Annotated in this window: 104 protein-coding genes and 3 tRNA genes (2 of these 107 cut by a window edge); 29 read left to right on the top strand and 78 right to left on the bottom strand. The window is 57.8% G+C overall.

Features of this window, described 5'->3' with window-relative positions; translation table 11 throughout:
• Positions 1 to 351, bottom strand: the 5' end (the start) of a protein-coding gene (locus tag IEX40_RS16030) for an acyl-CoA synthetase (protein WP_188750076.1). 1,278 nt of this gene lie to the left of the window's left edge; the window shows 351 of its 1,629 coding nt (coding positions 1–351); the start codon lies at positions 349 to 351; its stop codon lies off the left edge, out of view.
• A 228-nt stretch (positions 352 to 579) separates the two neighbouring features.
• On the opposite strand from IEX40_RS16030, the gene IEX40_RS16025 reads away from it, so the two are divergent.
• Positions 580 to 3,447 carry a cache domain-containing protein gene (locus IEX40_RS16025; protein WP_188750074.1) on the top strand — a complete coding sequence of 956 codons (2,868 nt, stop codon included), beginning with the start codon at positions 580 to 582 and terminating at the stop codon, positions 3,445 to 3,447.
• 10 nt (positions 3,448 to 3,457) lie between these two features.
• On the top strand, positions 3,458 to 4,174 hold the full coding sequence (locus IEX40_RS16020; RefSeq protein ID WP_229680801.1) for a response regulator transcription factor: 717 nt from the start codon (positions 3,458 to 3,460) through the stop codon (positions 4,172 to 4,174).
• Here IEX40_RS16020 and dsbD read toward each other — a convergent pair whose 3' ends face one another.
• The gene (gene dsbD, locus IEX40_RS16015; protein ID WP_229680800.1) at positions 4,175 to 6,079 is read right to left on the bottom strand and encodes a protein-disulfide reductase DsbD; all 1,905 of its coding nucleotides are present in this window, start codon (positions 6,077 to 6,079) and stop codon (positions 4,175 to 4,177) included.
• Between the two features lie 278 nt (positions 6,080 to 6,357).
• Between dsbD and IEX40_RS16010 the strand changes: the two genes are divergently transcribed.
• Both IEX40_RS16010 and IEX40_RS16005 read left to right on the top strand, forming a co-directional pair.
• Complete coding sequence (locus IEX40_RS16010; protein ID WP_188750072.1) at positions 6,358 to 7,425, top strand: 3-deoxy-7-phosphoheptulonate synthase; 1,068 nt, start codon at positions 6,358 to 6,360, stop codon at positions 7,423 to 7,425.
• Between the two features lie 95 nt (positions 7,426 to 7,520).
• On the top strand, positions 7,521 to 8,423 hold the full coding sequence (locus IEX40_RS16005) for a DMT family transporter (RefSeq protein WP_188750070.1): 903 nt from the start codon (positions 7,521 to 7,523) through the stop codon (positions 8,421 to 8,423).
• A gap of 242 nt (positions 8,424 to 8,665) precedes the next feature.
• On the opposite strand, the gene IEX40_RS16000 is transcribed toward IEX40_RS16005, so the two are convergent.
• The 7 genes from IEX40_RS16000 to IEX40_RS15970 all read right to left on the bottom strand — a co-directional run bounded on the left by IEX40_RS16000 (position 8,666) and on the right by IEX40_RS15970 (position 18,236).
• On the bottom strand, positions 8,666 to 10,051 hold the full coding sequence (locus tag IEX40_RS16000; protein WP_188750067.1) for a diguanylate cyclase domain-containing protein: 1,386 nt from the start codon (positions 10,049 to 10,051) through the stop codon (positions 8,666 to 8,668).
• Positions 10,052 to 10,295: 244 nt separating this feature from the next.
• Positions 10,296 to 11,474 carry a 2-methylaconitate cis-trans isomerase PrpF gene (gene prpF, locus IEX40_RS15995; protein ID WP_188750065.1) on the bottom strand — a complete coding sequence of 393 codons (1,179 nt, stop codon included), beginning with the start codon at positions 11,472 to 11,474 and terminating at the stop codon, positions 10,296 to 10,298.
• Between the two features lie 70 nt (positions 11,475 to 11,544).
• A complete protein-coding gene (gene acnD, locus IEX40_RS15990; protein ID WP_188750063.1) occupies positions 11,545 to 14,151 on the bottom strand; it encodes a Fe/S-dependent 2-methylisocitrate dehydratase AcnD in 2,607 nt (868 codons plus the stop codon).
• A 109-nt stretch (positions 14,152 to 14,260) separates the two neighbouring features.
• Positions 14,261 to 15,391, bottom strand: coding sequence for a bifunctional 2-methylcitrate synthase/citrate synthase (gene prpC / locus IEX40_RS15985; RefSeq protein ID WP_188750062.1), 1,131 nt, complete (start codon positions 15,389 to 15,391; stop codon positions 14,261 to 14,263).
• A 62-nt stretch (positions 15,392 to 15,453) separates the two neighbouring features.
• Positions 15,454 to 16,347, bottom strand: a complete 894-nt coding sequence (gene prpB / locus IEX40_RS15980; RefSeq protein WP_188750060.1) for a methylisocitrate lyase — start codon at positions 16,345 to 16,347, stop codon at positions 15,454 to 15,456.
• Entirely contained in the window at positions 16,347 to 17,063 is a 717-nt protein-coding gene (locus IEX40_RS15975; RefSeq protein WP_188750058.1) for a GntR family transcriptional regulator, read from the bottom strand. Before IEX40_RS15975 ends, prpB begins: the two co-directional genes overlap by 1 nt.
• Positions 17,064 to 17,348: 285 nt before the next feature.
• On the bottom strand, positions 17,349 to 18,236 hold the full coding sequence (locus IEX40_RS15970; protein WP_188750056.1) for an alpha/beta fold hydrolase: 888 nt from the start codon (positions 18,234 to 18,236) through the stop codon (positions 17,349 to 17,351).
• A 125-nt stretch (positions 18,237 to 18,361) separates the two neighbouring features.
• On the opposite strand from IEX40_RS15970, the gene pabB reads away from it, so the two are divergent.
• Positions 18,362 to 19,735, top strand: a complete 1,374-nt coding sequence (gene pabB / locus IEX40_RS15965) for an aminodeoxychorismate synthase component I (RefSeq protein ID WP_229680799.1) — start codon at positions 18,362 to 18,364, stop codon at positions 19,733 to 19,735.
• 37 nt (positions 19,736 to 19,772) lie between these two features.
• On the opposite strand, the gene thrH is transcribed toward pabB, so the two are convergent.
• Positions 19,773 to 20,390 carry a bifunctional phosphoserine phosphatase/homoserine phosphotransferase ThrH gene (gene thrH, locus IEX40_RS15960; RefSeq protein WP_188750055.1) on the bottom strand — a complete coding sequence of 206 codons (618 nt, stop codon included), beginning with the start codon at positions 20,388 to 20,390 and terminating at the stop codon, positions 19,773 to 19,775.
• Positions 20,391 to 20,611: 221 nt separating this feature from the next.
• Here thrH and IEX40_RS15955 point away from each other — a divergent pair, with 221 nt between their 5' ends.
• Both IEX40_RS15955 and IEX40_RS15950 read left to right on the top strand, forming a co-directional pair.
• Entirely contained in the window at positions 20,612 to 21,007 is a 396-nt protein-coding gene (locus IEX40_RS15955; protein ID WP_188750052.1) for a GlcG/HbpS family heme-binding protein, read from the top strand.
• Positions 21,004 to 22,065: an LLM class flavin-dependent oxidoreductase gene (locus IEX40_RS15950; RefSeq protein ID WP_188750051.1), complete on the top strand. Its 1,062-nt coding sequence runs from the start codon at positions 21,004 to 21,006 to the stop codon at positions 22,063 to 22,065. The genes IEX40_RS15955 and IEX40_RS15950 overlap by 4 nt, the downstream gene beginning before the upstream one ends.
• Positions 22,066 to 22,079: 14 nt before the next feature.
• Here the strand turns inward: IEX40_RS15950 and cysB are convergent, their stop codons facing one another.
• The 3 genes from cysB to rluC form a co-directional block, all read right to left on the bottom strand.
• Positions 22,080 to 23,054, bottom strand: a complete 975-nt coding sequence (gene cysB / locus IEX40_RS15945; RefSeq protein ID WP_188750048.1) for an HTH-type transcriptional regulator CysB — start codon at positions 23,052 to 23,054, stop codon at positions 22,080 to 22,082.
• Positions 23,055 to 23,161: 107 nt separating this feature from the next.
• Entirely contained in the window at positions 23,162 to 24,271 is a 1,110-nt protein-coding gene (locus IEX40_RS15940) for a DNA-binding protein (protein WP_188750046.1), read from the bottom strand.
• Positions 24,265 to 25,263, bottom strand: a complete 999-nt coding sequence (gene rluC, locus IEX40_RS15935) for a 23S rRNA pseudouridine(955/2504/2580) synthase RluC (RefSeq protein ID WP_188750044.1) — start codon at positions 25,261 to 25,263, stop codon at positions 24,265 to 24,267. Before rluC ends, IEX40_RS15940 begins: the two co-directional genes overlap by 7 nt.
• Positions 25,264 to 25,750: 487 nt before the next feature.
• On the opposite strand from rluC, the gene rne reads away from it, so the two are divergent.
• Positions 25,751 to 28,804, top strand: a complete 3,054-nt coding sequence (gene rne / locus IEX40_RS15930; RefSeq protein WP_188750042.1) for a ribonuclease E — start codon at positions 25,751 to 25,753, stop codon at positions 28,802 to 28,804.
• 112 nt (positions 28,805 to 28,916) lie between these two features.
• Here rne and murB read toward each other — a convergent pair whose 3' ends face one another.
• The 8 genes from murB to IEX40_RS15890 form a co-directional block, all read right to left on the bottom strand.
• Positions 28,917 to 29,930: a UDP-N-acetylmuramate dehydrogenase gene (gene murB, locus IEX40_RS15925; protein ID WP_229680798.1), complete on the bottom strand. Its 1,014-nt coding sequence runs from the start codon at positions 29,928 to 29,930 to the stop codon at positions 28,917 to 28,919.
• Complete coding sequence (locus IEX40_RS15920) at positions 29,927 to 30,412, bottom strand: low molecular weight protein-tyrosine-phosphatase (RefSeq protein ID WP_188750040.1); 486 nt, start codon at positions 30,410 to 30,412, stop codon at positions 29,927 to 29,929. The genes murB and IEX40_RS15920 overlap by 4 nt, the downstream gene beginning before the upstream one ends.
• Complete coding sequence (kdsB, locus tag IEX40_RS15915) at positions 30,409 to 31,182, bottom strand: 3-deoxy-manno-octulosonate cytidylyltransferase (protein WP_188750038.1); 774 nt, start codon at positions 31,180 to 31,182, stop codon at positions 30,409 to 30,411. Before kdsB ends, IEX40_RS15920 begins: the two co-directional genes overlap by 4 nt.
• A gap of 6 nt (positions 31,183 to 31,188) precedes the next feature.
• Complete coding sequence (locus IEX40_RS15910; protein ID WP_188750036.1) at positions 31,189 to 31,380, bottom strand: Trm112 family protein; 192 nt, start codon at positions 31,378 to 31,380, stop codon at positions 31,189 to 31,191.
• Positions 31,380 to 32,372: a tetraacyldisaccharide 4'-kinase gene (gene lpxK, locus IEX40_RS15905; RefSeq protein ID WP_188750034.1), complete on the bottom strand. Its 993-nt coding sequence runs from the start codon at positions 32,370 to 32,372 to the stop codon at positions 31,380 to 31,382. Before lpxK ends, IEX40_RS15910 begins: the two co-directional genes overlap by 1 nt.
• Positions 32,372 to 32,791: an ExbD/TolR family protein gene (locus IEX40_RS15900; protein WP_188750032.1), complete on the bottom strand. Its 420-nt coding sequence runs from the start codon at positions 32,789 to 32,791 to the stop codon at positions 32,372 to 32,374. The genes lpxK and IEX40_RS15900 overlap by 1 nt, the downstream gene beginning before the upstream one ends.
• A gap of 22 nt (positions 32,792 to 32,813) precedes the next feature.
• Positions 32,814 to 33,434, bottom strand: coding sequence for a MotA/TolQ/ExbB proton channel family protein (locus IEX40_RS15895; RefSeq protein WP_188750030.1), 621 nt, complete (start codon positions 33,432 to 33,434; stop codon positions 32,814 to 32,816).
• Positions 33,435 to 33,498: 64 nt separating this feature from the next.
• A complete protein-coding gene (locus IEX40_RS15890; RefSeq protein ID WP_188750028.1) occupies positions 33,499 to 35,733 on the bottom strand; it encodes a DNA internalization-related competence protein ComEC/Rec2 in 2,235 nt (744 codons plus the stop codon).
• Between the two features lie 73 nt (positions 35,734 to 35,806).
• On the opposite strand from IEX40_RS15890, the gene IEX40_RS15885 reads away from it, so the two are divergent.
• Positions 35,807 to 36,346, top strand: coding sequence for a DUF2062 domain-containing protein (locus IEX40_RS15885; protein WP_188750140.1), 540 nt, complete (start codon positions 35,807 to 35,809; stop codon positions 36,344 to 36,346).
• On the opposite strand, the gene IEX40_RS15880 is transcribed toward IEX40_RS15885, so the two are convergent.
• Both IEX40_RS15880 and IEX40_RS15875 read right to left on the bottom strand, forming a co-directional pair.
• Entirely contained in the window at positions 36,337 to 37,029 is a 693-nt protein-coding gene (locus IEX40_RS15880; RefSeq protein ID WP_188750026.1) for an ABC transporter ATP-binding protein, read from the bottom strand. The two genes, IEX40_RS15885 and IEX40_RS15880, sit on opposite strands and share 10 nt — an antisense overlap.
• Positions 37,022 to 38,263 carry a lipoprotein-releasing ABC transporter permease subunit gene (locus tag IEX40_RS15875; RefSeq protein WP_188750024.1) on the bottom strand — a complete coding sequence of 414 codons (1,242 nt, stop codon included), beginning with the start codon at positions 38,261 to 38,263 and terminating at the stop codon, positions 37,022 to 37,024. Before IEX40_RS15875 ends, IEX40_RS15880 begins: the two co-directional genes overlap by 8 nt.
• 89 nt (positions 38,264 to 38,352) lie before the next feature.
• Between IEX40_RS15875 and IEX40_RS15870 the strand changes: the two genes are divergently transcribed.
• Positions 38,353 to 38,916, top strand: coding sequence for a PilZ domain-containing protein (locus IEX40_RS15870; RefSeq protein WP_188750022.1), 564 nt, complete (start codon positions 38,353 to 38,355; stop codon positions 38,914 to 38,916).
• Positions 38,909 to 39,217 (top strand): hypothetical protein, encoded by a 309-nt coding sequence (locus IEX40_RS15865; RefSeq protein ID WP_188750020.1) that lies wholly within the window; start codon positions 38,909 to 38,911, stop codon positions 39,215 to 39,217. Before IEX40_RS15870 ends, IEX40_RS15865 begins: the two co-directional genes overlap by 8 nt.
• Before the next feature lie 55 nt (positions 39,218 to 39,272).
• Here the strand turns inward: IEX40_RS15865 and sthA are convergent, their stop codons facing one another.
• The 10 genes from sthA to IEX40_RS15815 all read right to left on the bottom strand — a co-directional run bounded on the left by sthA (position 39,273) and on the right by IEX40_RS15815 (position 49,701).
• Positions 39,273 to 40,673 carry a Si-specific NAD(P)(+) transhydrogenase gene (gene sthA, locus IEX40_RS15860; protein ID WP_188750018.1) on the bottom strand — a complete coding sequence of 467 codons (1,401 nt, stop codon included), beginning with the start codon at positions 40,671 to 40,673 and terminating at the stop codon, positions 39,273 to 39,275.
• Between the two features lie 91 nt (positions 40,674 to 40,764).
• Entirely contained in the window at positions 40,765 to 41,013 is a 249-nt protein-coding gene (nqrM, locus tag IEX40_RS15855; protein ID WP_188750016.1) for a (Na+)-NQR maturation NqrM, read from the bottom strand.
• Positions 41,013 to 42,041, bottom strand: coding sequence for an FAD:protein FMN transferase (locus IEX40_RS15850; RefSeq protein WP_188750014.1), 1,029 nt, complete (start codon positions 42,039 to 42,041; stop codon positions 41,013 to 41,015). Before IEX40_RS15850 ends, nqrM begins: the two co-directional genes overlap by 1 nt.
• A gap of 5 nt (positions 42,042 to 42,046) precedes the next feature.
• Positions 42,047 to 43,276: an NADH:ubiquinone reductase (Na(+)-transporting) subunit F gene (gene nqrF / locus IEX40_RS15845; protein WP_188750012.1), complete on the bottom strand. Its 1,230-nt coding sequence runs from the start codon at positions 43,274 to 43,276 to the stop codon at positions 42,047 to 42,049.
• Positions 43,277 to 43,312: 36 nt separating this feature from the next.
• On the bottom strand, positions 43,313 to 43,921 hold the full coding sequence (nqrE, locus tag IEX40_RS15840) for an NADH:ubiquinone reductase (Na(+)-transporting) subunit E (protein ID WP_188750010.1): 609 nt from the start codon (positions 43,919 to 43,921) through the stop codon (positions 43,313 to 43,315).
• A 16-nt stretch (positions 43,922 to 43,937) separates the two neighbouring features.
• On the bottom strand, positions 43,938 to 44,597 hold the full coding sequence (locus IEX40_RS15835; RefSeq protein WP_188750007.1) for an NADH:ubiquinone reductase (Na(+)-transporting) subunit D: 660 nt from the start codon (positions 44,595 to 44,597) through the stop codon (positions 43,938 to 43,940).
• Positions 44,598 to 44,600: 3 nt separating this feature from the next.
• Positions 44,601 to 45,380, bottom strand: coding sequence for a Na(+)-translocating NADH-quinone reductase subunit C (locus IEX40_RS15830; RefSeq protein ID WP_188750006.1), 780 nt, complete (start codon positions 45,378 to 45,380; stop codon positions 44,601 to 44,603).
• Positions 45,370 to 46,578, bottom strand: a complete 1,209-nt coding sequence (locus IEX40_RS15825; RefSeq protein ID WP_188750004.1) for an NADH:ubiquinone reductase (Na(+)-transporting) subunit B — start codon at positions 46,576 to 46,578, stop codon at positions 45,370 to 45,372. Before IEX40_RS15825 ends, IEX40_RS15830 begins: the two co-directional genes overlap by 11 nt.
• Positions 46,579 to 46,590: 12 nt before the next feature.
• On the bottom strand, positions 46,591 to 47,931 hold the full coding sequence (locus IEX40_RS15820) for a Na(+)-translocating NADH-quinone reductase subunit A (protein ID WP_188750002.1): 1,341 nt from the start codon (positions 47,929 to 47,931) through the stop codon (positions 46,591 to 46,593).
• 333 nt (positions 47,932 to 48,264) lie between these two features.
• Positions 48,265 to 49,701 (bottom strand): glyceraldehyde-3-phosphate dehydrogenase, encoded by a 1,437-nt coding sequence (locus tag IEX40_RS15815; RefSeq protein WP_229680797.1) that lies wholly within the window; start codon positions 49,699 to 49,701, stop codon positions 48,265 to 48,267.
• A 214-nt stretch (positions 49,702 to 49,915) separates the two neighbouring features.
• On the opposite strand from IEX40_RS15815, the gene mfd reads away from it, so the two are divergent.
• Together mfd and IEX40_RS15805 are read left to right on the top strand one after the other, a co-directional pair.
• Positions 49,916 to 53,371, top strand: a complete 3,456-nt coding sequence (mfd, locus tag IEX40_RS15810) for a transcription-repair coupling factor (protein WP_188750000.1) — start codon at positions 49,916 to 49,918, stop codon at positions 53,369 to 53,371.
• Entirely contained in the window at positions 53,368 to 53,940 is a 573-nt protein-coding gene (locus IEX40_RS15805) for a CsiV family protein (RefSeq protein ID WP_188749998.1), read from the top strand. The genes mfd and IEX40_RS15805 overlap by 4 nt, the downstream gene beginning before the upstream one ends.
• A 28-nt stretch (positions 53,941 to 53,968) precedes the next feature.
• Here IEX40_RS15805 and cydC read toward each other — a convergent pair whose 3' ends face one another.
• From cydC to sohB, 7 genes are all read right to left on the bottom strand, one after another.
• Positions 53,969 to 55,681, bottom strand: a complete 1,713-nt coding sequence (gene cydC / locus IEX40_RS15800; RefSeq protein WP_188749996.1) for a thiol reductant ABC exporter subunit CydC — start codon at positions 55,679 to 55,681, stop codon at positions 53,969 to 53,971.
• Positions 55,678 to 57,396 carry a thiol reductant ABC exporter subunit CydD gene (cydD, locus tag IEX40_RS15795; protein WP_188749994.1) on the bottom strand — a complete coding sequence of 573 codons (1,719 nt, stop codon included), beginning with the start codon at positions 57,394 to 57,396 and terminating at the stop codon, positions 55,678 to 55,680. Before cydD ends, cydC begins: the two co-directional genes overlap by 4 nt.
• 32 nt (positions 57,397 to 57,428) lie before the next feature.
• The gene (locus IEX40_RS15790) at positions 57,429 to 58,538 is read right to left on the bottom strand and encodes a mechanosensitive ion channel family protein (RefSeq protein ID WP_188749992.1); all 1,110 of its coding nucleotides are present in this window, start codon (positions 58,536 to 58,538) and stop codon (positions 57,429 to 57,431) included.
• Positions 58,535 to 59,551 carry a beta-N-acetylhexosaminidase gene (gene nagZ / locus IEX40_RS15785; RefSeq protein WP_229680796.1) on the bottom strand — a complete coding sequence of 339 codons (1,017 nt, stop codon included), beginning with the start codon at positions 59,549 to 59,551 and terminating at the stop codon, positions 58,535 to 58,537. Before nagZ ends, IEX40_RS15790 begins: the two co-directional genes overlap by 4 nt.
• A 7-nt stretch (positions 59,552 to 59,558) precedes the next feature.
• Positions 59,559 to 60,038 (bottom strand): L,D-transpeptidase, encoded by a 480-nt coding sequence (locus tag IEX40_RS15780; protein WP_268235800.1) that lies wholly within the window; start codon positions 60,036 to 60,038, stop codon positions 59,559 to 59,561.
• Between the two features lie 2 nt (positions 60,039 to 60,040).
• A complete protein-coding gene (locus IEX40_RS15775) occupies positions 60,041 to 60,697 on the bottom strand; it encodes a TetR/AcrR family transcriptional regulator (RefSeq protein WP_188749988.1) in 657 nt (218 codons plus the stop codon).
• Positions 60,698 to 60,769: 72 nt separating this feature from the next.
• Positions 60,770 to 61,834, bottom strand: a complete 1,065-nt coding sequence (sohB, locus tag IEX40_RS15770; protein WP_188749986.1) for a protease SohB — start codon at positions 61,832 to 61,834, stop codon at positions 60,770 to 60,772.
• 104 nt (positions 61,835 to 61,938) lie between these two features.
• On the opposite strand from sohB, the gene IEX40_RS15765 reads away from it, so the two are divergent.
• Positions 61,939 to 62,271 carry an SCP2 sterol-binding domain-containing protein gene (locus IEX40_RS15765; RefSeq protein WP_188749983.1) on the top strand — a complete coding sequence of 111 codons (333 nt, stop codon included), beginning with the start codon at positions 61,939 to 61,941 and terminating at the stop codon, positions 62,269 to 62,271.
• A 28-nt stretch (positions 62,272 to 62,299) separates the two neighbouring features.
• Here the strand turns inward: IEX40_RS15765 and nudC are convergent, their stop codons facing one another.
• A complete protein-coding gene (gene nudC / locus IEX40_RS15760; protein WP_229680795.1) occupies positions 62,300 to 63,034 on the bottom strand; it encodes an NAD(+) diphosphatase in 735 nt (244 codons plus the stop codon).
• Positions 63,035 to 63,304: 270 nt separating this feature from the next.
• Here nudC and nhaB point away from each other — a divergent pair, with 270 nt between their 5' ends.
• Positions 63,305 to 64,813, top strand: coding sequence for a sodium/proton antiporter NhaB (gene nhaB, locus IEX40_RS15755; RefSeq protein WP_188749981.1), 1,509 nt, complete (start codon positions 63,305 to 63,307; stop codon positions 64,811 to 64,813).
• Positions 64,814 to 64,876: 63 nt separating this feature from the next.
• On the opposite strand, the gene dnaQ is transcribed toward nhaB, so the two are convergent.
• Genes dnaQ through IEX40_RS15740 form a run of 3 tightly spaced genes read right to left on the bottom strand, consistent with a single transcriptional unit; the run spans position 64,877 to position 66,837 of the window.
• Positions 64,877 to 65,596 carry a DNA polymerase III subunit epsilon gene (gene dnaQ, locus IEX40_RS15750; RefSeq protein ID WP_188749980.1) on the bottom strand — a complete coding sequence of 240 codons (720 nt, stop codon included), beginning with the start codon at positions 65,594 to 65,596 and terminating at the stop codon, positions 64,877 to 64,879.
• On the bottom strand, positions 65,593 to 66,033 hold the full coding sequence (gene rnhA, locus IEX40_RS15745) for a ribonuclease HI (RefSeq protein WP_188749978.1): 441 nt from the start codon (positions 66,031 to 66,033) through the stop codon (positions 65,593 to 65,595). The genes dnaQ and rnhA overlap by 4 nt, the downstream gene beginning before the upstream one ends.
• 15 nt (positions 66,034 to 66,048) lie before the next feature.
• A complete protein-coding gene (locus IEX40_RS15740; RefSeq protein WP_188749976.1) occupies positions 66,049 to 66,837 on the bottom strand; it encodes a class I SAM-dependent methyltransferase in 789 nt (262 codons plus the stop codon).
• Between the two features lie 172 nt (positions 66,838 to 67,009).
• On the opposite strand from IEX40_RS15740, the gene gloB reads away from it, so the two are divergent.
• The 7 genes from gloB to IEX40_RS15705 all read left to right on the top strand — a co-directional run bounded on the left by gloB (position 67,010) and on the right by IEX40_RS15705 (position 75,142).
• Positions 67,010 to 67,783: a hydroxyacylglutathione hydrolase gene (gene gloB / locus IEX40_RS15735; RefSeq protein WP_188749974.1), complete on the top strand. Its 774-nt coding sequence runs from the start codon at positions 67,010 to 67,012 to the stop codon at positions 67,781 to 67,783.
• A 116-nt stretch (positions 67,784 to 67,899) separates the two neighbouring features.
• Positions 67,900 to 69,279, top strand: a complete 1,380-nt coding sequence (locus IEX40_RS15730) for a LysM peptidoglycan-binding domain-containing protein (protein ID WP_188749972.1) — start codon at positions 67,900 to 67,902, stop codon at positions 69,277 to 69,279.
• Between the two features lie 4 nt (positions 69,280 to 69,283).
• On the top strand, positions 69,284 to 69,556 hold the full coding sequence (locus tag IEX40_RS15725; RefSeq protein WP_188749971.1) for a hypothetical protein: 273 nt from the start codon (positions 69,284 to 69,286) through the stop codon (positions 69,554 to 69,556).
• 40 nt (positions 69,557 to 69,596) lie between these two features.
• Positions 69,597 to 71,402, top strand: coding sequence for an extracellular solute-binding protein (locus tag IEX40_RS15720; protein ID WP_229680794.1), 1,806 nt, complete (start codon positions 69,597 to 69,599; stop codon positions 71,400 to 71,402).
• Positions 71,402 to 72,496, top strand: coding sequence for a microcin C ABC transporter permease YejB (locus IEX40_RS15715; RefSeq protein ID WP_188749969.1), 1,095 nt, complete (start codon positions 71,402 to 71,404; stop codon positions 72,494 to 72,496). The genes IEX40_RS15720 and IEX40_RS15715 overlap by 1 nt, the downstream gene beginning before the upstream one ends.
• Before the next feature lie 4 nt (positions 72,497 to 72,500).
• Positions 72,501 to 73,526, top strand: a complete 1,026-nt coding sequence (locus tag IEX40_RS15710) for an ABC transporter permease (protein ID WP_188749966.1) — start codon at positions 72,501 to 72,503, stop codon at positions 73,524 to 73,526.
• Positions 73,523 to 75,142 (top strand): ABC transporter ATP-binding protein, encoded by a 1,620-nt coding sequence (locus IEX40_RS15705; RefSeq protein WP_188749964.1) that lies wholly within the window; start codon positions 73,523 to 73,525, stop codon positions 75,140 to 75,142. The genes IEX40_RS15710 and IEX40_RS15705 overlap by 4 nt, the downstream gene beginning before the upstream one ends.
• A 38-nt stretch (positions 75,143 to 75,180) precedes the next feature.
• Here IEX40_RS15705 and IEX40_RS15700 read toward each other — a convergent pair whose 3' ends face one another.
• From IEX40_RS15700 to nfuA, 5 genes are all read right to left on the bottom strand, one after another.
• The gene (locus IEX40_RS15700) at positions 75,181 to 77,058 is read right to left on the bottom strand and encodes a SurA N-terminal domain-containing protein (protein ID WP_188749962.1); all 1,878 of its coding nucleotides are present in this window, start codon (positions 77,056 to 77,058) and stop codon (positions 75,181 to 75,183) included.
• A gap of 104 nt (positions 77,059 to 77,162) precedes the next feature.
• Positions 77,163 to 77,239: transfer RNA gene (locus IEX40_RS15695), tRNA-Asp, on the bottom strand.
• 29 nt (positions 77,240 to 77,268) lie between these two features.
• On the bottom strand, positions 77,269 to 77,544 hold the full coding sequence (locus tag IEX40_RS15690; RefSeq protein WP_036191212.1) for an HU family DNA-binding protein: 276 nt from the start codon (positions 77,542 to 77,544) through the stop codon (positions 77,269 to 77,271).
• Between the two features lie 136 nt (positions 77,545 to 77,680).
• Positions 77,681 to 80,104 carry an endopeptidase La gene (lon, locus tag IEX40_RS15685; protein ID WP_188749960.1) on the bottom strand — a complete coding sequence of 808 codons (2,424 nt, stop codon included), beginning with the start codon at positions 80,102 to 80,104 and terminating at the stop codon, positions 77,681 to 77,683.
• Between the two features lie 325 nt (positions 80,105 to 80,429).
• The gene (nfuA, locus tag IEX40_RS15680) at positions 80,430 to 81,023 is read right to left on the bottom strand and encodes a Fe-S biogenesis protein NfuA (protein ID WP_188749958.1); all 594 of its coding nucleotides are present in this window, start codon (positions 81,021 to 81,023) and stop codon (positions 80,430 to 80,432) included.
• A 149-nt stretch (positions 81,024 to 81,172) separates the two neighbouring features.
• Here nfuA and IEX40_RS15675 point away from each other — a divergent pair, with 149 nt between their 5' ends.
• A complete protein-coding gene (locus IEX40_RS15675) occupies positions 81,173 to 82,351 on the top strand; it encodes a cation:proton antiporter domain-containing protein (protein WP_188749956.1) in 1,179 nt (392 codons plus the stop codon).
• Here the strand turns inward: IEX40_RS15675 and IEX40_RS15670 are convergent.
• On the bottom strand, positions 82,348 to 83,340 hold the full coding sequence (locus IEX40_RS15670) for a glycosyl transferase family protein (protein WP_188749954.1): 993 nt from the start codon (positions 83,338 to 83,340) through the stop codon (positions 82,348 to 82,350). The genes IEX40_RS15675 and IEX40_RS15670 overlap by 4 nt on opposite strands.
• Before the next feature lie 142 nt (positions 83,341 to 83,482).
• On the opposite strand from IEX40_RS15670, the gene rlmD reads away from it, so the two are divergent.
• Entirely contained in the window at positions 83,483 to 84,838 is a 1,356-nt protein-coding gene (gene rlmD / locus IEX40_RS15665) for a 23S rRNA (uracil(1939)-C(5))-methyltransferase RlmD (protein WP_188749952.1), read from the top strand.
• On the top strand, positions 84,832 to 85,473 hold the full coding sequence (locus IEX40_RS15660; protein ID WP_188749951.1) for an RluA family pseudouridine synthase: 642 nt from the start codon (positions 84,832 to 84,834) through the stop codon (positions 85,471 to 85,473). Before rlmD ends, IEX40_RS15660 begins: the two co-directional genes overlap by 7 nt.
• Before the next feature lie 30 nt (positions 85,474 to 85,503).
• On the opposite strand, the gene IEX40_RS15655 is transcribed toward IEX40_RS15660, so the two are convergent.
• From IEX40_RS15655 to dapA, 5 genes are all read right to left on the bottom strand, one after another.
• Positions 85,504 to 86,457, bottom strand: a complete 954-nt coding sequence (locus tag IEX40_RS15655) for a 2-hydroxyacid dehydrogenase (RefSeq protein WP_188749949.1) — start codon at positions 86,455 to 86,457, stop codon at positions 85,504 to 85,506.
• 106 nt (positions 86,458 to 86,563) lie between these two features.
• A complete protein-coding gene (locus IEX40_RS15650) occupies positions 86,564 to 91,396 on the bottom strand; it encodes an NAD-glutamate dehydrogenase (RefSeq protein WP_188749947.1) in 4,833 nt (1,610 codons plus the stop codon).
• Between the two features lie 243 nt (positions 91,397 to 91,639).
• Complete coding sequence (gene purC, locus IEX40_RS15645) at positions 91,640 to 92,353, bottom strand: phosphoribosylaminoimidazolesuccinocarboxamide synthase (RefSeq protein WP_188749945.1); 714 nt, start codon at positions 92,351 to 92,353, stop codon at positions 91,640 to 91,642.
• 50 nt (positions 92,354 to 92,403) lie between these two features.
• Positions 92,404 to 93,807: an NlpB/DapX family lipoprotein gene (gene bamC, locus IEX40_RS15640; protein WP_188749943.1), complete on the bottom strand. Its 1,404-nt coding sequence runs from the start codon at positions 93,805 to 93,807 to the stop codon at positions 92,404 to 92,406.
• Between the two features lie 11 nt (positions 93,808 to 93,818).
• On the bottom strand, positions 93,819 to 94,694 hold the full coding sequence (gene dapA, locus IEX40_RS15635; protein WP_188749941.1) for a 4-hydroxy-tetrahydrodipicolinate synthase: 876 nt from the start codon (positions 94,692 to 94,694) through the stop codon (positions 93,819 to 93,821).
• Positions 94,695 to 94,882: 188 nt separating this feature from the next.
• Here dapA and bcp point away from each other — a divergent pair, with 188 nt between their 5' ends.
• A complete protein-coding gene (gene bcp, locus IEX40_RS15630) occupies positions 94,883 to 95,332 on the top strand; it encodes a thioredoxin-dependent thiol peroxidase (protein WP_188749940.1) in 450 nt (149 codons plus the stop codon).
• Between the two features lie 28 nt (positions 95,333 to 95,360).
• Here the strand turns inward: bcp and IEX40_RS15625 are convergent, their stop codons facing one another.
• Positions 95,361 to 96,440, bottom strand: a complete 1,080-nt coding sequence (locus IEX40_RS15625; protein WP_188749938.1) for an AI-2E family transporter — start codon at positions 96,438 to 96,440, stop codon at positions 95,361 to 95,363.
• A complete protein-coding gene (locus IEX40_RS15620) occupies positions 96,433 to 96,717 on the bottom strand; it encodes a sulfurtransferase TusA family protein (RefSeq protein ID WP_229680793.1) in 285 nt (94 codons plus the stop codon). The genes IEX40_RS15625 and IEX40_RS15620 overlap by 8 nt, the downstream gene beginning before the upstream one ends.
• A 120-nt stretch (positions 96,718 to 96,837) precedes the next feature.
• Between IEX40_RS15620 and IEX40_RS15615 the strand changes: the two genes are divergently transcribed.
• The gene (locus IEX40_RS15615; RefSeq protein WP_229680792.1) at positions 96,838 to 98,253 is read left to right on the top strand and encodes a M48 family metalloprotease; all 1,416 of its coding nucleotides are present in this window, start codon (positions 96,838 to 96,840) and stop codon (positions 98,251 to 98,253) included.
• A 71-nt stretch (positions 98,254 to 98,324) separates the two neighbouring features.
• Here IEX40_RS15615 and nadA read toward each other — a convergent pair whose 3' ends face one another.
• The 19 genes from nadA to IEX40_RS15520 form a co-directional block, all read right to left on the bottom strand.
• Positions 98,325 to 99,368 (bottom strand): quinolinate synthase NadA, encoded by a 1,044-nt coding sequence (gene nadA / locus IEX40_RS15610; RefSeq protein WP_188749934.1) that lies wholly within the window; start codon positions 99,366 to 99,368, stop codon positions 98,325 to 98,327.
• Between the two features lie 154 nt (positions 99,369 to 99,522).
• Positions 99,523 to 99,598: transfer RNA gene (locus IEX40_RS15605), tRNA-Lys, on the bottom strand.
• Positions 99,599 to 99,640: 42 nt separating this feature from the next.
• A tRNA-Lys gene (locus IEX40_RS15600) sits at positions 99,641 to 99,716 on the bottom strand.
• A gap of 51 nt (positions 99,717 to 99,767) precedes the next feature.
• Positions 99,768 to 100,454: a 7-cyano-7-deazaguanine synthase QueC gene (queC, locus tag IEX40_RS15595; RefSeq protein ID WP_188749932.1), complete on the bottom strand. Its 687-nt coding sequence runs from the start codon at positions 100,452 to 100,454 to the stop codon at positions 99,768 to 99,770.
• A gap of 13 nt (positions 100,455 to 100,467) precedes the next feature.
• A complete protein-coding gene (gene ybgF, locus IEX40_RS15590; protein WP_229680791.1) occupies positions 100,468 to 101,298 on the bottom strand; it encodes a tol-pal system protein YbgF in 831 nt (276 codons plus the stop codon).
• Positions 101,298 to 101,822: a peptidoglycan-associated lipoprotein Pal gene (pal, locus tag IEX40_RS15585; protein WP_188749928.1), complete on the bottom strand. Its 525-nt coding sequence runs from the start codon at positions 101,820 to 101,822 to the stop codon at positions 101,298 to 101,300. The genes ybgF and pal overlap by 1 nt, the downstream gene beginning before the upstream one ends.
• Before the next feature lie 159 nt (positions 101,823 to 101,981).
• On the bottom strand, positions 101,982 to 103,274 hold the full coding sequence (gene tolB / locus IEX40_RS15580; protein ID WP_229680790.1) for a Tol-Pal system beta propeller repeat protein TolB: 1,293 nt from the start codon (positions 103,272 to 103,274) through the stop codon (positions 101,982 to 101,984).
• Between the two features lie 2 nt (positions 103,275 to 103,276).
• The gene (gene tolA, locus IEX40_RS15575; RefSeq protein ID WP_188749926.1) at positions 103,277 to 104,218 is read right to left on the bottom strand and encodes a cell envelope integrity protein TolA; all 942 of its coding nucleotides are present in this window, start codon (positions 104,216 to 104,218) and stop codon (positions 103,277 to 103,279) included.
• Positions 104,219 to 104,222: 4 nt separating this feature from the next.
• The gene (gene tolR / locus IEX40_RS15570) at positions 104,223 to 104,648 is read right to left on the bottom strand and encodes a protein TolR (protein ID WP_188749924.1); all 426 of its coding nucleotides are present in this window, start codon (positions 104,646 to 104,648) and stop codon (positions 104,223 to 104,225) included.
• A 10-nt stretch (positions 104,649 to 104,658) separates the two neighbouring features.
• The gene (gene tolQ, locus IEX40_RS15565) at positions 104,659 to 105,336 is read right to left on the bottom strand and encodes a protein TolQ (RefSeq protein ID WP_188749922.1); all 678 of its coding nucleotides are present in this window, start codon (positions 105,334 to 105,336) and stop codon (positions 104,659 to 104,661) included.
• A 23-nt stretch (positions 105,337 to 105,359) separates the two neighbouring features.
• Complete coding sequence (gene ybgC, locus IEX40_RS15560) at positions 105,360 to 105,764, bottom strand: tol-pal system-associated acyl-CoA thioesterase (RefSeq protein WP_188749920.1); 405 nt, start codon at positions 105,762 to 105,764, stop codon at positions 105,360 to 105,362.
• A 74-nt stretch (positions 105,765 to 105,838) separates the two neighbouring features.
• The gene (locus IEX40_RS15555; protein WP_188749918.1) at positions 105,839 to 106,156 is read right to left on the bottom strand and encodes a TraR/DksA family transcriptional regulator; all 318 of its coding nucleotides are present in this window, start codon (positions 106,154 to 106,156) and stop codon (positions 105,839 to 105,841) included.
• A 106-nt stretch (positions 106,157 to 106,262) separates the two neighbouring features.
• On the bottom strand, positions 106,263 to 107,279 hold the full coding sequence (gene ruvB, locus IEX40_RS15550) for a Holliday junction branch migration DNA helicase RuvB (RefSeq protein WP_188749916.1): 1,017 nt from the start codon (positions 107,277 to 107,279) through the stop codon (positions 106,263 to 106,265).
• A gap of 16 nt (positions 107,280 to 107,295) precedes the next feature.
• Positions 107,296 to 107,922 carry a Holliday junction branch migration protein RuvA gene (gene ruvA, locus IEX40_RS15545; protein ID WP_188749915.1) on the bottom strand — a complete coding sequence of 209 codons (627 nt, stop codon included), beginning with the start codon at positions 107,920 to 107,922 and terminating at the stop codon, positions 107,296 to 107,298.
• Positions 107,919 to 108,599: a trimeric intracellular cation channel family protein gene (locus tag IEX40_RS15540; RefSeq protein WP_188749913.1), complete on the bottom strand. Its 681-nt coding sequence runs from the start codon at positions 108,597 to 108,599 to the stop codon at positions 107,919 to 107,921. Before IEX40_RS15540 ends, ruvA begins: the two co-directional genes overlap by 4 nt.
• On the bottom strand, positions 108,596 to 109,111 hold the full coding sequence (gene ruvC, locus IEX40_RS15535) for a crossover junction endodeoxyribonuclease RuvC (RefSeq protein WP_188749911.1): 516 nt from the start codon (positions 109,109 to 109,111) through the stop codon (positions 108,596 to 108,598). The genes IEX40_RS15540 and ruvC overlap by 4 nt, the downstream gene beginning before the upstream one ends.
• A gap of 99 nt (positions 109,112 to 109,210) precedes the next feature.
• Positions 109,211 to 109,951, bottom strand: coding sequence for a YebC/PmpR family DNA-binding transcriptional regulator (locus IEX40_RS15530; protein ID WP_188749909.1), 741 nt, complete (start codon positions 109,949 to 109,951; stop codon positions 109,211 to 109,213).
• Positions 109,952 to 110,030: 79 nt separating this feature from the next.
• Complete coding sequence (aspS, locus tag IEX40_RS15525) at positions 110,031 to 111,794, bottom strand: aspartate--tRNA ligase (RefSeq protein WP_188749908.1); 1,764 nt, start codon at positions 111,792 to 111,794, stop codon at positions 110,031 to 110,033.
• A gap of 216 nt (positions 111,795 to 112,010) precedes the next feature.
• Positions 112,011 to 112,457: an HIT domain-containing protein gene (locus IEX40_RS15520; RefSeq protein ID WP_188749906.1), complete on the bottom strand. Its 447-nt coding sequence runs from the start codon at positions 112,455 to 112,457 to the stop codon at positions 112,011 to 112,013.
• A gap of 104 nt (positions 112,458 to 112,561) precedes the next feature.
• Here IEX40_RS15520 and IEX40_RS15515 point away from each other — a divergent pair, with 104 nt between their 5' ends.
• Together IEX40_RS15515 and IEX40_RS15510 are read left to right on the top strand one after the other, a co-directional pair.
• Positions 112,562 to 113,707, top strand: a complete 1,146-nt coding sequence (locus IEX40_RS15515; RefSeq protein WP_188749905.1) for a GNAT family N-acetyltransferase — start codon at positions 112,562 to 112,564, stop codon at positions 113,705 to 113,707.
• Positions 113,708 to 113,984: 277 nt separating this feature from the next.
• Complete coding sequence (locus tag IEX40_RS15510) at positions 113,985 to 114,260, top strand: hypothetical protein (RefSeq protein WP_188749903.1); 276 nt, start codon at positions 113,985 to 113,987, stop codon at positions 114,258 to 114,260.
• A 100-nt stretch (positions 114,261 to 114,360) separates the two neighbouring features.
• Here the strand turns inward: IEX40_RS15510 and IEX40_RS15505 are convergent, their stop codons facing one another.
• Both IEX40_RS15505 and hemH read right to left on the bottom strand, forming a co-directional pair.
• Positions 114,361 to 114,546, bottom strand: a complete 186-nt coding sequence (locus IEX40_RS15505; protein ID WP_188749901.1) for a hypothetical protein — start codon at positions 114,544 to 114,546, stop codon at positions 114,361 to 114,363.
• Positions 114,547 to 114,695: 149 nt separating this feature from the next.
• Positions 114,696 to 115,343, bottom strand: partial view of a ferrochelatase gene (gene hemH / locus IEX40_RS15500; RefSeq protein WP_188749900.1) — the 3' portion only. The gene runs 450 nt beyond the window's last position; only the last 648 of its 1,098 coding nucleotides appear in the window; its start codon lies off the right edge, out of view — the gene reads right to left on this strand; it ends in the stop codon at positions 114,696 to 114,698.

Here is a 115,343-nt window from a genome sequence, read left to right as displayed (position 1 = left end):
TTCCATGATAAATGCCACCGCCTCGGGATCAAGACGAGTGTTGATGCTGTTCAACACCGCACCACTCATCGGTACCGCGAAGTGGGCTTCGTAATGCTCGGGAATGTTGGGCGCGATGATCGACACCGTCTCCCCCGCCTTAATGCCCAGCCCCTGCAAAGCGCTGGCCAGGCGACGACAGCGCTGCCAGGTTTCCAGCCAACTGCGCCTCAATGTGCCGTGTACGATCGCAGTGCGCTTGGGGTAAACCTGTGCCGAGCGCTCCAGAAAACTGACCGGCGTGAGCGTGGCATAGTTTGCGCTGTTCTGGTCAAGTTGCTGATCGAAGATACTCATGGGTGTTGCAGGCATATCCTATAACCTCGTTATTGTTATCTCCGGCGGCATACCGAATGAAGGGAGGGGTCGATAGGCTGGACTCTAGGGCAGGAGTTTTTCGACACTTTTTCGCAAATCTTACGAAATGTAACGCCTGGCTTTGCCATATGACAAAGTGAGTTAATATGGCTCAATCAGGCAAAAAAAGCTCAGGGCTCACCCAGCCCCGAAGCAACTACAATAACCGCCTCGGATACAGACGTGCTCAAGTCAAATCTGACACAACGTTTTCTACTGGTCATTTTCGCCATCATCGCGGCGATTATCGCGGCCTTCTATCTCTACTCCGTACCGCTGATTAAAAGCAAAGTGTTCGAGATCGAGCGCAATGCCAATCACATCGCGCTGAACAACGTGTTTGAGCTGGCAGCCAAGATGCACTCCAGCTCACAGGAGTACCGGGAGCAGGTGCTTGAGTCCCATCGCCAGCGGCTGCGCGCCGTTGTCGACTCGACGGCATTTTTTTTCTCGCGGCAGTACGAGCTGGCGCGGAAAACAGGCATGAACGAAGAGCAGGCTCGCCACTACATTTTCCAACAACTGCGCACCCTGACCTATGGCGAAGGCGACTATGTCTGGATCGTGGACGAGTCCTTCACCCTGGTATCGCACCCGGACCCCGCCTATCAGGGGCGCAGCACCTATGAGCTGGTCGATGAGAATGGCCAACTGATTATTCCTCCGGTGATCGACGCCGCACTCGCCGACGGCGAAGGTTTTTACAAGTATCGCTGGAGTCGACTCAACGAAAAGCAGAAGCAGGAAAAGTTCTCCTATGTGAAGTACTTCCCCGAGTGGCACTTTGTCATCGGCGCCGGCGTCTACATCGACGATGTAGAAGCGGAGGTGGCCGCTCGGCGGGAAGCGGCCCTCACCGAGCTACGCGACGCCTTTGCCGGAATCAAGATTGCCGATACCGGCTATCTGTTCATCTTCGACAGCAGCGGGCGCATGCTGGTACACCCCAACCGGAACATTGACGGCTCGATCTTTCATACGCTGAAAAACCCCGTCACCGGCAACACCATCATGCAGGACCTGATCTCCGTCGCCGACACCGGCAAGGAGCTCTACTACAAGTGGGACAGGCCCACCGACCCTGGCAATTACAGCTATGAAAAGGTCTCTCTGGTGCGTTACCTGCCGGGATTCGACTGGTACATAGGCTCAACGATCTATCTTGAAGAGCTGCAAGCCAGCTCCGAAGTACTGGCCGATCGCATCCTGGTGATCGCCACCATCGCACTGCTGGCCGCGAGCCTTCTCGCCTTCGTATTCGTCAACATGGTCACGCGGCCGATTCGAAAGCTCTCCGAAACGGCTGTGCGCATCAGCGCTGGCGAACTGGACGCAACAACCCAAATCCGACGCGACGATGAGATCGGTGTGTTAGCCGGCGCCTTCGACCGCATGGTCGACCGGCTGCGTCAGAACATCGCCCTGCTGGATGACAAGGTTAACGAGCGCACCCTGGAGCTTGATCAGCGCAACCAACAGCTGCGACAGGCGATGGATGAGATCAGCGCGGCAAGCCGCAACCTGAAGCTGCTCGAAGAGCGTCAGCGCTTGATTCTTGACGCCCTGCCGGCGCAGATCGCCTATGTCGATAACCAGCAGCGCTACGTGTTTGTCAACGAGGGCTATGCCAGCGCCTTCGGTCTCGCCAAATCGGAGGTGATTGGCCGACATCTGAGCGAGATCGTCGGTCCAAAGATGTATGAAGATATCCGTCCCCAGGTTGAGAAAGCGCTGAACGGCACCTCAAGCACTTTCGAGTATCCATTGGAGATCGAAGGCGAGAGGCGGATCACCAAGCGCACGCTGATGCCGTTCGACCCGGAGCCGGGCCGCGTGCTGGGCCTGATCAATCTATCCCTGGACATCACAGCAGAGCGTGAGGGGGAACGCCGCCTCCAGGCCGCACAGCGCATGCACACCGTGGGTCAGATTGCCGGTGGCTTGTCCCATGATTTCAATAACCTGCTTTCGATACTTCAAGGGAATTTGCTCGCCATTCAAGACAACCCGGCAACGCCCAAGGAGCTATTGCGCCACATCGAGCCGGCCATCCGCGCGACCCGTCGTGGCGCCGACATCACCCAGCGCCTACTGGCCTTTGCGCGGCGCCAGCCGCTCTCCCCCAGCCGCATCGACCTGAACGCGCTGATGGGCGACTGCCTTGCCCTGATCGAGAGCTCACTGCCGTCGAATATTATCCAGACATTGGTTATGGACGAGGAGTTATGGCAACCCCTGGCCGATCCCGGCCAATTGGAGGATGCGCTGGTCAATCTCGCCTTTAATGCCCGGGCTGCCATGCCCAAAGGCGGTGAGCTGCGTATCCATATAAGCAATCGCAGCGTTAGCCAAACCCTCCTCCTCGACGAGCAGGTGGCACTCGGTGACTACGTTGAGATTACTGTCTGCGATACCGGCTGCGGCTTCAGCCAGGAGGGGATGGAGCGTGCATTCGAACCCTTCTTTACCACCCGCAAAGTGGAAAACTCTTCTGGCCTCGGTCTGAGCATGGTGTATGGCTTTGTCAAACAGAGCAACGGTTATATCGCCCTCTCCAACAATACTGACGGTGGCGCGTGCATCACCATCCTGCTGCCGGCTGATCGTCAACTCACCGAAGTCCGGGACCTTGCCGATAGCGAAAACGGCTCCAGCACAGAGAGAGGCCTGATACTGCTACTGGACGATGAAGATGACCTGCGCGAGGTTGTTCGCAATCAGCTATCCGGACTCGGCTATCAGGTGATCGAGAGCCGTGAGCCTAAAGAAGCCTGTGAATTGATCGATACCCTGCCGGAACTGAACGGGCTGGTCAGCGATATCGTGATGCCGGGAGATCTAAACGGTTTCGACGTGGCCCGCCAAATGCGGCGGCAGCATCCAAAGTCAGCGGTCGTGCTGATCAGCGGTTTTGCATCTCGGCACGACGAGCGCCCAAGCGATTGCAGGCCGTTACCGCTATTGCGCAAACCCTTCAGCCGCGAACAACTCGGTAAAGCCCTTCAAAGCGGTGAGGCGCGCACACCCCTTATACAAGAACAAGAGAGATAGAGAGACTAAGGTGCAGAAAAAACTGATCTACATAATCGACGATGAAGCCGACATCTGTGACCTGATCTCAACCGAGCTCCATCGGCATGGGTACGACACACGCAGCTTCCAGACCGGCGCACAGGCGACTCATGCGCTTAACCGCCGAAAACCCGATCTCTGCATCATCGACCTGGGCCTACCCGACATGGATGGTATCGCGATCGTACGCCAGCTGTGCGACTCGCTTGGTCTTGGGGTCATCATTATCTCGGGGCGAGACAGCACCAGCGACAGAGTACTGGGCCTTGAATTCGGCGCCGACGATTACCTGATCAAGCCCTTTGACCCCCGAGAGCTGGTAGCCAGGGTCAACAGTCTGTTTCGTCGTCTGGAACATATAGAGACCGCGGCAACACGCAGTGATAAAGCGCGCAAGGCCGCCTTCGCCGGCTGGCTGTTCGATCCCAGCACACTGACGCTGAATCATCAGGAACGCAGCAAGAGCGAGATACTGTCCGCTGCAGAAGCCGCCCTGCTCACGCTGCTGCTGCGCTCAGCTCGGCAGATTCTATCAAGAGACCAGCTGCTGCAGGGATACGCCGACCCGTTCGACCGCAGCATCGACGTACGCATGTCGCGAATTCGCAAGAAGATTGAACAGGACCCGCGCCACCCTACTATCATCAAGACGGTCTATGGCGCCGGTTATATCCTGACTGCGGAGGTGGATTGGATCAATGACTGATCAGAGCGTGGCGATTCGCGTTAGAAACTCGTTCGGCTCAACGAAACCGACCATGGTCATTTCCGGGCGCGGCTGGCCCGACCCATCGACAAAAAACAGCACCGGTGGTCCAAACACCTGATAGCGCTGATTAAGCGCCTTCGACTCGTCATCATTCGCGGTGACATCGACTTTGATCAGTTTGACCCCTGCCAACCGGCGCTGAACCTCGCTGTCGGCGAAAGTGACATACTCCAGCTCCACGCAACTGACGCACCAGTCGGCATAGAAATCCAGCATCACCGGCTGCCCCGCTTCCGCCGCCTGTCTCAGCAGTGGATCCAGTTGGGTGATGCTGGTGACCTTGGTAAAAGGCAGCTGTGCACTGACACCGGCGGCATATCCGGACTGCGTAACCTGGGATCCCGCCAGCCCCTGCAGCGGATAGAGCAGGCTTCTGCCGCCTGACAGCAGGCCGATCAGCAGTGCTGCACCGTACACCAGCAGAATCATGCCAAGCCCCTTCCAGAGCCGATGCCAGCCGCCGGTGTGCTCACCCAGGCGTTCGAACACATTGAGGTAAACAGCGCTGATGATCAGGATAATGCCGATCATCGCCATGGTCACTTCCACCGGGAGGATACGATCCAGCATCCATACCGCCATCAGCAGCAGGATGACACCAAACGCGGCCTTGACCCCCTCCATCCAGCTGCCGGCCTTGGGCAACAACTTGCCGGCTGATGCCCCAACCAGCAACAACGGCACGCCCATACCGAGCGACAGCACGAAGAGCGCGGCACCGCCCAAAACCGGATCACCGGTCTGGCCAATGTAGATCAGCGCACCGGCCAACGGCGCCGCCATGCAAGGCCCAACGATCAGCGCCGATAACAAGCCCATTATGGCCACCCCCAGCACAGACCCACTCTTCTGATGAGCGCTGACTTCGCTGACGCGGCTTTGCAACCACCTGGGCATCTGCAGTTCATAGAAACCGAACATGGAACAGGCCAGCAACACGAACAGCAGGGCAAAAATCGAGATCACCCAAGGGTTCTGCAGTGCAACCTGGACATTGGCACCGAACAGCCCGATCACGATACCGGCAACGGTATAGGTCAGCGACATCGCAAGGACATAGACCAGCGACAGCAGGAAGGCGTGCAGTGTGGTGATCTTGTGACCGTGGCCAACGATGACGCCGGACAGGATCGGAATCATGGGAAACACGCAGGGTGTCAGTGACAGCGCCAGCCCGGCCAGAAAGAAAGCGCCGAGGATCGCAGCCAGCGAGGTACCGGTAAGCAGGCTCGCAAAACGGTCCTGCTCACTGACCTTTACCGGCGCATCGGCGTTGGCACCGACAGCTGTAGCCTGTGAGGGTGCCGGAGCGCTCTCTTGTTCCGTACTACCTGGCCAGCTCAATCCTGCCGCCGCAATCAGATCGACCACTTCCAGCTTTTCGGTTACCGGCGGATAGCAGATACCGCCCTCCCAGCACCCCTGGTAGGTCACAGTCAGCTCACCCCGTTCGCTGCCCGATGTTGAACCCAGCAGCAGGCTGACGCGCGCTTCGTCGTAATAGACCTGGACCCGGCCGAACAGCGGGTCATCCTTGGGTTTGGCAGGCGCGTCGCGCCGATCGACGATCGCCACCCCTTCACCAGGTGTGACGACCACCTTATCTTGATACAGGTAGTAGTCGGGCTCGATCTGCCAGACCAGGTCCAGCTGTCCTGGCGCTACACTATCAAGGCGCAGCACATAGGCTTTATCGACCGGAAGCGGCTGGGTGCTGTCATTGACGAGTGAATCGAACAACCCTGCCTGCACAACCATAGGGCTGAGCAGGGTCATGCCGAAGACAATCACCCCCAGCATTCGGCACAACAGAGAACGGCCAGTACCTAGCAGCGCACGCAAACGGATCTTCCTTCTTTCGCCTGACAATATGGATGACTGTATGACCTCGGGAACAACAACCGGTTCGACGTTAACCCGGCTACCCGGTGGGCAAAGTGTACCATCGATAATCCGGCACAGCAGTGAGACAGATTGCCGCAGCACGAGAATTACGACACCAAGATGCACTATCCGGCGGGATTAGACCCTTGAAGACCTGTAATAGCGCCACGGATATGGTAAAAAGATCGACCTTGGCGTGAGTAGACGCCTTACCCTATTGCCGTCAGGACAGGACAATGACAGATAAACGCGTAGAAGACCTCAATGTAGAATCGAACACGGCACTGGTAACTCCGGATCAGCTGAAGGCGAGTCAGCCGATCACCGAAAAGGCTGCCGAAGTGGTGATGAATGGCCGTCAGGTGATCCGCGATATCCTCGATCACACCGACAAGCGCCTGCTGGTCGTCGTCGGCCCCTGCTCGATCCACGACCCGGAAGCCGCACTGGAGTATGGCCGCCGTCTAAAGGCACTGGCGGATGAGGTCAAGGATACGCTGTATCTGGTAATGCGCGTCTATTTTGAGAAGCCCCGCACCACTGTAGGCTGGAAGGGCCTGATCAACGATCCGCACATGAATGACTCCTTCGATATCGAAGAGGGGTTGCATATCGCGCGTAAGTTACTGATCGACCTCTCCGAACTGGGGTTGCCGCTGGCCACCGAAGCGCTCGATCCGATCTCGCCGCAGTATATCCAGGATCTGATCAGCTGGTCGGCGATCGGCGCCCGCACCACCGAATCACAGACCCACCGTGAGATGTCTTCGGGCCTCTCCTGCGCCGTAGGCTTCAAGAACGGCACCGACGGCGGCCTCGATGTGGCGATCAACGCCATGAAGTCGGTTTCCCATCCGCACAGTTTCCTCGGCATTGACGCCCAGGGCCAAGTATCGATCGTGCGCACACGCGGCAACCGTTACGGTCACGTCGTCCTGCGTGGCGGCAACGGCAAGCCGAACTACGACTCTGTCAGCGTCAAGCTCTGTGAGCAGGCGCTGGAGAAGGCCAAGCTTAGCCAGAACATCATGATCGACTGCAGCCACGCCAACTCCAACAAGGATCCTGGCCTGCAGCCGCTGGTTGCCGAGAACGCTGCCAATCAGATCCTGGAGGGTAACCGCTCTATTATCGGCTTGATGATCGAGAGCAACCTGGAGTGGGGTAACCAGTCGATCCCGGACAAACTGGACGACCTGAAATACGGTGTATCGGTCACCGATGCCTGTATCGATTGGAAAACCACCGAGAACAGCCTCCGTGACATGAGCCGTAAGCTCGCGGACGTTCTGCCCAAGCGTTAAAAGCAGCGGGGCCGCTCTGTTGCGGCCCCCTTCCTCCCGCTGCTGTCGCGAACTCGTCGCTCAAACGGCACCTCAATATCGATTCGGATACACTCATGACCGCGTCAACCAGCCGTCAGCAAGGCATGTTGCTGGCCACCCTAGGGGTTCTTGTTCTCAGCTTTGACGCCCTGCTGATACGCCTTGTACAGGCCGATGGCACCGACGTTGGCGTCTGGCGCGGCACCCTGGTCATGCTCTCGGCTGGATTTATCTGTGTGTTACGGCGCCGCCATATTCGCTGGCCCGACACCCGTGGACTCTGGATCGGAGCTCTGGCGGCCACCCTGCTGTACGGGCTCAGCTCAGCGCTGTTCGTGTTTTCGATCAGCCATACCCAAGTCGCCAACACCGTCGTCATACTGGCCAGCTCCCCTCTTTTTGCCGCGGCCCTAAGCTGGATTCTGTTTCGCGAACCGACACCAAAGCGCACGCTGCTTGCGATATTAGTGGCGATAACCGGTGTGCTTTGCGTCTTCTATTCATCATTTGGACAACCAGGACAATTGGGCGACCTGTTGGCTCTGCTGCTTGCCGTGGTAATGGCTGGCGCATTGACTCTGCTGCGCAGGATGCCGGAGCTGCCACGCCTGCCGCTGGTCGCCGGTTCCGGCCTGGTTACCGCGCTGATCTGCCTGCCCTTCGCCGCCCCCTTCGCGCTGGAACCGGCAAGCTACGCCTGGCTGGCGCTGATGGGGCTGATTCAGATGCCCTTGGCATCGTTGCTGATATTCAGCTCGACTCGCCACCTGCCATCCGCAGAGGTGAGTCTGTTCCTGTTGATCGAAACGGTTCTGGGGCCGATCTGGGTCTGGTGGGCACTGGATGAGGCTTTGCCGGCCCCGACACTGCTAGGCGGCACACTGATTGTCGGCGCTATCGCGCTGAATGCGATCATATCGCTACGGCAACAACGACGGGGGCGGTCCGGACGCTCCGAACTGGCTGACGCATCGTGAATTTTTCTCAACAAATACCCGATAAAGCATCATTTGTCGCCCACGCCATTCGACCTTAGGATAACAACTATTCGGAAGGGGCGTGCATCCTGTCGTTGTTGTTGGGGTACACAGGCGGATGTAAGGATTCAAGTCCCGCGTTCCTTTCGGTTTTTTGCTTTTCCTTGCGTTTATCTCTAGTTATCGTATTGCCGTACAAATGTGCGGCATTTTTTTGCCCGGCGCACGCCTCACCAGTGATGTCAGTCAACCAGGTTTTCGCTTACCACTGCCGCTGATTTCATCTCCGCCTTGCGCTCGTACATCCGGTCATCCGCGACCATGATCAGCTTATCGACGGTGGCCGTATCCTTGGGATAGATTGCAACACCTATTGCCGCTGAAATATCGATCGTCACATACTGGTATTGGAATGGCGCTCGCAACGCGGCTTCGATCTTCTCGACCACGGTCTTCGCCGCTACCACAGACTTCACACCCGGTTGCAGTACCATAAATTCGTCGCCACCGGTTCGCGCCACCGTATCGGATGAGCGTACGGTATGTATCAAGCGCCTCCCCACTTCTACCAAAACCGCATCTCCGGCAACATGTCCATAGTTGTCATTGATCGCTTTAAAGCCATTGAGATCAATAAAGTAGAGTGCGAAATTGATTTCCGTACGCTCATTCAATACGGCAAGCTGGGTCAGCCGCTCGATCATCAACCGCCGGTTGGGCAACCCCGTCAGATGATCATGCATCGCCTCTCCCTTGCTGGCATGGTAAAGCCTGACCAGAATTACGAGCAGAACTGACAATACGGCAAGGAAGCTATAGCCCACCACACGCGCTACCTGTGGCCCCATCCAATACGAGCCCACAGTGCTATCGGGTAGAGCCGCAATGACCCAGTGACCATTCGGAAAAAAGATCTTCATCTTGGCGATACCCTGGGTGAACACCTCCTCGGCGCCATATACCATCTCGCCCTGTTCACCCAAGCCATCGCGCCCCTTTATCGCAACGCGGTAGCCGGACACCTGATCCTTGATACCGGCCGACCTGAACATCGACTCCGCATCGATCACCACCGATGCCAGCCCCCAGTAACGCGACGTCTGCTCTGAATCACCGTGGGTAAAAATGGGCGTGCGGGCGATAAGCCCCAAGCCGCCCTGCACCAGCGTAAGCGGGCCTGCGAGAACCATCCCCCCCTTATCGATCGCCTGCTTGACCGCCGGCCACTGCTTGGGATTTTGCTCATACTCCAGGCCCAGCGCCGCCTCGTTGCCGTGCAGCGGATAGACAAAGCGGATCACGTTGTCCGGCGCCAAACCTATGTTGCGCACATGCTCGGTTCCACGCACGATCTCGGCGGCGAGCGCATTCCACTGCTGTTGATCGGTTCGCGGCTGGACCGTGACGTAACTGATCAGTCCGCTGCTGAGATAGAGCACGCTGTTGATTTCAGATTCAAGCTGAGCACGCAGCTGCGATATGACGCCGAGCGCTTCGGTTCGCTGTAACTGGAAAGTGCGGTCGGTAACCACTTTCTGCAGGGATTCGGTAATCGCCGCACCGCCGAGAAGCAAGAGTGCGATGGCGATATAGGGAAGGAGCTGGCGTCTTTTTTGGCTTAAGTTCAACGGCAACCTACCCCCGTCCCAATGGATGCGCCCGGAATTCAACTACTGTGACGACTTGGCTACTATATTAACCGTTATCGCTTATCTCTCAACTAAAAAAGCCCGCAAGTGCGGGCTGGAATCTAGCCGGTAGAGCTGACAGGTACCCACCGGCAGCAGGGGAAAACCATTGGGTAAACGGCAGCCCCCCGAACATATCGGGAGATGATATCTCCCGTAACCCCTCCCGGGGCGCCATATAGGTCTAGAACACGTCTCCGGGGATACGTACCCATCCCTCCATCAGCACTCTAGCACTGCGGCTCATCACCGCCTTGGTTGCCGTCCACTCGCCGTTAACCACCTCTGCTGCGGCGCCAACGCGCAGGGATCCCGAGGGATGACCGAAGGTAACCGCGTCACGATCACCACCGCCTGCAGCCAGATTGACCAGGGTACCTGGCACCGCTGCAGCGGTCGCGATCGCCACCGAGGCGGTGCCCATCATGGCGTGATGCAGCTTGCCCATCGACAATGCGCGTACGCAGACGTCGATATCCCGGGATGAGATCAGTTTGCCGCTGGAGGCCTCGTAATCGGTCGCCGGCGCGACAAAGGCAATCTTGGGTGTGTGCTGACGGGCGGCCGCTTCCGCGATATCGGAGATCAGCCCCATCTTCACTGCGCCATAAGCACGCATGATTTCAAAACGCGCCAGCGCCTCGGCATCGGAGTTGATATCCTTCTGCAGCTCGGTGCCGGTATAGCCGATATCAGCCGCATTGAGGAAGATGGTCGGTATGCCGGCGTTGATCATGGTCGCCTTGAAAGTTCCGACACCCGGCACCTCCAGATCGTCTACCAGGTTTCCGGTGGGAAACATGGAACCCTCGCCGTCGGCCGGATCCATAAATTCAATCACCACCTCGGCAGCCGGGAAAGTGACGCCATCCAGCTCGAAATCGCCTGTTTCCTGCACCTGACCGTTGGTGATCGGCACATGGGCGATAATCGTCTTGCGGATATTCTTCTGCCAGATGCGCACGGTGCAGATACCGTTGTCAGGGATCCGTTCCGCATCGACGAAACCGGACGCGATGGCAAACGCGCCAACCGCCGCGGTCAGGTTGCCACAGTTGCCGGACCAGTCCACGAACGCCTTGTTGATCGCCACCTGCCCGAACAGGTAGTCCACGTCGTGATCCGGCTGGCTGCTTTTATCCAGGATCACGGTCTTGGAGGTGCTGGAGGTCGCACCGCCCATGCCGTCGATCTGCTGACCGTAAGGGTCGGGGCTGCCGATCACGCGCAGCAGAATCTTGTCACGCGCGGCGCCCGGCTCCTGCGCCACTTCGGGCAGATCCTGGCGACGGAAAAAAACGCCCTTGGAGGTGCCGCCACGAATATAGGTCGCCGGTATTTTTATCTGAGGTACATGAGCCATAACACGCTACCTTTAAACAACTGTCTGTTACGCCCCACTCCCCTCTGCGGGAGCGGGGCTAGCACCCTGCTTACGCTTGGCCAAGGAAGTCTTTGGCAAAGCGCTGCAACACACCGCCAGCGTTGTAGACACTGACCTCGGCGGCGGTGTCCAGGCGGCAGGTCACCGGCACTTCGACCACCTCGCCATTGCGACGATTGATCACCAGGGTCAGGTCGCCACGCGGTGAGATGTCACCCTTGATATCGTAGGTTTCGGTACCGTCGATACCCAGGGTCAGGCGGGTGGTGCCCGGTTTGAACTCCACCGGCAGCACACCCATGCCCACCAGATTGGTCCGGTGGATACGTTCGAAGCCTTCGGCCACAATCACCTCGACTCCGGCCAGACGCACCCCCTTGGCCGCCCAGTCGCGGGACGAGCCCTGACCGTAGTCGGCACCGGCGACGATGATCAGGTTCTGCTTGCGGTTCATGTAGGTTTCTATCGCTTCCCACATACGCATCTGCTGCCCTTCCGGCTCGACGCGGGCCAGTGATCCCTGAATCACCTCGCCGTTGTCATCACGGCACATCTCGTTAAGCAATTTCGGGTTGGCGAAAGTCGCGCGCTGAGCGGTCAGATGGTCGCCGCGGTGGGTCGCATAGGAGTTGAAGTCCTCCTCCGGCAGGCCCATCTTGGCCAGGTATTCACCCGCCGCGCTGCTTGCCAGAATGGCATTGGACGGTGACAGGTGGTCGGTGGTGATGTTGTCCGGCAGCACCGCCAGAGGACGCATCCCCTGCAGTGTGCGCTCCCCGGCCAGCGCCCCTTCCCAGTAGGGCGGACGACGGATATAGGTGGACATCGGGCGCCAGTCGTAGAGCGGACTCTCCGCCTGCTCTATTTCACCGAGGTCGAACATCGGGATGTAGACCTGCTTGAACTGCTCAGGCTTAACCGAGGTCGCGACGATAGCATCGATCTCCTCGTCCGAGGGCCAGAGATCCTTCAGCGTGACCGGATTGCCGCTCGTGTCGGTGCCCAGCACATCCTTCTCGATATCGAAACGCACGGTACCGGCGATGGCGTAGGCTACCACCAGCGGCGGTGATGCCAGGAACGCCTGCTTGGCATAGGGGTGGATACGGCCATCGAAGTTGCGGTTACCGGACAGCACGGCGGTCGCATACAAGTCACGGTCGATGATCTCCTGCTGGATCTTCGGGTCCAGCGCACCGGACATGCCGTTACAGGTGGTGCAGGCATAAGCCACGATACCGAAACCGAGCTTCTCCAGTTCCGGCAGCAGGCCAGCGTCCTCCAGATAGAGGCGGGCAACCTTGGAGCCCGGTGCGAAGGAGCTCTTGACCCAGGGCTTGCGCACCAGGCCCAGCTCGTTGGCTTTCTTCGCCAGCAGACCGGCAGCCACCACGTTACGCGGGTTGGAGGTGTTGGTGCAGGAGGTGATGGCGGCGATGATCACGGCGCCATCGGGCAGCAGGCCTTCGGCCTCTTCGGCTTTGGCAGCCGCCAGCTTCGCCTCGTCTGCGATACCGCGCTCATGCAGAGCGCTGGTTGGCAGACGACGATGTGGGTTTGACGGACCGGCCATGTTGCGCACCACGGTGGACAGGTCGAACTCCAGCACGCGCTCGTACTCCGCACCTGCCAGCGCATCGGCCCATAGGCCAGTAGTTTTGGCGTAGTTCTCGACCAGTTCAACCTGCTCCGGCTCGCGACCGGTCAGCTTCAAGTAGTCGATAGTCTGCTGGTCGATGTAGAACATCGCCGCGGTCGCACCGAACTCGGGGCACATGTTGGAGATCGTGGCGCGATCACCAAGGGTGAGGCTGGACGCACCCTCGCCGAAGAACTCAACATAGGCTCCCACCACACGCTCCTGGCGCAGGAACTCGGTCAGAGCCAGCACGATATCGGTCGCGGTAATACCCGGCTGGCGCTTACCGGTCAGTTTGACGCCGACAATATCGGGCAGACGCATCATCGACGGGTGGCCGAGCATGACGGTTTCCGCTTCCAGACCGCCAACACCGATGGCGATGACACCGAGGGAATCCACATGGGGGGTGTGGGAGTCGGTGCCGACACAGGTATCGGGGAAGGCCACGCCATCACGGGCCTGGATCACCGGCGACATCTTCTCCAGGTTGATCTGGTGCATGATGCCGTTCCCGGCGGGAATCACATCCACGTTCTTGAACGCGGTCTTGGTCCACTCGATAAAGTGGAAGCGGTCCTCGTTACGACGGTCTTCAATGGCGCGGTTCTTTTCGAACGCGTCCGGATCGAACCCTGCTGCTTCCACCGCCAGCGAGTGGTCGACGATCAGTTGGGTCGGCACCACCGGGTTGACCTTGGCCGGATCGCCGCCCTGCTCTGCGATCGCATCACGCAGACCCGCCAGGTCCACCAGCGCGGTCTGACCGAGAATGTCATGGCACACCACACGGGCCGGATACCAGGGGAAGTCCAGGTCGCGTTTGCGCTCGATGATCTGTTTCAGCGAATCGGTCAGTGCTTCCGGCTCGCAACGGCGTACCAACTGTTCGGCCAGCACGCGTGAGGTGTAGGGCAGTTTGTCGTAGGCGCCCGGCTGAATTGCGTCGACAGCGGCACGGGTGTCGAAGTAGTCCAGCGAACTGCCGGGAAGGGCTTTGCGAAATTCAGTATTCATAGCGTCGGGAATCCATCGTGTAGTGTGAGATGAGAATCCGGTTGTGCCGGACTCTTCCCTTGAGCGTTGTGGAGGCGGAGGCCCGATCGGACCTCCGCGGATTGTCATCTTAAGCGCGCTTCTCGATCGGCACCCACTCGGCCGCTTCGGGGCCGGTGTAGTCCGCGGACGGACGGATGATGCGATTGTTGGCGCGCTGCTCGATCACGTGAGCGGTCCAGCCTGCCACGCGAGAGCAGACGAAGATCGGCGTGAACAGCTCGGTCGGGATACCCATGAAGTGGTAAGCCGATGCATGGAAGAAGTCAGCGTTGCAGAACAGCTTTTTCTCGCGCCACATCACCGCCTCGACCCGCTCGGATACCGGATAGAGCACGCTGTCGCCCACATGTTCGGCGAGCTGTTTTGACCATTTCTTGATGATCGCATTGCGCGGGTCGGAGTCACGATAGATCGCGTGACCGAAGCCCATGATCTTCTCTTTGCGCTCCAGCATCCCCATGATCTCGGCTTCTGCTTCATCCGGGGATGTCCAGTTCTCGATCATCGCCATCGCTGCTTCGTTGGCACCGCCATGCAGCGGGCCACGCAGGGTACCGATGGCACCCGTCACGCAGCTATGGATGTCGGACAGGGTCGACGCGCAGACGCGAGCGGCAAAGGTAGAGGCATTGAACTCATGCTCGGCGTAAAGAATCAGCGAAGCGTGCATCACCTTGACGTGCAGGGGATCCGGCTTTTTATCGTGCAGCGTCCACAGGAAGTGCTCGCCGATGGAGTCGGCATCGGTCTCGGTATCAATACGCTTGCCCTGGTGGGCAAAGTTGTACCAGTAGTTAATGATCGACGGGAACACCGCCAGCATACGGTCGATCTTGTCGATCTGCTCGCTGAAATCCTGCTCAGTTTCAAGATTGCCCAGCATCGAGCAACCGGTGCGCATCACATCCATCGGATGGGCACTCGCCGGAATCTGCTCCAGCACCGCTTTCAGCGCGTCCGGCAGTCCGCGCAGTCCTTTCAGCTTCGCCTTGTAGGCATCGAGCTCGGATTGGTTCGGCAGCTTGCCGTACAGCAGCAGGTAGGCGACCTCTTCGAACTGCGCCTTGTCGGCCAGCTCCTTGATGTCGTAGCCACGATAGGTAAGACCCGCACCGGTTTTACCTACAGTACACAGCGCGGTTTCGCCTGCGGACTGTCCACGCAAGCCTGCACCACCGAGTTTCTTTGCTTCAGCCATGATCTTCTCCTTGGGTCTCTCGTGAGCGTCTAACGCGCTCTTCTCTCAGTTGGAGGCGTGGGTTACTTGTTTTTGCCTTCGGCAAACAGCGCATCCAACTTCTGTTCGAAGTCGTGGTAGTTGAGGAAATCGTAAAGCTCCATGCGGGTCTGCATGGTGTCGACAACCGCTTTCTGGTCGCCATCGTTGAGCAGGTGCTCATAGACATTCAGCGCGGCCTTGTTGGCGGCACGGAAGGCGGACAGCGGGTAGAGCACCATGGTGGCCCCCACTTCGGCAAGTTCGCGCGTATTGAACAGCGGCGTAGCACCGAACTCAGTGATATTGGCCAGCAGATGGGCACCATTGATACCGTCGGAGAACGCTTTGTAATCATCCAGCGTGTGTACCGCTTCGGCGAAGATACCGTCGGCACCCGCTTCCAGGCATGCCTGGCCACGTTCAACGGCCGCATTGAGACCCTCCATCTGGAACGCATCGGTGCGCGCCATGATGAAGAAGCTGTCATCGGTCTTGGCATCGACTGCCGCTTTTACACGGTCGACCATCTCCTGCAGGGATACGATCTCTTTATTAGGGCGATGGCCGCATCGCTTCTGCGCTACCTGATCTTCGATATGAACGGCAGCAGCACCGCCTTTGATCATCTCTTTCACGGTGCGTGCGATGTTGAATGCGCCACCCCAACCGGTATCGATATCGACCATCAACGGAGTGTCGACAGCGCTGGTGATGCGACACACATCTTCCAGTACATCGTTCATCGATGTCATGCCCAGGTCAGGCAGACCGTATGACGCGTTGGCGACGCCACCACCGGACAGATAGATAGCCTGGTGACCCACACGTGTAGCCATCATCGCGTTGTACGCATTGACGGTGCCAACAATCTGCAGCGGCTGGTTCTCAGCCAGCGCTTTACGGAAACGCGCACCCGCAGTCAGTTTCTCAGCCATTATGATCCCCTTGAGGTTAGCTCTTTGGCGTTCAGCTTATCTTCGATGTTCTGTCGCGCCGCACTGATATGGCGACGCATCAGCATCTCGGCCAGCTCGGCATCCCGTGCTTCAATAGCATCGATAATCTGACGATGCTCCTTGAGCGCACGTTTTGGTCGTGAGCTGGAAACGCTGAATTGGTAACGGTACATGCGTACCAGGTGGTATAGATCCGCGCCCAGCATCTCCTGCAGCTTGGCATTCTTGCTGCCCTGAACAACGCGGTAGTGAAAATCGAGATCGCCCTCTTTCTGAAAGTAGGAGCGACCCTCACGCTGCTCGATCGATTGCTCGTGGGTATCAAGCAGCGCCTTGAGACTGTCTATCTCGTCCTGAGTCATGTTCTCAGCAGCCAGACGGCAGGCCATGCCCTCCAGCGCTTCGCGTACCCGGTAGATCTCGATCAGCTCCTGAGCGGACAGCTTGACCACTCGCGCACCGATATGCGGTTTGCGCTCAACCAGCCGCCAGCCTTCAAGACGGCGCATCGCTTCGCGTAACGGGCCACGGCTGATGCCATAGGTGCGCGCCAGCTCTGGCTCGCTGATCTTCTGCCCCGGCAACAGCTCACCTTTGACGATCGCGGTGACGATCTGTTTGCAGACCCGGTCGGCTAACGTCCGACTCTCTTGGTCGATCTCGAGCACTGAGCTCTGTTTCGCTTCTGTATTCATCGCAACCCTTCAAGATTGTCGACAATGTGAGATTGTCGACACATTACAGTCGAAAAAACGGGCAGTCAACCCAATCCAGCGGTCAAATTGTCAACATCAGACAAAAGTATGATTGGAGGAATTATGAACCATTTGCCCGCATAACTCACGGGAATAGCCCAAAATCCGCATGCCATTCAGGAATTGGCGCAATAAAGAAAGAGGGGGAATTGTCAACAAAAGCACTTGCTCGGCTGTCAGACCAAATGGCAGCCGAGCAAAGGGGCGTTGGCGGTATGGGTGTGGTCAGGTTTGTGCAGACTGGTCGTGCTGAGTCATATAGCGCTGCAACTCATCGTTCATTATACGTGCGATCTGGCGCGGCTTCTGGAACGGCAGCGAGTGATCGGTACCGGCCACGTGGAAGTAGTGCCAGTTTGGCATCCCATCGGCCAGATGCATATGCAACTGATGCATCAGCTCGACGCTTTGGCCACCGATAAAGCTGCTGACATCCCCCTGGGCAGCAAGGATCGCCTCCCGGTCCAGGTTTCGAATACCCTTGGTTACCGCATCCAGCGCATTGGCAAACCCCTCCGGACGATAGCCCAGGCGGGCAATGGTCAAGCGTTCGGTCTGCTCAGTGATACGGCGATTGGGCGATATGGTATCGAGAAACTGGCGGATTCCCGCTTCCCGATTATCGGTGCGCAGATGCACGGCCGCATCCGAAAACCGCTCTCTCAGTGCGACGGTCGTTTGCCAGTCAGGCCTGTCCAGCGCTGCCGACTCCAGCAGATACTGTTTCCCGACGCGGTCGTTGTGCTGCTGCTTGAACAGCATGCAGACCATGCCGCCCAAAGAGTACCCACCGAGGTCAAAACGCCACCACCCGAGGTGATCGACCAATGCAGTGAGATCAGCCACCAACTGCTGCACGGTAAACTCGTGCTCCCGACCGTCCGGATAGCGGGTGTCACCAGTTCCACGCATATCCGGCACCAGCACCTCCCCCCACTGCGTCAGAAACGACTGCAGCATCTCCCAGGTATCGCGCCCTCCCACGCCGGCACCGTGCACCAGCACCAGCCGGCGTCCAGATTGCACACCGGCGTGCTTATAGAGTCGGTAAACCACCTGCTGGTCCGGAAGGTTAAGGGTTCGTTGTTCAACGGTGTATTGCAGCGCCTTCATCTAGCAGAGATTCCATCAGTTGCTCTATCCAAGCCCCCATTATACCTATCAGAATGGCGCTCGGGCTCGCATGCTCCAAGCTGCAGCGTTAAAATCGGCCTTTTTACCGGTCAGGATCCTGCCGCGTGATCAACTGCCATCCGCTTCCCTATCCGCTTGACGCCTTTATTGTATTGGATCGCCTGCGCCCATTTGGCGATCCGGTTCTGTTGGACAGCGCTCACCCGCAGACAGATCCTCGATTCGGTCGCTACGACATAGTCGCCGCCGCGCCGGATGTAGTGGTTCGCTACAACCGGGGGGAAACCGCTGTCCGTAGACAGGGGCTTTGGCAGAATATAGGCGGGGATCCGGTGAGCCTGCTCAAGGAGCTGCAGGCGGAGATCGCGATCGCGCCCGGCAGCAGCCACCTACCCTTTTGCTGCGGGCTGGCAGGCCACTTTAGCTATGATCTCGGCCGCGCCTTCGAGCGTATGCCGGACCTTGCGGAGGATGATCTGAGCCTGCCGGAGATGAGGGTCGGTCGCTATCTCTGGGCGGTGGTGATCGACCATGCCGAGCAGCGAAGTGTCCTCGTCTCCCACTACAAGGCCGATTCGCGGCAGGTCGAGATGCTGCACCACCTACTGATGGAGTCGGGCGATCTCGAGACCACTGCGCCGTTCAAACTGACGTCGGAATTCAGCAGCAACCTTCCGGCTGAAGCATACCGCAACGCCTTCAATCGCGTTCAGGAGTACATCCGCGCCGGCGACTGCTACCAGATCAATCTGACCCAGCGCTGGAGCGCTAGCTGCGAAGGTGATCCATTCCACGCATACCGCACGCTGCGCCAGCGTGCTACAACCCCGTTCGGGGCCTACCTGGAGTCTGAGGATGGCGCAATCCTGTCGCTATCGCCCGAGCGCTTCCTGCAAACATCCGCCAGCGGCGCGGTGGAAACCCGTCCAATCAAGGGCACCCGCCCGCGTGGCACAACCCCGGAACAGGATAAGCAGCTGGCCGACGAACTGGCACAGGCAGAGAAGGACCGGGCCGAAAACCTGATGATCGTCGACCTGCTGCGCAACGACCTGGGCAAGGTGTGCCAGCCGGGCAGCGTCAGGGTACCGGAGCTGTTCAAGATCGAGAGCTATCCCAATGTTCACCACCTGGTCAGCGCCGTTACCGGCCAGCTGGCCGAGGGTTTCACCAGTCTCGATCTGCTCCAGCACTGCTTTCCCGGCGGCTCCATCACCGGCGCACCGAAAATCAGGGCGATGGAGATTATCGACGAGCTGGAACCGCACCGCCGCGGCATCTATTGCGGGTCGATCGGCTATATCAGCGCTGACGGCACCATGGATACCAGCATCTGCATCCGCACCCTGCTGATCGAAAATGGCAAGATCTATTGTTCCGCCGGCGGCGGCATCGTCGCTGATTCGGAAGTGGATGCCGAATACCAGGAGTCGTTCGACAAGGTGAACAATCTGCTGGAAACACTGAAGGGGCTATAACCGCCCCTTCTTGCAAGACCGATCATACCAACCGGAATTAGAGCGAAAGCTCTCGGTTACTGGCCTTGATGAACTCTTTTTTCAGGTCGTCGTAGCTGTGTACCGCCGGGAACTGCGGGAACTCGGCAATGACATTATCCGGCGCGTGGAACAGGATCCCCTTTTCCGCCTGTGCCAGCATCGTCGTATCGTTGTAGGAATCACCGGCGGCGATGACGCGGTAGTTGAGCAGCTGGAAGGCACGTACCGACTGCCGCTTGGGATCCCGTTGGCGCAGGGTGTAGTCGGTGATGCGCCCGTCGCCGTTGACCTCCAGCTTGTGGCACAGCAGCGTCGGATAGCCCAGCTGTTTCATCAGCGGTGCCGCGAACTCGTAAAAGGTATCGGACAGGATCACCACCTGGAAACGCTCGCGCAGCCAGTCGACAAACTCACGCGCCCCGTCGAGCGGACTCAGGCGACTGATGGTATCCTGGATCTGCGGCAGTGTCAGACCATGCTGATCGAGAATCGACAGGCGCTGTTTCATCAGCACGTCGTAGTCGGGAATATCGCGGGTCGTGGCCTTCAGCGCCTCGATACCGGTCTCTTCCGCAAATGCGATCCAGATCTCAGGGATAAGAACACCTTCCAGGTCAAGACAAGCCAGCTCCACGTTCGCTCTCCGCTATCGGTTTATATAAACAGTGCGCCACTCTACCCCGAATTCCTCCAGCCTTTCAACGCAGCATCCACGCAGACCCGAAATACGCTTTCCAGCACTGATGCCGGTCAACCAAGTTGCAAAAGCGGGATTTGGTGTTTCAGCTCGAGCAGGCAGGCAACACCTTTTAGATACCTTACTATTGCTCCAGCACCTGAAACGGATAGATCAAGATGAGACTCAGCAATCAAATAAATGACCAGCTGCTGGCCCGAGCACGCGAAGCAGCCAGCCGCCACGGCTGCACCATGAGCATTGCCGTATGCGACGCTGGCGGCCACCTGCTACAGTTCTGCCGCATGGATGGCGCATTTGCCGGCTCAGCCGATATCGCCATGCGCAAGGCCAACTGCGCGGCCATGTTCAACGCCCCCAGCCATGCCATCGGCGACATTGTACGCAACCATACGCTGACCGGGTTCGAGCTCAGCAACGGTGGTCTGATGCTGTTTGGCGGCGGCCTCCCGATCTGTATCGATGGAGAACTGGTTGGCGCCATCGGCGTCTCCGGCGGTTCCGCCGAGCAGGATATAGAGGTAGCACGCGACGCGCTGGAGGGTTTGGTTTGAGACAGTCGTTACGCATTGGCGTTGTCGATCAATCGCCGGTATACGACGGCAGGCCTGCTGAGGAAGCACTGCGCCGTAGCGTGCAACTGGCACAGCAGTGCGAAGCCTTGGGCTACAGCCGTTACTGGGTAGCCGAACATCACAACACCCCCAGTTACGCAAGCCCCGCACCGGAGATACTGATTGCGGCCATCGCGAGTCAGACGCAGGAGATCCGTGTCGGATCCGGTGGCGTTATGCTCTCCCACTACAGCCCACTCAAGGTTGCCGAAGCCTTCAGCTCGCTACAGGCGCTGTTTCCCGACAGGATAGACTTGGGCGTCGGCCGCGCCCCCGGTGGCAGCAGCCTGTCGACCCACGCCCTGGCCTATCCCGCACCTCCTGCCGGTAGCGACCTGTATGCCGAGCGGCTGGCGGACCTTCTAGCCCTGGTATGCAACGATCTGCCCGACGAACATCAGTATCGAGGCCTGCGCGCTATGCCAGGAACCCAGACCCCGCCCACACCCTGGGTACTGGGCTCGGGCAGCGGCAGCACCAGCCTGGCGGCATCCCTGGGCACCGGCTTTGTACTGGCCCTGTTTATCGGCACCGACTATCGCTCACCCGATATCCTTCGCGCCTATCGCAGGGCGTATCGCCCCCGCGGCTTCGCCGAGCAACCAAGCGCTATGCTGGCCACCGCTGTTATCTGTGCGGATTCGCTGGAAGAGGCGAAATTCATCGCATCCACCCATACCTACTGGAAGGTGCAAGCCTATCTGCATGGCAATCGTGAGGGTCTGCGCTCGCCCGAAGAGGTACAGTCACTCTACCGACACCTGTCACCTTCCGACCAGGCCTATTTCGATGAGACGCTGAGCACGATGATTCTGGGCACACCGGAACAGTGCCGTGAGCAACTTGAGCAGCTAAGTGATCAGTATGAGGTCGACGAGATCCTGGCGATCAACGTCACCTACCGGTTCGCAGACCGACTGAAGTGCTATGAGAAACTGGCGCAGGCAATGGAACTAACGCCGAAACAGGACAGGTTCGTCCTTACGCGGGCGAGCTGAGGATGACTACCGCTTCAGAGCAGCGGCAGCTCCAACCCTTCGAACAGCGCATCGACCTCTGCACGATTGTCACAGGACTGCACCTTGCGCACCACATCAGGGGTCAGGTGCGGTGCGAAAAGGCGTATAAAATCGTACATATAGCCGCGCAGGAAGGTCCCTTTGCGAAAGCCGATCTTGGTTGTGCTAGCCTCGAACAGGTGGCTGGCATCCAGCGCGACCAAGTCATCGTCTGGTCCCGGCTCGTACGCCATTGAAGCCACGATCCCCACACCCAGCCCCAGCCTGACGTAGGTCTTGATCACATCCGAGTCTACGGCGGTAAACACCACCTTCGGCTCCAAACCATGATGCCGGAAGGCGTCATCGAGCTTGGAGCGCCCGGTAAAACCGAACACGTAGGTGACAATCGGATAAGCGGCAACATCTTTTAACGAAAGCTTGGACACCTGCGTCAGCGGATGATTCTTGGGCACCATAACCGAGCGATTCCAACGGTAGCACGGCATCATGATCAGATCGCTGAAATGCTGCAGTGCTTCGGTAGCGATGGCAAAGTCCACCGTTCCGTCCGCCGCCATTTCGGAGATCTGCATCGGAGTGCCCTGGTGCATGTGCAGTGACACGTCAGGATAGGTCTTAATGAACTCATTGATCGCACTGGGCAGCGCGTAACGTGCCTGGGTATGGGTAGTGGCAATCGATAGGCTACCCTTCTTTTCATCACTGAACTCCTGGGCCACCTGACGAATGCTCTCCACCTTTTGCAGTATCTGCTCCGCCACGGAGAGAATCGCCTGCCCTGCGGGAGTGACTCGCGTCAGATGCTTACCGCTACGCGCAAACACCTCGACACCCAACTCATCTTCAAGCAGACGAATCTGCTTGCTGATCCCGGGTTGGGAGGTATAAAGACTCTGCGCAGTCGCCGAGACATTCAGGTCATGCCTGGCGACTTCACAGATGTATCGCAGTTGCTGAAGCTTCATCGCGGCGCATCATCCGTTTTTTGTAATCAAAAAAACAATCTCATATAACCACAGAGAATATGTATAGCAGCGCGACGCTTCCGCGTCCATTCCTCAAACGCGTCGACTTATAGACGCGCACTGAGCCGTCGAATCTCTTCGTCCTGAGTCACCAGTCGCTTCTCCAGCGCAGTGATACGTGCCTGGGCTTTCATCATCGCCTCATCACGCTCCTTCAGTTGAGCGCGCAACGCATTTTCCCGTCGTGCCGCATCGCTCGCCGCCGTCATCGCGCGCTGCTGGGACCGCTGCAACTCTTCAGCAAGCTCCTTCGCCTTATCTTCTAATCTTTTGCTTTTATTAGACTCAGACAGCAGTGCGCTATTGGTTTTTGAGAGATCGCGATGCTGTACACCAATATTCTGCTTAATCGCGCCAAGCTCAGCTTCCAACGCTTTGATCTGGCTGGCCTGGGTATCGAGCTTGACGTCCTTACGCGCCAGTTCGCTCTGATGTTCATGCAGGTCGCGGGTCAATGCGGCCTCTTTGCGCCCCGCCTCATCCCTGACCTTGTCCAAGGCACTACGATAGTGGCGAACCTCCACTTCCGCTTTCGCTGTCGTTTCGACCCCTTTGCGCTGCTCATCCTTCAACCGTTGTTCGGTGTTGCGGCGATAATCCTCGTACTGCTTGCGCAGCTGGGTGAGCTCGTGATCGAGATTGGCGCGCAGCTGCTCTTCCCGCTTGCGTTCATTGGTCTCGATGGAGAGGTTGTTCTTCAGCACCGCGATCTCGGCTTCGAGGGACTTGGCATGCTGCTCTGATTGCTCCAGGCGAACACCCAGCTCGCGGTAACGCGCTTCGAGCTCCTGATAAACCCCCTGAGATTGCCGCAGAGCCTCTTCACTGATACGCCTGCTCTCCTCCTCGCCAACTTCGTGCTGCTGACGATCCCGCCGCACATTGGCCTGTGCCTCCTGAACCGCCTGCTGCCAGACACGCATAAAGGATTGCGCCAGCGTCTCCGGCATATCCGGAAGCGCCCTGGTGCTGCGATCGCCCAGTTGAAGCCGTCCGGGTAGACCATGCCACCAGCGCTCAAGCGACGTTTCCACCTCGCGGGGAGTGAGCTCGACTTGAGCGGAGATTGCGCCAACATCGGGGCTTTTCCCACTCATAAGCATGTGATCGGCGGCGGAAAAAATACGGGCCAGATCCCGTTCGTTTACATTCAACATCCTGATCCTGTCTGATTCTGATCCTGCTTTTCAACGCTATGGAGCAACTGTTCGAGTGCCGATTCAATCTGTGGTTCGAGAGCTGCCTCTACCTTAAGTGGGGTTCCATCCGGCAGTTTCAATTCGAGTGCTGCTGCATGCAGCATCAGTCGACGGAAACCCAACTCACGATACTGCTGATTGATGACATCTATGCCGTACTTAGGATCGCCAATGATCGGGTGCCCGACAAACTGGGTGTGCACGCGAATCTGATGCGTACGGCCGGTCTTCGGCCGCGCTTCGATCAACGTAGCTGAACCGCCGAACCGCCGCAGAATACGAAAATCGGTTAGCGACGGTTTACCCTGGGCATCGACCTTGACCATGCGCTCACCCGACTTCAGCTCCCCTCTGAGCAGGGGGGCATCCACGCGTTTATCCTTGCTCTCCCAGCGCCCCTGAACCAGCGCCTGATAGACCTTCTGCACCCGGTGCTGACGCAGAAGCTCATGCAAATACCTTAGCATCGATCGTTTTTTGGCAATCATGATGCACCCGGAGGTATCGCGATCGAGGCGGTGCACCAGTTCCAAAAAGCGTTGCTGGGGTCTCAACTGACGCAGTGCCTCGATCAAGCCCAGATTGATTCCACTGCCGCCGTGAACGGCAAGGCCGGAAGGCTTGTTGATGACCATCAGCGCGTCATCTTCGTACACCACCGCACGCTCCAGGAACTCCAGCAGCTTGTCGCCAACCACCGGCGCATCGCCCTTTTCCGGCAGGCGGATGGGCGGAACACGGATCAGGTCACCAGGCTCTAACTTATACTCGGGCTTGATCCGTTTCTTGTTGACTCTAACCTCACCCTTGCGCAAGACACGATAGATCAGACTTTTCGGCGCGCCCTTCAACGCCGTGCGCAGGAAGTTGTCGATACGCTGCCCACCCTGATCCTCTTCAACGGTAATAAACTGCACCCCGCTCTGGATGCCTGTACTTTCATTTGCCATCAGTTACTGATATGTCCGTTCGTTGATGCTCTTGGGGTTAGCTGGTATATTCTAGCGATGCCGCAGGCGGTTGGCTTTAGCTATTTTTGAATCCAGGTCGCCGGCCCCTCACCCACACCTCGAAGCGTGGCCGCGCACGATCCGATCGGCGGCAGAGATTGATGGTTTCTTATGAAATCAAACCTTATTGTACGTAACGCTTTCACGGCCTTCGCCTGAATCCGAAGGCCCAGTTGAAGGTGGAGACGCACGCTGACCCGGAACCTGCCCCAAAGGCAGCAACAGCCAGCAACTATAACGACAGAGGTCTGCGTTTCCTCCACCGCCGATATAAGAGCAGCCGCAATCGCGACTGCCCGTGCTTGTTGCTTCGGTTTGCAAAACACCGGAGCGACCAGTAGCGATCAGAAAGACTGGGCGTCATCTTCACACTCCGGAGCAGATCCGGCGGTGGTAGCGTTGCGTTTTGCTGAGAACGCATAACAACATGAAGAGAATGCTTATCAACGCAACTCAACCCGAAGAGTTGCGCGTAGCGCTGGTAGACGGCCAGCGCCTTTTCGACCTGGATATCGAATCCGATAGCCGCGAACAGAAAAAGGCCAACATCTACAAGGGCCGCATCACCCGCGTAGAACCCAGCCTGGAAGCCGCTTTCGTCGATTACGGCGCCGAACGCCACGGCTTCCTTCCCCTCAAAGAGATCTCGCGCGAATACTTCAGCAAGCAACCCGAACGGGGCCAGCGTCCAAGCATCAAGGAGATGGTCAAAGAGGGTTCCGAAGTCATCGTACAGGTCGACAAGGAGGAGCGTGGGAACAAAGGCGCTGCCCTGACCACCTTTATCAGCCTCGCCGGTCGCTATCTGGTGCTGATGCCCAACAACCCCCGTGCAGGCGGCATTTCACGCCGCATCGAGGGTGACGAACGCACCCAGCTGAAAGAGGCCCTGTCGGGCGTCAACATTCCGGATCAGATGGGCGCCATCGTGCGCACCGCCGGTATCGGCCGCAGTAGCGAAGAGCTGCAGTGGGACCTGGACTACCTGATCACCCTCTGGGATGCGATTACTGCAACAGCCGCGCGCCCTGCGCCCTTCCTGATCTACCAGGAAAGTAACGTTGTCATCCGTGCCATCCGTGACTATCTGCGCTCGGATATCGGCGAGGTGCTGATCGACGACCAGACGGTCTATGACCAGGCGCTGATGTTCGTTCGCCAGGTAATGCCAAGCTACGAAAACCGAATCAAGCTGTATAAAGAGCAGATCCCGCTGTTCAACCGCTTCCAGATCGAAACCCAGATCGAGACCGCATTCGAGCGTGAAGTTAAACTTCCCTCCGGCGGCTCCATCGTTATCGATCCTACCGAGGCACTGGTCTCTATCGATATCAACTCGGCGCGCGCTACTCGCGGCGGCGATATTGAGGAAACGGCTCTCAATACCAACCTGGAAGCGGCAGACGAGATTGCCCGCCAGCTGCGCCTGCGCGACATCGGCGGCCTGATCGTGATCGACTTTATCGACATGACACCGATCAAGCATCAGCGTGAGGTCGAGAAGCGCCTTGGCGATGCCTTGAAACTGGATCGTGCCCGCGTACAGATGGGTCGCATCTCCCGCTTCGGCCTGCTTGAGATGTCACGCCAGCGCCTGCGTCCGTCGCTCGCCGAATCACGTGGACACGTCTGCCCACGCTGTAACGGCCAGGGCACGATTCGCGATACCGAATCGCTGGCGCTGTCGATTCTACGCCTGATCGAGGAGGAGTCCGCCAAAGACCGCACCGCCCAGATCCGCGCCATTCTGCCGGTCAGCGTTGCCACCTTCCTGCTCAACGAGAAGCGTCGCGAAGTTCACGCCATCGAGCTGCGCAACGGGGTACAGATCGTCATCGTACCTAACCCGAATATGGAGACGCCGCACTACGAAGTGGTACGGCTGCGCGATGACCACAGCGTTTCGACCACCCATGACCCGAGCTACACCCTGCAGCCTGAGACCGTAGAAGAGCAGCCTGAGGCCTCACCGGCACCGGTTAAGCGGGAAAAGGCGGCGGTCGAGGCGGTAATCCCAACCGCCCGCGCACCTCAGTCCGCGGAAGAAAAAGCGTTTACCGAGCAGCCACAGGCACAGGATAAAACGCCCTCACCAGCGCCGACACCTGTCACCCTCTCTTTCGGTGAGCGCGTGGTCGCAACCCTGGGTCGGCTGTTCGGCAAGAAGCCGGAAGAGGCAAAACCGGAGGCGAAAAAGGAACGCGAGGAGGAGAAACCTCGCACCAGGTCGACTCAGGAGACTCGCAGCCGTGGCGGTTCGGGTAAATCCCGCCGCCGTAGCGATGATCGCCGGGGCGGCGACCGCCGTCGTTCGCGCGACAACGATGAGATCATCACTATCGAGCAGGAGCAGGCGCTGCCGAAGATCGGCGACAAGGGCTCTGACGAGCGTTCTGACCAGGACAAGGGAGAAGGCAGCGGCCGCTCACGTCGCCGCCGTCGCAGCCGTCGTCGCAGTGATAGCGAAGCTACCGCTCAGTCCGACGAGCTGAACCAGAACGTCCCGGCCGAACAGCAGGAGGAAACGCCTGCGCCACAAGAGGCGGAGACTCAGGCAGCCGATACCTCCACTGAAGGTGACGAAGGCCGCAGCCGCCGTCGTGGCCGCCGCCGTCGCAAGGGTGATGAACGCACCGCCCTGCGCACTCCGGTAGAGACTCCTGAATCTGAAGGTGCTGCAGCTGAGGCCGCGACCGAACTGCAAGAGTCAGGCGAGCCGATGGCAGAACAGGGTACGCAGACCACTGAGACTATCGCGGCGCAGTCCGATGATGCGGCTGAACCAAAGCGTGAAGCCGAAGTATCTGCCGAGCAGGAGGAGGAGTCCGCGGCGGTAGAAACCGGGACGCAGGCTGATGACAGTTCCGTGCCAACGGGCAAGCCGGAGGAGGTTTCTGCACAGTCGGAAGAGCCTCAAGCCGAGGAAGAGACGAAGCCTTCCGAGTCAGACGAGCGCTCTGTGGAGCCGGAGCCCGCCATCGAATCGGTCGTGGAAGCGACTGCCTTGACCGAGGAAACCTCAGACACTGCCGAGCAGACCGCTGCACAGGATGCTGAGCCCACCGCAGCCAGCGAGGAGTCGACTGGTATCGCCGAGGAACCGGCTGCCGAGGTCGAACACGAGAAGGCGCCTGCAGCTTCGGCTGAGGAGGTTCCAGTAGCGACCGAGGCATCAAGCGACAGCGCAGAAGAAGCAGAAACCCAGGAAACCGAAGCTACTGAGGTTTCCGAAGTGGAAAATGAACCAGCTGCCGAAGTCGCTGAAGCGGAGAGCGCGGAAGCTGAAACGCAGAGCGCTGCAGAAGCCGCACAGGAGAGTGTCGAGGCGGTAGCGGAAGATGAAAGCGAAAAGGCTGACCAGACCCAGCCCGCTCGCCGTCGCCGCAGCCGTCGCGCTCCCAACGATCCACGCGAGGTACGCCGCCGCCAGAAGCAAAAAGAGACGGAAGCGGCAAGCTCCGACTCCGAAAGCGGTAGCTGAGGCCTAGTTCAGACCGAGAAGACCCCGCGCAAAAGAAAGCCCGCCATTTGGCGGGCTTTTTCATCGCTTTAAACAGCTATCAATTGACTACTCAGATACCGATGATCCCCGGTCAGGGATAGAAGCGAGGCTCCACCTCTAGCTGAACGCCAAACTGCTCCATCACATCGTTACGAATTTGCTGGGCAAGCGTCTCGATCTGCTGGCGACAGCCATCGCCATGGTTAACCAAAACCAAGGCTTGGTGCTCATGCACCCCCACTCCGTCCCGGCGATAGCCTTTCCAGCCCCGCCGATCGATCAACCAACCGGCAGCCAGCTTGAATGCACTCCCCTCAGGATAGGCGACCATATCGGGATACTTCTGCTTTAGCGCTTCATACTGTGCAGCCGATACAATCGGGTTTTTAAAGAAGCTGCCGGCATTACCCAACAGATCGGGATCGGGCAGCTTGGCGCGCCTGATACGACATACTGCATTGAATATTGCTCTCGGGTTATGCTCCCGCCCCGGCTCGATCGCCTCTCGCAGAGGCTTGTAGCTCAGTACGCAGTTCGGCAACCGGCTAAGCAGGAAACGCACCCGCGTAATCAGATAGCGATCGGCATGATGCTTGAAGATGCTGTCACGGTACGCGAACCGGCATTCAGCATTATCGAGCCAATAGAATCGACGCTGCTGCCAATCATATACCTCAACCGCCTCGATACGGTCTTTCACCTCTACGCCGTAAGCCCCGATATTTTGCACCGGTGCCGCGCCAACACAGCCGGGAATCAGCGCAAGGTTTTCCAGTCCATAAATACCCTGGTCGAGCAAGCGCTCGATACTTGCATGCCAAGCTTCGCCGGCCCCCAGAGTGACCCGAACCCGGTCGGCGGCCAACTCCTCCAGTGCCATTTCCGCGATCAGCACCTGAGCAACAATCCCCGGCACCTTCGGCCCGAGCACCAGGTTGCTGCCGCCACCGATCAACAGCAGCGGCACCCTGTGCTCATCCAAATATTGGTGCAACGAAATGACGTCATCCTTGGACTCTATGCGAGTAAAGCATTGTGCATAGGCCTCGAACCCGAAGGTATTCAGACCGCGCAACGGATGATCGGAGAAAAACAGCAGACTCAATCGAGGAGCTCCCGGCGCAGATGACCGATCAGCCCCTCGGCGGCCGCTTCGACAAGGTCGAGCACCTCTTCGAAACCGGCATCGCCCCTCGTGTAGTACGGATCAGGCACTTCAGTCCCCGGCATACCGGCGAAATCCAGAAACATACCCAGATGCCCCTGAAAACCCGATGGCTGGATCGATTTCAGATTCAACAGATTCTCCCGATCCATCGCGAGAATATAGCGGTAACGGGAAAAGTCATCGCGACTTACCGCCCTGGCCCGCAGCGCCGATAGATCATAACCGCGGCGTGCCGCTATGGCGGTACTGCGCGAATCCGGCGGATTGCCCACGTGATAAGCAGCCGTACCGGCCGAATCCACATTTAGCAACGCGGCAAGATCGGTATGGCTTGCTAACTTCTTCCGAAACACCCCTTCGGCCGTGGGTGATCGACAAATATTGCCCAGGCAGACAAACAGCACGCCGGTCTGACTCATTCAGCCGACTCCAGCAACTGCTGCAAGCGCTTGAGATCTTCTGGGGTGTCGACGCCGGCAGGCGGTGCTTCTAGCGCCTCTTCAACGTGGATACCCGCACCGTTATAGAGCGCCCGCAGCTGTTCCAGACACTCGGTCTGCTCAACCGCCGCCGCTGGCCAGGCAACGAAGTCGTTAAGCAGTTTGACGCGGTAGGCGTACAAGCCGATATGGCGCTGCCAGTTGAAACCCGCGGGCAGATGATCAAGCTTCTCACCGTGCGCCAGCGCAGCATCACGCGGCCAGGGGATAGGCGCGCGGCTAAAATAGAGCGCCATCCCGCGACTATCGGTAACGACCTTGACCACGTTCGGGTTCATCAACGCTTCGGCAGTCTCAATCGGCTCCGATAGCGTCGCGATACTCGCCTCAGGTACCGCGGCCAGGTTATGCGCCACCTGGTTGATGATCCGCGGCGGAATCATCGGCTCGTCGCCCTGTACATTGACGACGATATCGTCGGCGTAAAAACCCAGCGTCTTTACCACTTCTTGCAAGCGGTCGGTGCCCGAGGGGTGATCACCTCTGGTCATGCATACCTCGGCACCGAACGCTTTCGCAGCCTCGGCGATACGATCGTCGTCGGTGGCGATGATGACCCGCTTCGCCTCGCTCTGGCACGCGCGCTCATAGACATGCTGCAACATCGGCTTCCCGGCCAGCTGCGCCAGTGGCTTACCGGGGAAACGGCTAGATGCATAACGCGCGGGAATAATGATGGAAAAGCTCATTGTCGCTCACTTCTTCTCGTGCAGACGCTCGTCGGCGGTCAGGGTTCTTGCCTCGCTTTCCAGCATGACCGGGATATCATCCCGTATCGGATAAGCGAGCCCACTGGTACGACAGACCAACTCATTGGTCTCCCGGTTCCACTCTACCGGCGCCTTGGACACAGGGCACACGAGGATATCAAGCAGTTTCTGGTCCATCACGGACTCCCATAACGTTGTTGCAATCGGTTCAGCTGTAGGTCCAACCAGGGTTCGAAGCCGGCGTCGAAGCGGGCATCCACACGCAGCGCCCAACAGTGCGCCGGCGACCAGCCCCGGCACTTGACTGCGTCTTTCTCGGTCATGATCAGCGGCAGCTCGGGCTCAAACCGAAGCTGCTCAGGCTCGATACTGGCATGATCCCGTAGCGGATGCTCAATGGGATCGAACCCCAATGTACGTAGTGTATCGAAAAAACGGGCCGGATGGCCTATTCCAGCCAGGGCATGCACCCGATGTGAGCCGGTCCATTGATCGCTGCCAAGCTCCCGTTCGGTGGTTAGTTCGACCAGCTTGCCGGGCACGAGTTGCATATGACTGGCACCGGCAAAGGAGAATGCTCCGACACCATTGAGGATCACCCGGTCGACCTGTGCCAACCGCTCAGGAGGCTCGCGCAGCGGCCCCTCCGGCACACAACGTCCATTACCCAAGCCGCGCCGCGCATCCACCACGGCCAGCTCCAGGTCGCGCCCCAGCGCGTAGTGCTGCAGACCATCGTCACTGATCACGATATTGCAGTCACTCTCCTCCAACAGCGCACGTACTGCAGCCGGACGATCGGGATCAATAACCAGCGGTACGCCGGTGCGCTGTACTATCAGGCAGGGTTCGTCGCCCCCCTGCGCAGGAGACGTATCAACCGTGACCGCGAAAGGATATTTTGGCGGCTTGCCGCCGTAACCGCGGCTGACCACGCCCGGCTTGTAACCCCGCGCCCGAAGCATCTCGATCAACGCCAGCGTCACCGGGGTCTTGCCGCTGCCCCCCAGGGTGATATTTCCGACTACGATGACAGGCACAGGCGCGTGCCATTGCTGCGCTGTTCGCGCCAGCCGCTGCCGGGCCGCAAGGAAGCGGAAAAGAGCAGAAAGAGGACGAAAGAGTTTTAACCACCAGGCCCCCGCGTACCAGCTACGCTCCAGAGACATCAGCGTGCTTCCGGCACCCTGGTGGTGATACTCAGCTTGGCGAAACCGAGTTGGCCCGCTACATCCATGGCAGTCACCACCGACTGATGCGGTGTACTGCCATCTGCGGTAATAACAAAGGGCAAGGAACGATCTTCACCCGCGACCTTCAGAATTGCGCTTTTGAGGGTCAGCGCCTGGGTATTGACCAAGGCCTGACCATTGACGCTGTAGTTGCCATCGGCACTGATCACCACATCGACCGATTCTACCTCGCTCTGCGCTTGGGCCGAACTGGCTTCGGGCAGATCCACCTCAAGATGGGTCTCCTTGGTGAACGTGGTCGACACCATGAAGAAAATCAGCAGAAGAAAAACCACGTCGATCAGTGGCGTCAGGTTGACGCTAACCTCTTCCCGACGTTGACGCTGGAATCGCATTCAGACCTCCACCGATCCAGTATCAACGAAAATCGACATCACGCTCACCGTGCACGATCTCAACCAGCTTGATCGATTCCTGCTCCATGGTCAGCACCAGAGTATCGACCTTGCGCTGAAAATAGCGGTGCAGCACCAAGGTGGGGATCGCTACCGATAATCCAGCCGCAGTGGTAATCAACGCCTCAGAGATCCCGCCTGCGAGTACGTTGGCATTTCCGGTACCCTGCATCATGATCTCGGTAAACACCTTGATCATGCCAATTACCGTGCCCAGCAGACCCAAAAGCGGCGTAATCGCCGCGATGGTACCAAGACTGTTGAGGAAACGCTCCAGCTCATGCACGACTAGCGTCGCAGCTTCCTGGATACTCTCCTTCATCACTTCTCGACCGTGAGCCGAACTGTTGAGACCTGCGACAACGATGGAGCCCAATGGACTCTCATGCTTGATACTGCGCATCTGTTCCGGTGTCATATCACCACTGCGCACCAGTTCCCACACCTGGGCCAGCAACCCCTTGGGTACCACCCGGGAATCACGCAGGCTGATGAATCGTTCAGTGATGATCGCCAGAGCCAGTATGGAACACCCTATAATCGGCACCATCAGCCAGCCGCCAGCTCGAATCAGCTCAAACACTACACTTCCTCCCGCTCTGTCGAGCGCCTACTTTACCACAGCGTCTACGACCCTGAGTAGAGCGTTAACCTGCTGTCCAGTAACGTTTTTTCCTTTGACGCCAAGCACTCGTTCTGCACTCTTCCCCGGCCTCGAGAAGCAGTGCGCCGTCGCTAGCCGTATCATGGATCAGCGCCCCGCGCTGGCTTACCCGCTCCACCACCTCCGCCGCCGGGTGCCCAAAACGGTTAAAAGCGCCTCGACTGAATAGCACCGCTGTGGGCTGCAATGCATCCAGCCAGGCCGCAGAAGAGGACGTCTTGCTGCCGTGATGCCCGGCCACCAACCAATCCGTCCGTGGCAGGTCGTATCGACGCATCAGGTCCATCTCGCCCTGCATTTCCAGATCACCGGGAATCACCAGCACACAGTGCCGGCTCTCGACGATCAATACGCAAGAGTGCGCATTATCGTTACTGAGAGTCTCCATCGAAGACTGAAGGTAACGAAACCGAACGCCACCCAGCGTCACCTGCGGATGATCAGCGCAATTGATCCCACCCGCGACACCCTGCAACGGCTGACCCAGGATTAGCTGCTGGTAAACGTATTCCCGACGCAAAGCACCGAAGCCACCGCTGTGATCACTATCACCATGACTGATCACAACTTGCTCAATAGTGGACAATCGCCTCGCCTTCAGCGCTGGCGCCACAGCATAGTCGAACGCACTTCCACCTCCAGAGTATCCCGGGCCCGTGTCATAGATGATGCGCCCTTCCGATGTTTCGATCAGCACTGCCAAGCCCTGGCCCACATCGAAAAGCGTTGCGACAAACGTACCTTCTGGCGGCCTGTTCGCCTCAGTGGCGAGCATCGGGAACAGCATGAATATCGACAGCCAACGCCATCGTAGGGGCAGAGGCAATAACCACCAGAGAACCGCCACTATGGCCAGCAGCATAGCGAGGGGCTCTATATCGGGCAGTGCCAGATATAGCCCCAACCCCTCTCTCGACAACGTAACGCCCTGCCAGAACGCCAGTATCACCCAGGACAACAGGTCCGCCGGCCATTGCACACCCAGCAACACCAGCGGCAGAAGCACAGGCAGCGCCATCACCAATAGGGATACGGCAGGCAACGCGACAAAGTTCACTAGCGGGGCCAGAAACCCCAACTGGTGAAACAGCAACGCAGATATCGGCATCATGCCGATGAACAGCCGCCCCTGCACACCCCACCAGCGGCTAAGGAGGCCACCCAAGCGAGTCCCCTGCTGAGAGATCCAGATCAACAGCGCCACCGCCCCGAACGACAACCAGGCCCCCGGCTCGATCACCGCCAGCGGCTGCAGTAGGCAGACACCCAACAACGCGATCCGCCAGCGCTGCCAGGCCGTGACGGGGCGCAACCACCATTCGGCACCGATAAAAACGGCGACCATGATCAACGCACGCTGCACTGGAAGCCCCATGCCCGCCAGCAGGGCGTAAGCGCAGGCCAGCAGAAGCGTCAGCAACAACCCGGCCCGCCTGACATCACGAGAACTGCCTCCCCCCCACAGCAGCAACAGCCCCAGGGTACGTGTCGCCAACACACCAAGCCCTGCCATCACCGCTATATGGACCCCACTGACTACCAGCAGGTGAGCGGTCCCCGTTTCGCTCAACAGGCGCCACTGCTCAGGCGACAGCCCACTGCGATCACCTAACACAAGCGCGCGCAGAGTCACCGACACCCTCTCGTCGAAGTACTGATCGAGCAGCATAGACAGGCGCTGGCGCAGTCCTGGCAGCGTTATGCCCGACGACTCTATCGAATCAAGGGATCTGACATATCCTCGTGCATCGATAGACTCGGTAAGAAACCGACGTTCACTATCGAATGCATAGGGATTGCTTAATCCTCGAGGCGGAAAAAGCCTGACCCTGACCTTGATCCGGTCACCGGCTTTTAACAGGTCATGCGCATCATAGTGCGATAGACTGAGCCGTCGCAGATGCAACAGCGCCTCATCCGCACTGTCTATTGAGATGATGCGAAGTGTAAAACTTTGCCGCCGCCCCTGCAGACGAGGAAGCTGATCGATGATGCCGACCAGATTGACATCGGTACGGGCGAACCGATCAGGTAGCCGATGATTCAACTGCCAGGCGCCCCATATGGACCCAAACAACACGCCCAGGCTGAGCAAGATAGCCAGTCGACGCCAACGTTGGCGCAGCATTGCCAGAAACGCAAAGGTTAGCAGCAGAGGTGTGTAAAGCAGGCTGGGCAACCAGGCAACAGCCAGCAACCCGGTGATAAATGCGATCATCCTTGATCTTCACTGTTGGCTTACGCAGTCACTGTCGGCATAATTGCCCCACAAAATGAGTGAACGCTTTCGTATGCCGCGCAAAATATTCAAGAAGTACATGCCGGATCAGCACAAACTGCGTGCGCACCCCTCCCTGCGCTGGCTAGGCGATCACTTGCACAACCCCAATCTCTGGCATCTTACCCGCAAATCGGTTTCCCGTGCCTTCCTGGTCGGTATTTTCTGCGCCTTCCTGCCCGTCCCGGGACAGATGCTGATTGCGGCCGTTCTGGCGCTACTCCTGGCCAGCAACCTGGCTGTATCTATCGGCTTGGTTTGGCTTACCAACCCGCTAACGATGCCGCCCATCTTCTATTTTACGTACCGCATAGGCGCCTGGCTGCTCGATACCCGCATACGCGAGCAGATCGAGTTTCACTGGGATCTGGCGACGCTGCAAACCGAGCTGGCCGCGATCTGGTGGCCGCTACTGTTGGGTTCCGTACTGACCGGAATAGTACTGGCCCTGCTCAGCTATGTGTGCATCCAGTGGTTCTGGATCTGGCACGTCAATCACCACTGGCGCAAGCGTAAACCCGGTCGTTTCCGCAAGCGGGACGATCAGGACTGATCGACCCAGGGCTGCAGTTTGCCGTCCAGTATCTCCACCGCTCGATCCATCCGCCGCGCCAGTGCCAGATCGTGGGTTACAGTAACAAAGGCTATTCCCGATTCCTGATTCAGCTTGTCGAGATAGAGCTCGACCTCTTCCGCCGTATGTCGATCGAGATTGCCGGTCGGCTCATCCATCAGCACACAGGCGGGACGGCAGACCAGCGCCCGGGCGATGGCAACGCGCTGGCGCTCGCCGCCACTGAGCTGCCCCGGCTTGTGTTTGACGCGATGCCCCAGCCCTACACGCTCCAACAACAGTCGAGCCTCCTCTTGTGCTTCACGTGCCGGACGCCGGGCTATTAAAAGCGGCATCGCCACATTTTCCAGCGCACTGAACTCGTTCAGCAGGTGGTGGAACTGGTAAACGAAACCCAGCTGCCGGTTACGTACCGCTGCACGCCGCGCTTCACTGATCTGAAACAGCGCCTCTCCGGCCACCTCCACCTCGCCGGTATCGGGGCGATCCAGGCCACCCAGGATATTCAGCAGCGTACTCTTGCCGCTACCGGAAGACCCCACGATCGCCAGTCGCTCGCCCCCGGCCACACTGAGGCTGACCCCTTCCAATACCGGAACCGCATTGCCGGCCTCCCGGTAGCTTTTGTGCACTTCCGAAACCCGCAGCACCGGATTACTCATAACGCAACGCCTCCGCAGGCTGTGTCCTCGACGCCCGCCAGGCGGGATAAATGGTGGCAACGAAGCTGATCGCCAGCGCCGACAGCGTGATCTGGCTCACGTCGCCCCACTGCAGCTCCGAAGGCAGATAACTGATGAAATAGACATCCGCCGACAGGAACTGGATACCAAAGGTGTGCTCGATCCAGGCAACCAGATCGGTCACGGTCAGGGCCAAGGTGATGCCCAGCAGTATGCCAAGCAGGGTTCCCACTACCCCGATCACCACGCCCTGAACGATAAATATGCGCAGGATCGTGGCAGGTGTCGCGCCCATGGTGCGCAGGATCGCAATATCCGCACGTTTATCGGTCACCACCATCACCAGCGTCGACACGATATTGAAAGCGGCAACAAACACGATCAGCAACAGCAGCAACCCAATCATCCGTTTTTCCAACTGGATCGCCTGAAACAGGTTGCCGTGGGTTCGCGTCCAATCACTGGCACTGAACATTCTCGTCTGCGCGAACTGACGCACCAATCTCGGCGCTTGAAACAGATCCGAGTAACGCAGACGAATGCCATCCACGGTACCGGGCTCCATTCGCTTCAGTCGCGCCGCGTCATCGATATCGATATAGGCGAGATTGGCATCCAACTCGGCGCCAACTGAGAATATTCCGCTCACGGTAAAGCGCTTCATCCGCGGCGTAATACCCGCCACGCTAACCGACGCTTCAGGCAGCACCAACGTCACCTTATCGCCAACCCTCACACCGATATAGCGCGCCAACAGCTCACCCAGGATGATCCGGTATTCACCCGCCTCAAGATCATCCAGGCGACCCGCCTTAAGGTGGTTGGCGATTATCGAGACTTTCGGTTCATCCTCGGGACTGATGCCGTTGACGAACACCCCCTGGACGCGACCGGCATGGGTCAGCATCCCCTGTGCCTGGATAAAAGGCGCTGCCCCTTCGACGCCCTCGCTGTCGATAACCTCCTGTGCCAAGGTGCGCCAGTCCGGTAGCGGATTACCATAATTCCCGATGGTCGCATGGGGCACCATGCCCAGGATTCGCTGCTTCAACTCCCGGTCGAAACCGTTCATAACCGACAACACGACGATCAGCGCCGCAACGCCCAGCATTAGCCCCAGCATCGACACCAGCGATATGAACGAAATGAAGTGATTGCCGCGTTTTGCGGCTGTATAACGCAGACCGACATATAGCGATAGCGGTTTATACATTGAGTGCTCTTTCTAACGGCTGCTGGCTAACCGCCTAGCAGGATATTTGTTTATACTGGCGACGAACCGAAAGCCAGAAGGAGCCCACCGTGGATCAGGACCGCCGACAATTCTACCGTATCGACCATCCGGTCGTACTGGATTACAAAATCGTCTCTGAGGCGGAGGTGGCGAGCTCTTCCAAACCTTACCAATTCGATGTATCGCCCTATTTTTTGCTGCAGAGTCAGTTGGCCAGCATCGATGCTGAATGCCAGCACCTCGTCTATAAAATCGCAGAGTCTACCCCACATCTGGCGACGTATCTGCAACAGCTGAATAAAAAGATCGATCTCATCGGCCGGACCCTTTCCGACAGCCAGCTTGAGATCGACTCGAGCCATAGGCAGATCATCAACCTTAGCGAAGGCGGTCTCTCCTTCACCACGGCGGAGGCACTGGAGCTGGGCACGTTGCTGGCGATCAAGCTGGTGTTCCCTGAGAACAGCCTCGGACTGCTACTCTACGCCGAAGTTCAACGCTGCGAACCCATAGAGCAAAACTTCGACATCGGTATCGAGTTTCACAAGATGCCGGAAAGCTGCCGCACACTGTTGGCGCGTCTGATTATCGAAGCTCAGGCCCGCGAGCGTCAGGCACAGCTGCATGGCTAAACCGTCAAAGCAGACCCTGCTGCATCATCTGGGGACCGGCGCCGGTTTTCTCGGCCTCATTCTCTGGTTCTTCGCAGGGCGAGAACTTGGTGTTCTGGATTGGGCAACGGCAGTCGCGCCAGAGGGGTACTCAGGCGCTGCGCTGATGCTGTCTATCATGATCATGATGACCCCGGCCTTCGGCCTCTGGACCCTGTTCAATCGCTGGCTCGAGCGCCGGCTACAGATCAAGGGACGCTACCTCGAGGACGAATACTACCGTTCCTTGAGCAGCGACCACCGCGAAAACAAAGATAGCTGAGTGCAGATATCAAAAAAGGGGGCTAGCCCCCTTTTTCGTTACCCCAGATCAGCGCTTAAAGGTTTTCGATTCGGTTCAGACCCGCGATCGCCGCGACGCGGTAAGCTTCTGCCATGGTTGGATAGTTGAAGGTGGTGTTAACGAAGTACTTCAACGTATTGGCACTGCCCTCCTGCGCCATGATCGCCTGCCCGATATGAACGATCTCCGAGGCCTGGTCACCAAAGCAGTGGATACCCAGGATCGCCAGCGTTTCGCGGTGGAACAGGATCTTCAGCATCCCAACCGGCTCGCCCGAGATCTGCGCACGAGCAGTATCCTTGAAGAACGCCTGCCCCACTTCATAAGGCACCGCCTCCGCCGTCAGCTCCTCTTCGGTTTTACCGATCGAACTGATCTCGGGAATGGTGTAGATACCGGTCGGCACCTCGTTGATATAGCGGAAATCCTCACCATTGAGCATATCCGCTGCGGCGGCTCGACCCTGATCCAAGGCCGCTGAGGCCAGGCTGGGCCAGCCTACGACGTCACCCACCGCGTATACGCCCTCGCACTCGGTACGATAGTGCCCATCGACGGTAATCTGACCACGGCTATTGGCACTAAGGCCGATATTCTCCAGACCGAGATGAGCCGTATTACCGGTGCGGCCGTTACACCAGAGGAAGGCATCGGCACGAACGCGCTTACCCGACTTGAAGTTGATGATTACACCGTGAGCATCGCCTTCGACGGATGAGTACTCCTCGTTATGGCGAATCTTCACCGCGTTATTTCGCAAGTGATAGCTCAGGGCATCGGAGATCTCGCTGTCGAGGAACGACAGCAGTCGGTCGCGGGTATCAATCAGATCGACCTTAACACCCAGCCCGCTGAAGATCGATGCGTACTCACAACCGATTACACCCGCACCATAGATCACCAGGGTCCGCGGCGTATGGCCCAGCTTGAGGATGGTATCCGAGTTGTAAATGCGTGGATGGTTGAAATCGATATCGGATGGCATGTACGGTGAGGAACCGGTGGCGATAATAATATTCTTGGCCCTCAGCACCTCCCGCGCCTCTGAACGGCCCTCGATTACCACCTCCCCCTTGTCACGAAACTGGGCGCGCCCGAAGAAAACATCAACACGGTTGCGCGCGTAGAAGTTGGTTCTAAGCATCACCTGGTTGGATATCACTTTCCCGGCGCGATTAAGCACCTTGGGAAATGAAAACCAGCGCGGCTCGCCGATATCACGAAACATCGGGTTGGTGTTGAATTCGATGATCTGCTTGACCGAGTGTCGCAACGCCTTGGACGGGATGGTGCCTTTGTGGGTGCAGTTACCACCGACGGTATCCTGCTCCTCAACGACGGCTACCCGCCTGCCTTTTTTCGCGGCACTCATCGCCGCCCCTTCACCGGCAGGCCCGGAACCAATTATCACGACATCATAGTCATACTCAGCCATTCAACTCCCCTTCTACAGATAAGCAACGATTAGCCCGCGCCAAAGATAACCCGTGGCGCCGGCCAATCCCATTAAGCTTTAGATTGATTGTTTAACCTTTGGCTTTAACTTCGTATGCCAGCTCCTCTTCTATACGCTGGCGCTTGTCACAGTCCTTCTGCCGCTGCTCCTTCTCGCAGCGAGCCTTGTCCCCGCCACAGATGTCACATGCTGTTTCCATACCCAGAGCACTCATACCGCCGCAGGAGCCCGCAATCGGTTTGCGGCCCATCACTACGCCGATAGACATTGCCCCGATGATGACCAGCAGAGCTACGAATGTCAGAATCATGATATCCATCAGTTAACCTCCTTCAGGAATGCCTCAAACTCAGGCGTTGATATCTCCCTGAACCCATTATCCTCTTTGACAATAAAAAATGCGGCTATATTTCGCTCCTGCGCAAAGCGAAGCCCCTCCTCCTCGCCCAACACCATCAACGCGGTGGCAAGGGCATCAGCCTCCATGCAGGTAGGCCGCAGCACGGTTACGGACGCCAGTCGATGCCGGATAGGATAGCCTGTCCGCGGATCGATTGTGTGTGAAAATCGTACACCGTCCTGTTCGAAATAGTTGCGATAGTCTCCAGAGGTTGCAATACCGATATCCTTAACGCTGATCACGCGCTCAATCTCGCGCACACCTTCAACAGGACTTTCGATCGCCACCCGCCAATCGCTGCCGTCCGGCTTTAGCCCCTTAGCACGAAGCTCTCCGCCGATTTCGACCAGGTAGCTGCCAATACCCTGCTGCTCGAGCAGTTGCGCGATCAGATCCACACCATAACCCTTGGCTATCGATGATAGATCCACATACTGATCACCCACTTTGGTCAGGTGGCCATCGGCAGACAGCGTAAGCGACTGATAGCCGACGCGGGATCGCATCGTTTCCAGCTGCTCGGGTGTTGGTGCGTTAACGACCCGACCATCGGGACCGAAGCCCCAGAGATTAACCAGCGGGCCCACGGTTACGTCGTAGGCGCCGTCAGTCTGCCCGCTAAGCTTCAGGGCGGCCCGGACAACATGAGCCAGCCCTTCGGATAGTGCTACTCTGCTGCCGGCAGGCGCCTTGTTGAACAGTGACAGCTCAGAGTCCGGAATATAGGTCGACATATGCTGGTTGACAGCCTTTAACAGCTCGCCGACCTTCGGGCGCAGTGTTTCGACCCGTCCCGGCTCCGTGTCAACCCAGCGGATGCTGAAGCTTGTGCCCATCGTCAGGCCGTCAAAGCCGATGACCTCGGGCGTCTTCTCGCACCCCGCCAAAAAGAAAACGGCCAGCAGCAGAGCTACTGGCCATCCCAGACTATTGATAAGCCTGCGCATCCCTATCAACCGCCGAAGTCGTCGAGCAGGATGTTTTCACGCTCCACACCGAGATCCAGCAGCATCTTGATCACGGCGGCGTTCATCATCGGCGGTCCGCACATGTAGTACTCACAATCTTCAGGCGCCTCATGGTCCTTCAGATAGTTTTCGTACAACACGTTATGGATGAACCCGGTATAGCCGGTCCAGTTGTCTTCCGGCAACGGATCGGACAGTGCCAGATGCCACTTGAAGTTCGGGTTCTCTTCAGCCAGCGTGTCGAACTCATCCACGTAGAACGCCTCGCGCATGGAGCGCGCGCCATACCAGAAGGAGATCTTACGCGTAGAGTTCAGACGCTTCAGCTGATCGAAGATATGTGAACGCATCGGCGCCATACCCGCGCCACCGCCGATAAACACCATCTCGTTATCGGTTTCACGGGCAAAGAATTCGCCGAACGGTCCGTACACGGTGATCTTGTCACCCGGCTTCAGGCTAAACACGTAGGAGGACATCTGCCCCGGCGGGATACCCTGGCTACCCGGAGGCGGAGACGCGATACGGATGTTGAACTTAACAACACCGCGCTCTTCCGGATAGTTCGCCATAGAGTAGGCACGGATCACCGGCTCATCGACCTTGGATACGTACTGCCACAGGTTGAACTTATCCCAGTCACCACGGAATTTCTCTTCGATATCGAAATCCTTGTAGTGTACTTCGTGCACAGGCGCTTCCAGCTGGACGTAACCACCGGCACGGAAGTCCACGCTTTCACCCTCAGGCAGGCGCAGTGTCAGCTCCTTGATGAAAGTCGCCACGTTCGGGTTGGACTCGACCGTGCACTCCCACTTCTTCACGCCAAAGACATCATCTTCGACATGAATCTTCATATCCTGCTTGACTGCCACCTGGCAGGAGAGACGCCACCCCTCTTTCGCTTCACGCATGGTGAAGTGGGACTCCTCGGTCGGCAGCATGGAGCCGCCACCGTCCATCACCTGACACTTACACTGTGCGCAGGTACCACCGCCACCGCAGGCTGATGCCAGGAAGATCCCTTTGTTAGCAAGGGTTTGCAACAGTTTGCCGCCAGCCGGCACGGTGATCGATTTTTCCGGATCGTGGTTGATCTCGATCGTCACACTACCTGAGCTGACCAGTCTCGCGCGTGCGGCCAGGATCACGGCGACCAGTGCAAGCACCACCGCCGTGAACATAACCACACCCAGAATGATTTCTGCATTCATAGGTTTATTCCATCCTTTAAGCTGTTCATGCCCGCATTACAGCTGGACGCCGGAGAACGACATGAAGCCCAGTGACATCAGACCGACAGTAATGAAGGTGATGCCCAGGCCACGAAGACCTTCCGGGACGTCGCTGTACTTGAGCTTCTCGCGGATACCCGCCAGAGCGGTAATCGCAAATGCCCAACCGAGACCAGCACCTGCACCGTAAACCACACTTTCACCGAAGGTGTAGTCACGCTCGACCATAAACAGTGCGGCACCCATGATGGCGCAGTTTACGGTGATCAACGGCAGGAACACGCCTAGCGCGTTATAAAGCGCCGGCACGAACTTATCGAGGAACATCTCGAGAATCTGAACGATCGCCGCGATAACCCCGATATAGGAGATGTAGCCCAGGAAGCTCAGATCCACGTCTGGATAGCCCGCCCAGGACAACGCTCCCTCACGCAGAAGGTAGTTGTAAATCAGGTTATTGACCGGAACCGTGATCACCAGTACCACGACAACGGCAACACCCAGACCGATAGCGGTCTGCACCTTCTTCGAAATCGCCAGGAAGGTACACATCCCGAGGAAGAAGGCCAGTGCCATGTTTTCAACGAAAATCGCCCTGACAGCAAGGCTGATATACTGTTCCATAACTTACGCAGCCCCCTTAATGTTCAGCGCCTTTGGTGTTTGACGCCAGGGTATATTCCGGCTTCTCGACCTGCTCCGGTTTCCAGGAGCGGATGATCCAGATGAACATACCGATGATAAAGAACGCACTCGGCGGCAACAGCAACAGACCGTTACCCTGATACCAGCCACCGTTGTTCACCAGCGGCAGGATCTCGATACCGAACAGCGAGCCGGAACCAAACAGTTCGCGGATTGTACCGACGAACATCAGCACCAGAGAGTAGCCCAGTCCGTTACCGATACCGTCGAGGAAACTGATGCCCGGCGGATTCTTCATCGCGAACGCTTCAGCACGCCCCATAACGATACAGTTGGTGATGATCAGACCAACGAATACCGACAGCTGCTTGGAGATCTCGTAGGCAAACGCCTTCAGGATCTGGTCAACCACGATTACCAGAGAAGCAATAATCGTCATCTGAACGATGATACGGATGTTGCCTGGAATATGGTTGCGGATCGCAGAGATAAACAGGTTGGAGAACGCCGTTACCAGTGATACGGCAATACCCATTACCAGCGCGGTCTTTAGGTTAGACGTAACCGCGAGCGCAGAGCAGATACCCAGGATCTGCAACGCAATCGGGTTGTTCTTGACTATTGGCCCTACCAGGACCTCATTTGTCTTAGACATCTGTTAAGCCTCCCCTGCACGCAGGTTGTTCAGGAACGGCGCGTAACCATTTTTACCCATCCAGAACTGGATCAGGTGGGTTACGCCGTTACTGGTCAGCGTCGCACCGGACAGTGCATCTACCTTGTATTCGGCATTTGGAGTCGAGGGATCCACTCCGCCTTTAACCAGGTGAATCTCCGGATCGGAGGTGTTGTCGGCGTAGACCTTTTTACCGGGCCAGAGCGCCTTCCACAGCGGGTTATCGACCTCACCACCAAGCCCCGGAGTTTCGGCATGGGAGTAGAAGCCCAAACCTACCACGGTATTCAGGTCACCCTCCAATGCGAGGAAACCATACAGTGTAGACCACAGACCGTAACCGTGAACCGGCAGAATCACCTTTTCGATAGCCCCATCGCTGGACTCAACCAAGTACACCGGCATGACCTTAGCCTGATACTTGATTGATGCGATATCGACGCCACGATCCAGTTTTTCACCGAACTGCGGATCTTTTGCCGCCTTGGCCGCGTCATAGTTGGCCGCAGGTTCTTCAACGAACTTGCCACTGTCCAGATCCACATAACGGGTGGTGATCTGCTTGAACATCTCATCGACCGACTTGGACGGGTCGGCGATACCGGCGGCGGCCAGGATGTTGGACTTACGGTCCAGATCCTTGTTGGCTACCTGCTTGGGCTTGAGCATAACCGCTGCAGCGGACACTACCACGGAGCAGATTACGCAAAGCAGAATCGTAACGGTAAGCGTTTTACCGATAGTATCGTTATTAGACGACATTGCGCTTCATCCTCCGTTTGATATTCGCCTGCACCACAAAGTTGTCGATCAGCGGGGCGAACAGGTTGGCAAACAGAATCGCCAGCATCATCCCTTCAGGGAAGGCCGGGTTCACAACGCGGATGAGTATCACCATCACACCGATCAGGGCACCGAATACCCACTTGCCGGTGTTGGTCATCGAAGCGGAGACCGGATCGGTTGCCATAAAGAACATACCGAAGGCGAAACCACCCAGCACCATATGCCAATAGAATGGCACCGAGAACATAGGGTTGGTGTCGGAGCCAATCATATTGAACAGCACCGACATGCCTACCATTCCCAAGAACACACCCGCGACGATCCGCCAGGCCGCGATACGTGCGAACATGATGATCACACCACCAATCAGCAGCGCCAGTGTCGATGTCTCGCCAACGGAACCCTGAATCGTGCCGATGAAGGCATCCATCCAAGTGATGTTGCTGGCCAGGATCTGGTCGACACCGCCGGCAGCCGCCATACCCAGAGGAGTTGCGCCGGAGAAGCCATCCACGGCTGTCCAGATCGCATCGCCGGACATGTTGGCCGGGTAGGCAAAGAACAGGAAGGCACGGCCGGTCAGCGCCGGGTTAAGGAAGTTCTTGCCGGTACCACCGAACACTTCCTTGCCGATTACGACGCCGAAGCTGATACCCAGAGCGACCTGCCACAGCGGGATCGTCGGCGGCAGGATCAGGGCAAACAGCACGGAGGTGACGAAGAAACCTTCGTTGACCTCATGACCACGCTTCATCGCGAACAGGACTTCCCAGAAGCCGCCGACGATGAAAGTGGTGATATAAACCGGCAGCCAGTACACGGCACCGTAGATAATGTTGTCCCAAACACTGTTCGGATCAAACCCGGTCAGCGCACCGATGATAGAACCGCGCCAGCCGGTTGCTTCGGTCAGACCCAACTCGGCCATTGCCGTATTGGCCTGCAGGCCCAGGTTGTACATACCGAAGAGGATCGCCGGGAATGTACACATCCATACCAGGATCATGATGCGCTTAAGATCGACAGCGTCACGCACGTGCGCTGCGCTCTTGGTCACCTTACCCGGCGTGTAGAAGATGGTATCGACCGCTTCGTAAAGCGCGTACCAGTTCTCGTATTTACCGCCCTTATGGAAGTGCGGCTCGAGATTATCCAGAAAAGTTCTCAAACTCATGGCCAGCCTCGCTTACGCCTCTTGCTCGATGCGCGTCAGGTTGTCACGCAGGATCGGACCGTACTCGTACTTACCCGGGCACGCGAAGGTGCACAGTGCGAGGTCCTCTTCATCCAGCTCCAGACAACCGAGCTGCATCGCCGTTACGATATCCCCGGTCACCAGCGCACGCAGCAGCTGGGTCGGCAGGATATCCATCGGCATCAGCTCTTCGAACTGACCCACCGGGATCATGGCACGCTCAGAACCGTTGGTCGTGGTCGTGAAGTTGAACTTCTTACCCGGTGAGAACATGGAGGAGAACATCCTCAGCACGGAGAACTTCTCCGCACCCGGCGCAACCCAGCCCATGAAGTCACGTGAGTTACCTTCGGCCAGGACACTGACCTGAGAGTGGTAGCGACCTAGGTAGGCCAACGGGCCTTCAGCGGTGCTGCCGTTCCAGACCGAACCGCTGATGACGCGATTATCACCGCCTTTGACACGCCCGGAGACAACTTCGTCGAGGGAGGCACCTAGACGCACTTTCAACAGCGTCGGCTTTTCAACCTGCGGCCCACCGAGAGCGATCACGCGTTCCACAGCCAGCTTACCGGTGGTAAACAGCTTACCGATCGCGATCACATCCTGATAACCGATGGTCCACACTATCTTTTCTCGGGATACCGGATCGAGGTAGTGAATATGAGTACCGGCGTTACCTGCGGGATGGACACCAGAAAACTCCTCAGTGCTCACGCCCTCGACACTCGGCAAGCCCGCACCGGCCGCCGAACACAGGAAAACCTTCTTGCCACCGAGACGAGTCAGCACCTGGAGGCCCTGCTTGAAGGCTTCGGATTCAGCCTGGATGACAACAGCGGGATCGGCCGCCAGAGGATTGGTGTCGATTGCGGTAACGAAAATCGAGCTTGGAGTAGTACCCTGCTGCGGCACGCGGCTGAACGGACGCGTCCGAAATGCCGTCCACATACCGGACTGGATCAGATTATCCTCTACCTGCTCCCGGCTCAGACCACCAAGTTCATTAGCCGAATAGCTATTGAACTCGATAGCTTCTTCCTGGTCATCCAGCTCGATCACAACGGATTGCAGAACTCGCCGCTCACCGCGATTGACCGCGCGAACTACACCTGCACCCGGTGCGGTGTATTGAACGCCTGGTGTTTTTTTGTCGGTAAAGATCACCTGACCGAGTTTGACTCGATCACCCTCTTTGACCGACATGGACGGCTTCATGCCGACATAGTCAGAGCCAACGAGGGCTACAGAGCGCACATCGACAGAGCCTGATACAGCCTGTTCGGGTGTCCCTGCAATAGGTAGATCCAGACCTTTATTGATCTTGATCATACGCCTCACCTAATAATATGAACTGTTCTGGCGCCTGGTTTACGCTCTGCACGCTCCCCCTTACCTGACCGACCGAAGCGATCGATCAGAACGTCTTACAGACGCATTTACCAGGCGCCACCAAAAATCCGCACAAGTATACCTGAGCGCCCTGTCATTTTTCTACAAAGTACCTTTCCGATCAGGCACTTTCGGTGGCAATTATCCAGCCCTTTACGATCAATATGCTTAGGGTTAGAACAAATCCATCTAACACGGGGAGGTAATCTCGGCATAAGAAACGGGCACAAAAAAACCGCCCGAAGGCGGCTTTTTAACTTCAACCCGATCGAATCAAGCCTCGATCGGGTATGCCGGCAGGGTGCACTTGGCGATACGCTGCGCCAAACGCACGACCTGACAGCTATAGCCAAACTCGTTGTCGTACCAGACGTACAGAACACAGCTCTTACCACTGGTGATGGTAGCCAGACCATCAACCACGCCGGCAGCGCGAGAGCCGACGAAATCGCTGGATACGGCTTCCGGTGAATTGCTGTAGTCAACCTGCTTCTGCAGCTTGGAGTGCAGGGCGATGTTGCGCAGGTAATCGTTCAGCTCCTCTTTCTCGACAGCGGTTTCGAGGTTGAGGTTCAGGATAGCCATGGAGACGTTTGGCGTCGGCACACGGATCGCGTTGCCGGTCAGCTTACCCTCCAGCTCCGGCAGCGCTTTGGAAACCGCTTTAGCAGCGCCGGTCTCGGTAATAACCATGTTCAGGCCAGCGGCGCGACCGCGACGATCACCCTTGTGGTAGTTATCGATCAGGTTCTGGTCGTTGGTATAGGAGTGAACCGTCTCGACGTGACCGTTGGCAAGGCCGTACTTGTCATTCATCGCCTTCAGCACAGGAGTGATGGCGTTGGTCGTGCACGACGCAGCAGACAGGATGGTGTCGGTATCGACCACATCACCATCATTAACGCCCATGACGATATTCTTCACGCCCTTACCCGGCGCCGTCAGAATTACGCGCGCAACACCTTTCGACTTCAGGTGCTGGGACAGACCCGCTTCGTCACGCCACTTACCGGTATTATCGATCACCAGCGCGTTATTGATGCCGTACTGGGTGTAATCGATGGTATCCGGGGAATCGGCGAAGATCACCTTGATCAGGTTACCGTTGACGATCAGCGACTGGCTCTCGTCGTCAACCAGGATGGTGCCTTTGAATGAGCCGTGTACGGAATCGCGGCGCAGCAGGCTGGCACGCTTCTCCAGATCGTTGGGCGCACTGCCTTTGCGCACTACGATTGCCTTCAGGCTCAGCGAGTGACCGGCACCTGAGCGGTCGATCATCAGGCGCGCCAGCAGACGACCGATACGACCGAAGCCGAACAGTACCACATCAGTCGACGGCGTACCGTTACCGGGCACGTTGGCACCAGCCAGCTCAGTGGCGAGGAACTCTTTCAGAGACCGCCCTTCGCCTTCTGCGCGGAATTTGACCGCCAGCTTGCCGATATCGATATGAGCATTGTTGACGCTCATCTCGCTTACCGCTTCGAGCACCGGAAAGGTGTCAACCACGGACAGCTCTTCGCCTTCTACCTGACGCACAAAGCGGTGGCTTTTGAGAATATCGATCACGGAGCGTTTAACGATCAATCGTCCGTAAATTGATATCTCAACGTTGCGATCACGGTATAGACGACCGACCAGGGGTACCATCGCTTCAGCGATCGCTTCACGAGCATTCCAGTCGGCTAAAATCAGTTCTTGGGTCACAGGCGGAAACTCCGAAATTGTGTCAGCTCAATTTGGGTGCGCGTATTATCCCTGTTTCGGCCGTGCTGGGCAAACAACCTTGGCTAGACTTTTGTACCACATCCAACATTTTCTCACGGCTGCCCGCCAATCAATCGCCTTTCGAGCTGCGAATTGGTGCGCGCACCGTTAGAATAGGCCGCTCTCCAACGGGTCGTTCAATAAGGAGTCACGCGTGCCCAGCCGTTTCCAGCCCCCGCTACCTCACAGTCCAGGCGACATAAAACGCATTGGTCAGGTGCTAGGCAGCGCCACGGGACTGCTGATCCGCGCGATCAGCGAGCAACACAGGGGGCCTATCCTGCTGGTCTGCCGAGACAGCGAAAGCGCTGCCCGCGCACGCAGTGAGATCAGCTTCTTTTGCGACCGGAAGTACCCGGTGCACCTGTTTCCGGACTGGGAAACCCTGCCCTACGACAACTTTTCGCCGCATCAGGACATCATCTCCACCCGTATAGAGGCGCTGTACAAGCTGCCGGAGATGACCAGCGGCGTACTGGTGGTGCCGGCTCCAACGCTGATGCAACGCATCGCACCGCCCAGCTTCGTCACCGGCAACTCACTATGGCTGGAACGCGGACAACGCTTCGACGTAGAGCAGATGCGCACACGACTGACCGATGCCGGCTACTCGCTGGTCGACACCGTGTACGAACACGGGGAGTTCGCGATACGCGGCGCCCTGATCGACCTCTTCCCGATGGGCAGCGACACCCCTTACCGTATCGACCTGTTCGATGACGAGATCGACACCCTGCGCACCTTCGACCCCGAATCTCAGCGCTCTGTGGAGCAGATCGAAAAGATCCGACTGCTTCCGGCACGCGAGTACCCATTCAACAAGGATGCGATCAACCGCTTCAAGCAGCGTTGGCGTGAGCAGTTCGACGTCGACTACACCCGCTGTCCTGTATACCAGGACATAGCCTCGGGCCTGACACCGGCCGGCATCGAATACTACCTGCCGCTGTTTTTCGACCACTGCGCCACGCTGTTCGACTACCTGCCGGGGAACACCCTGCTGATTCAGGAGTCCGGCCTGAATGAGGCGGCTCAACAGTTCTGGCAGGAGGTTCAGTCGCGGCACTCAGAACGTGCCTGGGACGTGCAGCGCCCGGTAATTGCACCGGACAAGTTGTTCCTGCCGCCGGAGGCACTGAATACCGCCCTGCGCGCCTACCCCATCATCCGCCTCAATCAGGATGAAGAGGAGCGCAGGCCAGGTCGCGACAACCTGCCCTGCGACCCGCCGCCGAACCTGACAGCAACACAAGGCAGCAACGATCCGCTGGCACTGCTAAAGAAGTTGCACGAAGAGTCGGGCCAGACACTGCTGCTGTGCGCCGAATCGGCCGGCCGGCGAGAGGCACTGCTGAACCTGGCCACCCGCTCCGGCCTGAAACTCAAAGAGTACCAGGGCTGGGACGATTTCATCACAGCCCCCAGCGCACTGGGTATCACCGTCTACCCGCTCGAACAGGGGCTGAACCTGCGCGAGTCGATACAGGTAGTCACCGAAACCCAGCTGTTCGGTCAGCAGGTGTTCCAGCGCCGCCGCCGAGAGCGAGAGCAGACCGACAGTGACCAGTCGGTACGTCACCTGTCCGAACTTAACATCGGCTCCCCGGTGGTACATATCGACCACGGCGTGGGTCGCTACCTGGGTTTGCAGACCATCGCCACCGAGGGCGAGGTCAACGAGTTCCTCACTCTGGAGTATGCCAATAACGCCAAGCTCTACGTACCGGTCTCCTCGCTGCACCTGATCAGCCGCTACTCCGGCGCCTCAGATGATGCAGCACCACTGCACCGCCTCGGCACTGAGCAGTGGAGCAAAGCGCGACGAAAGGCCGCTGAGAAGGTCCGTGACAGTGCAGCCGAGCTCCTCGACATCTACGCCCGCCGCGCCGCACGCGAAGGCAAAAGCTTCGAATGTCCCGAGGAGTCCTACCAGCAATTTACCGCCGGCTTCCCGTTCGAGGAGACGCCGGACCAGGCCAACGCCATCGACGCAGTGATTCGCGATATGCGTTCCACCCAGCCGATGGACCGACTGGTCTGCGGCGATGTGGGCTTCGGCAAAACCGAGGTTGCCATGCGTGCGGCTTTCGTGGCAGTGCAGGCCGGACAACAGGTCGCGGTACTGGTGCCCACGACACTGCTCGCGCAACAGCACTTCGACAACTTCCGTGACCGCTTCGCCGACTGGCCGGTCAACGTCGAGCTGATCTCACGTTTTCGCAGCGCCAAACAGCAGCAGAGCATCGCCGGCGACCTCAGCGAAGGCAAGGTCGACATCCTGATCGGCACCCACAAGCTGCTGCAGGGTGACCTGCAGTTCAAATCCCTTGGCCTGGTCATTATTGACGAGGAGCACCGCTTTGGGGTGCAACAGAAAGAGCGCTTGAAATCCTTGCGCGCCGAGGTCGACATCCTGACCCTGACCGCGACACCGATCCCGCGCACCCTGAACATGGCGATGTCCGGCATCCGCGACCTGTCGATCATCGCCACGCCACCGGCGCGACGCCTGTCGGTCAAAACCTTTGTCAGGGAATCGGACACACCGCTGCTGAAAGAGGCGATCCTGCGTGAGCTGCTGCGCGGCGGCCAGGTCTATTACCTGCACAACGAGGTTAAAAGCATTGAACAGTCGGCGCGCGCCGTCGCCGAGCTGGTTCCCGAGGCGCGCGTTGCCGTCGGCCATGGCCAGATGCGCGAGCGCGAACTTGAGCAGGTGATGACCGATTTTTACCACAAGCGTTTCAACGTGCTGGTTTGTACCACCATTATTGAAACCGGTATCGACGTGCCCAACGCCAACACCATCATCATCGAGCGTGCGGACAAGTTCGGCCTCGCCCAGCTGCATCAGTTACGCGGCCGGGTCGGACGTTCACACCATCAGGCCTACGCCTATCTGCTGACACCGCCGCCCAAGGCGATGACACCCGATGCCGCCAAGCGACTGGAGGCGATCAGCCAATCCAGCACCCTCGGCGCCGGCTTCACCCTCGCGACCCACGATCTGGAGATCCGCGGCGCCGGCGAACTACTCGGAGAAGAGCAGAGCGGACAGATCCAAAGCATCGGTTTCAGTCTGTACATGGAGATGCTGGATCAGGCGATCCAAGCGATTCGTGAAGGCAAAACACCGAACCTGGATCAGCCCATGAGTCACGGCAGCGAGATAAACCTGCGCATTCCGGCCCTGATCCCCGACGACTATCTGCCGGACGTACATAACCGCCTGATCATGTACAAGCGGATCTCCAATGCCGCCAGCGCCAAGGCGCTGGACGAGCTGCAGGTAGAGATGATCGACCGATTCGGCCTGCTGCCAGCGCAGACACGCAACCTGTTCCGCCTGACCGCAATCAAGCTGCGCGCCGACGCGCTCGGCATTGACAAGCTGGAAGCCAACGACCGCGGCGGTCGCCTGGAATTCAGCAGCAACACCAGTGTCGAACCGCTGACGCTGGTGATGCTGGTACAACAACAACCCAACCGGTATAAACTGGACGGCGCCAGCGCGCTGCGCTTCACTCTGCCCATGACCAAGCCGGAAGACCGCTTTCACTGTATCGAAGGACTGCTCAGCCAGCTGACACCCAACGAGGATGACAAATGACAACGAGATTTAACGCCCTGCTACTCACGCTACTGATGTGCTGCGCCCTGCCAGCCCAGGCGGCAGAGGGCGACTACACCATCGAAGTACTCATCTTCACACAAAACACATATGGCGACGGCGCCCTTCCGTACAACGCCATGGAGCCGGAACAGACGCCACCGGCCATTGCCGAAGCGCGCTACCCCAGCCCCTACGACGGCGCCCCCTTCAGCCAGCTCGAAGCCCTGCCCAGAGAGCGCCTTGTGCTCGGTGATGATGCCTCTCGATTGAGACGTGAAGGGTTCCAGATTCTCTGGCACGGTGGCTGGTTTCAGAATGTCAGCACCGGGCGCAATCCCAGCGTGCGCATCGATACCGCTGACGGCCGTGTAGACGGTGTGATCAAGGTGGATCGCGGGCGCTACCTGCACTTTAAACCGGACCTGCTGCTCAGCCGCGATGCTGCTGTCGAAGCGCTCCCCGCGCGCTACCGACTACAACAATCACGCCGGATGCGTTCTGAACAGCTGCACTACCTGGATCATCCCCACTTCGGCATGCTGGTGATGATCAATCCGCTCGACTAATCCTGATAGCGCAAAGGATCACGCCGGCTCAAAGCGATTTGAGCTGGCTGATACGGCTGCCCGGGTCCTCGAGAAGCTGTTTGATATCCCCTCGCTCCAACACTCGCCCCCGGTCCATCAGCATCGCTGAATCAAAGCATGCAAGTGCTGCGGCATGGTGGCTGATCAACAGCACCGTCTGACCTGTTCGATACTGCAGTATCAGCTCCAGCACCGCCTGCTCGGTTTGCGGATCCAACCCCTCGGCGGGCTCATCCAGCAACAGTATCGGCGCCTCGCGCAGCAGCGCACGGCCCAGCGCCAAGCGCTTGCGCTGACCGCCCGACAGTCGCGAGCCAGCCTCGCCCACCTGGTAGTCCAACCCCTGACCATCCAGCGCAGCGGTCAGTTTCAATCGATCCAGCAGCTCGAGCATCTCCTGGTCGCTTGCGGTATCACGGCCTATTTTCAGGTTTTCGCGTATGCTACCGGCAAATAGCTGCACCGGCTGCCCCATCACACTGACCTGGCTGCGCAGAGCCTCCTCCGTGTATGCCCCTATCGGTTGCCCACCCAGCTCGATGCTGCCCGCATTCGGATCCCAAAAGCGTACCAGCAGGTTGATCAGCGAGCTCTTGCCACTGCCCGAGTGGCCCAACACCAATACTTTTTCGCCCGGCTCAACGTTAAACCCCACCTTATCGAGCGCGCGCCCCTGACCCCCATATCCAAACTCGACAGCCTCGAAACGGATAGCGCCTGGACGACTTGGCTCCGGCCCCTGCTGCGGAAACTGATGTTCTACCTCTTTTTCCGCCACACTGGCCAGTCGCGCTGCCGACTCCCGAGTTTTACCGAGATATTGATAGGCCAGCGGCAGCGGCATCACCGCCTCGAAGGCAGCCACAACACAGAACAGCAAAAAGACCAGCTCGATCGCCTGCAACTGCTGGGTCTGCACCAGGCTTACCCCTTCAATCAACACGGCAATCAGCGTGCCACCGGCAATCAGCAGCATCAGGCTGTTGACCAGCGCACTGGTTCGCCCCATCTGGGCCTGGGTCTCAAGATATGCATGCTGGGCCTGGTCGATCTGCGCTTGCGCGCGCGCCATACCACCATAGATGCGCAGATCCGCCATGCCCTGAATCAGGGTAACCAAACGAGTGCGCAGCCGGGCCTGACTCCGGGCCTGCTCCGCGCCCCGCTCGCCCCCTAGCCAATGACCAAGCATCGGTACCAGCAATCCCGCCGTCAGGTAGCCACAAAGCGCAATCAGCGCCAGGGATCCACTGAACAAGGAGATGAAGCCGCAGACAAGTGCTACCACGCACAGCGCAATCAGGGATGGTGACAGGATACGCAGATAGAGATTATCCAGGGCACCGATATCGGCTATCAGCCGGCTCAGCAGTTCGGCGGAACCTATCGCATTCAGCCGCGCCGGCCGCTGAGGCTCCATGTGCTGATAAAACCAGGTCCGCAGGCGCGCGATCAACCTGAACGTCGCTTCATGGGTTGCCAGACGCTCGCCGTAACGGCCCAGCGTGCGCAGAATGGCGAAGCCCCTGACCCCGGCGCCGGGCGTGAAAAAGTTGAAGCTGACGGCAACGCCTGCCAATGAGGTAGCGGTGATAAACCAACCCGAGAGCGTCAGCAAGCCGATGCTGGACAATAGCGTGACCAAGCCCAACAAAGATCCAAGCGCTACCCAGCCGATATGCGCACGCATCTGCCGTATATAGGGCCAGAGCAGCTTCATGACGACCTCCCACGCTCAATCTCGATAAGACGACCGTCGGCCAGCTCAAGCACTCGATGGGCATTGAGCTGTGCCGCCTCGCGATGGGTCAGAATCAACACGGTTCGCCCCTGGCTGAGCCGTGCCAGGGCATCCAGCACCAGGGTTTCGCTTTGCGCATCCAGATTCGCCGTAGGCTCGTCCAGCAGTAACAGCGGCGCATCCTTCAGGAACGCTCGAGCCAACGCGATGCGCTGGATCTGACCACCGGACAGCCCATGACCCGCCTCACCGACCTCGGTATCGAGTCCAGCCGGAAGACGGTCGAGAAACTCGACCACGTGGGCATCGACACAGGCCTGCATCAGCTCCCTGTCATCGGCATCCGCCCGCGCCAGCTTCAAATTATCGCGCAAGGTGCCGGCAAACAGAGTCGTCTGCTGGCTGACCCAGGCAATCGTCTGCAGCCAAGCGTCACGTTCCAGTTGGGCCAAGGGTTGCCGATTGACCAGCAACTCACCGCCTGTGACAGGATAAAAACCGAGCAGGAGATTCATTAACGAGGATTTACCCGCACCACTGGGGCCCCGGATCGCGACCCGCTCCCCCGCAGCCAGCTGTAGATTCAAGCCGTTGAGAACGGGTTGCTCGCGACCCGGGTAGGTCAGACTGAGATCTCGAAACTCGATCTCGACTGGTCCGGACTCCAGCCTAAGGCGCCCCCCGTCGACAGTATGCTCCACCTCATCCAGCAATGACTGCAAACGTTCGCTGGCCGCCATCGCCTCCTGCTTGGCATGGTAATGAGTACCCAACTCGCGCAACGGCAAATAAAACTCCGGTGCCAACAGCAGGATAAACAGCGCCTGATAGAGAGTGATGGAGCCTTGCCATGAGCCGAATTTCAGCTCACCGAGAAAACTGAAGCCCAGATACACTGCGGTTAACGCGATCGACACCGAGGCGAAGAACTCCAGCACTGCCGATGACAGAAAAGCCAGTCGCAACACCTCCATGGTGCGCACACGGAATGCCTCCGACACCTGCCCCAACACTCTCGCCTCACCTCGACTGCGCTGGAACAATTTGAGCGTCGCCAACCCTTGGACCAGATCGAGAAAATACGCCGACAGGTTGGCCAACGCTTGAAAGTTACGCCGGTTTGCCGCGGCCGCCTTTATCCCCACCAGCGCCATGAAGAGTGGCACCAGGGGTGCGGTGATCAGGAAGATCAGCGCCACCGCCCAGTTTTGCGGCAGGATAAACAGCAGGATCAGCAAGGGCAGCCCCAACGACAGCCACATCTGCGGCAGATAACGCGCAAAATAGCCGTCCAGAGCCTCAACCTGCTCAAGCAGCAGAGTGCTCAGATCGCCGGTCTGGCGGGCATGGCAGTACCCCGGCCCAAGCCGATCCAGCTTGGCCAAGAGCTCAGCCCTTAAGCGCCGGCGCACACCGAGCGAGGCACATAGCCCGCCCCACTCACGCAGATACCCCATCAGCGCACGCAACAGGACGGCCGAGAGTAGCAGAACGAAGGCGGTTCGGTACTCCTCGATACCGTCGCCGCCGGCAACAATACCGGAGATAATGACAGCCAACTGGTCGGCTTGCAGCACCATCGCCAGCCCTCCCCCCAGGCCAGCGACAACCGAGAGCAGCAACCAGTGCCGCTGGGCAGCGGCACAGGATTTCAACCAACGTGCACGATTACGGCTTTCAGTTCGCGATGTCACACGGGATTTCCTTTATGCTTAATCCCAGCCAATCAAGCCGATTCAACCAGACCCGGCACCTGCCCCTGCAGATGCACCGTAGTGGTCGGGAAGGCGATCTCCGCACCCAACTCATCGACGATATCGATGATTCGCAGCATCACGTCCTCTCGGATCTCCAGGTAACGCCCCCAATCGGTGGTATGGGTAAAACAGTAGATCATGATATCCAGAGACGACGGACCAAAGCGGTTCAGCTGGGTGAACAGCGTGCTGTTCTCATCGATCTCCGGATGCGCGACCAGCATGTCGCGAATCCGATCCACCACCTGCTTGACCACACCGGCATCGTCATACCGTACGCCGACGTACTCATAGATTCTACGGTTGGTCATGCGCGAAGGGTTCTCCACCGAGATACTGGCGAAGGTCGCATTGGGGATATACAGTGGCCGCTTATCGAAGGTACGGATAACCGTCAACCGCCAACCTATCTTCTCCACCACCCCTTCGATCTGCTTATCGGGAGAGCGTACCCAGTCACCCACCTTGAACGGGCGATCGAGATAGATCATCAAGCCACCAAAGAAGTTAGCCAGCAGATCCTTCGCCGCGAAACCCACGGCCAAGCCCCCGATACCACCGAACGCCAGAATACCCGAGATGCTATAGCCCAGGTATTGCATCAGCACCAACCCGGTCAGCACTACGATAATCAATTTAACCAGCTTGCAGATGGCATCCGCGGTGGTGCGATCGATGCTGGTATCGCGGCGCAATACTGCTTCTTCGGCACGCACCACAAACCGGATCAGCGCCCAACTCAACAGCAGGATGAATCCCACCTCGCGCACTCGCTTGGGCAGCTCACCCTCAACCATTTGAAGGTGCGGTGCAGACAGCTGTAACGACAGCGTCAGTGCGAGCATCAGGATCAGCAGAATCAGAGGGCGTCGCAGGGCGTCGATCAGCAGGTCATCCCACACCGGCGAGGTGCGCGCCAGCGTACTGACCAGCTGACAGAGGATTCGGTCGATAATCAGTGCCACTAACAGTGAGCCCAGCGTCACCAGCAACACCGCCAACTGCCAACGATAGTCCTGAAGTGAAGGAAGATAGGCGATCAAGGGGTCAAGCCAGTCGAATAGCGCTTGCTCGTTCACGCAGACATCCCCCCGCGCAACCGCTCGGCGATAGTACGCGCGCGCTGCAGCCTGGTTTGATCGTACGCGATGCCAGGCTTGGCCCGCATCCGCTCCAGACGAGGCGATGCGGCCGTTTTGGCGCCCTGCAAATAGTTCAGCACCTCCCGTGCCCCTGCCCGATGGTTGCAGACAAGCACCATATCGCACCCCGCTTGCAGCGCCTTCTCCGCTCGCGCCGGATACCCGCCGGCAACACTGGCACCCTCCATGGTCAGATCGTCGCTGAAGATCACACCGTCAAAATCAAGGCGCCCCCGCAACTGATCGCGAAGCCAGTACGTGGAGAAACCGGCGGGGTCTGTATCAAGCTGCGAATAGATCACATGGGCCGGCATGATCGCATCCAACCCCTCCTGGATCAGCCTGGCGAAAGGCTGCATATCCAGTGTTTCCAGCTGTTCCAGCGGACGCTCATCCACCGGAATCTCCAGGTGGGAGTCGGCCTGAACCCAACCGTGCCCGGGAAAATGCTTACCAGTAGCCGCCATACCCGCTTCATGCATCCCTGCCATGAAACAGGCCGCCAATTGGGCTACCGCGTCGACGGAGTCGGCAAAGGCACGATCACCGATCACGCCACTGCGCGTCCAATCGATATCGAGCACCGGCGCGAAACTGAAGTCGATATCAAACTGCCGCAGCTCGGCCGCCATCAGCCATCCCAGCTCGCGGGCATCATCCAGCGCCTGTTGAGCATTCAGCTGCCAAAGCTTGCCGAGCGACGCCATCGGCGGCAACACCGTGGCGCCGGTACGGATCCGCTGCACTCGCCCGCCCTCCTGATCGATCGCAACCAACAGGTCTGGCCGCACCGAGCGAACCTGCTTCATCAGCGCACGTAGCTGTTCGGGAGATGTGTAGTTACGGGCAAATAGAATCAGCCCACCAACATCCGGTTGAGCCAGCAACAGCTCCTCCTCGGCGGTCAGGGCCAGCCCCTCCAGGTCCAGCATCAGGGCTCCGATCGTCATAATGTCCTCACTCGTGAATATCGACAGGCGTGCCGGGAGAAACCAGTTCGAACAGTTCGATCAGGTCGCGATTGCGCATGCGGATACAGCCATGCGAGCGCGGTATCCCCATCGGTTCGCTGTCGGGAGTTCCATGGATATAGATATAGCGGCGCTGGGAATCGCAGTTGCCCAGCCGGTTAATCCCCGGCTCCCGCCCACAAAGCCATAGGATGCGAGTCAGTATCCAGTCCCGCTCAGGATGGGCTTTGGCAAGTTCGGGCGAGTAGATTTCGCCGGTAGCACGGCGACCTATGAACACCGCATTTTCTGGTTCACCTGTACCTATACAGGCACGGATGTAGTGTGCACCGCGCGGCGTACAGCCGCTGCCGTTGATCTCTCCAGGCCCGTTGGCAGCAGTGGATACGGGCCAGGAGCCCAGCTCCTCATCCCGCTCCAACAGGTACATCTGCTGTCGGGACAGAGAGATCTTGAGCCGTTTCACGGTCACACCTTGCAGAACCAGGTCGACTCGCCACGCGCCTGAAAGCCCGCACCGATTACCGGAATCATACGGTGCAGGGTACGCTCGATATCGGCCGAGGCCTCCGCTTCCTGACCGGAGAAAGCACTGAGTGTGGCGTAGTTGGACAGGGTGAATATCATGGCGCCAAGCAGAAAATGCATGCGCCAGAAAAACTCATCCTCCTCGACCGGGGCCGCATTACGCCGTACCAGCTCGATCAAGGGTCGAAACCGGTCACCGTAACCGTCGAGCAGAAAAGCCCGCAGCCCATCCTGACCCGGCGCATAGGCCAGGTCCAGCAAGCGCATAAACAGCGACAACGCGTGCGGATTGACCTCCTTCACCACCAACAGCGCCCGCATCAGGATCTCAAGCAGTTCTTCAACGCTGGGAAATTGATGGCCATCGATCTCCCGCTCGGCCAGCCGCTGCTCGAGCTGCTCGCACAGCGGCTCAAGAAAGCGTTGCGCGACTGCTTCGATCAGCCCGTTTTTAGAACCGTAATGGTAATTGACGGCAGCCAGATTGACGTCCGCGCGTGCGGTGATCTGACGCATCGTGGTTTCTATGAATCCCTGCTCGGCGAACAACTCCTCGGCCGCCAGCACGATCCGTGTCGCAGTATCCGATTCCTGCATTTTTCCCCTCACTTCAGTCCCAGCCCTTTTATCGGTGGCCATACTGCACCACTCCCGATACTCCAGACAGCCTCAACGAGACCAGAAACGGCTGTTATACAGCCGCTGGGCAAAGCGGTTAACCGTGCGATCGGCCACCTGAACCGACAGCTCGCTCAAGCGCTCCTGCAACCCCTTTTTCAACTCATATCGAACATGATAGACATCGGCGTTTTCGCACGCTTCGAACAGGTAGTCATCGCTCGTACCCAGGCCATCAACAAGCCCCATATCCAGCGCACGACGCCCGAACCACACCTCACCGGTAGCGATCTTGTCCAGGTCCAGTGCCGGACGGTACTCACGCACGAACTCCTTGAACAGGCCGTGAGTGTCCTCCAGCTCCTCGATAAACTTCTTCCGCCCATGGTCGGTGTTCTCACCAAACAGCGTCAACGTGCGCTTATACTCACCGGCGGTGAAGATCTCGTAGTCAACGTCATGTTTTTTCAGCAACCGGTGGAAGTTCGGCAGTTGCGCGACGACACCAATGGAGCCGACCAGAGCAAAGGGAGCCGCGATCAGCTTGTTGCCGATACATGCCATCATATAGCCACCGCTGGCCGCGACCTTATCAACGCAGATTGTCAGCGGTATTTCACGTTTACGAATGCGCTCGAGCTGCGAGGCTGCAAGGCCATACCCGTGAACCAGGCCACCGCCGCTTTCGAGGCGCACCACCACCTCGTCCTCCTTGCGCGCCAGTGTCAACACCGCGCTGATCTCCTCGCGCAGCCAGTCGACCTGAGACGCATGCAGGTCGCCGTCGAAATCAAGCACGAAGATGCGCTTACGCTCGGCTGCAGGCTCCTCGCCTTTCTTTAACGCTTTCTTGCGCTCTTTTGCCTCGCGCTTGTCCGCCTTCTTCTGCTCTTTATGGAGCTGTTTTAAACGCTGTTCGTCAAAAACCTCATCTTCTATATCCTGCTGCATCTCTTCGAGATGCTGATTTAGATTTTTGACTTCGACATGCCCCTCACGTGCCTCCCGGCGCCTTGCCACCAGAGACCCCACACCCGAAAGAACAAGCAAAATGCCGATAATAACGGTCAATGTCTTGGCCAAAAACAGGCCATAATCAGCAAGAAATTCGGTCACAATTCTCTCCTGTCACGCAGCACCCGGTATTAGCGCTGCGGGGGCGCGTACTGTAACATAACATCCGATTAAAACACCGTTTTAGAGCAGGGTTTCCCCCATTCATGAGCACCGTCATCACTGTAGAGCAGATCATCGAAAAGCTGCCGTCCCGCTTCAATCCCGAACACGCGGGAGACCTAAAGGCGACTTTTCAGTTCCAGGTCAGCGACGCCACTCCTTTCTACATCTCTATCGCCGACCGGCAGTGCGAAGGGATAGCCGGCGAGCACCAGGATCCTGATATAACCCTGCATCTGAACGAAGCAACCCTGATCCGCGTCGTGACTGGCGAACAGGATGGCATGAGTGCGTTTATGAAAGGCCAGCTGCGCGCAGAGGGCAACGTCATGCTGGCGACCCGTCTCAGTAAGCTGTTCAGCGGCCACAAGCGATAACACGCGCAACAGCCGAGAACATCAGGTTTCAATGGCGTCCGGCGATGAAGCGTTCGATCAACAGTCGAGAGATCGCAAAGCGCGGCGGCAGATCCGGCAGCTCTTCGCGCGAAAACCATCCTGCTTCGGTGATCTCAACGCCATCGGGCTTCAACTCGCCACCGGCGTAGTCCGCGAAGAAACCAAGCATCAGTGAATGGGGAAAAGGCCAGGCCTGGCTGGTGACATAACGTATATTGTTCACCTCGACACCGACCTCTTCGCGTATCTCCCTTGCCACCGCGGCCTCAGCGCTCTCGCCCGCCTCGATGAAACCAGCCAGGGTGCTGAATCGGCCGCGCGGGAAGCGTGGATTGTGCGCGAGAAGACAACGATCGCCGTCGACCACCAGCACAATGATGCAAGGCGAAATTCTGGGATATACGCTCAGCCCACAGGAGTGACAGACCTTAGCCAACTCGACCGCATCCACCTCAACCGCCGAACCACAGTGACCGCAGTAACGGTGCCGATCATGCCAAACGGCGATTTGAGCGGCCCGTGCAAGCAGACCAAATCCGGCCTCATCGGCTTGCGCCAATTTGCTTCGCAGATCCAGGGGTAACAGCCCATGCAGGTCGGAGTTGGCAACCAGCAGACTCACCCCCTCCACCACCTGATACAGTGCCTCACATCCCGCTTCGCTGATCGGCCGTTCGCCGAACAGCGGTTCAGAAAGTCGATCTGACAGCAACTTTCCTTGATGGCTTACCAGATATTTCACTACACCTCCTATATCGCCCCGCGACAAGCTGCGACTTCCGCGATCTGCAATCTGCTGCTAGGATTGGGCCGCTCTGACACAGACGCCAGTAGAAACTTCACCATTATCTGACGTGAAGCACCGCTCTGACGTCGCCCCGCGAAGGATACTCACCCCTCAGACGTGAGATATTTCCAGCCAGGGCTGCTCGCAAAGTTCATGAGGCCAACTAAAGCAATTACAAGATCCTCATGCAGAGCATTTCAGATAAAGCTAAGGAACCCATACCTGATGAGCCAAACCCTGACACAGGCGTTCACGCGCAATTTTCTAGGCAACTCGCCAACGTGGTACAAACAGGCAGTTGTCGGATTTCTGATCCTAAACCCCATTCTGCTTTACGTGGCTGGACCCGCAGTCACAGGTTGGCTGCTGATCTTCGAGTTCATATTCACCCTGGCGCTGGCACTGAAGTGCTACCCCTTGCAGCCGGGTGGATTATTGGCCATTGAAGCAGTGCTGATAGGTTTAGCATCACCGGAATCCGTTTATCATGAAGTCGCAGGCAACCTTGAGGTGATCCTGCTATTGATGTTCATGGTAGCAGGGATCTACTTCATGAAAAGCATGCTGCTTTGGGTATTCACCCGCATCCTGCTAAAAGTGAAGTCAAAATCAACCCTGGCCCTGCTGTTTTCCCTTTCAGCAGCGTTTCTATCCGCCTTCCTCGACGCACTGACCGTCACGGCGGTGCTGATCAGCGTGGGGGTGGGATTCTATGCCGTCTACCATAAGGTTGCTTCAGGAAAGCAGATGGAACTGGTCGAGCATGACCACTCCGACGATGGCGAAGTTCAGGAGGATAAACGCAGCGACCTCGAGACATTTCGCGCCTTCCTCCGCAGCCTGCTGATGCACGGAGCTGTCGGCACCGCACTCGGCGGCGTCTGCACGCTGGTCGGTGAACCGCAGAATCTGCTGATCGCCCAGAAAGCAGGCTGGGATTTCGTGGAATTTTTCAAACTGATGGCACCGGTGACCATGCCGGTCCTCGCGGCAGGCCTCGTCACTTGCGTGCTATTGGAGAAGACAAGGATTTTTGGCTACGGTGCTCGCCTGCCCCGTTCGGTCCGTAACATCCTGCTCGAATATGCATTGCAGCAGGATAAAAAGCAGACCAAGCGCGACCATGCGATTCTCATCGTGCAGATCCTCGTGGCTATTTTCCTGGTCCTGGCTCTGGCCTTCCATCTGGCCGAAGTTGGACTTATCGGCTTGACCGTTATCGTCCTGCTGACGGCGTTTAATGGCATCACGGAAGAGCATCAGATCGGTCATGCCTTCGAAGAGGCACTGCCGTTCACCGCCCTGCTTGTGGTGTTCTTTACCATCGTATCCGTCATCCACGAACAGCATCTTTTCCAGCCGATCATCCATGCGGTTCTGGCGATGGAGGAAGCGAAGCAACCCGGCTTGTTCTTTATTGCCAACGGCGTACTTTCAGCAATCAGCGACAACGTGTTCGTTGCGACGGTGTATATCAACGAAGTTGTCGATGTTTACAAGAGCGGCAGTATCAGCCGCGAGCATTTTGACAGTCTGGCGATTGCGATCAACACCGGCACCAACATTCCCAGTGTGGCGACCCCCAACGGGCAAGCCGCATTCCTGTTCCTGCTCACATCGGCACTGGCACCATTGATCCGTCTGTCCTATGGTCGCATGGTATGGATGGCTCTGCCCTATACGGTGGTCATGAGTGTGGTCGCCTTCACCATGGTGCTGGTAGAGCTACACTAAAGACTCCAGCGCTCATAAAAAAACGCGGGCTATCCCGCGTTTTTTTATGCTATTCAGACCACTTTACTCTGCAGTAGTACTACGCCACACACAGCTACCGCCCACCTTCTTATCCAGCAGATTCAGGAACGCCTCATGCTCCGCCTGCTCGTCGGCACTGGCTCGCACCACCGCCAGATCATCTGCGCCTTCTACTCGACGCAGAGGCTCGCCACCACCCTCGTCGCCGCCACTGCCCTCCTGGCCCAACTGTAGCGACGTCTGACCACCGGTCAGCGCCAGGTAGACATCTGCCAGAATCTCCGAGTCGAGCAAAGCGCCGTGCAGCTCTCGATGGGAGTTATCGATCTCGTAACGTCGACACAGGGCATCGAGATTGTTTTTCGCGCCTGGATGTTTGCGACGGGCCAGAGCAAGCGAATCGGTTATCGTGCAGATATCGGCCATCCGCTCGGTATAGCCGTTACGCTCTAACTCCTTGTCGAGGAAGCCTACGTCGAACGCCGCGTTGTGGATGATAAGCTCAGCACCCCGAACAAAGTCCAGAAACTGGTCGACGACATCGGCAAATGAGGGTTTGTCAGCCAAAAACTCGTTGCTGATCCCATGCACCGCCATCGCCTCGGCATCCACCTCGCGATCGGGTCGAATGTACTGGTGGTAGGTATTACCGGTGACCCGTCGTTTCTCCATCTCGACACAGCCGATCTCGATAATATTGTGCCCTTCCTCCGGCTCGAGACCCGTGGTCTCCGTATCCATCACGATCTGCCGTGTACTCATCGCTTACCAAACTCCTCTACGCCCCTGTTCGCCAACTGATCGGCGCGCTCATTCTCAGGGTGGCCGCTATGGCCCTTGACCCACTCCCAGCTGATTTGGTGCTTCGACACCAACTGATCCAGCAACTGCCAAAGATCGGCATTTTTGACCGGCTGGCGCGAAGCGGTCTTCCACCCCTTGCGCTTCCAGCCCGCCAGCCACTCGGTGATTCCCTTGCGCAGATATTCCGAGTCGGTAGTCAGTATCACTTTGCATGGCTGGTTAAGTGCCGACAGCGCCTCTATCGCGGCCGTCATCTCCATCCGGTTATTGGTGGTGTGCGGTTCACCGCCATACAGCTCCTTTTCATGCGTACCGCTACGCAGGATAGCACCCCAACCGCCAGGCCCGGGATTCCCCTTACAGGCACCGTCGGTAAATATTTCAACCGCTTTCAAAACGTTACGTTCCCTTTATTTACAAAGCTTACGGCGCTGCTCTCGCATATGACCACGCGCCGTGGGTTTTGGCTCGATTACCGGCAAACTGATCAATTTACGACGCCAGGGAGTGCGCAGCGGCGTCATACCCGGCACATCCTTGCGCGCTACGACAAGCAGCGCCGCACCGGAGTGGGCGGGCGCCCGCTGGGCCAGCGCGCGCAACCAGGCAGAGCGCTGCCGACGCCGAAGGCTTTCGAAGGGCGGCATGTACAAGCCGGACAGCGTTCGCACCTCGGTCAACTCCAGCAGCCCCAGCCAATCCTGCAGGCGACCGTGGCGGATGAAATGAGCGGACCAGGGAACCTGTTTGCGTCTGCGCAGGTAGCGGGCGATGCCCCAGAGGCTCGCCGGGTTGAACCCCAGAATCACCATATGTCCGCCAGGCCTTAGCACCCTAGCCGCTTCGCGTAGCACCTGATGCGGGTTCTCGGCAAAGTCGAGCGCATGGTGCAGCAGCACGACATCCATGGAGTCACTCTGCACCGGCAGCTCACTGTTCGATGCCACGATAGAGCGCTTTTCCATCCCCAACTCCAGACTGGGTCCGAGCAGGATTCGGTGGGGTACCGGGCTCGCAGCGAACATGGGCCTGCGGCTATCAACCCCTATCTGTAGCAGATGGTAGCCAAACAGCGTAGGCAATACCTGCTCCAGCAATTGCTGCTCTACCTCTATCAACTCTCCGCCCAACGGCGAATCGAACCATTGCATGATTGCCGGGGTCAACTGATTGATATTGAGGGCTTGATGGAAGGTCATATCCACTCTGGCTTAGCAAACACACGATTAACAACATCTGTCATTATAAAGTACCCTGAGCGTATACAAGTCTATAGCGTCCGGGCCGGCTCTTAAACACCGGGACCGAATTCTGGCAGATAATAGAACACCAACCTGGCAAGACCAGTTTTATCAGCAAGAGGCAGCGAGCATGTACAGCGTAACGCCCATTCCAGCATTTCGTGACAACTATATTTGGGCTCTGCAGGGCGACCAGCCAGGTCTGGTCGCCGTAGTTGACCCCGGCGATGCAGCGCCGGTTGAACGCTACCTTGCGCATCACGCACTGTCGTTAGCGGCAATCCTGATCACCCATCACCACCCGGATCATACGGGAGGTGTCGCCGAGCTCACTGCACAGCGAGACATTCCCGTATACGGCCCTGAGAACTCACCGTTCGGCGGTATCACTCAGCCACTGCATGACAAAATGCATATCGAGCTGCTCGGTCACTCCCTCGAGGTCAGAGCCGTCCCGGGTCATACCCTTGACCATATCAGCTACTTCCAGTCCCTGGATCAGCCCCAACTCTTCTGTGGCGACACCCTGTTTTTGGCCGGTTGCGGGCGACTGTTTGAAGGCACTGCGGCGCAGATGCACGATGCGATGAACTATTTCGCCTCGCTACCCGAATCCACCCTCGTCTACTGCACGCATGAGTACTCGCTATCGAACCTGATGTTCGCCAAAGCTGTGGAACCGGATAACTCGGCGATTGACGACAGCATCGAGCAGTGCCAAAAGATGCGGGAGCGCGACCTGCCCACGCTACCCTCAACCATCGGCAGTGAAAAACAGATCAACCCCTTTATGCGCACAGCACAACAGAGTGTAATTGCTGCCGCCCAGACCCAAACCGGCACTGCCCAGTCGGACCCTGTCAAGGTACTGGCGACTCTGCGTGAATGGAAGAACCGGTTCTGAGCCTTATTTAGCGATCAATTGATTCAGACAACACCCCATCCCCGGCTTAAGTTTGACGCAAAAGTGACACACCCATAAAATGCGGCAGATTATTTTACATTTCAGGGGATTGGGGTTTGAAGCCAGGCATATACAAGGCAGTGGCCACACTTGTTTGTGGTCTGATACTGGCGGGTTGTCAAACAGCAACGACCAAAACCCAATCGCAAAGCCTTACCGCGACCGGAGATGATCTCGCCCAGGCCGAGAGCGTTGCGCAGTGGCGCCAGAGCCACCGCAAGATTCAGGCAACGGCACCTCCCGCAGACAATCCACCTCAAGACCTTTGGTCACTGACACGGCAGAATCTGAGATTGGAATCTCAGATCGACCAACAGCGTGTCGACGATCAGCTGAAATGGTACCTGAAGCATAGCCGCTACATGGCACAGGCTTCCGAGCGGGCTGCGAGTTACTACTATTTCGTATTGAACCAGGTACTCGATCGCAACCTCCCTGCCGAACTCGCTCTACTACCCTTCATCGAAAGCGGCTACAACCCGCAAGCGGTTTCTCCCAGCCATGCCGTCGGGGCCTGGCAATTCATACCCAGCACTGCTGCACTGTTCGGCCTGAAGAGCAACTGGTGGTATGACGGACGCCGGGATATCCTGCAGTCAACCGAGGCCGCTCTCGACTACCTGGAATATCTCAACGAGCGCTTCGACGGTGACTGGTTGCTGGCGCTGGCAGCATACAACTGCGGTGAGGGCTGCGTCTCCCGCGCCGTCAAGCGTAACGCCAGCGCCGGCAAAGCAACCGACTACTGGCATCTGTCGCTGCCCCGGGAAACACGCCGCTACATCCCCAAGCTGATCGCAGTAGCTAGGCTGGTCAAGAATGCCGATCAGCTCGGCATCGAGCTGCCCAAACTGGATAATACCCCCTATTTCGCTGTCGTCGATATTGATGGCCAGCTCGATCTCGCCAAAGCCGCCAGCCTGTCCGGCGTTGAGCTAGACGAGATCAAGCGGCTCAATCCTGGATTCAGCCGCTGGGCTACCGATCCTGAAGGCCCCCACCGCCTGCTGGTACCGGTCGCCAATGCCGCGCGGCTGCGCGAGGGCCTGAACAATCTACCGGCGTCTGAACGCGTACGCTGGGCTCGATACCAGATTAGATCCGGCGACACCCTGTCCGGGATCGCCGCACAGTTCAAGACCAGCGTCGCGGTTATACGCACAAGCAACAAGCTCAGCTCAAATCGCATCCGCGCCGGCAAGACACTGCTGATTCCCTCACCAGGCGCCACCTCCACGACCGTTGCCGTCCAGCAAGCCGAGCAAGGCAAGCCTCAGGTACACCGCGTCAGCAGTGGCGATAACCTTTGGAAAATCGCACAACGCTATGGCGTAAGCACCGAGCAACTGGCAGACTGGAACAGCATCAGTGATGTCCGCAGCCTGCGCCCCGGACAAGATCTGATACTTTATCCAGAGAGTCGTGATCCGGGTTGAACCAATGGACCAGCTCAGTCTGTTTATCATCGCCGTTTCGGTCGTGCTCGCGGTGGCGTTCAAATGGTATCTGTTTCGACGCATCCAGCGTTGGATCGATCAGGACCTGATACGCGGACTCGCCGGGCAGGACATGCAACTGCACTCACAGCTGATGGCAACCGACCTGTCGCTGCGTGAGGCAGGGATCAAGCGCGCCGAACGCCACCGCAGGCTTGAACAGCTGGCCCATAATTTTGAACCGGAGCACCAAACGACTGTCTCACCTGATCAGTAAGAACCCAACTGCAAACAGCTGATATTACAGGGAGTATGCAGTGCCTCATCGTGAATTTCGCTCCGCCTTTCGCACGCTGGTTATCTCACTGACCCTGGCCTTTTCCACGGCCTCACTCGCCGACGATATGCCACCCGCCTCTCATGGTATCGCCATGCATGGTGATTTGAAGTACCCTGCCGACTTTACCCACTTCGACTACGTCAACCCTGATGCCCCCAAGACCGGCACGGTCAAGCAGTGGGCATTCGGCACCTTCGATAGCTTCAACCCCTTTATCGTCAAGGGGACTGTCGCAGACGATATTGGCCTGATCTACGACAGCCTGACCACCAAATCTCAAGATGAACCCTTCTCCGAATACGGCCTGCTGGCAAAGGCGATCTACGTTCCGGAAAGCCGTAGCTGGATAGAGTTTGAGCTGCATGAAGAGGCCCGCTTCAGCGACGGTAAACCGGTACGGGCCGAGGACGTCGTCTATACCTTCAAACTGCTTCGCGAGCAGGGAAGTCCCTTCTATCGTGCTTACTATGCCGGTATCAGCAAAATCAGCGCACTGAGCGAAACGCGGGTTCGCTTCGAATTCAGCGATAGCGAGAACCGGGAGCTGCCATTGATCGTTGGCGAGGTGCCGATCCTGCCCAAGCACTATTGGGAAGGGCGCGATTTCACCAAACCCGGCCTGGATATCCCTGTCGGTTCCGGGCCCTATGTTATTGCCAGCTTTGATGCCGGGCGCACGGTAACGTTCAAGCGCAACCCCAACTACTGGGGCGCTAACCTGCCTGCCAACAGAGGCCGCAACAACTTTGACGTTATCAGCTACGACTATTATCGCGATGCCACAGTGGCGCTGGAAGCGTTCAAGGCTGGTGAGTATGACTTCCGCCAGGAAACCAGCTCCAAGCAGTGGGCCACAGGCTACACCGGCGCCCCCTTCGACGATGGCCGTATCATTAAAGAGCTGATCCCCAACGAGAACCCCACCGGCATGCAGGCATTTGTCATGAACACCCGCCGCGCCCAATTCAGCGATGCGCGAGTTCGTGAAGCTCTGGCCTACGCCTTCGACTTCGAGTGGACCAACCAAAATCTGTTTTACGGCGCATACACCCGCAGCCACAGCTTCTTCTCCAACTCCGAGATGGCCGCAACGGAACTGCCGACCCCCGAGGAGCTGAAGATACTCGAGCCGATCCGTGACCAGGTGCCACCGGAGGTATTCACCCAGGTCTACCGCGCACCGGAGACCAACGGCGACGGCCAGGTGCGAAGCCAGCTACGCAAAGCCCTCCGCCTGTTGCGCGAGGCCGGCTGGGAACTCGACAACGGGGTGCTGAAAAACAGTACCGGCGAAACATTCGACTTTGAAATTCTGTTGGTGCAAAAGGAGTTCGAACGTGTCGTCGCCCCGTTTATCCGCAACTTGGAGCGCATGGGTATATCCGCCCGCATCCGTATCGTGGACGTATCCCAATACATCAACCGTATCCGCCAGTTCGACTTCGACATGGTCGTCAGTAGTTTTGGTCAATCCAACTCACCCGGAAACGAGCAGCGCGAATATTGGCATTCCAGTACCGCCGATCAACCCGGCAGCCGCAACCTGATCGGTATCAAGAACCCAGCTGTCGACTACCTGATCGAGCAGATCATCCAGGCACCCGACCGGGAACAGCTGGTGCTGCGCTGCCGCGCCCTTGACCGCGTACTGCAGTGGAGCCACTACGTGATCCCGCAATTCCATATCAGCGCCTACCGCGTCGCGTACTGGAACAAGTTTGCCATGCCGGAACAGCGCCCCCGATACAGCCTCGGTTTTGACACCTGGTGGATCAAGCGCTAATGGCCGCCTATATACTGCGGCGTCTGCTGCTGATGATCCCGACCCTGTTCGGCATACTGCTACTCAACTTCGTAGTCATCCAACTAGCTCCAGGCGGACCGGTCGAGCAGACCATTGCCCATCTGCAGGGAATTGGCGTCGGCGCCACCAGCCGCATCGGCGCCGGCCCTCAGTCGGATACCGCAGCCGCCCCGGATAGTAGCAACGGCAGCGGCTATCGCGGCGCGCAGGGCTTACGCCCGGAACTTATCGCGCAGATCGAGCAGATGTACGGCTTCGACAAACCGGCCCATGAGCGTTTCTTCAAGATGCTTAAGGACTACCTGAGCTTCGACTTCGGGCGCAGCTTCTTCAGCGATAAAACCGTGGTGGAGCTGATCATCGAAAAGATGCCGGTCTCCATCTCGATAGGCCTCTGGACCACCCTATTAACCTACCTGATCTCGGTACCGCTGGGCATACGAAAAGCGGTGCGCGATGGCTCCACCTTCGACGTCTGGACCAGCAGCATGGTCATCATCGGCTACGCGATACCCAACTTCCTGTTCGCCATTCTGCTGATCGTGGTGTTCGCCGGTGGCACCTACCTGGAGTGGTTCCCGCTACGCGGGCTGACCTCTCCCGGTTTCGACGAGATGAGCCTGGGTGAGCAGATCGGTGACTATTTCTGGCATATCAGCCTGCCGGTTTTTGCTTCGGTGGTCGGCAGCTTCGCCACCCTGACCATGCTGACCAAGAACGCCTTTCTCGATGAGATCCACAAGCAGTATGTACTGACCGCACGCGCCAAGGGCCTCAGTGAATCCGGCGTACTCTACGGTCACGTGTTCCGCAACGCCATGCTGCTGATCATCGCCGGGATGCCGGCAGCGCTGATCGGCATCTTCTTTACCGGCTCCATGCTGATCGAAGTGATCTTCTCGCTCGACGGCCTTGGCCTGCTCGGCTACGAAGCGGTGATCAACCGAGATTACCCTGTCATCTTCGGCACCCTCTATATATTCACCCTGATCGGCCTGATCATGAAGCTGATCTCCGACCTCACCTACACCTTCGTCGATCCACGTATCGATTTCGAGAGTCGGGAGGTATAACGGGATGACATTGACACCCATCCAGAAGCGGCGACTGAATGCATTCAAACGCAACCGTCGCGGATACTGGTCGCTCTGGATCTTTCTTGCCCTGTTCATGCTCAGCCTCGTCGCCGAGCTGATCGCCAATGACAAACCGCTACTGGTCGAGTTCGAAAATGAACTCTACACCCCGATGTGGATGAACTACTCGGAACTCACCTTTGGTGGCGAATTCGATACCCCGGCCGACTATAAGGACCCGTATATCCAGGAGCTGATCAGCGAAGCCGGGGGCTGGATGCTGTGGCCACCAATCCGCTTCAGCTACGACACCATCAACTACGACCTGCCGGTACCGGCCCCCTCCCCGCCCTCGGCGGAAAATTGGCTTGGCACCGACGACCAGGGTCGCGACGTGCTCGCGCGGGTGATCTACGGGTTCCGCATCTCGGTACTTTTTGCCCTGGTACTGACACTGATCAGCTCGGTAATCGGCGTTATGGCCGGCGCCACGCAAGGCTATTACGGCGGCAAGATCGATCTGCTGTTTCAACGCTTTATCGAGATATGGTCGGGCCTGCCAGTGCTGTTCCTGCTGATCATCCTGGCCAGTCTGGTCGAGCCCAACTTCTGGTGGCTGCTGGGCATCATGCTGCTGTTCTCCTGGATGAATCTGGTCGACGTGGTACGCGCCGAGTTCCTGCGCGGGCGTAATCTGGAGTATGTAAGGGCCGCTCGTGCACTGGGCCTGGGCAACCGGCTGATCATGTATCGGCACGTACTACCCAACGCCATGGTCGCGACCCTGACCTTCATGCCGTTCATCTTTAACAGCGCCATCGTTACACTGACCGCACTGGACTTCCTCGGCTTCGGTCTACCGCCGGGTTCCCCCTCACTGGGAGAGCTGGTTGCACAGGGCAAAGAGAACCTGCACGCCCCCTGGCTTGGTATCACCGCATTCGTTGCACTCTCACTGATGCTGACCCTGCTGATCTTCATCGGCGAAGCGGTACGCGATGCCTTCGATCCAAGGAAGATGCTATGACCCAGACCCTGTTCACTATTGAAGAGCTGTCGGTCGGCTTCGGCAACCCTGCGCAAAACGCTCCCGTGGTCAAAAACGTCAGCTTCTCACTGGAGCGTGGCAAAACCCTGGCACTGGTGGGCGAATCGGGTTCGGGCAAGTCGGTCACGGCGCTATCCCTGCTCAAGCTGCTCCCTGCCCACCAGGCCAACTATCCGAGCGGTCGCGTACTCTATCAGGGTGAGGATCTGCTTCAGGCCAGTGAGTCCCGCCTGCGCCAGATACGCGGCAACCGAGTCGGCATGATCTTTCAGGAGCCGATGACCTCACTCAATCCGCTGCACAGGATAGAACGCCAGATTACCGAAACACTACGCCTGCACCGGGGTCTGAAGGGTCCTCAAGCCCGTGTCCGCGCCCTGGAGCTATTGCAGCTTGTCGGTATCGATAACGCCGAGGAGCGCCTGAATCATTACCCTCACGAGCTTTCGGGCGGACAACGCCAGCGCGTCATGATCGCCATGGCACTGGCCAACGAACCCGAGTTGTTGATCGCCGATGAGCCCACCACGGCGCTGGACGTGACCATCCAGCAACAGATTCTGGAACTGCTCAAGGAGTTGCAGCAAAAGCTGGGCATGTCGGTGCTGCTGATCACCCATGATCTCAATATCGTGCGTCGCTACGCCGATCAGGTATGCGTCATGTATCAGGGGGAGATCGTAGAGCAACAGGGCTGTCGCGAGCTATTCGACGCCCCCACCCACCCCTACACCCGCAAGCTGCTCGACGCCGAACCCAGAGGGCGGCCGCAACCGCTGAATGCGACCCCGGCACCGCTGCTTCGCACCGATCATCTGCGGGTCTGGTTTCCGATCAAACGCGGCCTGTTCAAGCGCACCGTCGACCACTTCAAAGCCGTGGACGGTGTATCGCTCGAACTTCATCGTGGTGAGACGCTAGGCATAGTCGGCGAGTCGGGGTCGGGTAAAACGACCCTGGCAATGGCACTGCTGCGCCTGACCGCATCCCAAGGCCAGATTCGGTTCAAGGACCAGACGATCGAACAGCTCAATCAGGCCGGAATAAAGCCGCTGCGCCGGCAGATGCAGATCGTGTTCCAGGATCCTTATGGCAGCCTCAGCCCCCGCATGTCGATCGCCGAGATAGTGGCCGAGGGGCTTGAGGTACAGGGGATAGACGATCCGGACGAGGTTGAGGCCAGGGTCATCCAGGTATTGCGGGATGTAGGCCTGGACCCCGAGGTGCGCCAGCGCTACCCGCACGAGTTTTCAGGCGGTCAGAGACAACGCATCGCCATCGCCCGCGCACTGATCCTGAAGCCGGAGCTGATAGTCCTGGATGAACCCACCTCAGCGCTGGACCGTACCGTACAGAAACAGATCGTCGAACTTCTACTCGAACTGCAACGACGCTATCGCCTGAGCTACCTGTTTATCAGCCACGACCTATCGGTTGTGCGCGCCCTGAGTCATCGCGTGATGGTGATGCACCACGGCAAGGTGGTCGAAAGCGGCCCCGCCGATGCAGTCTTCTTCACGCCGCAGCACAGCTATACGAGAGAGCTGCTCTCAGCGGCTTTCGGCGCTGAACACAATGTAAAAAGCCGGCATTAAAGCCGGCTTTTTGTCTTAACACGCAATCAATCCACTAATCAGTTGATCTCGACCTCTGCGCGCTGACGCAGTTCCTCAGAGTGCATTTGATAGATCTGCTGGCCGCGCTGGTTCGCGATCATAGTCGACAGCGCCTTGCGCTCCTCATCGCTCAGTTCGGTTGAGCCGTCGGTGACGCCCTTGAGAGCGACTATCACCCGCGAACCGTTACGCAGAGCCACGCTGGAATAGCGAGGCGCCTCGCCTTCCGGACGCGCCATGGCGAAGGCTTCACGCAGTACAGCAGCAGGTACCGACTGATCACCACGATCGACAGCTTCAGCCTCTTCCCATGCCTTGTCGGCATCCAGCTCAGCGAGTGTTTTGCCTTCTCTCAGCGCCAGCAACCAGCTATCCGCCTGCTCGGCGAGCTGTGCGGCGGCCTTCTCCGCCCGCAGTTGAGATTCGATACGCTCACGCACCTCGTCAAAGCCCAGCTGCCGCGGCTTTTGATGCTCTCTCAGGTGGAGCACCAGTGTGCGACCGGAGTCCAACTCGATCGGATCGCTGTTGAGCTGGTCGTTGAGCACCTGATCGGTAAATGCGGCATCAATCGCCTTCTGCGAGCTGCTGACAAGATCCGAGCCACCGGCACGCGAGAACAGCTCGGTGGAGCGGATTCGCAATCCCAACTCCTCGGAAACGGGCTGGAGGTCGTTTGACGAGAACGCCAGATCCGACAGCCGCTCAAGCGCCGCCACATAATCCAGCTCAGCCTTATCCTGCGCGACCTGATCGCGCAGATCGCTTTCGGCCTCGGCCAGCGTCGGCGCCTCTGTCGCCTTGATCGCCTCCAGCTTGATCAGGTGATAACCGAACTCCGTACGAACCGGTTCAGACACCTCTCCCGGCTTGAGATCGAACAGCGCATCTTCGAACGGCTCGACAAACACACCGCGACCGTTGAATCCAAGTTCACCACCCTCTTGAGCCGAACCAAGATCCGCCGACTCACGTTTGGCCGCTTCAGCAAAGTCGGCTCCAGCCTCGATCTCCTGGCGAAGCTCTTGTGCACGAGCCAACGCGGCATCGGCATCTCGCTCGCTATTGATATCGATCAGAATATGACGGGCGGAGCGCTGCTCCTCCGATTTGAAGCCAGCGATCATTTGCTCATAGGCAGCCTTGATCTCGGACTCACTTACCTCATCCGGCTTAGCCAGCGCGGTCCGGTCAAGCAAAACATAGTCGACCGCCACCCGCTCTTCAGTGACCAGCGACGCCGCCTGTTTATCGTACGCGGCCTGCAGCTCCTGCTCATCGATATTGATCTCGGCAGGATCCGCTTCCAATGTCACATAAGCCAGATCACGCACCTGGCGATCCAGCGAGATCAGCCGCTCGAGCTCCTCACCGGTGGTAAATTCCGACAGCATGTAGCCCGCCTGGGCCTGCTGAATCAACTTTTCCTTGCGGATCAGATCGCGGTACATCAGCGGAGTAAAGCCGGCACTGCGCAGCACAGCCTCATACTGATCGCGGTCGAACTTGCCATCGAGCTGAAACTGGGGGGTCGAAACGATGATCTGATCGACCATCTGATCGGACAGATGGAAACCCATCTCATTCGCCGACTGCAGCATCACCTTGCGCGAAATCAGCCCTTCGATGACCATTTGGCGCAGCATATTCTCGTCGATGGCTGATGGATCCGCATTCTCTCCCATCTGGGCCAACAGCTGACGCCGCTGCAGTTCCATACCCTGGAACAGCTCTTGGTTAGTGATATCTTCGCCGTTGACCTCAGCCGGTGCCGGCTCCTTGTTTGTCAAACTAACCAGCGATTCAACGCCCCAAAGCGCGAACGTCAGCGCGATCAGGCCCACGATCACCTTTGCGATTATGCCCTGAGAGTTTTCCCTGATGGTTTGAAGCATTGTCTGCAGTAACCCTGTTTTGGTCTGTTGCTCTGAGTTGATCAAAATACCCGGAACAGGTTCAACAAAAAAGCGCATTCGGGTTGAATGCGCTTTTTTCTATCTGGCGGAACGGACGGGACTCGAACCCGCGACCCCCTGCGTGACAGGCAGGTATTCTAACCAGCTGAACTACCGCTCCCGAACCTGATCAGTAAACGGAACGGACTGTTACTTGTTAACAGCGTCCTTCAGAGCCTTACCAGGCTTGAAAGTCGGCAGAGTAGCCGCCGCGATTTCGATCGGATTTCCGGTCTGCGGATTACGGCCAGTGCGCGCCGCACGCTCCTTCACTGAAAAGGTACCGAAACCTACCAGCGCAACGGATTCGCCTTTCTGAAGTGCTCCGGTTACAGCTTCCAGTGCAGCATCCAGCGCACGACCAGCAGCGGCCTTAGGAATATCGGCTGAATCGGCAATTGCGTCGATCAGTTCAGACTTGTTCACATTGTTCCCCTTTTATGTATCGAGTCGTTATTTTGCTATAACTGAAAGTCTTACCCAGCATGTAGTCAGGCACTTTATACCAACTGCCCAAAACAGGTGTCAACTGGCCCAAGCCCTTTTATTCCGCGGCCTGTGGCTAATGAGTGCTCAATTGACCGGACTCATTCTTGCCGTTCTTGGGCTCCCCCGCAACCACTTTATCCTCCTCTTCGGTCAAAGGCTTGGGCTGAAAGGAGAGCGCAACATCAAGCACCTCATCTATCCATTTAACCGGCTTTATGTCGAGATCGGCTTTGATATTGTCCGGAATCTCCTTAAGATCGCGTTGATTTTCGTCAGGGATTATCACGGTTTTTATGCCGCCCCTGTGCGCCGCCAGCAGCTTTTCCTTGAGCCCGCCGATGGGCAAAACCTGTCCGCGCAAAGTGATCTCACCGGTCATCGCGACTTCAGAACGAACCGGAATCTGGGTCAGTGCAGAAACGAGTGCCGTGCACATGCCGATACCCGCACTGGGGCCATCTTTCGGTGTTGCCCCTTCCGGCACATGGATATGCAGATCGTGCTTCTCGTGAAAGTCTGAGCGGATACCCAGCGCACGAGCCCGACTTCTGACCACGGTCATCGCTGCCTGAATCGACTCTTTCATCACATCGCCCAAAGAGCCGGTATGGGTAAGCCGACCTTTACCCGGCACCACAGCGGCTTCGATGGTGAGGATATCGCCCCCGACCTGAGTCCAGGCCAAGCCGGTAACATGGCCGACCAGATCCTGCTCCTCGGCCATACCATAGTTGTACTTGCGTACACCGCAGTAGTGCTCGAGATCATCGCCGGTAACCCGCTGACTCTTCGCTTCGCCGCCCAAAGTAATCTCCTTGATCACCTTGCGGCAGACCTTGGCAATCTCACGCTCGAGACCGCGCACACCCGCTTCACGGGTGTAGTAACGAATCATGCCGATCACCGCAGAATCGTCGATCTCAAGCTCTTTCGCGCGCAGGCCGTTCTGTTTAATCTGTTTTGGAATCAGATATTTAATAGCAATATTGAGTTTTTCATCTTCGGTATAGCCCGGTATCCGGATGATCTCCATACGGTCAAGCAGCGGGCCCGGAATGTTCATCGAGTTGGAGGTGCAGACAAACAGCACGTCGGACAGATCGTAGTCGACCTCCAGATAGTGATCGTTGAAGGTGCTGTTTTGCTCCGGATCGAGCACCTCCAGTAGCGCCGACGCCGGGTCACCGCGATGATCCATGCCCATCTTGTCGATCTCGTCGAGCAGGAACAGCGGGTTTTTGACACCGATCTTGGACATCTTCTGAATCAGTTTGCCCGGCATGGAACCGATATAGGTCCTACGATGGCCACGGATCTCGGCTTCGTCGCGTACACCACCCAGCGCCATACGGACATACTTGCGATTGGTCGCACGGGCAATGGAGCGGCCGAGAGAGGTCTTACCTACGCCCGGAGGCCCAACCAGGCAAAGAATCGGTCCACGCAGCTTCTTGACCCGCTTCTGCACTGCCAGATACTCGATAATGCGCTGCTTGACCTCTTCCAGACCGTAATGGTCTTCATTGAGAATTTTTTCCGCCCGTTTCATATCCATGCGGACCTTGGTTTTCTTGGTCCAGGGAATCTGCAGCATCCAGTCGATGTAGCCGCGCACAACCGTGGCTTCGGCACTCATCGGCGACATCATCTTCAGTTTGTTGAACTCGGCCAGAGATTTGTCCAGCGCCTCCTTCGGCATACCAGCTGCTTCGATCTTGCGCTGCAGCTCATCCAGGTCGCTGCCGCCGGATTCGTCCATATCACCGAGCTCTTTCTGAATCGCCTTCATCTGCTCATTCAGATAGTACTCGCGCTGACTCTTCTCCATCTGCTTCTTGACCCGACCGCGGATACGTTTCTCGACCTCGACCAGATCGATCTCCGCCTCCATCAGCGACATCAGGTGCTCCAGGCGCTGACGCGCGCTGAGCATCTCCAGCAGACTCTGTTTCTCGTCCAGTTTCAGTGCCATATGCGCCGCAATGGTATCGGCCAGGCGGCTCACATCATCGATATTCTGCAGTGAAGACAGCACTTCGGACGGGATCTTTTTGTTGACCTGGATATAACGCTCGAATTGATCCAGCGCCGTACGCTTGTAAACATCGGTTTCAGATTCGCCAATGTTGTCGGTATGCAGCACCTCGACCGTAGCGGAGTAGTGATCTTCCTGATCCAGCATCTCCACTACGCGCGCGCGCTCGTCGCCCTCGACAAGCACCTTGACCGTGCCGTCTGGCAGTTTGAGCATCTGCAGTACCGTGGCGACCGTTCCTGTCTTAAACAGGTCATCGAAAGAGGGCTCATCCTCGGATGCGCTGCGCTGAGCCAACAGCAGGATCTGCTTATCGCTCTCCATCGCCAGCTCAAGTGCCTGAATAGACTTTTCCCTACCGACAAAGAGCGGGATGACCATGTTCGGGTAGACCACCACATCGCGCAGTGGCAATACCGGAAGCTCTACGGTCACCGCTTCGTTTGCTTCATATTGATCCATGATGAGTGCCTCTTTGCAGCGCACCAGCCTTGGGGCCAATGCAAAAAAATCTGGAATTGGTCCATCTATGGGGGCCGATTGGATTATTGCAACCGGTCAGGTCCAATTTGCGTCGTTCGGCGGGTGAGAGTGAGACGTAATTGAAGTTATAACAGCTATGCTGGAGGCTCACAAACCTCAAAACCTGATTAACGGTCTTGCAGGAAAGAATTTCATCTAACGCCGAAGGCGGCTGGCGCGAAGGGATTGAGCCAGGCCCCTAGGCGCTGGCGACAGTCAAAACTGGCAGCAGGCGGAACTGGCGCTCCGCCCGATGCGAATCGGATTACTTGTAGTAGGCGTTGGTGGTTTCGGTATGGTCGGTCACATCACGTACGCCAGCAAGACCCGGCACGCGCTCAAGCAACGTGCGCTCGACGCCATCTTTAAGCGTCAGATCCACCGCACTGCAGCCCTGACAGCCGCCGCCAAACTTCAATACCGCGATTTTGCCAGCCTCTGCATCGACCAATTCGACCAACTTCACCTCACCGCCGTGGGCGGCCAACCCGGGGTTGATATCGGAGTAGAGAATATAGTTAATCTGCTCATCGATCGGGCTATCCGCAGACACCTTCGGCGTCTTGGCGTTCGGCGCCTTGATCGTCAACTGCCCGCCCATTCGATCCTGGGCAAAGTCGATTGTGGCCTCCTCAAGATAGGGAATACTGGTACGCTCTATATAGAAGCGCAGCTGTTCCATATCCATGATCTCGTCTTCCGGATTGACCTCATCAGGACGGCAATACGCCAGACAGGTTTCGGCATAGGGCGTACCGGGCTGGGTAACAAACAGCCGTACTGCGATCCCCTCAACCTCCTGCTTGGCCAGCAGCTCAGCCAGGTATGATTCAGCGCCTTGAGTAACGTTGATATCCATAGTTCACAAAAACCTATCAGTACATTTCGAACAGCCAACAGCATACACGTTTATCAAACCCGAGTAAATTGATAAGGTATTATAACAACCGATGCAGCCCGGCTCCGGTCTCTGGTAGACTGTCACTCCTGCAGTAAGGAGTGCTGAGCATGGTGGAACATTCGGTTGTCTTTTCCTTTTTCTTGATTTTCAGTGGCGCCGCGATCCTCGCCTCTATCGCACTCTATACCCGACAACCGCTGCTAGTCGCTTATATCGTCCTGGGCGCCGCGCTCGGTCCATGGGGCATCAAGGCGGTATCCGATACCAACCTGCTGGCCGATATCGCCCACGTCGGCATCATCTTCCTGCTGTTTCTCCTCGGACTCGACATGCAGCCAGCGCATCTGCTGCATATGTTGCGCAAAGCCACGCTGGTCGCCGTGGCCAGTTCGATCGCGTTCATGGGGATAGGCTATGGCGCCGGCGTACTGTTCGGCTTCAGCCAAATCGAATCGCTGGTGATCGGTGCCGCACTGATGTTCTCCAGCACCATTATCGGTATCAAGCTGCTCCCCACTACCGTGCTGCATCACCGCCATACCGGTGAGCTGGTCGTCGGGCTGTTGCTGCTCCAGGACGTGGTCGCCATACTGGTTCTGCTGCTATTGAACAGCGGCGGCGAGGGGGGCTCCGAGATGGGCACCGGCATGAGCTTTGCCCGTTCGATGCTGGCACTGCCGCTACTTGCGCTGTTCGCCTGGGGTTTCGTGCGCTGGGTATTACTGCCGCTACTACAGCGCTTCGACCGCTTTCATGAGTATATCTTTCTTTCTGCGATCGGCTGGTGCCTCGGGCTCGCCGAGGCTGCGGTATATGTCGGACTGTCGGCCGAGATGGGGGCATTTATCGCCGGCGTTGCACTGGCTACAAGCCCCATCTCCCAGTACATCGCTACCAGTCTCAAGCCGCTACGCGATTTCTTCTTGATCTTGTTTTTCTTCTCGGTCGGCGCCAGCTTTAATCTGACCCTGATAGACGACATCCTGCTACCCGCGCTTGCGCTGACGGCAGCCGTACTGGCCCTGAAGCCGGTCGTGTTCCGCTACCTGTTGCAAGGGATCAGTGAATCGGCCGACACCGGCTGGGAGATAGGTTTCCGCCTGGGCCAGATCAGCGAATTCTCATTGCTGATCGCCTATCTGGCCTTTGCCGGCGGGCTGATCGGCACGGAAGCCTCGCATGTGATTCAGGCCACAGCGATACTCAGCTTCCTGCTGTCAACCTATGTGGTGATCTTCCGCTACCCCTCCCCGATTGCTGTTTCGGACCGGCTACGCCGGGATTAGAAGCGGCAGCGATCTCGACGGGCCCAACGCTCGCGCGCCTGCTCGATCAACCGGTCGGTATCGGCCGGCTGGTCCGGTGCCAGTAAGCGCAACACCATGGCCAGTGTTGAGATAACCGCGCCTTCACCGTAGGGATGTTCAATTTCGCCTCGCCACAGGCGCAGCAGATCCTGTGGATCAAGCTGCTCGTCCTTGACCAGACGCTGGGGGTATAACCGCGGCCAGACTCCGGTACTCAACTCCCCGTTCAGGATCCAGTGCAGCTCGCAGTCACTGTCCGGCTTTACTTCCGCCTCACCACCATCCCCCCGCACCGTCACAGCCTGGTGGGTACCCAGCAACAATGCCGTTTGTTGATGCATGGGCGCATAGGGTGGGTGAAAAACTCCGTCAATGGTGACCTCCGCATCCAGCGGATTCAGCATGCGACACAGGGTATGTACCGGGGAGCGCAACCCGAGGATATTGCGCAACTGGATGATCTCACCCAGCGGTGGGCAGAGCTGATCGATCGACATGAACGCGAAGCCCCTGTCCTGAAGGGCAGCGTCCACCGACGCCCAATCCAGACAGGGCTCGATACCAAACATACTGAGCATATCTTCGCTATACAGGCGCCCGGCCGTATGACCGCGGGCACCGTGCATAAACACGGGCGCGCCCTGCTCGGCCAACAACAGAGCCGCCAACATAAACCAGGGCAGATGGCGCTTCTTGCCCGCGTAGGTCGCCCAATCGATGGCAGCGCCGATCCCCTTGGGCGGTTGGTAGCGCGCGCGCACCGCATCGGCAAAACCGGCGAGTTCCTCTGGAGCCTCCTCTTTTACCCGCAGCAACATCAGAAACGCGCCCAACTGCTCGGGACGGATCTGCTGATCGAGAATCATCCCCATCGCATCCCGCGCCTCATCACGCGTCAGCGACCGACTCCCCTTCTTCCCCTTGCCAAGAATACGCACATACTGTGCAAATGGGTGTTCCTGAGCCATACAGCTGCTCCTCCATCAGAAACCTGTGGCCCGACACGGACCTGTTTCGCCTATTCTACAACAGTGCCAAGACGGCCGCTCAGCAGGTGACAACTCTGAGCTCCAACCTTAGAATGCCCTGCTCTTTTCCGGGATTCCTTCGATGAGCCGAAAACGTATTCGATTCGGTGGTCCAGCACGCCAGAGTGCCGCAACCACACCGACTCAGCTTGACGCCGAAGTCCACAACCTCAGTCTGGACGGGCGCGGCGTTGCACGTGTGGATGGCAAGACACTGTTCATCAGCGGTGCACTGCCTGGGGAGCGGGTACGCGCACGGGTGACCACTCGCCACAAACGTTTCGATGAGGCGGAGACACTGGAGGTGCTGCAGGCGAGCAGCGAACGCCAGACGCCCCCCTGCGCCTACTATGGCCGCTGCGGTGGATGCCAGTTGCAACATTTGACACCCGAGGCGCAGATCCAGCACAAGGAGCGGCTGGTGTTGGATCAGTTGCAGCGTTTTGCCAATGTCACACCCGAAATCGTCGAACCGGCACTCCGGTCGTCCGATCTGGGCTACAGGCGCAGTGCCCGCATCGGCGTGAACCAGCGCAGCGATGGCGAGCTTCTGATCGGCTTCCGCCGCCAGAGCAGCAACAAACTGATCGATATCGACAACTGCCCGGTGCTGGAGCCCTCGATCAATGCTTTGCTGAGCGACATTCGCCCCTTGCTAAGCGACGCGGGCAATATCAAGCACGTCACCCATCTCGATATCAGCTGCGGCGACCAGTCGGGCTCGCTTACCCTGCGGCTCACCCGCCGGCTCAACGACGAGTGCATCTCAGCCTTGCAGCAGCTCTGCGAAGAGCAGGGTTTCAAGCTCTACCTGCAGGGCAACGACAATCAACTACAGGCAATAGCCACGGGCGCAGCGGAGCCGAGTTACAGACCAATCGAAGCAGGACCCGAGCTGCAGTTTGTTCCGGGTGATTTTCTGCAGGTCAACGCCGAAATAAACCGGCAGATGGTGGCACGCGCCATTCAGTGGCTCGCCCCGACCGCCACAGAGCGCGTGCTTGATCTGTTTTGTGGCCTGGGCAACTTCACCCTGCCCTTGGCGCAGCACGCCGGCGAAGTGATTGGCATCGAGGGTTCGGCCGAGATGGTGACGCGTACCCGCGATAACGCCAGTCGCAACGGTCTGGCCAATGTGAGCGTGTTTAAAAGCGATCTGAGCCAGGATATTCGCGATACCTCCTGGTACCAACAGGCCAGCGGCCAAGGGTTCGACCTGATCGTGCTCGATCCTCCGCGTGCCGGCGCCGAGGAGTGCGTACGCCAGTTGCGCCAGTATGGCGCGCGTGCGGTGCTCTATATTGCCTGTAACCCGGCATCGCTGGTTCGGGATGCACAGCTGCTGATCGAATCGGGCTATCGCATGACCCGCTTCGCGGTGATGGATATGTTCCCGCACACCGCCCATGTCGAGTCGATGGCGTTGTTCGAATGCTGAATACCGATGCGGATACCCCCGAGCTGATCTACGAGGACCGGGATCTGGTCGTCGTCAGCAAGCCGGCCAGTTTGCTGTCGGTACCCGGCCGGGGTGCCGATAAGCAGGACTGCCTATGGCGTCGCGTACAGCGGACGCACCCGACAGCCCGCATCGTGCATCGGCTGGATTACGCAACCTCCGGGCTTATGGTTCTGGCGCTGAATGCCCAGTCCCACCGCGCGCTCAGCATGCAGTTTCAAGAGCGTGAAACTGATAAGCGCTATCAGGCGATTGTCAGCGGCCAGCCAGAGCCAAAAACGGGCGAGGTTGATCTGCCACTGCGTTGTGATTGGGAGCGGCGGCCGCTGCAGATCGTCGACCATGAACAGGGCAAGCCGGCACTGACCCGTTGGCAGGCGGTCGGAACCTGCGCACAGGGTAGCCGCATACTGCTGTTTCCGGTGACCGGACGCTCTCACCAGCTCAGGGTGCATATGATGGCGATCGGTCACCCGATCATCGGTGATGCTTTCTACGCCCCGGAGCCGATCCGTGATCTCAGCCCCCGTCTGCTGCTGCATGCGGATCGCCTGGCGTTGACCCAGCCATCGAGCGGGCAACGTCTGGAGTTTGAATCCAGCTGCCCGTTCTAGGGGCTCACGCCATCACCGCACCTTCGTCACTCAGAGATTGACGCAGCGCTCTTGCCGCCCCGCCTTGAAGGCGCGAATATTCTCCTCGGTCTGTTCGATGATACGATTGCGCGCGCGGACGCTACCCCAGGCACAGTGCGGTGTCAGGATCAGATTGGGAATATCTTCAGCCAATAGCACATTGCCGTTGCGCGGAGGCTCCTCGGTGAGCACATCAACCGCGGCGCCACCCAGCTGACCTGAGCGCAGCGCGTCAGCCAATGCCGCCTCGTTGACAATGCCGCCACGGGCTGCATTGACCAGAAAAGCGCCCGGTTTCATCTTCGCCAGCGCATCGGCATCGATAAGATCACGGGTATCATCGCTCAACGGGCAGTGCAGGCTGATGACATCGGCTCGCTCCAGTAGGTGCGTAAATGCGACTCGTCCCGCCGGCACCTGATCGCTTCCCGGTCGGGCTGACACGATCACGTTCATCCCCAGCGCCTCGGCCAGACGCGCGACCGCCTGGCCCAGCGCACCAAAGCCGACAATGCCCAAGGTGCGTCCCGCCAACTCGAGAATTGGATAATCGAGCAGACAAAACTGGGTCGCCCGCCCCCAATCGCCGTTGCGCACAGCGCGGTCGTAGTCGAGCAGATGGGTATGTAACGCCAGTATCTGGGTCAGCACATGTTGCGCCACAGAGGTCACCCCGTACCCCTGAGCATTGCAGACCGGTATGTTGCGAGCACTCGCCGCCGCCAGGTCCACATTATTGACTCCGGTCGCAACGACGCATATCAGCTTCAGCTGATCGGCAGTCCGGATCAGCTCCGCACTCAATTGCACCTTGTTGACGATCACCAGCTCGAACCCTTCGATACGCTCGGCGACCTGCTCGGGCAGCGTACCCGAGTAACAGACAAGTTCATCCACGCAATTACGGACCGGCGTCAGATCCAGGTCATCCAGACTCTCGGTATCGAGAAATACAGCACGCATGCAGAAACTCCATGGCAAAAAAAGGGGAAGGTCTTGGCCCTCCCCCTGTACTTTAGCGGATCAGTCAGACCGGCTCGACCTCTTGCAGCCAGAATCCATGCCAAACTCAGCTGCCATGCGCCAGCTCCACCAGCTCGCGGATCGCGACGGCAAATACGGCACTGTCAGGCTCACTGACCGAGCCCAGGTCTGACAACACCTGATTCCATCGCGCCAGCATGACTTCATTGGTATTGAGCCAGCGCTCTACGCAGACCTGACTGGGCGGTATCTCGCCCGCTTCCTCTGTTTCAACACCGCAGGAACGCGTCAACACGGAGTGGGTAATGGCGCGCTGCTGGGTATTGAGCTCCTCACGAAACCCATCACGCGCAAGGGACTTCCAGTGAGTATCCTGCTTCATCGCCTTGATCTGGCGATCGACCCGGTAAAGATCCAGGCGGTCACCGAGCATAAAGTAGACATCAGCCACCCGCTCCAGCGGCTCACCGGTTTGATGCTCGGTGGCGATAATACCGAGCAGGGTATAGAGGCTGTCGAACGAAGCGGCCTGTACGGCCAGCTTCGGCGGCACCCCTTCCTGCTCCAGCTCATCGTAGCGCGCCTGCCAAGCCGCCAGCGGCTCGCCTGTCAGACGCTCGGCCAGGGTCAGCGACATGCTCTCGACACCTGGCCGGAACTGGCTGACCAGCGACTCTGGGTCGATCTGTTGACGGTAGGTGTTCAGGATCCAGTTCGCGGCCCGACGCACCAAACGCTGCAGATCAGCCATCATCCCCTGGAGCATCTTCGCAGGCACCCTGTTGTCGAGCTGCTCCATCTGCGCCCAGAGCGGATCCATGCCGAAGATATCACGGGCGGCGATGTAGGATGCGGCGATATCTGCTATCTCCCGCCCCGTTGCCTGATGCATCCGTAGCGGGAAGGTGATCCCCATACGGTTGATCATGCCGTTGGCAACCTGGGTAGCCAGAATCTCGGCACGCAGGCGGTGGCGGTCGACCTGCTCACCGTAACGCTCCACCAGAGCCTGAGGGAAGGCTCCCAGTATCTCGCGTACGATATAGACGTTGTCAGCGAGCCAACTGGCGGTCAGCACCTCCTTAAGCTGCGCCTTCACATAGGAGATGAGGACCGACAGCTCCGGCCGGGTCAGGGACTCCCCACGTTCCTTACGTTCGACGATGGCGTCATCCGCAGGGATGAACTCAAGTGAGCGCACCAACCGACCGCTGTTTTCCAGTTCATTGATCAGACGTCGGTAATCATCCACCGCGCGACGGACGTTGTCCTGGGCCAGGCTGATGGCCAACGTTTGGCTGTAGTTGTTTTGCAGCACCAGTCGTGCCACCTCTTCCGTCATCTCGCGCAGGAAGATATTGCGCTGCTTGACGGTCAAATCACCGTTCTCGACCACTTCGTTGAGCAGGATCTTGATATTGACCTCATGGTCTGAGCAGTCAACGCCACCAGCATTGTCGATAAAGTCAGTGTTACAAGCACCGCCATTGAGCGAAAACTCGATGCGTCCGAGCTGAGTGAAGCCGAGGTTGCCCCCCTCACCCAACACCTGGCAGCGCAAGTCCCTGCCGTCGATGCGCAGGCTATCGTTTGCCTTGTCGCCCACGTCAGCATGCGATTCAAAGCTTGCTTTTACGTAGGTACCGATACCGCCGTTCCAGATCAGATCGACACGCGACTTGAGCAGTGCCGAGATCAGGTCGCTCGGCGCCAAGCGATCCGCCGTGATATCGAAGCGTGCCTTCATCTGCGGCGTGATCTCGATCCACTTTGCAGCGCGAGAGAAGACACCGCCTCCGGTCGAAATCAACGATTCGTCGTAATCGGCCCAGCTCGAACGTGGCAGCTCGAACAAACGCTTGCGTTCACCGAAGCTTGCGGCCGCATCCGGCTGAGGATCGATGAAAATATGTAGATGGTTAAACGCGGCAACGAGCTCAATATGCTCGGACATCAGCATACCGTTACCAAATACATCACCGGCCATATCGCCGATACCCACCACCGTAAACGCCTGAGCCTGGGTATCGATTCCCAGCTCACGGAAGTGTAGCTTGACTGACTCCCAGGCCCCGCGCGCCGTGATCCCCATCTTCTTGTGGTCGTAGCCCTGAGAACCGCCCGAGGCAAAAGCATCGCCCAGCCAAAAACCAAATTCGTCGGCGATGGAGTTGGCGATATCGGAAAAGGTTGCGGTTCCCTTGTCAGCGGCGACAACCAGGTAGGGGTCGTCTTCATCGTGACGCACCAGCTCGGGCGGCGGTACCACGGCGCCCTCAACATAATTGTCGGTCACATCTAGCAGGCCGCGAATGAAGATCTTGTAACAGTTGATCCCCTCCTCCAGCACCTCCTCGCGACTACCGTTGACCGGTAACTGCTTGGCGACAAAACCGCCCTTGGCGCCCACCGGCACAATCACCGCGTTCTTCACCTGCTGCGCCTTCACCAGCCCAAGCACTTCGGTGCGGTAATCCTCTCGACGATCCGACCAGCGCAGGCCGCCACGCGCAACCCTGCCGCCCCGTAGATGGACGCCCTCCACTCTGGCCGAATACACAAAGATCTCGAACATCGGTCTGGGCAGGGGGATATCGCCGATTTCGTGGGGATTGAGCTTGAAGACAAAATAGTCCTTCGCCTCCCCCTCCGCGGTTGGCTGGAAATAGTTGGTTCTCAAGGTGGCCCGGATCAGCTCCAGGTAGCGGCGCAGGATCTTGTCGTCGTTGAGATTATCGACCTTGTCCAGAGCATCGACAATGCTGCCGGCGATGCGCTCGGCCAGCGCCTGAACCTTGGAGCTGCTCTGCCGTTCCGGTTCGAAACGCGCGCGGAACAACGCGACCAGGAGGCGCGTGATATACAGATGGCGCGACAGCGTATCTGCGATATAGGGCTGGCTGAAACCGAAACGTATCTGCTGATTATAACGCGCGTAAGCGCGCAGCATCGTTACCTCACGCCAGTTCAACCGGCCGCCGATGACCAGCCGGTTGAACTCGTCATTCTCGGCACGGCCGCTCCAGATATTGAAGAACGCATCCTGGAAGATCTGCTTTACCTCTTCCAGATCCACCGTCTCCGAACTGTTGTAGTAAAGCGTGAAATCATGGATCCAAAACCGCTCGCCATCACGACGTCGCACCATATAGGGATGTTCGCCAACCACGCGCATGCCCAGGTTTTCCAGGAGCGGGATGATGTCTGAGAGCACCAGCGGGTCGGCTCGATTGAACAGCTTGAACCTGAGCAGCTCGCGTGACTGTTCCAGCTGCCGGTAGAAACTCATGCTGATACGCTGCCCCTGGTCGAGCTTCTCGATATGCTCCACGTCGAAAACCGCATTACTCGGTGTAAAGTGTTCCCGATACGCCGATGGAAATGCGACGCGGTAGCGGTTGGCCAGGTGATTGCCCCGCTCCTCCCCGGAGGCATCCACCAGCGCATGGTGCAACTCATCGGACCAGGAGCGCGACAGCTCGGCCACCTCCGCTTCAAGCTCTTTCAAGTCAAAACTGGTCTCTTTATCCGGGTCCACCGGCAGCACGAAATAGACACGGGTCAGAATTGATTCGCTGTAATAGGTATTGAACTCGGAATCGAGCGCATCAAGGCGGTTGACCAGCAACTCCTGCACCTGGGTTCGCAGTGCGGTGTTGAAGATATCCCTCGGTACGTAATAGAGCATGGAGTAAAACTTGCCACAGGCATCACGGCGTACCAGCAGGCGCACCTTACGCCGCTCCTGCAGATTGAATACGCCCATGGCGTTGTTGAACAACTCCGCTCGAGTCGATAACAGCAGTTCATCGCGGGGCAGGTCGCCGAGTATCTGCACCAGGGATTTAGCGCTGTTACCACCCGGTGTAAAACCGGCCTTTTCCAACACATACTCCACACGTCGACGCAGGACCGGGATGTTCTGCGGCGGCTCAGCATAGACCGGTGAGGTGTATAGTCCGAGGAACCGGCATTCCCCGATAACATTACCCTCTTTGTCGAAGCGCTTGACCACCACAAGATCGCCGTAGGCCGGCCGGTGCACTCGCGACCGCTGATCGTCTTTGGCAAACATCAGCGGCTGCGGCGTCAGCAAAAAACAGTGCTCTTGAGAGCGAGGGACCACCGACTGCCTGTTTCTCAAGCGGCATATGCCAAGTGTGTTTTCTTCAACGTAAACGACCTTCAGCTCCTCTTCGCTTCGATCGAATACGACCTCCTCATAACCGAGGAAAGTGAATCTGTTCTGCAACAGCCAACCGAGGAACTCGCCGGCTTCGACACAGGTCTCCTTGTCAGGTGTGCGCAGTTTCGACACCTCTTTGCGCAGTACATCGATGCGCTTACGCATGGCGTCAAAATCAGCCACTGCAGCCCGTACCTGCTCCAGAACTTCGGCGATGCCCTGCTCGACCCCCTTTAGCTCTTCAGCATTGCTGTGACGGTCCACTTCGATATAGATCAGCGCTTCACGAGTACCTTTTTTCGGATCAGCCAAAACCTGTGCGCTGCTCTCAGTGCGCTCGACGCTGATTACGCCGCTGTGAACAATATGGATCGACAGCCCGCGCCGGTTCAGCTCCATGCGCACGGAGTCGACCAGGAACGGCATATCCCGGTGCAAAATCTGAATTACGGTGTGACCACAATGCCAGCCATGACGCTCCAGATCCGGATTGAACACATGCACCTTCTGATTGCCGCCATCCCACTGCTGGAGGTGCTCCCAACATGAGAGCGTCGCGCCATAGAGATTATCGAGACTGCGCTCGGCCAGCTCTTCCAGCGGAGAGACGCGATAATATTGCTGCATGAAATCGATGACGGGTTGCTGATCCCGCTCCGGGACTCGAGCGGTGATCATCTCTACAAGTTGGTTCAGAATCTTATTTTTCTGTTCTGTGCGCCGTTCAGACATCTGCCTCTCTCCATCGGGGCTTAGAGTTCCACCTCCTAAGGCTAGACCAGGGCCCGGAGGTTTGCGATCCAAAGATGATACCGAATAAGCCATTATTCCATACTTGCAGAATTCAGCAGTAGATTATTTTGCATATATTAATTTGATCAGATATTTATAACGCCAAAAAAACATCAGATATAAAAAAGCCCCGAACAATGTCGGGGCTTTTCAGAGTTTCAACGACTGATCAATGATGGCTGATCAACCGAAATCGATCCCTAACCGCTGACCCACCTCTTCGTAGGCTTCGATGACACCACCCAAGCCTTGACGGAAACGGTCCTTATCGAGTTTCTTGCGGGTTTCCTTGTCCCATATACGGCAGCCGTCGGGAGAGAACTCATCGCCCAGGACCAGCGCACCGTCGCACATGCCGAACTCAAGCTTATAATCGACCAGCAGCATACCCGCATCGTCAAACAGCTTCTTGAGCACATCGTTCACCGCAAAGGTCAGTTCTTTTGCACGTGCCACCTGCTCCTTGGTCGCCCAGCCAAAGGACTCTATATGGTATTCATTTACCATCGGATCACTCAGGGCGTCGTTCTTGAGGAAGAACTCAAAGGTCGGCGGGTGTAGATCCATCCCCTCCTGCACGCCGTATCGGCGGCAGATCGAACCGGCAGCAACGTTGCGTACCACACACTCGACCGGAATCATCTCCAGACGCTTTACCAGGCTTTCGGTATCGGAGAGCAGACGCACGAAATGGGTAGGAATCCCCGCCTGCTCCAGCTTTTCCATGACAAAGGCGTTGAACTTGTTGTTCACCATCCCCTTGCGATCAAGCTGTTCCACCTTCTTGCCATCAAATGCCGAAGTATCGTTACGAAATTCCAGCACCATCAGATTCGGATCGTCGGTGCTGAATACCGATTTAGCCTTACCGCTGTAAAGCTCTTCACGCTTTTCCATCAATTTCTCCAAAAACCCTGAACTTCAGGGATCAAACGAACCAATCAGGCTCAACTATCACCCTGCGGCAGGTGGTCTTTAAGGGTCCAGAGGATCTCCTCCGCAACCAGATCCGGTGCAGCCAGCCCCTGATCGGTCAACACCGACAGGAATACACCGTTGCGGGTACGGTTCAGCTTAAGCTGGTAACGCCCGGTATGCTCGTAGGCATTGGTCTCGCTATTATAGACGCCGCTGTCGCCGTCTCCGAAGACATAGATAACCTTACCACCCAGCCAGATCTTATAGCCTTTGCGATTGGCCAGGTTGTTGGGATCGGCCAGGTCTGTAGCAGCCAACTCCCCGTCGGAAGCCGCAATATCTTCCGATGTCTTCGAGCTGTAGCTGATTGTATCCTGCTTATCCGCACCGTCGCCGAAGCCCATCGCCGCGCCAAGAGAACCGGTATCCAGTCTGATCTCCTCGCGGTCGGAGTGCAGCCACTCGAAGAAGCCCATTCGCTCGGTATCGTCCACCGGCGTGGAGGTGGTATAGGTCAGGTAGATCAAGCCGGCCTGCTGATCTCGAGTACCGACATCGATGTTCGCCTCATCCAAAGCACTTGCCAGCTGATCCCAAGCCTGGTCGATGGGGGCAGACAAACGGAGTACCGGATGACCGCGCGAGTCCCGCCCCAATTGCGAACTTTGCTCCTGCGCTTTGTTCTGCATCGCCAGCAAGCTCTGAGCATCGGGCTCCGACGACTTGCTCAGGTAACGCAGCATCTCGAACATCATGTCGGCCTTGTATGCCACGTCCTGCGACTGGTTTTCCCAATCGACAGAGCTGACCTCCTGCGCCAACGGATATTTCACATGCTGCATGCGGATCGACGTACGTTCGTAGTTGTCCTGATCCGGACGTAGGGAGATGCGCAGCTTGTTTCGGCTATCACCCTCGATATCCTGGAAGGTCAACCGCTTGATCCAGCCGTCGACAAAACCGTAGTTGTCGCCTTCAACGGTAATCCAATCGGTTTCCATGACCCCCTGACGCGGATCGACGAGCGCCAGGTCGATATCGTTGAAGGCCCAAAACTCCTGCAACTTGACCCACACGTCCGCAATTGGCTCGTCGACAACGAGGATCCGCTCACCATCTTCACGCTTCAGATTGACCTTATCGGTACCGGCCTCAACATAAAAGAACTCCGGCCTGGGTACGGTAAAATCACCCTGACGAGCACTGGCAGTGGCACCGACGCTTGGGACTACCAGCTGATCTTGAGTCTGCCGCGCACGCATTCCCGGCGGCAGCGTCAAGCGCTCACTGGCCCCGGCACGCTCATAATCCTGCCCACGATCGCGCACCAGTCCGTTATCGCCATAAATGGCGTTATCCTTAAGCGCACCGCAGCCACTCAGCGCAGCGGCGAGTCCTACCGCCAGTAAAGTGTGTGATACCTGTTTGCTCATATCCCTGCCTGTCAGATGACGCCGCTTTCACGCAGCGCGTTACGAACTTCCTCATGATACTGCTCAGCCAGCACGGTCAACGGCAGGCGAATGCCGGTCTCGATCAGCCCCATTTCGCACATTGCCCACTTCACAGGGATGGGATTAGGCTCAACGAACAGCTTGGTATGCAGCGGCATCAGTTTCTGCTGAAGCGCACGCGCCTCTTCGGCCTTACCCTCCAAGCCCAGCCTGCAGAGTTCCGCCATTGCGGCTGGCGCAACGTTGGCCGTCACCGAAATATTGCCCTGGCCGCCAAGCAGGATCAGTTCGATAGCGGTCGCATCGTCACCGGAGTAGACGGCAAAATCTGCCGGCAGTTTCTCGATCAGTTCACGGGCACGCACCAGATCCCCGGTCGCCTCTTTGATACCCACGATATTGGGATGATCGGCCAGACGGAAGACGGTTTCCGGCTTCATATCGCAACCGGTGCGGCTGGGAACGTTATACAGGATCTGTGGGATATCGACCGCATCAGCGATCGCTTTGAAGTGCTGATACATCCCTTCCTGGGTCGGACGGTTGTAATAGGGGGTTACCAGCAGGCTGTAATCGGCTCCGACGCTTTTCGCGCGACGGGTCATCTCGATCGCCTCACGCGTCGAATTCGCTCCGGTTCCTGCCACGACAGGTACTCGACCGGCAACACGGTCAACCGTGCGCTTGATGACTTCCAGATGCTCGTCATAATCCAGCGTGGCCGACTCGCCAGTGGTACCCACGGCACCAATAGCTGCCGTACCCTTCTCCAGATGGAGGTCGACCAGTTTGTCCAGCGCGTCCCAATCGACATCACCGTTAGCATGCATAGGGGTCACGAGCGCTACAATACTGCCGCGAATCATCTCTCTCTCCATCAACTTGAGCCCGAGTATGGTACTGTCGCCATGCCGAAGGAACAACCGCACGACCGATTGAGATCCGACAGGCTTTTGATATCGTAAAAGGCTGGCATTTTAAACGAATTAGCGCTCGCTAGCGTAGTGGGTCGCGCCACTTTTCACAACCGTCTATCCCTCAAGGAGTTAACACCATGCTAGAAGCAGGACAGCCCGCCCCGGATTTTAACGCCAAAGACCAAAACGGTGACCCCATCAGCCTGGGTCAATTCCGCGGTAAGAAGGTCGTGCTCTACTTCTATCCCCGCGATAACACGCCGGGATGTACCGCCCAAGCCTGCGATCTACGCGACAATTACGATCGTCTGCAAGCCGCCGGTTACCAAGTGATCGGCGTCAGCACCGATAACGAAAAAAAACACCAGAACTTTATCGCCAAGTACTCACTGCCCTTTCCGTTGATCGCCGACACCGACAACGCGGTGCATGAGCTGTATGGCACCTGGCAGCTGAAGAAGAACTACGGCAAGGAGTACATGGGAACGGTACGCACCACCTTCCTGATTGACGAAAACGGCATGATCACCGAGGTGATCAAGAAGGTAAAAACCAAAGAGCACACCGCACAGGTTCTACCCGAATAACCTACCCCCCCGACGCAAGCACAACCCCTTAACCGGGGTTGTGCTCGACTTGCGATGTATCGGCCTCTTTCGGCCAAGCGTTGAAGATCGCCTTGACCAGGGTTGCCAGCGGAATGGCAAAGAACAGTCCCCAGAACCCCCAAAGGCTTCCGAATATCAGCACCGACACGATGATCGACACCGGGTGCAGGTTGACCGCCTCGGAAAACAGCAGCGGCACCAGCACATTGCCATCGAGCGCCTGGATCACCGCATAGGCGATCATCAACCACATGAACTCCGACCCCCAGCCCCACTGAAAGAATGCGATAAGCGCGATCGGCAATGTCACCAGCGCCGCACCGATATAGGGAATCAATACCGACAGCCCCACCATCAGCGCCAGCAGCGCCGCATAGTTGATACCCAGCAGCACGAAGGTTATCCAGGTGACGCCGCCGACAATCAATATCTCAATCGCTTTGCCGCGCACGTAGTTGGCGATCTGTACATCCATCTCATGCCAGATACGGGTCATCATCTGGCGTTTATCGGGCAGAAATGCGGAAAAAGAGGCCAGCATTGAGTCCGCATCCTTGAGAAAGAAAAACACCAGAATCGGCACCAGCACCAGATAGATCGCCAGAGCTGCGATGCCGGTCAACGAATTCAAAGAGAAGGTTACCACCCACTGACCCAGACGGCTGAGTTCGGTCGCCGCTACTCCGATCAACTGCCTGATCTGATCTGCCGAGACCAGATTAGGATACTTTTCCGGCAGTAGCAGCAGCAGGTTCTGCACCTGCCCCACCATCCTGGGCAGCTCGTTGAACAGGTTGACCAGCTGACGCCAGGCGATCGGCATGACGAAAAGCAGAAACGCCGATACAAACCCGATAAAGAAGAGGAATACCAGGATCACCGAGGGCAGATGAGGCATCCCGCGATCATGCAGCCAGTTCACCAGCCCCTGCATCAGAAAGGCGAGTATCAAGCTGGCAAATACCGGCGCCAGCGGTGCACCCAAAAAAATCACTACCGCAAGGCTGGCGACCAGGATCAGGAACAGAAACAGTGCTTCCTCATCGGAAAAATAGCGATCTATCCATTTGTTCAGAATCTTACGCATTCGGCTTATTGCCCCCTACCTGAGCAGATGGTCCGCGCTTTATGATATAGATGTACTGTTCACCTTCGGTGAACGAATTGAGCATTTCATGGTCGCTATGCTCAACGTAGACGCGAAAATCCCTGACAGATCCGGCATCGGTTGCGATAACTTTCAGCACCTCACCCGGCGCCATCTTATTAAGCGCCTGCTTGGCCTTGAGTAGCGGTAACGGACAGTTGAGTCCACTGGCATCAAGCACCTGGGTAACATCCGAATCTGCGGGAATTGGCTGCACCAAACTTAATACCTCCGATCGATGAAGAGCTGTATGCGACGCACTTTATACCAGATTCGACGCCATTTTAATGCTGCCAGATGGCAAAGATCGGCATCGAAGCCCCTGATATCATTATCCTTGGCCCTGATTCTGGCACAGCCATTTCAAACAGCTGTCGCCGAGCCTTCGCTGCCGGTTCTGACCGACTCCACTTCAAGCACCATCAGCCTCGAACAGGAGTATCGACTGGGTCGTAGCTGGGTCCGTACGCTGCGCGGGCAGGCCAAACTGCTGAACGACCCTATCGTCAAGCAGTATCTGCACGACCTACTCTGGGCCATAGTCCCCAACAGTCAACTGACCGACAGACGTTTGGAGCTGGTGGTGCTCGATAATGCCAACCTGAATGCCTTTGCGGTTCCCGGCGGCGTTATCGGTATTAACGGCGGGCTGATCACTGCCGCCGAGTCGGAGGCCGAAACCGCCTCGGTCATTGCGCACGAACTCGCGCATCTCAGCCAACGTCACTACGCCCAACAGCTGGAGGAGAGCCGCCGCAATCGGCCCCTGGTGCTCGCAGGATTGCTTGCCAGCATTCTCGTCGCCTCCGCCGACAGCCAGGCGGGCACTGCCGCAATAAGCACGACACTGGCCGGCTCTATCGCCTCTCAATTGGCATTTAGTCGTCGCAACGAGCAGGAAGCCGATCGCATCGGCATGCAGACGCTGGTGGCCAGCGGCTACGACCCTTACGCGATGCCTGGTATGTTCTCCCGTTTACAGAAAAACTATCGCTTCGCCGGCCAACGTGCACCCGAGTTTCTGCTGACACACCCGGTGACGGAGTCGCGCATTGCCGACTCGTTGAACCGGGCATCGAGCCTACCTCGCCCGCACAACCTGCACACAAGTTTTCTCTACGACCTGGTGCGCCAGCGCCTGCGCGTTCACTACTCCCAAAACCTGGAGCAACTGCACGCGCAGTTCAGCGCGGACGCGAAGCAGGAAAACCGCCCACTGAACCAATACGGTCGCCTGCTGACAGCAACCGCACTGAATAAGCTATCGCAGGCTGAAGAGGCGCTCAGCACCCTGCCAAAAGAGTGGCGCCAGCACCCCTACGTCCGACTGAGCGAACTCGACCTGCTCCAGGCCAGAGGCAAGAACCAGGACGCATTGGCATTAGCTGAGGAGCTGGTTGCGCTGTACCCCGATAGCATGCCGGTGCGCTACCGCTACGCGCTTTCGGCTCGCCTGGTCGGACAATATCAGCGTGCAGCCGAGGCGTTTCGCAGATTGACATCCGACTATCCGAATGATGTCGATTTCTGGTACCAACTGGCAGAAACCGAAGGACTTAACGGACAGATCAATGCCGTGCACCTGGCGCGCATCGAGTATTTCATGCTCACCGGACAGATGGACCTGGCGCTGAGACAGGTCGAGTTTGCCCGCCGTGAGCCTGGTCTGGGCCATATAGACAAGTCCAGGCTGGACCAGAAGGAGGAGGAGATCAAGGCTCTGCGCCAGCAGATGAAAGAGGATCTGTCCTGAGCACGCCAATAATCAGGCCCGCTGAAAAGCGGGCCTGATTATTGGGAGGCGGCAATCCGAGAAGCGACTACTCAGCGCGCCTGGAAATCCAGCATCCGTTGCAACGGGATCCGCGCCCGTTCGATCAGACCCGGCTCCACCAGAATCTCATCCGGCCCGCTCTCCAGCGCCTGCAGGATATTCTCCAGCCCATTCATCGCCATCCAGGGGCAGTGCGCGCAGCTTCGACAGGTTGCTCCGCTACCGCCAGTCGGCGCCTCAATGAAGGTTTTGTTCGGTGCTGCCTGCTGCATTTTGTAAAAGATGCCACGATCGGTAGCAACGATAAACATCGGGTGCGGCAGCTCCTGCGCAGCCTTGATCAACTGTGACGTAGAACCGACAGCATCAGCCAGTTCTATTACCGACTCCGGCGATTCCGGGTGCACCAGAATGCCCGCATCGGGGTAGACCTGCTTCAGCTCTTTGAGCCCCTTGGCCTTAAACTCTTCGTGCACAATACACGCACCGTCCCAGAGCAGCATCTCGGCATCGGTCTGTTTCTGCACATAAGCTCCCAGATGCTTATCCGGCGCCCAGATTATCTTCTTCCCCTGGTCTGCCAGATGCTCGACCACCTGCAGGGCGATACTGGAGGTTACCACCCAGTCCGCCCGTGCCTTCACCGCCGCTGAGGTATTGGCATAGACCACGACTTCATGATCGGGATGCGCATCACAAAAGGCAGAGAATTCGTCAATGGGACAACCCAGATCCAATGAGCAGGTCGCTTCCAGGGTCGGCATGAGGATCCGCTTTTCGGGACTCAGAATCTTGGCCGTCTCACCCATGAAGCGAACACCCGCTACGATCAGAGTACTGGCAGGACTGCGGGCACCGAAACGCGCCATCTCCAGCGAGTCTGCTACCAGGCCACCCGTTTTCTCTGCCAACTCCTGCACCAATGGATCGGTGTAGTAGTGCGCCACGAGACAAGCATCCTTCTCCTTTAGCAGCGCTTGAATGCGCTGCGTGTACTCCTCCACCTGCACAGGATTCAGGGCAGAAGGCAGATGTTCCTGAGCAAAATGCTCCTGGACGAGGATTCGATCATCAAGTTCAGGTTTCGTCAGCATAGGTTCATTCTTCGCTTAACTGGTATAACCGAGCGGCAGTGGAAAAAGGCCGCAAAGTATATCACAACAAAATATTAGACAGGCCTGTCTTATAAGGATTCACCGCGCTGCTTGTTTTCGCGTCAGCAAATTGAAGGGAAGGATTTTGAGAAATTGGTGGGTCGTATAGGATTCGAACCTATGACCAATTGGTTAAAAGCCAACTGCTCTACCAACTGAGCTAACGACCCGCTGCAGGCTACAGGCGAACGGCCTGTATAAAGGCAGGAAAGTGGTGGGTCGTATAGGATTCGAACCTATGACCAATTGGTTAAAAGCCAACTGCTCTACCAACTGAGCTAACGACCCGCCGTAGGGCTGCGCATTTTACGCAGACCGCCGGGAAAGGCAACCCCTAAATCACTCTGGAATATAGACCGTGGGATCCACGACACCGGCATCGGCGAACCCTCTGGCCCGCAGCCGGCAGCTATCACAGTGACCGCAGGCCCTGCCCTGATCATCGGCCTGGTAGCATGACAGCGTCTTGCTGTAGTCCACACCCAACTCCAGGCCAGCCTTGATGATCTCGGCCTTGGTCAGATCGATAAGCGGGGTTTCGATATGAAACGGCTCGCCACTGACGCCGTTACGAGTGGCCAGATTGGCCATCTTCTCGAACGCCGCAATGAACTCGGGCCGACAATCGGGATAACCCGAATAATCAACGGCATTCACGCCGATAAAGATCGCCTCGGCATGGAGCACCTCCGCCCAACCCAGCGCCAGGGAAAGAAAAACCGTATTGCGCGCAGGAACGTAGGTGATCGGTATCCCCTCCGTTTCGCCTTCGGGCACCTCGATAGACTTGTCGGTCAGCGCGGAGCCACCAAAGTCCTCAAGATTAAGTCTTAATACCCGATGCTCGGCCACGCCCATGGATTGTGCGATATTGCGCGCAGCATTGAGCTCGGTCTGCGAACGCTGACCGTAGTCGAAACTCAAAACATGGCAACTGTAACCACGCGAGAGAGCGATTGCCAAAGCGGTTGCCGAATCGAGACCTCCGGACAAAAGCACGACGGCGCGTTTCTGCGGATCTGTCATTGAAAAACCTGTATTAACGTGAAGAGTAGTTGCGAGCAAGCCCAGCAGCGGAACTCTGCGGATATAGCTGAATCAAGCGCTGGAAAGCCTGCTGCGCGGCTTCGCTATTACCCAATCGATCCTCCACCACGCCCAACTTATACAGCGCATCGGGCACCTTGGCATGCTGGGGGAACTGATCGATGACCCGCTTGAAGGCTGCCTTGGCCGACTCAAGCGACTGCTGCGCCAAGTCGATCTCACCTACCCAATAATGGGCGTTAGCCGCGTTACGACTGGCGGGGTATTGCTGAATGAATGTCTCGAATGCAGCGCGGGACTCAGCAAACTTTCGCTCTCGAACGAGCTGGAAAGCACGCTGATAGGCTTCTTGATCGCCCTGCTGAGTAACCGAAGCAGATGTAGCCGCCGCAGCCGGCCCAGAGTCCGAGACTTCGGTTTGCGCGGACGGCACCGCCGACTCAAGCGGTTGCTGGCCAGCCTGGGCAGCGGGCGCTTCCGCGGTAGAACCTAACAGAGGGTCGCTTTCGGCGGCGGCCTGAATCAGCGCACTGATACGGCGATCCATATCGCGGTAACGATCGCGCTGCTCCCGCTCTATCCGCTCCAGCTTGTGCTGTTGGGTCTCCACTGCACCGCGCAGCTGACGCACCTCTTCCTGGAGCTGCTGAACCAACATCAGAAGCTCGCTCTGGGCCGACGCCGATGGCGGGTATCCGCCGCTCTGCCCCGCTCCCGTCTGAACCTCTGTAACCGGAATCTGGGTTACTGTGGCGGCTGCCACTGTGCCTGACGCAAGCGCCAGGCACAGCAGCGAAGCCGCCGGAGTAATCTTTTCAATCATTAGCGAGAAACGTATTTCAACTCAACACGACGGTTCTGCGACCAAGACGCATCACCCTGACCCATAACAGCCGGTTTCTCTTCACCGTAACTGATGGTTTCGATCTGAGATGCGGTAGCGCCGTTGACAACCAGCAGACGCTCTACGGACTGAGCACGACGCTCGCCCAAGGCGATGTTGTATTCACGGGTACCACGCTCATCGGCGTGACCTTCCAGGCGAATAGAGGCTGACGGATGGGCTGCCAGGTAACGGGCATGGGCCTCAAGGTCAGCGAAACCATCCTGCTTGACAACGGACTGGTCAAAGTCGAAATAGAATACGGTACGCAACTGATTCAGATCAGCCATATCGGTACCGCTGACACCAGAACCCTGAGCACCATAGGCATCAGCCCCGGCACCACCCTGACCGGACATACCGGCACCATCTGCATCAGTGGTCGTACTAGTGGTGCTACAACCGGCCGCCCAGATTACGGCTGCACCGAGGGCGGCTGCTTTCATTACGTTCAACGCTCGCATCTAACTCTCCTGATTTTAAGGCTAAGGTTTACGACCACACAAATTGGTGATTACGCTAATCTGCGGCTCAGCGCTTTGCAAGAGGCGCCGAATAATAAAGATTGTGCCATTCATCTGCCGCACGAATTCGTCTCCTTGCGGAAACACTGTACATATTAATTAATTTAAATAGGGGCTCCATGCCGGCTCGCGCACATCCCCTCCTCGATTGGGCATTCTGAAACGCACCTGACCATCAAGGGATACCGCCGCCAGCACACCGCGCCCGCCTTCCTGAGAGGCATAGATGATGATGCTGCCGTTCGGCGCGATACTGGGAGACTCCTCCAGACCCGCCTGGGTCAGGATATCGAGGCGACCGGTTTTCAGGTCCTGTACCGCTATGGTGAAATCCGCGCCCTGTGGACGATGCACCATCGCCAGGAAACGACCATCCTGGGTCAAGCGCCCACGTGCGTTATAGTTCCCTTCGTAGGTCAGGCGCTCGAGGTTACGATTACCCAGATCAAGTTTGTAGATCTGCGGCTGGCCGCCTCGATCAGAGGTAAAGATGATCGACTTGCCATCCGGAGACCAGGTTGGTTCTGTATCGATGCTGTAATGCCGCGTAATCCGCTGCAATTGTCGCGAGACCAGATCGAGGACGTAGATTTCAGGGTTGCCGTCCTTGGACAGCACCAGTGCCATACTGTTCCCGTCCGGCGACCAGGCTGGAGCACCGTTCAGCCCCGGAAAGGACTGGATGCGCTCGCGTTTGCCGGTAGACAGGTACTGCACATAGATCGCGGGACGCCCGGATTCGAACGAGACATAGGCCAGCTTACGCCCATCACGGGACCAGGCCGGTGACATGATAGGCTCCCTGGATTCCAGAATCGTACGCGGACGCGCTCCATCCCAGTCCGCCAGTTGCAGGCGATAACGCGCATTTTGATTGCCCAGCTGCTCGGCGGTGACGTAGACGATACGGGTCGAGAAAGCGCCTTTCAGCCCCGTCAGCGCCTCGAACACCTGATCCGCAATATAGTGTGCGGCATCACGCAGATGAGTGAGATCGCTCTCGACACGCTGCCCGAGCACACGCTGCTCCTTGAGCACGTTGTGCAGCTCGAATTCGATCGAGACCCTGCCGCCCTCGCCCGGCAACATACGACCAACCAACAGGTAATCCGCCCCGGTCACTCGCCAGTCACGAAAGAACACTTCGGATTGACGGGTCGGGAAACTGAGCATGCTGGTACGCGGCAGCGACTTGAAAAAACCGCTGCGGGAGAGATCCTGGCCAATGATCTCGGCCACATCCTCAGGCAGTGCCTGACCTCCGTTCCAGCCAAAGGGCACCACCGCCACCGGCGTCGGCGCTTCGACACCCTGGGTAACCTCGACCACCAACTCGGCCCGCGCACCCACTGTCAGCAACAGTAGGCAGATCATTGTCAGTAACTGTCTCATGTTTACCACCTCAGTCCCTCCGGCCTGAACACTATGTGTATTGCCCGCAAGCGTCTTTCAAACAGGATCGGATCCACTTCCGCCACCCGCTCAAAACGCTCTGTCCTGTATACCGCCTGCAACGCAGACTGATCAAAGGCCGCATCGCCGCTACTTTTGTAAATGCTCGCCTGGTCCACTTCGCCATTACCCAGCAGACGGATGGCAACCACTGCTTCCATGCCGTTACGGGCCGTTTTAGGTACCAGCCAGTTACGTTGAATCAATGCCTGGATATAGCCCTGGATATCCCCGACGACCGATTCGGCCCGCTGCTGAGCGGCCTGTTGCGCAGCCCGGCGCGCCTGCTCCGCTTTCGCCTGCGCGGCAGCAGCCGCTTCGGCTTCGGCACGGGCTTTCGCTTCTGCCGCAGCCTGAGCCTTGGCCTTGGCTGCCGCTTCCGCTTTCGCCTTCTCCTGAGCGTCACGCTTGGCCTGCGCCTGACGTTTGGCCTCCTCTTCAGCCTTGCGCTTAGCCAGAGCTTCGGCTTTCTTTTTCGCCTCAAGTTCCGCCTGTTTGCGCTTAACCTCGGCTTCCGCTTTACGTTTCTGCTCGGCGACCTGCTTCTGCTTCTGCGCCTCTTCAGCAGCTTTTTTCTTCTGAATCTCCTGCTGCCGCTTGGCCTCTGCCTCGCGCCGCGCCTTCTCCTGATCGGCCTTCTCCTGATCGGCCTTCTGCTGAGCTGCCTTCTGCTCCAGCTCCTGCTTATCGGGCACGGGTGCTGGAGCCGGCGGCGCCACCTGCTGACTGAAGGACTCGAGATCGATCATGCGGGCCTGAATATGCGGCACCGAACGCCGCTCAGGCTCCGTATCGCCTATCCAGTGGTTGAGCAGAGCACCAAGCACTACAACATGCAGCAGCGTGGCAAACAGCGTCGGCAGCCCATAACTGCGAATATCCACCGCGTTACTCCGTTACCAGCCCGACACTGGAGGCACCGGCATCCTTGAGCAGTACCATGAGCTGGATCACGGCGTCGTAGTTGACGTTTTTATCGCCTCTAACCAGCAACAGCTTGTCTGGTTTTACGCTGATTACCTTGCCAACACGCGCCGCGACCTCTTGTGCTGTTATAGCAACGGTCTCATCTTCACCACCGACATTGATGTAATAGGCACCATCTCTATCGACTGAAACGATAAGCGGCTCATCATCTTCGGTACTGACTTGCTCCGCGGAGGTCTGCGGCAGGTCCACGTCTATCCCCTGCGTCAGCATCGGCGCCGTGACCATGAAGATGATCAACAGCACCATGGTGACGTCGATATAGGGAACGACATTGATTTCGGCGTTGAGTTTACGCTTTTTTCGTGTGCGCCCGATCCCGGTCATCTATCTAGCCTCAGGCCGCGTGCACACGCCGGTAGAGAATGCTGGCAAACTCATCGGCGAAGGTTTCATAGCTGTTGAGCAACCACTCGGACTTGGCCGAGAACCGGTTGTAGGCGATAACAGCCGGAATCGCCGCGAACAGCCCCATGGCCGTTGCCACCAGAGCTTCAGAGATGCCGGGCGCAACCGACGCCAGGGTCGCCTGGTGCACGTTAGCGAGCCCGCGAAAAGCGTTCATGATGCCCCATACGGTACCGAACAGACCTATGTAGGGACTGGTCGAACCCACTGTGGCCAAGAACGGCAAGTGGCGTTCCAGGCGCTCCTCTTCACGCATTAATGATACTCGCATGCTGCGTTGCACACCGTTCATTACCACGTCGGGATCGACTCCCGGCTGCTTGGTCAAACGTGTGAACTCCTTGAGCCCGGAGCGAAAAATATTCTCTGCGCCGCAAGCCTGATCAGGCGCTGTCGTCACCTCACGATAGAGGTGACTCAGGTCGATACCGGACCAGAAGCGATCTTCGAAATCACGCAGCGTGCTTTGCGCCCTGCGCAGAACCTGTCGGCGTTGGAAAATCATCACCCAGGAAAGGAATGAGGCCAGCAGCAGCATCAGCATCACCAGCTGAACCACAAAGCTCGCATTGACCACCAGTCCCCAGATAGACAGCTTGTCTTCCACTTACTACTCCTAAATACGATCGATCAATCCGGCGTGTTCAGCGCCATCACCAGCTCACGCGGCCAGCGTCTTGGCTTGAAAGTCTGACTGTTAACGCAGGCGACCCGCACCTGCCCCTCACAAAGCGTCTGCTCCGTGTGGCGGTCGATGATCTTCTGCTTAAAGACGAGACTCGCAGCACCAGCCTGTTCGATAGCGCTACGCACAATAAGTTCATCATCGAGGCGAGCTGGCTTCAGATAACGGCAATCGACACTGTGCACAACGAACAAACAGTGATCAGCCGCCAACCGATGCTGAGAGTAGCCATACTGGCGCAACATCTCGGTCCGGGCTCGCTCCATGAATTTCAGGTAGTTCACGTAATAGACGATGCCACCGAAGTCGGTGTCTTCGATATAGACGCGCAACGGCCAATCAAACGCCATCAACAGACCCAGTATGGTGAATGAAGGCACACAATAGCAGGCGGGAAATTTTATACAAGCAGGGCCCAAGCCCTTTATTGATGGGAGGCTCTGCGCTGAACTCGACTGTTACAGGAGAGACAAAAACTGGTCGCGGGGTCAGCTCGCAACTGATTCAATTCGATCTCCTCGCCACAGCCGACACAATAACCATAGAGGCCGGTCTCGATGCGTTCTATGGCACTATCGACACGCTGGAGATCATGTTCAATCTGGTGGCTCAACTCATCGGCAGCATCCCGTGCCAGGTTGCCGCAATCAGCCGCTGGGCGGATAGCCCGGAGGTCCGCGTCCAGCTCCGAGCGCAGTTGATCCAGCGAGCGACGCAAGTTGTTAAGATCGGATCGGTTCACGGTTGTGCCTGCCAACACTGCTTTTAAAGCCGATACTAGCAGGCACCCTAAATGGCGCCTTGATATTGGTCAGAGTTTACGTTCAACGCCTGAAACAGAACTCGTTCTATTGACCGCGCTCAGGCTTTTCAATACCGAAATGCAGGTAGGCGTGATCGGTAACGACGCGGCCTCGCGGCGTGCGCATGATAAAGCCCTGCTGAATCAGGAACGGCTCCAACACATCCTCGATGGTATCGCGCTCCTCGCTGATCGCCGCCGCCAGGTTATCGACCCCTACGGGGCCACCACCGAATTTTTCGATCATCGCCAGCAGCAGACGCCGATCCATATGATCGAAGCCGCGCTGATCCACGTTGAGCATATTCAGCGCCAGGTCCGCGATCTCCCGGGTAATATGCCCCTTTCCCCTCACCTCCGCATAGTCGCGGGCGCGGCGCAGTAGCCGGTTGGCGATTCGAGGCGTACCCCGCGACCGACAGGCCACCTCCAGCGCTCCAGCCTCCTCGATCGGCGTCTCGGATAGTTCTGCCGTGCGCATCACGATTCGCGTCAGGTCTTCCACGTTATAGAACTCGAGACGCTGCACGATGCCGAAGCGGTCACGCAGCGGTGAAGTCAACAGGCCCGCACGCGTCGTTGCCCCTACCAGCGTGAAGGGAGGTAGATCGATCTTGATCGAGCGGGCTGCAGGCCCCTCACCGATCATGATATCGAGTTGATAATCCTCCATCGCTGGATACAGCACCTCCTCCACGTTGGGACTCAGGCGATGAATCTCGTCGATAAACAGCACATCGTTGGGCTCAAGATTGGTCAGCAGCGCTGCAACATCACCGGCCTTCTCCAGCACAGGGCCAGACGTGGTCTTGATCTGCGAGCCCATTTCGTTGGCAATAATATTGGCCAGCGTTGTCTTCCCCAGACCGGGCGGCCCAAAGATCAGGGTATGATCGAGGGCTTCGCCGCGATTGCGAGCGGCATGAATGAAGATCTCCATCTGCTCCCGCACCCGCGGCTGCCCGTGATAGTCGGCCAGCAGCTTCGGCCGCACCGCCCGATCCTGCACCTCTTCCGCCGGCGCTGCCACCGGACTGATAAATCGATCCGCTTCAATCTTCATGCACTGGGCACCCTTCTCAGCCACCGACCATCGACTTCAGCGACTGCCGGATCAACTCCTCAACCGCCGCATCTTCACCAAGCGAGGACGCGGCCTGTTCGACGGCTCGCGTGGCCTGCACCGGCTTATAACCCAACGCCACCAGCGCGCTTTCAGCCTCCGCACGGTTATCCGGCAATGCCGCCAACGACGCAGCGCCGGGTGCACCCAAGCGAAACTCGGTTATGGTGGGTATCTCGAGCCTGTCGAGCTTGTCCTTCATCTCCACGATCAGGCGTTCCGCGGTCTTTTTGCCGACACCCGGAATACGCACAAGGGTGGCACTGTCTTCATTGTGCACACAGCGAATAAACTCTTCGCTGCTGATACCGGAGAGGATAGCCAGCGCCAGCTTGGGGCCTACCCCGTTGGTCTTGATCAACGCACGAAACAGCACCCGCTCCTGAAAGTCGATAAACGCGTACAGCAACTGAGCATCCTCGCGCACCACCATATGGGTGTGCAGCGTAACCCGTTCACCCTGGGCGGGAAGCTTGTAAAAGGTGTTCATAGAGGCTTCCAGCTCATAGCCGACGCCGTTCACATCCAGTAGCAACTGAGGCGGCTGCTTTTCCAGCACCTCACCCGTCAAACGCCCTATCACTGCTCTGTATTCTCCAAGTTACGCGCCTCTGCCGGCGATTCGAGACGATGCCCGCGCACAATGAACTCGGGCAGTTGCAGCCCGGCCACGAGCGAAGCCATGCGCGAGATGAAAATAATCGCCATAGCGCTGATATCCAGCCAGGGACTGGGCTCACCCAGGCGACCATATACGAAAATGTACGCCAGCGCCCCCATCAGTGCGCAGGTGGCATAAAGCTCACCGTTACGCTGCAGCACCAGGGGTATTTGCCCGGTTAATAGATCACGGATCATACCACCGGCCACGCCGGTAATGACCGCCATCATCACGGCCACTTCAGCCGGCGCTCCCGCTGCCAAGGCCTTTTGCAGACCCAATATACTGAATAGTGCCAAACCCAATGCATCGAGAAACAGCAGCGTTCTGCGCGGAGACTGAATGCGCCGCGAGGCAAAAAACGCGATAACGGAACTCGAGATCGCGACCCAGAGATAGGTTGTATCGCCCACCCAAACCAAGGGGTGAAGGTCGAGGGAGATATCACGAATCGTGCCACCGCCAAGTGAGGTGACGATCCCCAGTACAATCACCCCCAGAATATCGATACGCTTGCCGGGAGCCGCTATTGCACCGGTCACGGCAAAGACGGCGACCCCGAGCAGATCGGCGATATAGATAAACTCCAAATAGCTCACTGCCAACGCCCCCGCACCACTTTGCGACTTCCCGCCATGGCAATCTGCTGGTTGCGACTGTGGGCATGACAAAGTGCGATCGCCAGAGCATCGGCGGCATCCGCCTGCGGCAGGCCTGGCAGTTTAAGCAGATGCGCAACCATAATCTGAACCTGGGTCTTGTCTGCGCCGCCGTTGCCCACCACCGACTGTTTCACCTTGCGTGCGGCATACTCGGCCACTGGCAAACCGGCATTGGCACCCGCCACCACGGCTACTCCCCGCGCCTGCCCCAGTTTGAGTGCAGAATCGGCATTGCGCGCCATGAACACCTGCTCGATCGCCATCTCCTGAGGAGAGTAGCGCTCAATAATCTCCGAGACACCGGCGTAAACCTGCTGCAAACGCTCGGCGAGCACGTCACCCGAGATACGGATACAGCCGCTGGCCACGTATTCATTGCGCGGGCCGTTCACGTTTATCACACCGTATCCGGTTATTCTGGACCCCGGATCTATTCCCAATATCAGCATATTGCGCTCTTTTGCGAAATTAGCGCGATGATAACAAAAAGCCGGGGCACAGGCCCCGGCTTATGTCGATGGATATACGGTATGCCGCGTAATAGCCAATCAGTCTTCCATCGCCTCTTCGGGGATGTCGGCGTTGTGATACACGTTCTGGGAATCATCCAGATCCTCCAGCGCATCGATCAGCTTCATCACCTTGCGCCCGGAATCCACGTCGAGATCCACCGAGGTCTGCGGAATCATGCCGACTTCAGCCAATGCCGGTTCGAAGCCTGCATCGATCAACGCCTGCTTCACATCCATGAATTCCTGCCAGGCGCAGAAAACATCGATGGAGCCATCATCGTTGGTCACCACATCGTCCGCACCAGCCTCGAGTGCGGCTTCCATCAGCGCGTCTTCGTCGACCCCGTCCTCGTAGCTGAGCTGGCCCTTCTTGTCGAACAGGTAGGAGACCGACCCGTTGGTGCCCAGGTTGCCGCCAAACTTGTTGAATGCGGCACGCACCTGAGACACCGTACGATTGACGTTATCGGTCAGGCACTCGACCAGGATCGCCACGCCGTTGCTGCCGTAACCTTCATAGGTCAGCTCGTCGTAGTTCTCACCGTCGGCACCACCGGCGCCGCGTTGAATCGCCTTGTCGATGGTATCGCGTTTCATATTGGCGCCGAGCGCCTTGTCGACTGCCGCGCGTAGACGCGGGTTGTCCTCCGGACTACCGCCACCCTCTTTCGCCGCGACGGTCAACTCTCGAATCAGCTTGGTGAAGATCTTGCCGCGCTTGGCATCCTGCGCAGCCTTACGGTGTTTGATGTTGGCCCATTTAGAATGACCTGCCATAACACGTCCTCAGTCTTAAATCTGAAGAGGCCGCAAGCGGCCTCTGGTAATACTTGTCTCTTCCAGTATCCCCCTGAGATCAGGGGGTCTTGCGCAGCTTGATATTCAGCTCGCGCAGTTGCGTAGCACCCACCTCTCCCGGCGCATCGGTGAGCAGACAGGCGGCGCTCTGCGTTTTCGGGAAGGCGATAACCTCACGAATGGAGCTTGAGCCGGTCATCAGCATGATCAGACGATCGAGACCGAAGGCCAGACCACCGTGCGGCGGCGCACCGTATTTCAGCGCGTTGAGCAGGAAGCCGAACTTCTCTTCCGCTTCCTCATCACTGATGCCCAGCACCTTGAATACCGCACGCTGCATGCCCTGGTCGTGGATACGGACAGAGCCACCGCCGAGTTCGGTGCCGTTGAGTACCATATCGTAAGCGCGGGACAGCTTGCCTTCCGGCTGTTCGATCAGCTGCTCCGGCGAGCAGTTAGGCGCGGTGAACGGGTGGTGCAACGCGGTCAGGCTGCCATCGTCCAACTCTTCGAACATCGGGAAGTCGACCACCCACAGCGGCGCCCAATTCTTCTCGTGCAGGTTCATATCCTCGCCAACCTTGATACGCAGCGCACCCAGCGCTTCGTTGACGATCTTGGCCTTGTCGGCACCGAAGAACACGATATCGCCGTTCTGCGCACCCAGGCGCTCCATGATCTTCAGCGCCACCTCTTCACCGAGGAACTTGACGATCGGAGACTGCAGGCCTTCGGCACCGTTTTCCAGCGCATTGACCTTGATCCAGGCCAGGCCTTTGGCGCCATAGATGCCGACGAACTTGGTGTAGTCATCGATGATCTTGCGCGTCAGTTCGGCACCGCCCGGCACTTTCAGCGCCGCGACACGGCCTTTGGGATCCTTGGCGGGGCCGGCAAACACCTTGAAGTCCACATCAGCAACCAGATCGTTGACGTCGACCAGCTCCAGCGGGATACGCAGGTCCGGCTTATCCGAACCGTAGCGCTGCATCGCTTCGGAGTACGGCATGGTCGGGAACTCGCCCAGCTCGATATCCAGCAACTCCTTGAACAGCTTGCTTACCATCCCTTCGGCCAGCGCCATGATCTCCTGCTCACCGAGGAAGGAGGTTTCGATGTCGATCTGGGTAAATTCAGGCTGACGATCGGCACGCAGGTCTTCGTCACGGAAACACTTGGCGACCTGATAATAGCGGTCGAAACCGGACACCATCAGCAACTGCTTGAACAGCTGCGGCGACTGCGGCAGGGCGAAGAAGCAACCCTCATGGGTGCGGCTCGGCACCAGATAATCGCGCGCGCCCTCCGGTGTCGCACGGGTCAGGATCGGCGTTTCGATATCGAGAAAACCGTTCTCTTCCAGGTAGTTGCGCACGGCATGGGTCACCTTGGAGCGGAACCGCAGCTTGTGCTGGATCTCCGGACGGCGCAGATCGATGTAACGATGACGCAGACGCACATCCTCACCCACCTGCTGATGTTCGTCGAGCTGGAACGGCGGCGTTTCCGCACGGTTCAGGATCCGCAACTCCTTACCCAGCACCTCGATCGCACCGGTCAGCATCTCCGGGTTTTCGGTGCCTGCAGGGCGGGCTCTTACGGTGCCGTGAATCTCGATAACGTATTCGTTACGGACGCTGTCAGCCAGCTTGAAGCTCTCCTCACGATCCGGATCGAACACCACCTGAGCGATCCCTTCACGGTCGCGAACATCAAGAAAGATCACACCACCGTGGTCACGGCGGCGATGGACCCATCCCGCCAGGACAATGTCTTCACCGATATGCTCTTTTCGAAGATCGCCGCAATAATGGCTGCGCATAGTATCTCTATCCTGTTCCTAAACATCTGCGCGCCCGTATCACAGGCGCATAATCGTGGGCGCAGCGGGGTCCGAAGCGGGCATGACTGCCCCATCATCCCGCTGCCCGGAAGCGGCAAAACCACCCCCGGTATCGGAACGAACAGGGCACCCCCTGCATTTAAAGGCGAAAATTATACTCGATTTAGCCAGCCCTGACAGGGCCTGAATCGCAAATCAGGCAGTTGGGCAGAAAGTCAGCTCATCGCTGAGTAGGCGGCACAGGCGCTCACGTATTTTTGCCAGTTCCTCGTCGCTGTACGGTTTGGCGGGCACTTTACCCCATACCGGCTGCGGCCAGGCCGGGTCGGCTTCGTGTCGCACTACATGATGCAGATGCAGTTGAGGCACCATATTGCCCAATGCCGCGATGTTCATTTTGCGTGCCTGGAACAGGTCTGCCAGATTCTCAGCCAGGAAGCTGGATTCGCGCATCAACTGTTCGCGCTCCTCCTGCGGGAGGTGGTAGATTTCCGTAACTCCGGCGCGGCGCGGCACAAGAATGAACCAGGGATAGTTGGCATCGTTCATAAGCAGCAGCTGACACAGCGGAAATGCACCCAAATCATAGGTATCCGCTACCAGCCTTGGGTCAAGCTCAAATTCCAGTTCCAATTCGTCCATAATGCTCCTGATCGCAAATCAAAAATACGAGATGCGCTGAAAACAGATCAGCCAGGGTAAAGACTAACTGCCTAAAGAGTATAGGCCAAGGTAGCTGACACGAGATGCCGGAGATAAAGCTTCACAGCACCATCGAGGAGATTCCGCACCAGCAGTGGAACAGACTATGCGGCACGGACTATCCCTTTCTGCGTCATGAATTTCTTGCAGCTCTGGAACGCTCGGGCAGCGTCAGTCCGGAGACCGGCTGGCAACCCCTGCACATCAGCATCTGGCAGCAGTCGCAGCTGGCCGGTGTGATGCCGCTCTACCTGAAAAGCCACTCCTGGGGCGAGTACGTATTCGACTGGTCCTGGGCCGATGCATGGGCTCGCCATGGTCTCAACTACTACCCCAAGCTACTGACCGCCATCCCTTTCACGCCTGCGTCGGGCCCACGATTCGGATCAGAGCTCCCCCTGGCCGAACTGACTACATTGCTCAGCCAGACGGTTATGCAGGTCGCCGACCGTTTCGATGCATCAGGGTGGCATGCCCTGTTTGTAGAGCCCGGCGTCAAATCCGCCTTTGCCGAGGCGGGACTTATGACGCGCCTGGGTACCCAGTACCACTGGTTCAACCGAGACTACCAATCCTTTGATCATTACCTCAGCCACTTCACCTCGCGTAAGCGCAAGAACGTGCGCAAGGAGCGGGAGAAGGTGCAGAATCAGGGTATCGAGCTGATCACCCTTGAGGGTGACGCGATCACGCCACAGCATTTGGACACGTTTTACCGCTTCTACCAACGCACCTACCGCAAACGGGGGATGCAGGGATATCTGACGCGCGCCTTCTTCGACCAGCTTTTGGAAAACCTGCCGGAACATCTGGTATTGGTTCTGGCACTGGTCGACGGACGGGAGGTAGCTTGCGCACTATCGTTAAAGAGCAGCGACTGCCTGTACGGTCGCTACTGGGGTTGCCTCGACGAGTTCGACAGCCTCCATTTCGAAACCTGCTACTACCAAGGCATCGATTACTGTATCAAAAACGGGTTGAAACGCTTTGATCCCGGAGCCCAGGGGGAGCACAAGATTCAACGCGGATTTGAACCGATCGAAACCTGGTCCGTCCACTGGCTGCGCGAAAAAGGCTTTCATCCTGCCCTGCGTAACTTCCTCAAGGAGGAGAGCACATTGATGCGCGACGAGATCGCCCTGCTGTCGGAAGGCCTACCCTTCCGCCACGATCCAGACCGGCAGCCGTGACCCAGATCAACAGAGAGTGCTGAAGCACTCACGGAGAAACGAAAGCGCCCGCAGTACAAACGCAGCATTAAAAGCCCAATTTTTCAGTATATTGCGCGTTTCTCCGACTTTTTGGGCACGCCTTCATCATGAAGTTCAATTTCAGGATCAGGAATTCGTTGAAAAATGATCCATCCCAACCCATGGCATCGTGTTCGGCATGGCCTAGACTAAAAGTCGCAGAGCAACCTATAACCCTAAATAATTAAAGCGCTCAGCGCGCGAAGGAGGCCCGAAGATGCTGACCTATGAAGAGTGTCTGGCGATGTCTGACCTGACCGAAGAGGAGATTGCGGCCATCGCTGAGCATGAGCATATGGATACCATGATTGCGATGGCACTCGGTCACTATCTGGTCACCCATAACGGCGAGCAAAAGATCAGGGATATTATCCTTGATGATATCGCCGAGGCACGACACGCCGGCAACACCGAAAGAGAGAGAGTACTAAGAGCAGTACTCCAGCATTTCATCGCCACCCATCCGGAGCACGGCCGCTCAAGCGTGGCCTGACCGGAAAAAGGAACATGAATGCATAACGCACACGCCCCGCATATGCGGGGCGTGTCTGCGGTCACAAAGATTAAATTCTTCGAAACGGCTGAGATACCGGTCAGTGCACCGACACCTCATACTTCTTCTGGATCGCAATCAGCGCCGGTTGAATATCCAGGGGGGCGTATTTCATCGCCTGCTCGAAAAGCTCCTTATTCTCTTCTGATAGCCGCTCCTCCTCAGTCATGGCTGAGAGTTTACGCATGGCTTCCATAAATTTTGGATGGGGAGTGGTATTGCTCATGATGCGGCCTCCTTTGCAGGGTTAAGGGCTGCGAGCCGTCGGCAGAATCACCGATGCCTACCCCTTTATTTTGCACATGCGGCGCATCTCGGCAATGCCGTTCTATTCATTTTGTTGCGATCGCGATGATTTGGCTCCCATCTGGCCAATCAGTACTCAGCACCAGCTGCCTGTGCACGCACTTGACGCCGAGCCGAGTCCTTTTTCCCCAGGCTCAACCAGTCCGCAATCTGTGATCGGACCAGCTGTTCCAGAGCATCGATGTGCTCCACCCGGTCATTGAGCGCCGGGATATAGCCATAGCGCTCTCCACCTGCGCTCAAGAAGTAGTCGCGATTCTCGACACCAATCTCCTCGATCGTTTCCAGGCAATCGGCAGCAAACCCCGGGCAATAAACCTGAACCGATTTGACGCCAGAGGCAGGCAAGGCTTTCAAGGTTTCATCGGTGTAGGGTTTCAACCACTCCTCGCGACCAAACCGGGACTGAAAGGTTGTCATGCAAAACACTTCATCCTCCCCCAGCCGATCGGCCAAGAGCCTCGACGTTGCCTTGCACTCGCAATAGTACGGATCCCCGGAATGCAGATAACGTTCAGGTACGCCGTGGTACGAGAGCAGCAGGCGGTCCGGCCGCCCATGCTGCTGCCAGTACTGTTCTATCGACACCGCCATCGCCTCGATATAGGCCGGAAAGTCGTGGTAGTGGGAAACGAAGCGCAAATCCGGCAACCAGCGCCGCTGGGTGAAGTCCGCCGCCAGCGCGTCAAAGGTCGATGCCGTCGTTGCGGCGCTGTA

The sequence above is a fragment of the Marinobacterium zhoushanense genome (assembly GCF_014641945.1).
Classification (GTDB): Bacteria; Pseudomonadota; Gammaproteobacteria; order Pseudomonadales; family Balneatricaceae; genus Marinobacterium_D; species Marinobacterium_D zhoushanense.
Note: the sequence above shows the minus strand (reverse complement) of the source record. Positions and strands in the feature narration are given on the sequence as shown.

What these genes read in the sequence shown, in the direction of transcription:
- IEX40_RS15900 (WP_188750032.1), bottom strand. Translation starts at nt 32,791, where the DNA reads ATGCGATTCCAGCGTCAACGTCGGGAAGAGGTTAGCGTCAACCTGACG.
- IEX40_RS15705 (WP_188749964.1), top strand. Translation starts at nt 73,523, where the DNA reads ATGACCCAGACCCTGTTCACTATTGAAGAGCTGTCGGTCGGCTTCGGC.
- IEX40_RS15710 (WP_188749966.1), top strand. Translation starts at nt 72,501, where the DNA reads ATGACATTGACACCCATCCAGAAGCGGCGACTGAATGCATTCAAACGC.
- prpC (WP_188750062.1), bottom strand. Translation starts at nt 15,391, where the DNA reads ATGGCTGAAGCAAAGAAACTCGGTGGTGCAGGCTTGCGTGGACAGTCC.
- IEX40_RS15650 (WP_188749947.1), bottom strand. Translation starts at nt 91,396, where the DNA reads ATGTCTGAACGGCGCACAGAACAGAAAAATAAGATTCTGAACCAACTT.
- ruvB (WP_188749916.1), bottom strand. Translation starts at nt 107,279, where the DNA reads ATGAAGATTGAAGCGGATCGATTTATCAGTCCGGTGGCAGCGCCGGCG.
- IEX40_RS15880 (WP_188750026.1), bottom strand. Translation starts at nt 37,029, where the DNA reads ATGAGTAATCCGGTGCTGCGGGTTTCGGAAGTGCACAAAAGCTACCGG.
- IEX40_RS15530 (WP_188749909.1), bottom strand. Translation starts at nt 109,951, where the DNA reads ATGGCAGGTCATTCTAAATGGGCCAACATCAAACACCGTAAGGCTGCG.
- IEX40_RS15505 (WP_188749901.1), bottom strand. Translation starts at nt 114,546, where the DNA reads ATGAGCAATACCACTCCCCATCCAAAATTTATGGAAGCCATGCGTAAA.
- acnD (WP_188750063.1), bottom strand. Translation starts at nt 14,151, where the DNA reads ATGAATACTGAATTTCGCAAAGCCCTTCCCGGCAGTTCGCTGGACTAC.
- nqrM (WP_188750016.1), bottom strand. Translation starts at nt 41,013, where the DNA reads ATGGATATCATGATTCTGACATTCGTAGCTCTGCTGGTCATCATCGGG.
- nhaB (WP_188749981.1), top strand. Translation starts at nt 63,305, where the DNA reads ATGAGCCAAACCCTGACACAGGCGTTCACGCGCAATTTTCTAGGCAAC.
- IEX40_RS15865 (WP_188750020.1), top strand. Translation starts at nt 38,909, where the DNA reads ATGGCTAAACCGTCAAAGCAGACCCTGCTGCATCATCTGGGGACCGGC.
- IEX40_RS15975 (WP_188750058.1), bottom strand. Translation starts at nt 17,063, where the DNA reads ATGAATACAGAAGCGAAACAGAGCTCAGTGCTCGAGATCGACCAAGAG.
- ybgF (WP_229680791.1), bottom strand. Translation starts at nt 101,298, where the DNA reads ATGATTGAAAAGATTACTCCGGCGGCTTCGCTGCTGTGCCTGGCGCTT.
- queC (WP_188749932.1), bottom strand. Translation starts at nt 100,454, where the DNA reads ATGACAGATCCGCAGAAACGCGCCGTCGTGCTTTTGTCCGGAGGTCTC.
- IEX40_RS15675 (WP_188749956.1), top strand. Translation starts at nt 81,173, where the DNA reads ATGGTGGAACATTCGGTTGTCTTTTCCTTTTTCTTGATTTTCAGTGGC.
- prpF (WP_188750065.1), bottom strand. Translation starts at nt 11,474, where the DNA reads ATGGCTCATGTACCTCAGATAAAAATACCGGCGACCTATATTCGTGGC.
- IEX40_RS15920 (WP_188750040.1), bottom strand. Translation starts at nt 30,412, where the DNA reads ATGAGTCAGACCGGCGTGCTGTTTGTCTGCCTGGGCAATATTTGTCGA.
- IEX40_RS15890 (WP_188750028.1), bottom strand. Translation starts at nt 35,733, where the DNA reads ATGATCGCATTTATCACCGGGTTGCTGGCTGTTGCCTGGTTGCCCAGC.
- rlmD (WP_188749952.1), top strand. Translation starts at nt 83,483, where the DNA reads ATGAGCCGAAAACGTATTCGATTCGGTGGTCCAGCACGCCAGAGTGCC.
- IEX40_RS15510 (WP_188749903.1), top strand. Translation starts at nt 113,985, where the DNA reads ATGCTGACCTATGAAGAGTGTCTGGCGATGTCTGACCTGACCGAAGAG.
- IEX40_RS15955 (WP_188750052.1), top strand. Translation starts at nt 20,612, where the DNA reads ATGAGACTCAGCAATCAAATAAATGACCAGCTGCTGGCCCGAGCACGC.
- nfuA (WP_188749958.1), bottom strand. Translation starts at nt 81,023, where the DNA reads ATGGATATCAACGTTACTCAAGGCGCTGAATCATACCTGGCTGAGCTG.
- rluC (WP_188750044.1), bottom strand. Translation starts at nt 25,263, where the DNA reads ATGGCAAATGAAAGTACAGGCATCCAGAGCGGGGTGCAGTTTATTACC.
- lpxK (WP_188750034.1), bottom strand. Translation starts at nt 32,372, where the DNA reads ATGTCTCTGGAGCGTAGCTGGTACGCGGGGGCCTGGTGGTTAAAACTC.
- sthA (WP_188750018.1), bottom strand. Translation starts at nt 40,673, where the DNA reads ATGGCTGAGTATGACTATGATGTCGTGATAATTGGTTCCGGGCCTGCC.
- ruvC (WP_188749911.1), bottom strand. Translation starts at nt 109,111, where the DNA reads ATGCTGATATTGGGAATAGATCCGGGGTCCAGAATAACCGGATACGGT.
- IEX40_RS15660 (WP_188749951.1), top strand. Translation starts at nt 84,832, where the DNA reads ATGCTGAATACCGATGCGGATACCCCCGAGCTGATCTACGAGGACCGG.
- aspS (WP_188749908.1), bottom strand. Translation starts at nt 111,794, where the DNA reads ATGCGCAGCCATTATTGCGGCGATCTTCGAAAAGAGCATATCGGTGAA.
- IEX40_RS15850 (WP_188750014.1), bottom strand. Translation starts at nt 42,041, where the DNA reads ATGCGCAGGCTTATCAATAGTCTGGGATGGCCAGTAGCTCTGCTGCTG.
- rne (WP_188750042.1), top strand. Translation starts at nt 25,751, where the DNA reads ATGAAGAGAATGCTTATCAACGCAACTCAACCCGAAGAGTTGCGCGTA.
- IEX40_RS16005 (WP_188750070.1), top strand. Translation starts at nt 7,521, where the DNA reads ATGACCGCGTCAACCAGCCGTCAGCAAGGCATGTTGCTGGCCACCCTA.
- cydC (WP_188749996.1), bottom strand. Translation starts at nt 55,681, where the DNA reads ATGAAGCTGCTCTGGCCCTATATACGGCAGATGCGTGCGCATATCGGC.
- kdsB (WP_188750038.1), bottom strand. Translation starts at nt 31,182, where the DNA reads ATGAGCTTTTCCATCATTATTCCCGCGCGTTATGCATCTAGCCGTTTC.
- IEX40_RS15625 (WP_188749938.1), bottom strand. Translation starts at nt 96,440, where the DNA reads ATGCGTAAGATTCTGAACAAATGGATAGATCGCTATTTTTCCGATGAG.
- IEX40_RS15805 (WP_188749998.1), top strand. Translation starts at nt 53,368, where the DNA reads ATGACAACGAGATTTAACGCCCTGCTACTCACGCTACTGATGTGCTGC.
- lon (WP_188749960.1), bottom strand. Translation starts at nt 80,104, where the DNA reads ATGGATCAATATGAAGCAAACGAAGCGGTGACCGTAGAGCTTCCGGTA.
- IEX40_RS15515 (WP_188749905.1), top strand. Translation starts at nt 112,562, where the DNA reads ATGCCGGAGATAAAGCTTCACAGCACCATCGAGGAGATTCCGCACCAG.
- IEX40_RS15820 (WP_188750002.1), bottom strand. Translation starts at nt 47,931, where the DNA reads ATGATCAAGATCAATAAAGGTCTGGATCTACCTATTGCAGGGACACCC.
- IEX40_RS15885 (WP_188750140.1), top strand. Translation starts at nt 35,807, where the DNA reads ATGCCGCGCAAAATATTCAAGAAGTACATGCCGGATCAGCACAAACTG.
- IEX40_RS15520 (WP_188749906.1), bottom strand. Translation starts at nt 112,457, where the DNA reads ATGGACGAATTGGAACTGGAATTTGAGCTTGACCCAAGGCTGGTAGCG.
- nagZ (WP_229680796.1), bottom strand. Translation starts at nt 59,551, where the DNA reads ATGACGATCGGAGCCCTGATGCTGGACCTGGAGGGGCTGGCCCTGACC.
- nadA (WP_188749934.1), bottom strand. Translation starts at nt 99,368, where the DNA reads ATGCTGACGAAACCTGAACTTGATGATCGAATCCTCGTCCAGGAGCAT.
- IEX40_RS16010 (WP_188750072.1), top strand. Translation starts at nt 6,358, where the DNA reads ATGACAGATAAACGCGTAGAAGACCTCAATGTAGAATCGAACACGGCA.
- nqrE (WP_188750010.1), bottom strand. Translation starts at nt 43,921, where the DNA reads ATGGAACAGTATATCAGCCTTGCTGTCAGGGCGATTTTCGTTGAAAAC.
- IEX40_RS15835 (WP_188750007.1), bottom strand. Translation starts at nt 44,597, where the DNA reads ATGTCTAAGACAAATGAGGTCCTGGTAGGGCCAATAGTCAAGAACAAC.
- IEX40_RS15775 (WP_188749988.1), bottom strand. Translation starts at nt 60,697, where the DNA reads ATGCAGGAATCGGATACTGCGACACGGATCGTGCTGGCGGCCGAGGAG.
- IEX40_RS15725 (WP_188749971.1), top strand. Translation starts at nt 69,284, where the DNA reads ATGGACCAGCTCAGTCTGTTTATCATCGCCGTTTCGGTCGTGCTCGCG.
- dapA (WP_188749941.1), bottom strand. Translation starts at nt 94,694, where the DNA reads ATGATTCGCGGCAGTATTGTAGCGCTCGTGACCCCTATGCATGCTAAC.
- IEX40_RS15825 (WP_188750004.1), bottom strand. Translation starts at nt 46,578, where the DNA reads ATGAGTTTGAGAACTTTTCTGGATAATCTCGAGCCGCACTTCCATAAG.
- IEX40_RS15830 (WP_188750006.1), bottom strand. Translation starts at nt 45,380, where the DNA reads ATGTCGTCTAATAACGATACTATCGGTAAAACGCTTACCGTTACGATT.
- IEX40_RS15655 (WP_188749949.1), bottom strand. Translation starts at nt 86,457, where the DNA reads ATGCGTGCTGTATTTCTCGATACCGAGAGTCTGGATGACCTGGATCTG.
- IEX40_RS15875 (WP_188750024.1), bottom strand. Translation starts at nt 38,263, where the DNA reads ATGTATAAACCGCTATCGCTATATGTCGGTCTGCGTTATACAGCCGCA.
- bamC (WP_188749943.1), bottom strand. Translation starts at nt 93,807, where the DNA reads ATGAGCAAACAGGTATCACACACTTTACTGGCGGTAGGACTCGCCGCT.
- IEX40_RS15765 (WP_188749983.1), top strand. Translation starts at nt 61,939, where the DNA reads ATGAGCACCGTCATCACTGTAGAGCAGATCATCGAAAAGCTGCCGTCC.
- IEX40_RS15715 (WP_188749969.1), top strand. Translation starts at nt 71,402, where the DNA reads ATGGCCGCCTATATACTGCGGCGTCTGCTGCTGATGATCCCGACCCTG.
- prpB (WP_188750060.1), bottom strand. Translation starts at nt 16,347, where the DNA reads ATGGCTGAGAAACTGACTGCGGGTGCGCGTTTCCGTAAAGCGCTGGCT.
- cysB (WP_188750048.1), bottom strand. Translation starts at nt 23,054, where the DNA reads ATGAAGCTTCAGCAACTGCGATACATCTGTGAAGTCGCCAGGCATGAC.
- purC (WP_188749945.1), bottom strand. Translation starts at nt 92,353, where the DNA reads ATGGAAAAGCGTGAAGAGCTTTACAGCGGTAAGGCTAAATCGGTATTC.
- tolR (WP_188749924.1), bottom strand. Translation starts at nt 104,648, where the DNA reads ATGACCGGGATCGGGCGCACACGAAAAAAGCGTAAACTCAACGCCGAA.
- nqrF (WP_188750012.1), bottom strand. Translation starts at nt 43,276, where the DNA reads ATGAATGCAGAAATCATTCTGGGTGTGGTTATGTTCACGGCGGTGGTG.
- IEX40_RS15970 (WP_188750056.1), bottom strand. Translation starts at nt 18,236, where the DNA reads ATGAAGGCGCTGCAATACACCGTTGAACAACGAACCCTTAACCTTCCG.
- IEX40_RS15740 (WP_188749976.1), bottom strand. Translation starts at nt 66,837, where the DNA reads ATGACCTTCCATCAAGCCCTCAATATCAATCAGTTGACCCCGGCAATC.
- pal (WP_188749928.1), bottom strand. Translation starts at nt 101,822, where the DNA reads ATGCGAGCGTTGAACGTAATGAAAGCAGCCGCCCTCGGTGCAGCCGTA.
- bcp (WP_188749940.1), top strand. Translation starts at nt 94,883, where the DNA reads ATGCTAGAAGCAGGACAGCCCGCCCCGGATTTTAACGCCAAAGACCAA.
- dnaQ (WP_188749980.1), bottom strand. Translation starts at nt 65,596, where the DNA reads ATGAGTACACGGCAGATCGTGATGGATACGGAGACCACGGGTCTCGAG.
- IEX40_RS15910 (WP_188750036.1), bottom strand. Translation starts at nt 31,380, where the DNA reads ATGGACCAGAAACTGCTTGATATCCTCGTGTGCCCTGTGTCCAAGGCG.
- gloB (WP_188749974.1), top strand. Translation starts at nt 67,010, where the DNA reads ATGTACAGCGTAACGCCCATTCCAGCATTTCGTGACAACTATATTTGG.
- tolB (WP_229680790.1), bottom strand. Translation starts at nt 103,274, where the DNA reads ATGAGACAGTTACTGACAATGATCTGCCTACTGTTGCTGACAGTGGGT.
- IEX40_RS15700 (WP_188749962.1), bottom strand. Translation starts at nt 77,058, where the DNA reads ATGCTTCAAACCATCAGGGAAAACTCTCAGGGCATAATCGCAAAGGTG.
- IEX40_RS15670 (WP_188749954.1), bottom strand. Translation starts at nt 83,340, where the DNA reads ATGGCTCAGGAACACCCATTTGCACAGTATGTGCGTATTCTTGGCAAG.
- IEX40_RS15940 (WP_188750046.1), bottom strand. Translation starts at nt 24,271, where the DNA reads ATGTTGAATGTAAACGAACGGGATCTGGCCCGTATTTTTTCCGCCGCC.
- ybgC (WP_188749920.1), bottom strand. Translation starts at nt 105,764, where the DNA reads ATGGCGTTTGATTGGCCGTTGCGCGTCTATATCGAAGACACCGACTTC.